This is a genomic window from Gehongia tenuis (assembly GCF_014384795.1).
Taxonomy (GTDB): Bacteria; Bacillota; Clostridia; order Christensenellales; family NSJ-53; genus Gehongia; species Gehongia tenuis.
In genome coordinates this window covers 913,983-1,027,051 of record NZ_JACRSR010000001.1, presented here as the reverse complement: position 1 = coordinate 1,027,051, position 113,069 = coordinate 913,983, and the positions used below count along the sequence as shown (strand labels likewise).

The 113,069-nt window shown below is 54.6% G+C and carries 120 protein-coding genes, 2 tRNA genes and 1 pseudogene (2 of these 123 cut by a window edge); 27 read left to right on the top strand and 96 right to left on the bottom strand.

What is annotated here, in order from left to right; genetic code table 11:
• The 3 genes in view from coaE to H8696_RS05145 are tightly spaced (at most 8 nt apart) and all read left to right on the top strand, a layout consistent with a single transcriptional unit that may run on beyond the window.
• A protein-coding gene (coaE, locus tag H8696_RS05155; RefSeq protein WP_249315462.1) for a dephospho-CoA kinase crosses the window boundary here: on the top strand, nucleotides 1-466 show its 3' portion. It extends 140 nt beyond the left edge of the window; 466 of the gene's 606 nt are visible here — the last part of the coding sequence; the start codon falls outside the window, past its left edge; its stop codon occupies nucleotides 464-466.
• Between the two features lie 8 nt (nucleotides 467-474).
• Nucleotides 475-1,050, top strand: coding sequence for a lytic transglycosylase domain-containing protein (locus H8696_RS05150; protein ID WP_249315459.1), 576 nt, complete (start codon nucleotides 475-477; stop codon nucleotides 1,048-1,050).
• A complete protein-coding gene (locus H8696_RS05145) occupies nucleotides 1,037-2,614 on the top strand; it encodes an ABC transporter substrate-binding protein (protein ID WP_249315456.1) in 1,578 nt (525 codons plus the stop codon). Before H8696_RS05150 ends, H8696_RS05145 begins: the two co-directional genes overlap by 14 nt.
• Nucleotides 2,615-2,644: 30 nt before the next feature.
• Here H8696_RS05145 and H8696_RS05140 read toward each other — a convergent pair whose 3' ends face one another.
• From H8696_RS05140 to H8696_RS05130, 3 genes are all read right to left on the bottom strand, one after another.
• Complete coding sequence (locus tag H8696_RS05140; RefSeq protein ID WP_249315454.1) at nucleotides 2,645-4,018, bottom strand: citrate/2-methylcitrate synthase; 1,374 nt, start codon at nucleotides 4,016-4,018, stop codon at nucleotides 2,645-2,647.
• A gap of 175 nt (nucleotides 4,019-4,193) precedes the next feature.
• Nucleotides 4,194-5,528, bottom strand: a complete 1,335-nt coding sequence (gene gdhA / locus H8696_RS05135; protein WP_249315452.1) for an NADP-specific glutamate dehydrogenase — start codon at nucleotides 5,526-5,528, stop codon at nucleotides 4,194-4,196.
• Nucleotides 5,529-5,720: 192 nt separating this feature from the next.
• A complete protein-coding gene (locus H8696_RS05130; RefSeq protein ID WP_249315450.1) occupies nucleotides 5,721-6,158 on the bottom strand; it encodes a VOC family protein in 438 nt (145 codons plus the stop codon).
• A 185-nt stretch (nucleotides 6,159-6,343) separates the two neighbouring features.
• Here H8696_RS05130 and H8696_RS05125 point away from each other — a divergent pair, with 185 nt between their 5' ends.
• The 20 genes from H8696_RS05125 (at nucleotide 6,344) to H8696_RS05030 (ending at nucleotide 30,968) form a co-directional block, all read left to right on the top strand.
• On the top strand, nucleotides 6,344-7,714 hold the full coding sequence (locus H8696_RS05125; protein WP_249315448.1) for an MATE family efflux transporter: 1,371 nt from the start codon (nucleotides 6,344-6,346) through the stop codon (nucleotides 7,712-7,714).
• An 87-nt stretch (nucleotides 7,715-7,801) separates the two neighbouring features.
• Nucleotides 7,802-7,886 (top strand) — tRNA-Leu (locus H8696_RS05120).
• A gap of 429 nt (nucleotides 7,887-8,315) precedes the next feature.
• A complete protein-coding gene (locus tag H8696_RS05115) occupies nucleotides 8,316-10,442 on the top strand; it encodes a bifunctional diguanylate cyclase/phosphodiesterase (RefSeq protein ID WP_249315445.1) in 2,127 nt (708 codons plus the stop codon).
• A gap of 244 nt (nucleotides 10,443-10,686) precedes the next feature.
• Entirely contained in the window at nucleotides 10,687-11,370 is a 684-nt protein-coding gene (locus H8696_RS05110; RefSeq protein ID WP_249315444.1) for a cell wall hydrolase, read from the top strand.
• A 95-nt stretch (nucleotides 11,371-11,465) separates the two neighbouring features.
• A complete protein-coding gene (gene galU, locus H8696_RS05105) occupies nucleotides 11,466-12,350 on the top strand; it encodes a UTP--glucose-1-phosphate uridylyltransferase GalU (RefSeq protein ID WP_249315442.1) in 885 nt (294 codons plus the stop codon).
• Nucleotides 12,347-13,588, top strand: coding sequence for an adenosylhomocysteinase (locus H8696_RS05100; protein ID WP_249315440.1), 1,242 nt, complete (start codon nucleotides 12,347-12,349; stop codon nucleotides 13,586-13,588). The genes galU and H8696_RS05100 overlap by 4 nt, the downstream gene beginning before the upstream one ends.
• Nucleotide 13,589: 1 nt before the next feature.
• Nucleotides 13,590-14,873, top strand: a complete 1,284-nt coding sequence (locus tag H8696_RS05095; protein ID WP_249315439.1) for an amidohydrolase — start codon at nucleotides 13,590-13,592, stop codon at nucleotides 14,871-14,873.
• A 34-nt stretch (nucleotides 14,874-14,907) separates the two neighbouring features.
• Nucleotides 14,908-16,824, top strand: coding sequence for a hypothetical protein (locus tag H8696_RS05090; RefSeq protein ID WP_249315437.1), 1,917 nt, complete (start codon nucleotides 14,908-14,910; stop codon nucleotides 16,822-16,824).
• A 142-nt stretch (nucleotides 16,825-16,966) separates the two neighbouring features.
• Nucleotides 16,967-17,425, top strand: coding sequence for a CtsR family transcriptional regulator (locus tag H8696_RS05085; RefSeq protein WP_249315436.1), 459 nt, complete (start codon nucleotides 16,967-16,969; stop codon nucleotides 17,423-17,425).
• A 14-nt stretch (nucleotides 17,426-17,439) separates the two neighbouring features.
• The gene (locus H8696_RS05080; RefSeq protein ID WP_249315434.1) at nucleotides 17,440-17,955 is read left to right on the top strand and encodes a UvrB/UvrC motif-containing protein; all 516 of its coding nucleotides are present in this window, start codon (nucleotides 17,440-17,442) and stop codon (nucleotides 17,953-17,955) included.
• A gap of 2 nt (nucleotides 17,956-17,957) precedes the next feature.
• A complete protein-coding gene (locus H8696_RS05075; RefSeq protein WP_249315433.1) occupies nucleotides 17,958-18,965 on the top strand; it encodes a protein arginine kinase in 1,008 nt (335 codons plus the stop codon).
• A complete protein-coding gene (locus H8696_RS05070; protein ID WP_249315431.1) occupies nucleotides 18,965-21,412 on the top strand; it encodes an ATP-dependent Clp protease ATP-binding subunit in 2,448 nt (815 codons plus the stop codon). The genes H8696_RS05075 and H8696_RS05070 overlap by 1 nt, the downstream gene beginning before the upstream one ends.
• 89 nt (nucleotides 21,413-21,501) lie before the next feature.
• Nucleotides 21,502-22,920 carry a tRNA (N6-isopentenyl adenosine(37)-C2)-methylthiotransferase MiaB gene (gene miaB / locus H8696_RS05065; protein WP_407926353.1) on the top strand — a complete coding sequence of 473 codons (1,419 nt, stop codon included), beginning with the start codon at nucleotides 21,502-21,504 and terminating at the stop codon, nucleotides 22,918-22,920.
• Nucleotides 22,917-23,306, top strand: coding sequence for a YlbF family regulator (locus tag H8696_RS05060; RefSeq protein ID WP_249315429.1), 390 nt, complete (start codon nucleotides 22,917-22,919; stop codon nucleotides 23,304-23,306). The genes miaB and H8696_RS05060 overlap by 4 nt, the downstream gene beginning before the upstream one ends.
• 64 nt (nucleotides 23,307-23,370) lie before the next feature.
• Nucleotides 23,371-25,995, top strand: a complete 2,625-nt coding sequence (gene mutS / locus H8696_RS05055) for a DNA mismatch repair protein MutS (protein WP_249315427.1) — start codon at nucleotides 23,371-23,373, stop codon at nucleotides 25,993-25,995.
• Nucleotides 25,996-26,005: 10 nt separating this feature from the next.
• The gene (mutL, locus tag H8696_RS05050) at nucleotides 26,006-27,937 is read left to right on the top strand and encodes a DNA mismatch repair endonuclease MutL (protein WP_249315425.1); all 1,932 of its coding nucleotides are present in this window, start codon (nucleotides 26,006-26,008) and stop codon (nucleotides 27,935-27,937) included.
• The gene (gene miaA / locus H8696_RS05045; protein ID WP_249315423.1) at nucleotides 27,937-28,854 is read left to right on the top strand and encodes a tRNA (adenosine(37)-N6)-dimethylallyltransferase MiaA; all 918 of its coding nucleotides are present in this window, start codon (nucleotides 27,937-27,939) and stop codon (nucleotides 28,852-28,854) included. Before mutL ends, miaA begins: the two co-directional genes overlap by 1 nt.
• Nucleotides 28,855-28,922: 68 nt before the next feature.
• Nucleotides 28,923-29,189: an RNA chaperone Hfq gene (gene hfq, locus H8696_RS05040; protein ID WP_249315421.1), complete on the top strand. Its 267-nt coding sequence runs from the start codon at nucleotides 28,923-28,925 to the stop codon at nucleotides 29,187-29,189.
• A 60-nt stretch (nucleotides 29,190-29,249) separates the two neighbouring features.
• Entirely contained in the window at nucleotides 29,250-30,509 is a 1,260-nt protein-coding gene (locus H8696_RS05035; protein ID WP_330605342.1) for a methionine gamma-lyase family protein, read from the top strand.
• A 45-nt stretch (nucleotides 30,510-30,554) separates the two neighbouring features.
• A complete protein-coding gene (locus H8696_RS05030) occupies nucleotides 30,555-30,968 on the top strand; it encodes an EamA family transporter (protein ID WP_249315417.1) in 414 nt (137 codons plus the stop codon).
• A gap of 61 nt (nucleotides 30,969-31,029) precedes the next feature.
• Here the strand turns inward: H8696_RS05030 and lexA are convergent, their stop codons facing one another.
• A complete protein-coding gene (lexA, locus tag H8696_RS05025) occupies nucleotides 31,030-31,635 on the bottom strand; it encodes a transcriptional repressor LexA (RefSeq protein WP_249315414.1) in 606 nt (201 codons plus the stop codon).
• Between the two features lie 95 nt (nucleotides 31,636-31,730).
• The gene (locus tag H8696_RS05020; RefSeq protein ID WP_249315408.1) at nucleotides 31,731-32,780 is read right to left on the bottom strand and encodes a tyrosine-type recombinase/integrase; all 1,050 of its coding nucleotides are present in this window, start codon (nucleotides 32,778-32,780) and stop codon (nucleotides 31,731-31,733) included.
• Between the two features lie 137 nt (nucleotides 32,781-32,917).
• Here H8696_RS05020 and H8696_RS05015 point away from each other — a divergent pair, with 137 nt between their 5' ends.
• The gene (locus H8696_RS05015; protein WP_249315406.1) at nucleotides 32,918-33,937 is read left to right on the top strand and encodes an LCP family protein; all 1,020 of its coding nucleotides are present in this window, start codon (nucleotides 32,918-32,920) and stop codon (nucleotides 33,935-33,937) included.
• Nucleotides 33,938-34,079: 142 nt separating this feature from the next.
• Here H8696_RS05015 and rnhA read toward each other — a convergent pair whose 3' ends face one another.
• From rnhA to H8696_RS04705, 62 genes are all read right to left on the bottom strand, one after another.
• Entirely contained in the window at nucleotides 34,080-34,526 is a 447-nt protein-coding gene (gene rnhA, locus H8696_RS05010; RefSeq protein WP_249315404.1) for a ribonuclease HI, read from the bottom strand.
• A gap of 24 nt (nucleotides 34,527-34,550) precedes the next feature.
• On the bottom strand, nucleotides 34,551-35,345 hold the full coding sequence (gene proC / locus H8696_RS05005) for a pyrroline-5-carboxylate reductase (protein ID WP_249315400.1): 795 nt from the start codon (nucleotides 35,343-35,345) through the stop codon (nucleotides 34,551-34,553).
• Nucleotides 35,346-35,348: 3 nt separating this feature from the next.
• A complete protein-coding gene (locus H8696_RS05000) occupies nucleotides 35,349-35,822 on the bottom strand; it encodes a DNA-deoxyinosine glycosylase (RefSeq protein WP_249315399.1) in 474 nt (157 codons plus the stop codon).
• A 203-nt stretch (nucleotides 35,823-36,025) separates the two neighbouring features.
• Nucleotides 36,026-38,188, bottom strand: a complete 2,163-nt coding sequence (locus tag H8696_RS04995; RefSeq protein ID WP_249315398.1) for a bifunctional 4-hydroxy-3-methylbut-2-enyl diphosphate reductase/30S ribosomal protein S1 — start codon at nucleotides 38,186-38,188, stop codon at nucleotides 36,026-36,028.
• 83 nt (nucleotides 38,189-38,271) lie between these two features.
• The gene (locus H8696_RS04990; RefSeq protein WP_249315396.1) at nucleotides 38,272-38,847 is read right to left on the bottom strand and encodes a lysophospholipid acyltransferase family protein; all 576 of its coding nucleotides are present in this window, start codon (nucleotides 38,845-38,847) and stop codon (nucleotides 38,272-38,274) included.
• A gap of 16 nt (nucleotides 38,848-38,863) precedes the next feature.
• Entirely contained in the window at nucleotides 38,864-39,532 is a 669-nt protein-coding gene (gene cmk / locus H8696_RS04985) for a (d)CMP kinase (protein WP_330605338.1), read from the bottom strand.
• Nucleotides 39,529-39,888, bottom strand: coding sequence for a chorismate mutase (locus H8696_RS04980; protein ID WP_249315394.1), 360 nt, complete (start codon nucleotides 39,886-39,888; stop codon nucleotides 39,529-39,531). Before H8696_RS04980 ends, cmk begins: the two co-directional genes overlap by 4 nt.
• Nucleotides 39,885-41,126: a BaiN/RdsA family NAD(P)/FAD-dependent oxidoreductase gene (locus tag H8696_RS04975; RefSeq protein ID WP_249315392.1), complete on the bottom strand. Its 1,242-nt coding sequence runs from the start codon at nucleotides 41,124-41,126 to the stop codon at nucleotides 39,885-39,887. Before H8696_RS04975 ends, H8696_RS04980 begins: the two co-directional genes overlap by 4 nt.
• A complete protein-coding gene (locus tag H8696_RS04970; RefSeq protein WP_249315390.1) occupies nucleotides 41,119-41,988 on the bottom strand; it encodes a MurR/RpiR family transcriptional regulator in 870 nt (289 codons plus the stop codon). Before H8696_RS04970 ends, H8696_RS04975 begins: the two co-directional genes overlap by 8 nt.
• A 10-nt stretch (nucleotides 41,989-41,998) precedes the next feature.
• Nucleotides 41,999-42,781 carry a 5'/3'-nucleotidase SurE gene (gene surE, locus H8696_RS04965; protein WP_249315388.1) on the bottom strand — a complete coding sequence of 261 codons (783 nt, stop codon included), beginning with the start codon at nucleotides 42,779-42,781 and terminating at the stop codon, nucleotides 41,999-42,001.
• Nucleotides 42,782-42,844: 63 nt separating this feature from the next.
• Entirely contained in the window at nucleotides 42,845-44,200 is a 1,356-nt protein-coding gene (locus tag H8696_RS04960; RefSeq protein ID WP_249315369.1) for an oxaloacetate decarboxylase subunit alpha, read from the bottom strand.
• A 27-nt stretch (nucleotides 44,201-44,227) separates the two neighbouring features.
• Nucleotides 44,228-45,313 carry a sodium ion-translocating decarboxylase subunit beta gene (locus H8696_RS04955; protein WP_249315982.1) on the bottom strand — a complete coding sequence of 362 codons (1,086 nt, stop codon included), beginning with the start codon at nucleotides 45,311-45,313 and terminating at the stop codon, nucleotides 44,228-44,230.
• Between the two features lie 103 nt (nucleotides 45,314-45,416).
• A complete protein-coding gene (locus H8696_RS04950) occupies nucleotides 45,417-45,806 on the bottom strand; it encodes a biotin/lipoyl-containing protein (RefSeq protein WP_249315367.1) in 390 nt (129 codons plus the stop codon).
• A 53-nt stretch (nucleotides 45,807-45,859) separates the two neighbouring features.
• Complete coding sequence (locus tag H8696_RS04945; protein ID WP_249315365.1) at nucleotides 45,860-46,306, bottom strand: OadG family transporter subunit; 447 nt, start codon at nucleotides 46,304-46,306, stop codon at nucleotides 45,860-45,862.
• A 157-nt stretch (nucleotides 46,307-46,463) separates the two neighbouring features.
• Nucleotides 46,464-47,207 carry a pseudouridine synthase gene (locus tag H8696_RS04940; RefSeq protein WP_249315363.1) on the bottom strand — a complete coding sequence of 248 codons (744 nt, stop codon included), beginning with the start codon at nucleotides 47,205-47,207 and terminating at the stop codon, nucleotides 46,464-46,466.
• Nucleotides 47,180-48,304 (bottom strand): D-alanyl-D-alanine carboxypeptidase family protein, encoded by a 1,125-nt coding sequence (locus H8696_RS04935; protein ID WP_249315361.1) that lies wholly within the window; start codon nucleotides 48,302-48,304, stop codon nucleotides 47,180-47,182. The genes H8696_RS04940 and H8696_RS04935 overlap by 28 nt, the downstream gene beginning before the upstream one ends.
• Before the next feature lie 101 nt (nucleotides 48,305-48,405).
• Nucleotides 48,406-48,855: a GerW family sporulation protein gene (ytfJ, locus tag H8696_RS04930; RefSeq protein ID WP_249315358.1), complete on the bottom strand. Its 450-nt coding sequence runs from the start codon at nucleotides 48,853-48,855 to the stop codon at nucleotides 48,406-48,408.
• The gene (locus H8696_RS04925) at nucleotides 48,848-49,465 is read right to left on the bottom strand and encodes a DUF2953 domain-containing protein (RefSeq protein WP_249315352.1); all 618 of its coding nucleotides are present in this window, start codon (nucleotides 49,463-49,465) and stop codon (nucleotides 48,848-48,850) included. Before H8696_RS04925 ends, ytfJ begins: the two co-directional genes overlap by 8 nt.
• Nucleotides 49,466-49,516: 51 nt before the next feature.
• Nucleotides 49,517-50,083 carry an SMC-Scp complex subunit ScpB gene (scpB, locus tag H8696_RS04920; protein ID WP_249315350.1) on the bottom strand — a complete coding sequence of 189 codons (567 nt, stop codon included), beginning with the start codon at nucleotides 50,081-50,083 and terminating at the stop codon, nucleotides 49,517-49,519.
• Nucleotides 50,080-50,814 carry a segregation and condensation protein A gene (locus H8696_RS04915; protein WP_249315340.1) on the bottom strand — a complete coding sequence of 245 codons (735 nt, stop codon included), beginning with the start codon at nucleotides 50,812-50,814 and terminating at the stop codon, nucleotides 50,080-50,082. The genes scpB and H8696_RS04915 overlap by 4 nt, the downstream gene beginning before the upstream one ends.
• Nucleotides 50,815-50,818: 4 nt before the next feature.
• Complete coding sequence (locus H8696_RS04910) at nucleotides 50,819-51,469, bottom strand: site-2 protease family protein (RefSeq protein WP_249315326.1); 651 nt, start codon at nucleotides 51,467-51,469, stop codon at nucleotides 50,819-50,821.
• 3 nt (nucleotides 51,470-51,472) lie between these two features.
• On the bottom strand, nucleotides 51,473-52,780 hold the full coding sequence (lysA, locus tag H8696_RS04905) for a diaminopimelate decarboxylase (RefSeq protein ID WP_283244857.1): 1,308 nt from the start codon (nucleotides 52,778-52,780) through the stop codon (nucleotides 51,473-51,475).
• A gap of 81 nt (nucleotides 52,781-52,861) precedes the next feature.
• Nucleotides 52,862-54,028: a D-alanyl-D-alanine carboxypeptidase family protein gene (locus H8696_RS04900; RefSeq protein WP_249315322.1), complete on the bottom strand. Its 1,167-nt coding sequence runs from the start codon at nucleotides 54,026-54,028 to the stop codon at nucleotides 52,862-52,864.
• A gap of 75 nt (nucleotides 54,029-54,103) precedes the next feature.
• Nucleotides 54,104-54,916 carry a purine-nucleoside phosphorylase gene (locus H8696_RS04895; RefSeq protein WP_249315320.1) on the bottom strand — a complete coding sequence of 271 codons (813 nt, stop codon included), beginning with the start codon at nucleotides 54,914-54,916 and terminating at the stop codon, nucleotides 54,104-54,106.
• A 13-nt stretch (nucleotides 54,917-54,929) separates the two neighbouring features.
• Entirely contained in the window at nucleotides 54,930-56,084 is a 1,155-nt protein-coding gene (locus H8696_RS04890) for a phosphopentomutase (protein ID WP_249315317.1), read from the bottom strand.
• A 21-nt stretch (nucleotides 56,085-56,105) separates the two neighbouring features.
• A complete protein-coding gene (gene xerD / locus H8696_RS04885) occupies nucleotides 56,106-56,987 on the bottom strand; it encodes a site-specific tyrosine recombinase XerD (RefSeq protein ID WP_249315315.1) in 882 nt (293 codons plus the stop codon).
• 126 nt (nucleotides 56,988-57,113) lie between these two features.
• Nucleotides 57,114-57,692, bottom strand: a complete 579-nt coding sequence (locus H8696_RS04880; RefSeq protein ID WP_249315981.1) for a stage II sporulation protein M — start codon at nucleotides 57,690-57,692, stop codon at nucleotides 57,114-57,116.
• Between the two features lie 71 nt (nucleotides 57,693-57,763).
• Nucleotides 57,764-58,540 carry a sporulation transcription factor Spo0A gene (gene spo0A, locus H8696_RS04875; protein WP_249315313.1) on the bottom strand — a complete coding sequence of 259 codons (777 nt, stop codon included), beginning with the start codon at nucleotides 58,538-58,540 and terminating at the stop codon, nucleotides 57,764-57,766.
• 111 nt (nucleotides 58,541-58,651) lie between these two features.
• A complete protein-coding gene (gene spoIVB / locus H8696_RS04870) occupies nucleotides 58,652-59,935 on the bottom strand; it encodes a SpoIVB peptidase (protein WP_249315304.1) in 1,284 nt (427 codons plus the stop codon).
• A gap of 112 nt (nucleotides 59,936-60,047) precedes the next feature.
• Nucleotides 60,048-61,757, bottom strand: coding sequence for a DNA repair protein RecN (recN, locus tag H8696_RS04865; RefSeq protein WP_249315303.1), 1,710 nt, complete (start codon nucleotides 61,755-61,757; stop codon nucleotides 60,048-60,050).
• Nucleotides 61,758-61,768: 11 nt separating this feature from the next.
• Nucleotides 61,769-62,218 (bottom strand): arginine repressor, encoded by a 450-nt coding sequence (locus H8696_RS04860; protein WP_249315301.1) that lies wholly within the window; start codon nucleotides 62,216-62,218, stop codon nucleotides 61,769-61,771.
• A gap of 10 nt (nucleotides 62,219-62,228) precedes the next feature.
• A complete protein-coding gene (locus tag H8696_RS04855; RefSeq protein WP_249315299.1) occupies nucleotides 62,229-63,092 on the bottom strand; it encodes an NAD(+)/NADH kinase in 864 nt (287 codons plus the stop codon).
• Nucleotides 63,093-63,138: 46 nt separating this feature from the next.
• Nucleotides 63,139-63,939 (bottom strand): TlyA family RNA methyltransferase, encoded by an 801-nt coding sequence (locus H8696_RS04850; protein ID WP_249315297.1) that lies wholly within the window; start codon nucleotides 63,937-63,939, stop codon nucleotides 63,139-63,141.
• Nucleotides 63,926-65,815 (bottom strand): 1-deoxy-D-xylulose-5-phosphate synthase, encoded by a 1,890-nt coding sequence (gene dxs, locus H8696_RS04845; protein ID WP_249315294.1) that lies wholly within the window; start codon nucleotides 65,813-65,815, stop codon nucleotides 63,926-63,928. The genes H8696_RS04850 and dxs overlap by 14 nt, the downstream gene beginning before the upstream one ends.
• On the bottom strand, nucleotides 65,812-66,366 hold the full coding sequence (locus tag H8696_RS04840) for a hypothetical protein (protein ID WP_249315292.1): 555 nt from the start codon (nucleotides 66,364-66,366) through the stop codon (nucleotides 65,812-65,814). The genes dxs and H8696_RS04840 overlap by 4 nt, the downstream gene beginning before the upstream one ends.
• Before the next feature lie 627 nt (nucleotides 66,367-66,993).
• A complete protein-coding gene (locus H8696_RS04835) occupies nucleotides 66,994-67,434 on the bottom strand; it encodes a divergent PAP2 family protein (protein ID WP_249315286.1) in 441 nt (146 codons plus the stop codon).
• A gap of 16 nt (nucleotides 67,435-67,450) precedes the next feature.
• Nucleotides 67,451-68,341 carry a polyprenyl synthetase family protein gene (locus H8696_RS04830; RefSeq protein WP_249315284.1) on the bottom strand — a complete coding sequence of 297 codons (891 nt, stop codon included), beginning with the start codon at nucleotides 68,339-68,341 and terminating at the stop codon, nucleotides 67,451-67,453.
• Nucleotides 68,331-68,561 (bottom strand): exodeoxyribonuclease VII small subunit, encoded by a 231-nt coding sequence (locus tag H8696_RS04825; RefSeq protein ID WP_249315282.1) that lies wholly within the window; start codon nucleotides 68,559-68,561, stop codon nucleotides 68,331-68,333. The genes H8696_RS04830 and H8696_RS04825 overlap by 11 nt, the downstream gene beginning before the upstream one ends.
• Complete coding sequence (xseA, locus tag H8696_RS04820) at nucleotides 68,562-69,767, bottom strand: exodeoxyribonuclease VII large subunit (RefSeq protein WP_249315280.1); 1,206 nt, start codon at nucleotides 69,765-69,767, stop codon at nucleotides 68,562-68,564. It lies immediately after the preceding gene.
• Nucleotides 69,764-70,612, bottom strand: a complete 849-nt coding sequence (gene folD / locus H8696_RS04815) for a bifunctional methylenetetrahydrofolate dehydrogenase/methenyltetrahydrofolate cyclohydrolase FolD (protein ID WP_249315278.1) — start codon at nucleotides 70,610-70,612, stop codon at nucleotides 69,764-69,766. The genes xseA and folD overlap by 4 nt, the downstream gene beginning before the upstream one ends.
• The gene (locus tag H8696_RS04810; protein WP_249315276.1) at nucleotides 70,593-71,555 is read right to left on the bottom strand and encodes a Kae1-like domain-containing protein; all 963 of its coding nucleotides are present in this window, start codon (nucleotides 71,553-71,555) and stop codon (nucleotides 70,593-70,595) included. The genes folD and H8696_RS04810 overlap by 20 nt, the downstream gene beginning before the upstream one ends.
• Nucleotides 71,548-72,027, bottom strand: coding sequence for a transcription antitermination factor NusB (gene nusB, locus H8696_RS04805; protein WP_249315274.1), 480 nt, complete (start codon nucleotides 72,025-72,027; stop codon nucleotides 71,548-71,550). The genes H8696_RS04810 and nusB overlap by 8 nt, the downstream gene beginning before the upstream one ends.
• A gap of 17 nt (nucleotides 72,028-72,044) precedes the next feature.
• Nucleotides 72,045-72,266: a DUF2273 domain-containing protein gene (locus H8696_RS04800; RefSeq protein WP_249315273.1), complete on the bottom strand. Its 222-nt coding sequence runs from the start codon at nucleotides 72,264-72,266 to the stop codon at nucleotides 72,045-72,047.
• A gap of 15 nt (nucleotides 72,267-72,281) precedes the next feature.
• Nucleotides 72,282-72,857 (bottom strand): alkaline shock response membrane anchor protein AmaP, encoded by a 576-nt coding sequence (gene amaP, locus H8696_RS04795; protein WP_249315271.1) that lies wholly within the window; start codon nucleotides 72,855-72,857, stop codon nucleotides 72,282-72,284.
• A gap of 79 nt (nucleotides 72,858-72,936) precedes the next feature.
• A complete protein-coding gene (locus H8696_RS04790; RefSeq protein WP_249315268.1) occupies nucleotides 72,937-73,353 on the bottom strand; it encodes an Asp23/Gls24 family envelope stress response protein in 417 nt (138 codons plus the stop codon).
• Between the two features lie 88 nt (nucleotides 73,354-73,441).
• Nucleotides 73,442-74,020: a SpoIIIAH-like family protein gene (locus H8696_RS04785; RefSeq protein ID WP_249315266.1), complete on the bottom strand. Its 579-nt coding sequence runs from the start codon at nucleotides 74,018-74,020 to the stop codon at nucleotides 73,442-73,444.
• A gap of 3 nt (nucleotides 74,021-74,023) precedes the next feature.
• Nucleotides 74,024-74,614 carry a hypothetical protein gene (locus H8696_RS04780; protein ID WP_249315264.1) on the bottom strand — a complete coding sequence of 197 codons (591 nt, stop codon included), beginning with the start codon at nucleotides 74,612-74,614 and terminating at the stop codon, nucleotides 74,024-74,026.
• A 14-nt stretch (nucleotides 74,615-74,628) separates the two neighbouring features.
• On the bottom strand, nucleotides 74,629-75,063 hold the full coding sequence (locus tag H8696_RS04775; protein WP_249315262.1) for a stage III sporulation protein AF: 435 nt from the start codon (nucleotides 75,061-75,063) through the stop codon (nucleotides 74,629-74,631).
• A 3-nt stretch (nucleotides 75,064-75,066) separates the two neighbouring features.
• Nucleotides 75,067-76,257, bottom strand: coding sequence for a stage III sporulation protein AE (gene spoIIIAE, locus H8696_RS04770; RefSeq protein ID WP_249315260.1), 1,191 nt, complete (start codon nucleotides 76,255-76,257; stop codon nucleotides 75,067-75,069).
• The gene (gene spoIIIAD / locus H8696_RS04765) at nucleotides 76,254-76,640 is read right to left on the bottom strand and encodes a stage III sporulation protein AD (protein WP_249315254.1); all 387 of its coding nucleotides are present in this window, start codon (nucleotides 76,638-76,640) and stop codon (nucleotides 76,254-76,256) included. The genes spoIIIAE and spoIIIAD overlap by 4 nt, the downstream gene beginning before the upstream one ends.
• 11 nt (nucleotides 76,641-76,651) lie before the next feature.
• Nucleotides 76,652-76,849, bottom strand: a complete 198-nt coding sequence (spoIIIAC, locus tag H8696_RS04760) for a stage III sporulation protein AC (protein WP_249315252.1) — start codon at nucleotides 76,847-76,849, stop codon at nucleotides 76,652-76,654.
• A gap of 19 nt (nucleotides 76,850-76,868) precedes the next feature.
• Nucleotides 76,869-77,384 carry a stage III sporulation protein AB gene (locus H8696_RS04755; protein ID WP_249315250.1) on the bottom strand — a complete coding sequence of 172 codons (516 nt, stop codon included), beginning with the start codon at nucleotides 77,382-77,384 and terminating at the stop codon, nucleotides 76,869-76,871.
• Complete coding sequence (gene spoIIIAA / locus H8696_RS04750; RefSeq protein ID WP_249315248.1) at nucleotides 77,381-78,367, bottom strand: stage III sporulation protein AA; 987 nt, start codon at nucleotides 78,365-78,367, stop codon at nucleotides 77,381-77,383. Before spoIIIAA ends, H8696_RS04755 begins: the two co-directional genes overlap by 4 nt.
• A 109-nt stretch (nucleotides 78,368-78,476) precedes the next feature.
• A complete protein-coding gene (locus tag H8696_RS04745; RefSeq protein WP_249315246.1) occupies nucleotides 78,477-78,854 on the bottom strand; it encodes a CD1247 N-terminal domain-containing protein in 378 nt (125 codons plus the stop codon).
• A gap of 5 nt (nucleotides 78,855-78,859) precedes the next feature.
• On the bottom strand, nucleotides 78,860-79,417 hold the full coding sequence (gene efp / locus H8696_RS04740; protein ID WP_249315980.1) for an elongation factor P: 558 nt from the start codon (nucleotides 79,415-79,417) through the stop codon (nucleotides 78,860-78,862).
• A 24-nt stretch (nucleotides 79,418-79,441) separates the two neighbouring features.
• A complete protein-coding gene (locus H8696_RS04735; protein ID WP_249315244.1) occupies nucleotides 79,442-80,500 on the bottom strand; it encodes an aminopeptidase P family protein in 1,059 nt (352 codons plus the stop codon).
• A gap of 60 nt (nucleotides 80,501-80,560) precedes the next feature.
• Nucleotides 80,561-81,406: a TIM barrel protein gene (locus tag H8696_RS04730; protein ID WP_249315238.1), complete on the bottom strand. Its 846-nt coding sequence runs from the start codon at nucleotides 81,404-81,406 to the stop codon at nucleotides 80,561-80,563.
• Nucleotides 81,407-81,506: 100 nt separating this feature from the next.
• Nucleotides 81,507-81,866 (bottom strand): sigma-70 family RNA polymerase sigma factor, encoded by a 360-nt coding sequence (locus H8696_RS04725; RefSeq protein WP_249315236.1) that lies wholly within the window; start codon nucleotides 81,864-81,866, stop codon nucleotides 81,507-81,509.
• A gap of 7 nt (nucleotides 81,867-81,873) precedes the next feature.
• Nucleotides 81,874-83,436: a recombinase family protein gene (locus H8696_RS04720; protein ID WP_249315233.1), complete on the bottom strand. Its 1,563-nt coding sequence runs from the start codon at nucleotides 83,434-83,436 to the stop codon at nucleotides 81,874-81,876.
• Between the two features lie 49 nt (nucleotides 83,437-83,485).
• On the bottom strand, nucleotides 83,486-84,238 hold the full coding sequence (locus H8696_RS04715) for an SDR family NAD(P)-dependent oxidoreductase (protein WP_249315231.1): 753 nt from the start codon (nucleotides 84,236-84,238) through the stop codon (nucleotides 83,486-83,488).
• Between the two features lie 38 nt (nucleotides 84,239-84,276).
• A complete protein-coding gene (locus H8696_RS04710; RefSeq protein WP_249315230.1) occupies nucleotides 84,277-84,831 on the bottom strand; it encodes a TetR/AcrR family transcriptional regulator in 555 nt (184 codons plus the stop codon).
• Nucleotides 84,832-84,859: 28 nt separating this feature from the next.
• A complete protein-coding gene (locus tag H8696_RS04705) occupies nucleotides 84,860-85,591 on the bottom strand; it encodes a patatin-like phospholipase family protein (RefSeq protein WP_249315228.1) in 732 nt (243 codons plus the stop codon).
• Nucleotides 85,592-85,725: 134 nt separating this feature from the next.
• Here H8696_RS04705 and H8696_RS04700 point away from each other — a divergent pair, with 134 nt between their 5' ends.
• Complete coding sequence (locus H8696_RS04700) at nucleotides 85,726-85,893, top strand: hypothetical protein (protein ID WP_249315226.1); 168 nt, start codon at nucleotides 85,726-85,728, stop codon at nucleotides 85,891-85,893.
• Between the two features lie 9 nt (nucleotides 85,894-85,902).
• Here H8696_RS04700 and H8696_RS04695 read toward each other — a convergent pair.
• The 10 genes and pseudogenes from H8696_RS04695 to H8696_RS04650 all read right to left on the bottom strand — a co-directional run.
• Nucleotides 85,903-86,232, bottom strand: a pseudogene (locus H8696_RS04695) (sigma factor); the annotation flags it as partial.
• A gap of 89 nt (nucleotides 86,233-86,321) precedes the next feature.
• Entirely contained in the window at nucleotides 86,322-86,738 is a 417-nt protein-coding gene (locus tag H8696_RS04690; protein WP_249315222.1) for a Fur family transcriptional regulator, read from the bottom strand.
• A gap of 5 nt (nucleotides 86,739-86,743) precedes the next feature.
• Nucleotides 86,744-87,547 (bottom strand): metal ABC transporter permease, encoded by an 804-nt coding sequence (locus H8696_RS04685; RefSeq protein WP_249315220.1) that lies wholly within the window; start codon nucleotides 87,545-87,547, stop codon nucleotides 86,744-86,746.
• Entirely contained in the window at nucleotides 87,534-88,238 is a 705-nt protein-coding gene (locus H8696_RS04680) for a metal ABC transporter ATP-binding protein (RefSeq protein ID WP_249315218.1), read from the bottom strand. Before H8696_RS04680 ends, H8696_RS04685 begins: the two co-directional genes overlap by 14 nt.
• 5 nt (nucleotides 88,239-88,243) lie before the next feature.
• Nucleotides 88,244-89,140 (bottom strand): metal ABC transporter substrate-binding protein, encoded by an 897-nt coding sequence (locus H8696_RS04675; protein ID WP_249315217.1) that lies wholly within the window; start codon nucleotides 89,138-89,140, stop codon nucleotides 88,244-88,246.
• A 128-nt stretch (nucleotides 89,141-89,268) separates the two neighbouring features.
• The gene (locus H8696_RS04670; protein WP_249315215.1) at nucleotides 89,269-90,501 is read right to left on the bottom strand and encodes a peptidase U32 family protein; all 1,233 of its coding nucleotides are present in this window, start codon (nucleotides 90,499-90,501) and stop codon (nucleotides 89,269-89,271) included.
• 64 nt (nucleotides 90,502-90,565) lie between these two features.
• A complete protein-coding gene (gene mltG / locus H8696_RS04665) occupies nucleotides 90,566-91,768 on the bottom strand; it encodes an endolytic transglycosylase MltG (protein ID WP_249315213.1) in 1,203 nt (400 codons plus the stop codon).
• A 114-nt stretch (nucleotides 91,769-91,882) separates the two neighbouring features.
• A complete protein-coding gene (locus H8696_RS04660) occupies nucleotides 91,883-92,485 on the bottom strand; it encodes a lysine exporter LysO family protein (protein ID WP_249315211.1) in 603 nt (200 codons plus the stop codon).
• Nucleotides 92,469-92,777, bottom strand: coding sequence for a LysO family transporter (locus tag H8696_RS04655; RefSeq protein ID WP_249315209.1), 309 nt, complete (start codon nucleotides 92,775-92,777; stop codon nucleotides 92,469-92,471). Before H8696_RS04655 ends, H8696_RS04660 begins: the two co-directional genes overlap by 17 nt.
• Nucleotides 92,778-92,808: 31 nt before the next feature.
• Nucleotides 92,809-94,476 (bottom strand): ribonuclease J, encoded by a 1,668-nt coding sequence (locus H8696_RS04650; RefSeq protein WP_249315206.1) that lies wholly within the window; start codon nucleotides 94,474-94,476, stop codon nucleotides 92,809-92,811.
• A gap of 187 nt (nucleotides 94,477-94,663) precedes the next feature.
• Between H8696_RS04650 and H8696_RS04645 the strand changes: the two genes are divergently transcribed.
• Complete coding sequence (locus H8696_RS04645) at nucleotides 94,664-95,356, top strand: hypothetical protein (protein ID WP_249315204.1); 693 nt, start codon at nucleotides 94,664-94,666, stop codon at nucleotides 95,354-95,356.
• Between the two features lie 37 nt (nucleotides 95,357-95,393).
• Nucleotides 95,394-95,482 (top strand) — tRNA-Leu (locus tag H8696_RS04640).
• Nucleotides 95,483-95,527: 45 nt separating this feature from the next.
• Here H8696_RS04640 and vanT read toward each other — a convergent pair.
• From vanT to infB, 19 genes are all read right to left on the bottom strand, one after another.
• Nucleotides 95,528-97,621 (bottom strand): serine racemase VanT catalytic subunit, encoded by a 2,094-nt coding sequence (gene vanT / locus H8696_RS04635; protein ID WP_249315202.1) that lies wholly within the window; start codon nucleotides 97,619-97,621, stop codon nucleotides 95,528-95,530.
• On the bottom strand, nucleotides 97,611-98,654 hold the full coding sequence (gene vanG / locus H8696_RS04630; RefSeq protein WP_330605334.1) for a D-alanine--D-serine ligase VanG: 1,044 nt from the start codon (nucleotides 98,652-98,654) through the stop codon (nucleotides 97,611-97,613). Before vanG ends, vanT begins: the two co-directional genes overlap by 11 nt.
• A gap of 148 nt (nucleotides 98,655-98,802) precedes the next feature.
• Nucleotides 98,803-99,630 (bottom strand): class B sortase, encoded by an 828-nt coding sequence (srtB, locus tag H8696_RS04625; protein ID WP_249315196.1) that lies wholly within the window; start codon nucleotides 99,628-99,630, stop codon nucleotides 98,803-98,805.
• Nucleotides 99,631-99,675: 45 nt separating this feature from the next.
• Nucleotides 99,676-99,828, bottom strand: a complete 153-nt coding sequence (locus H8696_RS04620) for a FeoB-associated Cys-rich membrane protein (RefSeq protein WP_249315194.1) — start codon at nucleotides 99,826-99,828, stop codon at nucleotides 99,676-99,678.
• Complete coding sequence (locus tag H8696_RS04615; protein ID WP_249315192.1) at nucleotides 99,825-100,268, bottom strand: Fur family transcriptional regulator; 444 nt, start codon at nucleotides 100,266-100,268, stop codon at nucleotides 99,825-99,827. The genes H8696_RS04620 and H8696_RS04615 overlap by 4 nt, the downstream gene beginning before the upstream one ends.
• Nucleotides 100,269-100,280: 12 nt before the next feature.
• Nucleotides 100,281-102,308, bottom strand: a complete 2,028-nt coding sequence (gene feoB, locus H8696_RS04610) for a ferrous iron transport protein B (RefSeq protein ID WP_249315191.1) — start codon at nucleotides 102,306-102,308, stop codon at nucleotides 100,281-100,283.
• An 80-nt stretch (nucleotides 102,309-102,388) separates the two neighbouring features.
• Nucleotides 102,389-102,613 carry a FeoA family protein gene (locus H8696_RS04605; protein WP_249315190.1) on the bottom strand — a complete coding sequence of 75 codons (225 nt, stop codon included), beginning with the start codon at nucleotides 102,611-102,613 and terminating at the stop codon, nucleotides 102,389-102,391.
• Between the two features lie 159 nt (nucleotides 102,614-102,772).
• Nucleotides 102,773-102,988: a YlzJ-like family protein gene (locus H8696_RS04600; RefSeq protein ID WP_249315189.1), complete on the bottom strand. Its 216-nt coding sequence runs from the start codon at nucleotides 102,986-102,988 to the stop codon at nucleotides 102,773-102,775.
• The gene (locus H8696_RS04595; protein ID WP_249315188.1) at nucleotides 102,985-103,683 is read right to left on the bottom strand and encodes a ClpP family protease; all 699 of its coding nucleotides are present in this window, start codon (nucleotides 103,681-103,683) and stop codon (nucleotides 102,985-102,987) included. The genes H8696_RS04600 and H8696_RS04595 overlap by 4 nt, the downstream gene beginning before the upstream one ends.
• Nucleotides 103,684-103,773: 90 nt before the next feature.
• On the bottom strand, nucleotides 103,774-104,130 hold the full coding sequence (locus tag H8696_RS04590; protein WP_249315186.1) for a dUTPase: 357 nt from the start codon (nucleotides 104,128-104,130) through the stop codon (nucleotides 103,774-103,776).
• A 20-nt stretch (nucleotides 104,131-104,150) separates the two neighbouring features.
• Nucleotides 104,151-105,413 (bottom strand): M16 family metallopeptidase, encoded by a 1,263-nt coding sequence (locus tag H8696_RS04585; protein WP_249315184.1) that lies wholly within the window; start codon nucleotides 105,411-105,413, stop codon nucleotides 104,151-104,153.
• Nucleotides 105,414-105,465: 52 nt separating this feature from the next.
• A complete protein-coding gene (locus H8696_RS04580) occupies nucleotides 105,466-106,185 on the bottom strand; it encodes a polysaccharide deacetylase family protein (RefSeq protein ID WP_249315181.1) in 720 nt (239 codons plus the stop codon).
• Between the two features lie 115 nt (nucleotides 106,186-106,300).
• Entirely contained in the window at nucleotides 106,301-108,418 is a 2,118-nt protein-coding gene (locus H8696_RS04575) for a polyribonucleotide nucleotidyltransferase (protein WP_249315179.1), read from the bottom strand.
• A 72-nt stretch (nucleotides 108,419-108,490) separates the two neighbouring features.
• Nucleotides 108,491-108,754, bottom strand: coding sequence for a 30S ribosomal protein S15 (gene rpsO / locus H8696_RS04570; protein WP_249315178.1), 264 nt, complete (start codon nucleotides 108,752-108,754; stop codon nucleotides 108,491-108,493).
• Between the two features lie 160 nt (nucleotides 108,755-108,914).
• Nucleotides 108,915-109,847 carry a bifunctional riboflavin kinase/FAD synthetase gene (locus H8696_RS04565; RefSeq protein ID WP_249315177.1) on the bottom strand — a complete coding sequence of 311 codons (933 nt, stop codon included), beginning with the start codon at nucleotides 109,845-109,847 and terminating at the stop codon, nucleotides 108,915-108,917.
• Nucleotides 109,848-109,860: 13 nt separating this feature from the next.
• Nucleotides 109,861-110,733 (bottom strand): tRNA pseudouridine(55) synthase TruB, encoded by an 873-nt coding sequence (truB, locus tag H8696_RS04560; protein WP_249315176.1) that lies wholly within the window; start codon nucleotides 110,731-110,733, stop codon nucleotides 109,861-109,863.
• Nucleotides 110,730-111,674, bottom strand: a complete 945-nt coding sequence (locus H8696_RS04555) for a DHH family phosphoesterase (RefSeq protein ID WP_249315175.1) — start codon at nucleotides 111,672-111,674, stop codon at nucleotides 110,730-110,732. Before H8696_RS04555 ends, truB begins: the two co-directional genes overlap by 4 nt.
• Nucleotides 111,667-112,020 (bottom strand): 30S ribosome-binding factor RbfA, encoded by a 354-nt coding sequence (gene rbfA / locus H8696_RS04550; protein WP_249315979.1) that lies wholly within the window; start codon nucleotides 112,018-112,020, stop codon nucleotides 111,667-111,669. The genes H8696_RS04555 and rbfA overlap by 8 nt, the downstream gene beginning before the upstream one ends.
• A gap of 29 nt (nucleotides 112,021-112,049) precedes the next feature.
• A protein-coding gene (gene infB, locus H8696_RS04545; protein WP_249315174.1) for a translation initiation factor IF-2 crosses the window boundary here: on the bottom strand, nucleotides 112,050-113,069 show its final stretch. It continues 1,533 nt past the right edge of the window; 1,020 of the gene's 2,553 nt are visible here — the last part of the coding sequence; the start codon falls outside the window, past its right edge; the stop codon is at nucleotides 112,050-112,052.

The following is a 113,069-nucleotide window of genomic DNA, read 5'->3' as shown; positions in this document are numbered from 1 at the left end:
GGCCATTCGTCAAACCTTTGGTCCGGACTATTTTCTTGAAAACGGGGAACTGGACCGCGGGAAGCTCGCTCAGCTGGTGTTTAGCGACTCCAAGGCTCTTAAAAAGCTCAACGCCGTCATGTTTCCGCTCATCACCGAATTTCTGGAGCGGGAGCTCACCGAGGTGATGGCCCGGGGCACCGAGATGGCGGTGGTGGAAGGGGCTGCCCTCTATGAGAGCGGCCTACTCGACATGATGGACGAGGTGTGGCTGGTACGGGCGGACCCCGAGGTGCGGCGAAAGCGCCTGATGGCAAGAAACGGCTATTCGGATGCTGAGGCCCGGATGCGAATGGACGCGCAGATATCCGAGGCCATCCTTGAAAGGATTGCAACGCGGATTATCGACAGCTCCGATGCGTCGGAGAATTCCACCTGGGAACAGGTACAAAAATGCTATCGCGACGCGGTAGCAAAGGGTAAATAGGAGATGGCATGAAGAAAACAATCAAGATTCTGCTCATTATTTTGATCGTTCTGGCTCTCATTGTGGGCGGGCTTATTCTGGTTCGGAACAAGTATCTGCCTCTAGAATATCAAAGTGAGATTGAGGTCTGCAGCAAGGAATTCAATCTGGATCCCTATTATGTGACAGCGGTGATCCGCACTGAAAGCCGATTTAGGCCTGCCGTCGTATCCAGTGCCGGAGCGGTGGGACTGATGCAGATACAGCCGGAAACGGGCGAGTGGATCGCGGGCAAGCTGGATATGGATTTTTCAGCGGATAAGCTCACCGATCCCGCTGTCAACATCCGGCTTGGCTGCTGGTATCTTCGTTTCCTTTTGGATCGGTTTGATGATCCCATCGCCGCTCTTGCGGCCTACAACAGCGGGCAGGGCCGGGTGGATGACTGGCTCGCCAGTGACGAACACAGCAAGGACGGCATAACATTGGATGAAATTCCTTTTGAAGAGACAAGAAACTATGTTAAAAAGGTGGAGAGATTTGAAAAGCTCTATAAATGGCTGTACCCGGGCCTCGAGAAGACTGACGGCATTGTGCTTAAGTAGCGTCCTGATCCTGGCCGGCTGCTCGGCAAAACCCGCGATCAGCACGGAAACGTCCAGTGTACCGGCTGCCGCTTCGGCAACGCCCGCACCCACGCCGGTGGCGGGCGGGGAGCTGAAGATCAACATGCCCAAGATCACCGCGGGGGATGGGGGAATGCATCCTCTGATCACGCCCTACAGGGATATGATCGACGTGCTGGGCCTGGTGTATGAAAGCCCCCTACGCTACGATGACAACCACAAGCTTTCCGCGAACCTGGTGGAAAGCTGGGAAGTGGATGAGGCAGGCACCACGTGGACTTTTAAGCTCAGGGATAATATTGAGTGGCAGAAGGGCTACGGCCAGCTGACCAGCGACGACGTTCTCTACAGCTTCGATGTGGTAAAAAATAATGAGGAATCCTTCTACAGCGCCGCTGTATCAAGGTTTGCCTCCTATGAGAAGGTGGATGAACTGACCTTCAAGGTGACCACCAGCACACCCTATTACGGCGTGCTTCACGCCATGACACTGCCCATTGTGTGCCGGGCCTATTTCACCACCCACTCCAGCGGTGTGGAAGCGCCGGGGACTGGTCCTTATGCGTTTGAAAGCATGGATGGGAACGGCGTCAGCTTCACGGTGAACGAGAACTGGTGGAAGCGCGAGCCCTATATACCAAAGATCCGTGCGGTGATGATGGAGGATGACGCGGCGGCTTTTGCAGCCTATGATGCGGGCGAATTGGATGTGGTTGCCTCCTCGTCCTATACCGCCAACAAGTATAAAACCCGGGCCGATCAGGTGGTGGACTACGGAACCCAACAGTACGATTTTATGGCCATGAGCCTGTACCGGGAGATCTTTCAGGATGTGCGGGTACGGCAGGCGGTATGCTACGCCGTGGACATCAAGGAGATCATCACGAAGGCTTACATGAGTCAGGTGATTCAGGCGGACATTCCCCTTAATCCCAGTTCTTTTTACTACGATCATACGCTGGACGGCTATGACCGGGATCTGCCCAGGGCCCGTCAGCTTTTGGCGGAAGCGGGTTACAGCGACGCCAATGGCGATGGTATCCTGGAAAAGGGCGGGTCCAATCTCAGTTTCACCATATTGACGGATCTCTCCAAGACGGATACGGTTCATGATGATGCAGCCTTTCTCCTGGCCAAGCAGCTGGAGGAGGCGGGTTTTGAAGTGAAGGTCCTCACTTTGGACTGGGAGGCCTTCAATGAGCGGGTGACCGCCCGGAACTTTGATGCGCTGCTCACCAGCTTCTATGTGGATGAATACCCAGATCTGACCTTCTGTTTCTTTTCCAGCGGGGTATCCAATTTAAATGCCTTCCGCGTATCGGAAGTGGATGAGGCGCTGAACGCCCAGCACAAGTATCTCACGCCTGAGGCCTACCGAACGGGGATGAGCACCCTTCATGCCATGCTGGTGCGTCAGGCGCCCTATGTGAGCATTGGCTTTCGGACGAATACGATCGTGGCTAAAACCACGGTGCGGGGCATCAAGACCGGTTCAGAAAACCATCTTTATCAAAACATCGATCAATGGTATATAGCAGAATAAGAAAAAAACCGCCATAAGGCGGTTTTTTTGTTATCGTTCGGCGAGAACGCTGTAGGCGCGACAGTCTGAAACACTCATATAGGCGGGGCGGATAATTTTGCCGCCGTTGACCAGCTCCTCGATGCGGTGGGCACTCCAGCCGACTATACGGGAGATGGCAAAGATGGGAGTGTACAGTTCAAGAGGCAAATTCAGCATGCTGTATACGAATCCGCTGTAAAAATCGATATTGGCGCTGACGCCTTTGTAGATGCGCCGCTCTTCAGCGATAATTTCGGGTGCCAGACGCTCCACCAGCGTGTAGAGCGCGTATTCCTCCCCAAGACCTTTCTCTTCGGAAAGGCTTTTGACAAAATTCCTGAAGATGGTGGCTCGGGGATCGGAGAGAGAATACACGGCGTGGCCCATCCCGTAGATGAGACCCGCTCGGTCGAAGGCTTCCTTATGCAAAAGCTTTCTCAGATAATCCCGCACCGCTTTTTCATCGGTCCAATCCTTTAAATTCTGTTTCATGTCCTCGAACATCTGCACCACCTTGATGTTGGCGCCGCCGTGCTTGGGTCCCTTGAGGGAGCCCAGGGACGCCGCGACGGTGGAATAGGTGTCCGTGCCGGATGAAGAAACCACATGCGTGGTAAAGGTGGAATTGTTGCCGCCGCCATGCTCCGCGTGAAGGACCAAAGCTAGATCGAGAATATGGGCTTCAAGCTCGGTGTACTGGCTGTCCGGACGGAGAATATACAGGATGTTCTGCGCAGCACTCAGATCCGGCTGGGGACTGTGGATATACAGACTGTTGCCGTCGTGGTAATGGCTGTAGGCCTGATAACCGTACACCGCCAGCAGGGGGAACAACGCGATCAGCTGCAGGCACTGGCGCAGCACATTGGGCACGCTCACATCGTCGGCCCGGTTGTCATAGGCATAGAGGGTGAGCACACTGCGGGCCAGAGTGTTCATCATATCCCGGCTGGGCGCCTTCATGATGATGTCCCGTACAAAGCTGGTGGGCAGTGTGCGATAGTTGGCCAGAAGTTCCGAAAACCCCTGGAGTTCGCCACTACTGGGCAGATCGCCAAAGAGTAAAAGATAGGCAACCTCCTCAAATCCAAAACGCTTCTCCTTCATGAAACCGCCCACGATATCATAGATGTTGAAGCCGCGGTAACGGAGCACTCCCTCGCAGGGAACGGATTTGCCATCCACAATTTTGCTGGATTGGATGTCGGAGATTTCGGTAAGGCCGGTCAGAACGCCCTTGCCGTTCAAATCGCGCAGGCCGCGGTTGACCTTGTGACGGGTGTAAAGTTCGGCATCGATGGTGCCGTTTTTCCTGCAGAGTTCAGCAAACTCCAGGATTTCAGGTGTGATTGCAGAATAATCACGATTGGGATCGCTAAGCATAGACATGCCTCCTCCGATATGAAATTTGAATACATGATGTGCACCTATAAGAAGATGAGACGATAATGTATGTAATTAAATCATAACACAAATTGCCTCATTTGGCGAATGACCCCACGGCAAAACGTAAAAAAGAAGGCCGAACCGGCCTTCTTTTTAAGCGTTTGAAACGGTGTTAGACGATTCCCTGAGCCAGCATGGCGTCGGCAACCTTCTTGAAACCGGCGATATTGGCGCCGGTCACAAAGTTGTCCTCGGCGTTGAACTCGGCAGCAGCGGAGGAGATGTTCTTGTAGATATTGATCATGATGTTTTTAAGCTGTGCGTCCACCTCTTCGAAGCTCCAGGACATGCGCATGCTGTTTTGGCTGGATTCAAGAGCGGACACGGCCACACCGCCGGCATTGGCGGCCTTGCCGGGAGCAAACAGGATCTTGTTCTCCAAGAAGAGCTTGGTGGCTTCGAGAGTGGTGGGCATGTTGGCGCCTTCACCCACAGCATAGCAGCCATTCTTAATCAGTTCCTTGGCGCCCATCTCGTCCAGTTCATTCTGAGTGGCGCAGGGCAGCGCGATGTCGCAGGGGATGGTCCAAATCTCTCTGCAGCCTTCGTGATAGGCGGCGGAAGGCACACGCTCGGCATATTCCTTGATGCGCTTGCGCTCCACTTCCTTGATCTGTTTGACCACGTCCAGCTTGATGCCTTCGGGATCATACACATAGCCGTTGGAATCGCTCATGGCCAGCACCTTGGCGCCGTATGCCATAGCTTTTTCGGCGGCGTAGGTTGCCACATTGCCGGAACCGGAGATGACGACCTTGGCGCCCTCAAAGGATTTGCCCTTGGCGGCGATCATTTCGTTGACGAGATAGATGAGACCATAACCGGTGGCCTCGGTGCGGCCAAGGCTTCCGCCGAAAGTGAGCCCTTTGCCGGTTAAAACACCCTCGTAGCGGCCGGTGATACGCTTGTATTGGCCATAGAGGTAGCCGATTTCCCGGCCGCCCACACCGATGTCGCCCGCGGGAATATCAACTTCGGGACCGATGTGGCGGTACAGCTCGGTCATAAAACTTTGGCAAAAACGCATGACCTCGCCGTCACTCTTTCCCTTGGGATCAAAATCGCAGCCACCCTTACCGCCGCCGATGGGGGTGCCGGTCAGGGAATTCTTAAAGATCTGCTCAAAGCCCAGGAACTTGATGATGCCAAGATAGACGGAAGGATGGAAGCGGAGGCCGCCCTTGTACACGCCGATGGCGCTGCTGAACTGAACGCGGAAGCCGCGGTTCACCTGTACCTTGCCGGCATCATCCACCCAGGGAACACGGAACATGATCGCCCGTTCGGGCTCCACCAGCCGCTCCAGGATACCATTTTTTTCGTAAGCGGGATTGCTGTTGATCAAAGGTTCCAGCGACTCAAGAACCTCGTGGGTTGCCTGCAGAAACTCAGGCTCATGAGCATTCTTCTTTTGAAGATTTTCCAAGATTTCCGATACATAAGACATTTGCATTTTCCCCCTTTGTATTTTGCAGGTTCCGAGAACCAAAGTTGCAAAATCGACTTTTTTATCATAGCATCTCGCCCAGGGCTTGACAAGAATTTATTGTGCTAAAGCCCTCTATTTCGTTGAAAACGCCGAAAAAAGACTGAATAATTGCACAAAAAAGCTCCGCTGAAAGCGGAGCTTGCATAGAAACTAGGGTAGATTTTTTTCTCTTGAATATTGCATGCTGTTGGGCATCATCTGCATGAGTTCGATGCGATTTCCATCGGGATCATGGATCCAGGCCTGATAGTTGCCATCGTCACCCAGGTTAGGCTCTTTATCCAGAACCACGCCTTTGCTCTTAAGGGTGGCACAGGTTTCCTCAATATCATCGACGCTGAGGCACAGATGGTTGTACCCCACGGTGGTCCAGGGGTTGAGATCCGAAGCGGGACGTTCCTGCTGTCCATAGAACAGTTCAAGATATTGAGGAATGGCCGAAGGGACCCGCAGATAGACGATCCAAGGGCTGCCGTCCTTGTGGTTGATATCCACATGGCGGGTAAATCCGAGCTTATCGCAATAAAAATTTACGGATGCCTCCATGTCCTTGGCATTGTATGCCACATGTATAATTCCGGTTACCATTCAAACACCTCCATTTAATCCTTACTCCCATTATACGGGAGGCGGAGGCGGGACACAAGGGGTTGGATAAACGTTTTTCTTAAATTTCTGAAAAGGATTGGACGGCGTATCTCCTTTATGTTATATTAACTCTACTACCCAAAAATCGGGCAAAACTCGGATATCTTGCGTAAAATGGAGTGAATATGCAACAGGATCATTTGCTGCAGGAAAAGATAAGTAAATTATTTGTTCGTTATGCGCTGCCCAGCATGCTCAGCATGTTTGGGATGTCTTTGTACGTCTTTGCGGATACCTATTTCATTGCAACGGGCGTGGGGGCCATCGGCCTTACGGCGCTCAATATTGTGCTGCCTTTCTACAGCCTCATCTTTGGCCTTGGGCATATGATCGGTATTGGCGGCGCTATCGTCTATACTTTGGACCGGGTCGCCGGCCGCAAGGAAGAGGCGGACGGTGTGTTCAGCCTGTCCTTGTGTCTTGCGGCCGTTCCCGCCATCCTGTTTATGATATTAGGCTGTTTTTTTGCCAACGAACTCTGTACGGCTCTCGGCGCTTCTCCAGACGCCCTGCCTTATTCGGTGACCTATGTCCAGGTGGTCGCCCTGTTTACGCCTATGTTCATGGCAAACAGCATCCTCAGCGCCTTCGTGCGCAACGATCACGCACCCAATCTGGCCATGGCAGGCATGATTGCGGGCGCGCTGTTCAATATCGTATTCGATTACATCTTTATTTTCCCCATGAAAATGGGGATGTTTGGTGCAGCTCTGGCCACAGCTATTTCGCCGGTAATCGGGATATTGGTGCAAATCTTTCATTTCTTCCGCAAGAAAAATGGGTTTGGATTTCATAAATTCACCTTCCGCTGGAGCACAGTGGGAAGGATTGCTCGGGGCGGCACCAACAGCCTTATCACGGAGCTTGCGGGCGGCATCGTAGTTTTTGCCTTCAATGCCGCTATTCTGACCCGCATGGGGGATGTGGGCGTTGCGGCCTATGGAATCATTGCCAACATTGCCATGGTGGCTGTATCCCTTTTCAATGGGATCAGTCAAGGCATTCAGCCCCTGATCAGCGCCAATGCCAGCGCCAACCAAGGGGATCGCTGCAGACAGGCGCTCAGAATCGCCAACGTTACGGCCTTCGGGGTGGGCCTTCTGCTTTGGCTGTGCAGCATTCTTTTCCCGGGCCCCATCATAGAGGCTTTCAACCGGGACGGTGTGGCGCTGCTGACCCAATACGCATCCGAGGGTATCGGTATCTATTTCAGCAGTTTCCTGCTGGCCGGCATCAACATCGTGGTGGCCTCCTATTTTCAGGCGAGGCTCATGTCCAAGCAGTCCATAGCCCTGGCTTTGTGCAGAGGATTCTTCGCTATTCTGGCGGGGCTTTGGACACTGCCGTTCATTTTTGGAAACACAGGCATCTGGCTTACGGTGCCCTTTGCGGAACTGGTTACCCTTATTGTTGCGCTCATCTTCTTAAAGCTGAACCACGCCCGCACCGATATTCTGCCTGAAGGGCCTTTGGTTCGGGAGGAGCAAGCACCGTAAAATTATTTTTTGCCGCTGGGATGGATTGACTTTGCAAAAACCCTGTGCTATAATCTTGCAGTAAGTTGGCGTAAAGCCAATCTCTATGCGAGTGTGCTGGAATCGGCAGACAGGCACGTTTGAGGGGCGTGTGTCATATGGCGTATGGGTTCAAGTCCCATCACTCGCACCAAAGCAATATATCGAACCCAATCTTCCTAATTGGAGATGGGTTCGGATTATTTTATTTGTCTTGAAGCAGGCTTGACAGAGGTTCTGATGTTTGAGAAGATATATAATAAGAAATAGAGTTGTGAAGAGTGGGGAATATAGGATCACGAACATTTTTAACATTCTATTTCAGCCGTTTTTTGCGCAGCAATACAATTCTTGGTTTTGGTGGTTTTTCGATTTCACTCAATACATAGGTCAGGCTACTTTTTTGGATTGCATCCGCAGTGGATATGATGGATTATTGAATTTTTATAGGCCAGATTAAATATAGCTGGAGCGGCTGAATATGGACAAAATAAGACATGCATACCCTTATCAAAAATCGTCACCTCGCATTAAAGGGTTTATAGCCTTTTTGGGAATAGCACTTCTATTGGTGACTGTATCTATGCTTCAAAACACAGCTTCTTTGCGGGATGCGTTGACCCATGTTACGGAGGAATATGTATCCGACGTCTCCTATCAGCTCACCAATGATATCTACAGCCGTATTGAGGCGAATAAGCGTGCGCTTTCCATGCTCGGCAGCGTTTTGTCAGAGTATTCGGGTGCGGATGCGGAGCAGATGCTGAAAAAAGAGGAGCAGGTTCTGGATTTTGATGCCCTGGTGGTTATCAATCAGGATGGAACGACAATTCCAGAGAAATTTGATATTCGCGATTTAGAGGATCCATCCGGTATACGGGCGTCCTTTCAAGGTGAATCATCGGTGATCTATGTGGAGGGGCAGAACCTCTTATTTTCCGTTCCCGTTGTGGAAAATGGGCGGATTGAACGCGTATTGGCGGGTGTTCGCCGCAAGGAAAACATGCAGGCGCTAATTCAGCCCAAAAGTTATGCGGGCAACGGCCTGACCTGTATCGTAGACAGCAATGGCAATGTGGTGATCTCACCCACGGATACGAAACCTTTTTTGCAGCTAGACAGCATCTTTTTGTCCGAAACAGATTCGAAGAGCAAGGAATCCGTTGTGGAGATGAAGACTGACCTGGAAAATGGAAGGCCCGGTGCGTTCAGATTTACATCGGTGGATGGAACGGAACTGGTCATGTCCTATCAGGTTCTGGGGGTGAATGACTGGTTTTTGTTGACGATGGTGCCGGCGGGGCTCATCTCGGAGGAGGCGGATACCTATCTTTTACGCTTTTTCTTGATTGTGGGCGGCATTATGTGTGTGTTTGCTCTGTTCCTTTTGGTAATGGTTCAATTCTACCGAGCCAACGGCAAGCATCTTGAAGAGATTGCGTTCACGGATCCATTGACCGGAGGTTTGAACGAGGCCGCGTTCCAGGTTGAATACAAAAAACTTGCTCAAAATATGCTTCCCGACACTTACACCGTTGTCTTTTTGAATGTCAAAGGTTTCAAGCTTATCAATGAAAACTACGGTATAAGAGCGGGCAATGAAACGCTGAAATATATCCATCAGGTGCTGAAAGAACATGTGGGTCCGGAGGAGCTGCTTGCCCGAACCAATGCCGATCATTTTTTCCTATGCTTAAAGGAAAGAGAGCCGGAACGTGTCCAGGCACGAATTGACGAGATGCTGCAGGCGGTCAATTCTTTTGCCAGATATGCCGATATCCATTATTATTTGACGCTCAACCAGGGCGCTTATTGCATCGATGATCCCGGCCTCAACATCACAATTATTCAGGACCGGGCAAGAGCGGCCTGTAAGCTCCAAAAACAAGCCACGGTCTGCTCCTTTTACAACGATGACATGATGCTCCGGATGAAAAAGGAACGGGAGCTTATCGGATTTTTCGAAGGCTCCATCCAAAATCATGATTTTGTGGTCTATTTACAGCCCAAGGTAAAGCTGGAGGATGGACGGCCCGGCGGAGCGGAGGCATTGGTGCGCTGGTTTCACCCCGAACGGGGCGTAATCTATCCTTCGGATTTCATTCAGCTTTTTGAAAAAACGGATCATATCTGTGAACTTGACCGATATGTATTTGAGGAAGTATGCAAGCTGATCCGCCGCTGGCGGGAAGAGGGCCGGGAGCTTCTTCCGATTTCAGTCAATCTGTCCCGAGTTCACTTCCGGAATCTCAACTTTTTACGGGACTTTTCTGCACTGAAGGAAAAATACGGAGTTCCAGATAATCTTATTGAGTTCGAATTGACGGAATCCATCTTCTTTGATGATCAGCAGCGGGAACTGGTGAAAAGTGCCGTACAGGAAATGCATAGACATGGTTTCTATTGCTCGCTGGATGATTTCGGGGTGGGTTATTCGGCTTTGGCTCTGCTCAAGGATGTTGATGTGGACACCATCAAACTGGACCGTCAGTTCTTTATGGATATGGACGGAATCAAGGCTAGAAGCGTCATCGAAGGCTTCCTGTCCCTGGCGCACAGGCTTGATATAAAAACTGTAGCGGAAGGAATTGAAACCAAGGAGCAGGTCGATTACCTGAGGGAAGCGGACTGTGACATGGTGCAGGGATATGTTTTTTCAAAGCCCCGTCCCATTTGTGAGTTTGAGGATTGGCTTGACCAGCAGAAGTAAGCATTTTTGAATGAAGCCCGAACCAATGGTTCGGGCTTTTTTTATGGCTGGTAACCTTAACATAATGTGGTATCGTGGCGAAAATTGCAGTCCCGGGAAGATCAAGGGATCATTCTAAGGAATAATTCTATGTCTTACGGATTACCGTCGTTATAAATATTTTGCAAAAGTGTTTCAAAATTATTATAATTGGCCCATAATTGTTTACAGAAGATCAATATTTCTTTGGACAATGGAGGTAACTATGAGAAATTGGAAACGAGTGACGAGCATTTTGATCCTGTGCGTGTGCATGATGGCCCTTTGGACCGCACCTGCATTCGCTGCCGAGCGTGTGCTGCAATACGGCAACCGCGGTGAGGATGTAAAGGCCCTTCAAACCGCTTTGATTGATCGCGGTTATCTCAACGCCAATGCGACGGGATACTTTGGGCATTTGACTTTGGCGGCGGTGAAAAACTATCAGCAAGATTCGGGCCTTGTTGTGGACGGCAAGGCGGGTCCCAAGACCATGGGAGCGCTGAACGAAAGCGATTCCGTGGCGGCCAGCGCCGGCATTTCAAATCAGGACCTATACTGGCTGGCCCGCATCATTGAGGCGGAGGCCAAGGGCGAACCCTATGAAGGCAAGGTTGCCGTGGGCAATGTGGTAATGAACCGCGTAAAATCCGGCATCTTCCCCAATACGGTCTACGGCGTTGTCTTTCAGTATACGGGCAGCGTGCCTCAGTTCTCGCCCGTGGCCAACGGCACCATCTACAACACGCCCCAGGCGGAGAGTGTCCGTGCCGCTGAAGCGGCTTACGGCGGCGTGTCGGTGGTGGGGGACTGCAAATATTTCTTCAACCCCAGCAAGGCCAAGGGTACCTGGATTGTGAATAACTGCAGCTTTTACAAAATGATTGCGAACCACGCATTCTACCGTTAATGCATTATTTACATTTTAATATAGGACTTTATGATGAACTTATAGTATAATCTCCTTTGATAATGGCTTTCCATATTCAAAGGAGGTTTTACTATATGAAGGTTCGCAAGGCGATCATTCCCGCCGCGGGACTGGGCACAAGGTTCCTGCCAGCGACCAAGGCGCAGCCCAAAGAAATGTTGCCCATTGTGGACAAGCCTACGATCCAATACATCGTGGAGGAAGCCGTGGCCTCCGGCATTGAGGATATTTTGATCATCACCGGCCGGAGCAAACGGGCTATAGAGGACCACTTTGATAAATCTGTGGAGCTGGAACTGGAGCTGAAAAGCAAAGGAAAAGAAGAGCTTTATGATATGGTGGAGAACATCACCAACCTATGCGATATCCACTATATCCGGCAAAAGGAGCCGAAGGGATTGGGACATGCCATCTACTGCGCCCATTCCTTCATCGGCAGCGAGCCTTTTGCGGTACTGCTTGGCGATGATGTGGTCTATGCTGAGCGGCCCTGTTTGAAGCAGCTCATGGATGAATACGATGAAAAGCAGGCCACCATCCTTGGAGTGCAGCAGGTTCCTGAGGAAAAGATCTGCCAGTATGGCATCGTGAAGGGCACTCAAGAGGAGGAGAACCTCTACCGAGTGGAGGATTTGGTGGAAAAACCCAAGAATCCCGCCGAAGCCCCCTCCAATATTGCAATTCTAGGGCGGTATATCATTACGCCTTCCATCTTTGAAATCTTGGAAAACACGCGGCCGGGCGCGGGCGGGGAGATTCAGATCACCGATGCCCTGAAGGCGCAGTTAAGCCTTGAGGAGATGTATGCCTACTGTTTTGAGGGGCGGCGCTACGATGTGGGCAGTAAGATCGGTTTTTTGGAAGCTACCGTGGAGTACGCTTTGCGGCGGGAGCATCTCGGTCCCAAGTTTAGAGCCTATATCAGGGAAATGTATGATAAAGGAGCATTCGATTCATGAGCATTGTCCGGGATATGGAACTGTGGCCGTCGGGTGAGCAGAAGATCGCCTGGGTGCGGCGCTACATGCCTTTGCTGAACCATCTCGAAGCCGAATTCGAGGCGGAAAAGCCATTTTTGGATAAGCGCATCGCCGTTTCCGTACATATGGAGGCTAAGACCGCCTATCTGTGTCAGGTGCTGGCCAAGGGAGGCGCCGAAGTCAGAGCGACGGGCTCCAATCCACTTTCCACCCAGGACGATGTGGCGGCGGCTCTGGCCCGCTCCGGCGTGGAGGTCTTTGCACTTCACGGCTGTACGGGCGGGGAATACGAGGAGCATTTGAGAAGAACGCTGGAGTTTGGTCCCCATGCCATCGTGGATGATGGAGGCGATCTGGTTCAGCTTCTGCATGGCAACAGCGCCCTGTCCCGCAACCTTTCCGGCGGGTGTGAGGAAACCACCACCGGCGTGCTGCGGCTCAAGGCCCGGGAGCGGGCCGGAGAGCTGTTTTTTCCCATGATTTCGGTGAATGATGCCAACTGCAAGCATCTTTTTGATAACCGCTACGGAACGGGCCAGTCGGTTTGGGATGGTATTATGCGTTCCACCAACCTCATCGTTGCGGGCAAAACCGTGGTTGTGGCCGGTTATGGCTGGTGCGGCAAGGGCGTCTCTCAGAAGGCCAAGGGGCTGGGTGCCCGCGTGATTGTCACCGAGGTGGACCCGGTCAAGGCCATTGAGGCGGTGATGGACGGTTTTACGGTCATGTCCATGGATGAGGCTGCGGCGCTGGGCGATGTGTTTGTAACGGTGACGGGCTGCAAGGATGTGATCGTGGGCCGGCATTTCGATATCATGAAGAACGGGGTGCTCCTCGCCAACGCCGGACATTTCGATGTGGAGATTGCAAAGCCTGATCTGCTGGCACGGGCCAAGGAAATTCTGCCCATGAGGCCCAATATTGAAGGCTACGTGATGGAGGACGGACGGGTGCTCAATCTCATGGCGGAGGGAAGGCTGGTCAATCTGGCTTCCGGAGACGGCCATCCCGCGGAGATCATGGACATGAGTTTTGCACTGCAGGCCCTTTCCGTGAAATACATTTTGGAGAACGCCGGCAATTTGGATAACCGCGTCTATCCCGTGCCGAAGGCCATTGATCAGTATGTGGCTTCAAAGAAGCTGGCGGCCATGGGCTTTTCCATCGACCGATGGAGCGATGAACAGCGTGAATATGTGAGCGGGTGGCAGGTATAACATGAGAATACTTTTTGAAAATGCAAGAATCCTGACGCTGGATGAGGCGGATCACGAGTACGTCAACGGGAGTTTGCTGGTGGAGAATGGCAGAATTGCCTATGTGGGTCCCGCCAAAGCCTTCGATGCCGTGGATCGGCGGGTGGATGCAGGGGGCGATGTGCTCATGCCTGGATTCGCCAATGCCCACACCCATGTGCCGATGACCCTTCTAAGGGGCGTGGGCAGCGATCTTCCGCTCCAATCCTGGCTGGAGGACGCGGTGTGGCCCCTGGAGGACAAGCTGACGGATGAAATGATTCATTGGGGAACGATGCTGGGGATCGCGGAAATGCTGCGTTTTGGTGTGACCAGCTTCTTGGATATGTATGCTTACGAGGATGTCATTGCAAAGGCTGTGTTGGACAGCGGCATCCGTGCGGCGCTTTCCCGGGGAATGATGGATGGCAACGGCAATGGCGAAAGCGGTATGGCGGAAGCCCGGGAACTCATTGAGAACTGGGAAGGGGAGGGGGACGGGCGTATCCGGACCATGGTGGCTCCCCACGCCATTTATACCTGCTCCGGCGCATACCTAAGAAGAGCCCGGGATCTGGCAGATCGATACAAAGTGCCCATCCATATCCACCTCAGCGAAACCTATAAGGAATGGGAGGACTGCAGGAAGGAGCACGGCACATCGCCTGTGCGCTATCTGCAGGATCTGGGTATGCTGGATGTTCCGGTAGTGGCCGCTCATGTGGTGGCGGTGGACGACCGGGACCTTGATATACTGGCTGAAAAAGGGGTGTGCGCCGTGCACAATCCCACCAGCAATTTGAAGCTGGCCAGCGGCTTTGCACCGGTGCCGGATATGCTGCAAAAGGGCATCCGGGTGGCGCTGGGAACCGATGGCGCCGCCAGCAACAACAACTTGAGTCTGTGGGAAGAAATGAATCTTGCTGCCTTGATCCATAAGGGAGAGAGTTTGGACCCCACCGTACTGCCGGTGAGGGAGGTGCTGCGCATGGCCACCGTGGAAGGCGCCGCCGCCATGGGTTATGATAAGGTGGGCGCGCTCAAGAAAGGCAATGATGCGGATATGATCCTGGTGGATATTTCCGGTCCACACTATCAGCCCATTCGCAACGTGATGAGCCATCTTGTTTATGCCGGTCAGGGCCTGGATGTTCGCATGACTATGGTCCAAGGCAGGATTTTGATGGAGAACGGCGAATATAAAACTATTGATTTTGACAAAGTCGTCCATGAATCGGCACGGGCTGCGGCTCAGCTGGATTCCTGAGGGACAAAAAAATAGACAGAGGAACAGGAGAAGTATGGGAAAGAAGAAGCTATTGTTTTTGATGTTGGCCGTTGTCCTGGCCCTATCCTTGGCGGCCTGCGGCGACGGTTCCGCGTCCACGTTCAACAGCGCGGGCACGACGGAAAACCTGGACTACACGTCCGATGACGTGACCGGCGGCAAGGCACTGGAGCAGATCAATCTTTTTGATCTGGCGCTCTCCCAGGAGGGAGGGGACGCGGTGATGAAGCTGACCTTCGTGCAGGGCTCGGAGGTGGGCGGCGTGACCCAGTCGGCGGTGGATGATGTTCCAGCCTACACGATCTCCCAGATGCCCGAGCCCAACCGGCTGCTTATCACCATGGAAGGCATCAGCTGGCAGGATTATCGGATTCCCCAGAATTTGCTGGATTATGCGCCCATTCTGGGCATGTTCCAGAGGGTGACCAATGTGGCTTCGGAGAAGACCACTTTGGAGCTTTATATCAACTTGGCCAATGCGGTGGAATATAACGTCAGCAGCGAGGCCAATGTGCTCACCATCCGTCTGCATGAGAAAGCGGATGCCGAGCCCTCCCAGGGCTATTACGTGACGCTCAACGCCTTCAACGAATATGCCGACGGCCGGCTTGGCGAAGACCTGGGCCTTACCCCGACGCTGTGTGCTGATCTCAATAATGTGACGCTTGTTTCACAAAAATTTGCGGATGAAGCGGCTGCCAATGAGTTTTTGGCTTCCCTGACGGAGAAACTGTCCAGCATTTTGCCGGAGCGTACGCCTCAGCTTATGGAGCTGGAGGCGGGCGTGCTGCCAACCTATCAGGATGACGTGGACGTGGGCGGTCTGGAGCAGCGGGTGGTGGCCGTCAAGGACGGCAAGGAGCTGAAGTTCCCCATTCTTGCTGTGGACGGCAAGGCTATCGCCAAGGTGCCCATGGAAAATGCTTATCTTGTGGCCAAGCCCGTGATCTCCGAGAACCAGACCGATGCCACGGAGGAGCTTTGGCTGTACTATGGCGATGGCAAATCGGAGAAATTTGTTGAGGACTATGAGTTTAACAAGGTGCTCGAGGCAAAATTCTCCGCGGACGGCAAAAAGCTGGCCATCGTGGAAATCGTGGACGCGATGAATATAACCTATATCTACGATAAGGATACGAAGGAATTGATCAACGTTTCCGAGGAGGGTTTTGGCACCAATACTTCGGGCATGGATTGGAGCGATGAAGGCTACACGCTCTACGCCATTACCGGTGATGAGGTGCAGCAGGTGATGAAATATTCCCTGGACGGTGAAACGAAGGAATTCAACGCCGTTGAGGAACAAAGTGCGGAGATGGGCGCACTGGAATGTGTGCGGGGCACCCTGTACTTCAGCGATATGATGATGGAGAAGATCTACAGCATGGATCCGGCCACGGGCGAGCGCAAGGATTACACCACGGGCCTCGAGTTTTCCGTTTCTCCCACAAATGATTACATGTCGATCCTGCGCAATGTGGACAGCGACGATGGTAAAAATCTGGTCAATGAATTGGTGATCCGGCCCGTGGATTCTACGTCCAAGGTTCCGGAGACCGGGGATCACGGACCGGCCGATACGGCGGCTCCGGGTGATGATCTGCCCACGGATTCGGCGCCTCCCGTGGTTTCCAGTGGAGATGAGCTTGTCATCAGCCATGGTGACCTTATCATGTCCTATGTGTGGTCCGAAGATGGCACCAAGCTCTATTATACCGTGGACAAGGGTTCCGAAGAAGGAACGGGCCAGTATTACTACTCCCTGTACTGCTACACGGTGGGTGAGGAAGCCCCGGAACTGGTGATGGAGGTATCGAGCTTTGAAATCCTGTCGGCGGTGGAAGAGAACAAGCTGCTCATGGTAAGCATGTACAACCGCGGCGGCATCTATGTTCCAGTTACCTATATCCTGGACCTCGCCGCTGAATAAAAATTGATTTTGGAAAGGGCCTTTGCAAAAGGGCCCTTTTTCATTTTCTGGAAAACAGTTTTTTGGGCAAGATAGTTGCGTAAAAGGGTGACCTCCTTTATAATAAGGTTAAAGAAAGTCAAATACAAAAGGAGATTATCGTATGTCTGCTTTGAGCGATACCATTGAAGAATTCATCAAGTCCTTGATGACCGAGGAGGATGGCCGGGTGGAGCTTCAAAGAAATGAGCTTGCCCAGCATTTCAGCTGTGCACCCTCCCAGATCAACTATGTGCTGGCCACGCGTTTCACGGTGGACCGGGGCTATAAGATCGAAAGCCGAAGAGGCGGGGGCGGTTATATACGCATCATCCGGCTCAATATGGATGGGGATGAGTACATGTTCCATCTTCTGTCCGAACGGATTGGAAACAGCATATCTCAGCGGAACGCTCAATATATCGTGGAATACCTCAGGGACCAGAAGTTTTTGACGGACAGGGAAGCGCATATCATGATAGAGGCGATGGATGGCCGGGCCATAGGCCTGCCGGCTCCGCTCAGTGACCAAACGCGGGCCGGAATCCTCCGGGCAATGATCTTGGCCGCTCTGTCCGCCTAAAAGGAGGCAAACCAATGCTATGTGATGATTGCGGCAAGAATGTCGCGAAGATAAAATGGACGATCTACGTAAACGGCAAGCAAAACGACGTTTATCTTTGTGAGGACTGTGCCAAGAAGCGGGGCAATGCCGCCTCCTTTAACGCCGTTCAGCTGGGCAGTCTGCTCGCGGAAATTTTGAATCATAAAAAGCAGCAGAGTGTTGAAGACGACGAGGCGGAACTGCAAAAAACCTGTCCCGCCTGCGGCATCACCTTGGAAAGGGTGAAAAAGCAGGGCCGGTTTGGATGCGCCGAATGCTATAATACTTTCCGGGAATTTGCAGGCGGATTTATCCAGCAGGTGCAGTCCGGGTCCACCCATCACACGGGTAAGGCGCTGGGCAGCTTGACGGAGGATGATCAGCGCCAGCGCAGGATCGACCAGCTCAAGGCCGAGTTGAGTCAGGCGGTGGAGATAGAGGCCTTTGAACATGCGGCGCAGCTGCGGGATGAGATTCGCGCCCTGGAAGCTCAGAAGGAGGGGGTGTGAGTATGGAGGAATGGATGGAACAAAAAAAGTCCGTGATCCTCAGCAGCCGCGTCCGCCTGGCCCGCAATTACAAGGATTACCCCTTTCCGGATCGGCTGAATGAAAAGGGCTGTGAGGAGATCGTGGAGCAGGTGGGCCGGGCATTGGACGGTTTCCGGAAGATCGTGGTGGGAGAGGTGGACGACACCACCAAGTATCTTTTGGTGGAGCGCCATTTGGCCAGCCGGGAGCTCATGGATAATCCCTGCGGGGCGCTGTTTTTCAATGAGGAAGAGACCCTCGCCGTGATGGTGGGCGAAGAGGACCACCTGCGGCTGCAGTCATTGGAGCCGGGTCTGGGGCTGAGAACAGCCTATGAAAGAATCGATGAACTGGATAGAAAGCTGGAAAAAGTATTACCCTATGCGTATGATCCCCAGTGGGGTTACCTGTCCTCCTGTCCCACCAATGTGGGAACGGGGATGCGGGCCTCGGCGCTGGTGCATCTGCCCGCCCTGTCCATGACGGGCCAGATGGATAACATGGCCCGGGCGGTGAGCAAACTGGGCATCACCGTGCGCGGCATGTACGGCGAGGGATCTGAACCTATGGGCGATCTGTTTCAGATCTCCAATCAGCTGACCCTGGGCCGGACGGAGGAGGAGCTCATCAGTCGGGTGCAGACCACTGTGGAGAGCCTGGCGGAGCTGGAGCTGGAAGGACGGCGCACCCTGCTGGAGTATGGACACCTGGATTTGGAGGATCGGCTGAACCGCGCCTACGGCCTCATGCTCTATGCCAAGAAGCTGGAGCTGCCTGAATTCATGCGGCTCATCTCCGATGTGCTGCTGGGCGCTGAAATGGAGCTTTTACCGGTGCGGGCGGTGGAACCGCTGCAGGACCTTCTGGTAACCATGCAGCCCGCCGGCCTTGCCAAGACGATGGGGGATGAGATGAGTCCCGCCAAGATCAATATTCTCCGCGCCAAGAAGGTGCAGGAGGTCTTACGAGATTTGAAGGAGGAAGATTGATGGCATACTACGGCCGTTTTACGGAACGGGCGCAGAAAGTGCTCGTTCACGCCCAGGAGGCCGCAAAGGGCCTGGGGCATAACTATGTGGGAACGGAACATCTGCTGCTCGGTCTGTTGCAGGACGATGGCGGCAGCGCCGTGAAGGTGCTGCGCTCCATGGGCGTGACCTATGAGGGTGTTGAGCGGATCGTGCTCACCCTCATCGGTAAGGGAGATTACAAATTTACGGAGAACTTCGGTTACACCCCCAGAACCAAAAAGGTGATGGAGCTGAGTGTCCGGGAGGCCCGGGACATGGGCCACAGCTACGTGGGTACTGAACACATCCTGATGGCTCTGGTTCGGGAGAAGGATGGCGTTGCCGCCCGCATCATCGCACAGCTGGGCGCTGATCTCGATCAGATTCAAAGACTCATCATGAAGAGCTTTCAGGAGGAGTCCACGGACGGCAGGCTGAAGACCACTCAGAAGAAGACGCCCGCTCTCGATCAGTTTGGCCGGGATCTGACTCAGGCTGCGAAGGATGGTGAGTTGGACCCGGTGATCGGAAGAACGAAGGAAATTGAGCGAATCATACAGATTCTAAGCCGCAGGACCAAGAACAATCCGGTGCTCATCGGTGAACCGGGCGTGGGTAAAACCGCAGTGGCGGAAGGCCTTGCCCAGCGCATCGTGGAAGGCAGTGTTACGGAGCTTTTACGCAACAAGCGGGTGGTAAGCCTGGATCTTTCCGGAATGCTGGCCGGCGCCAAATTCCGGGGCGATTTTGAGGAGCGAATGAAGAATGCGCTCAAGGATATCAAAAATGCCGGCAACATCATCCTCTTTATCGATGAGATTCATACGCTCATCGGCGCGGGAGCAGCGGAAGGCGCCATTGACGCCGCAAACATCTTGAAGCCGGCGCTGGCTAGAGGCGAATTGCAGGCGATTGGCGCCACCACCCTTGATGAATATCGAAAGCATATCGAAAAGGATGCGGCTTTGGAGCGCCGCTTTCAGCCGGTGATGGTGGGCGAGCCCACCCTGGAGGAATCGGTGGCCATCCTGGAGGGGCTTCGGGACCGCTATGAGGCACACCACAAGGTCACCATTACCGATGAGGCCATCCGTGCCGCGGTTCAGCTGTCCGATCGATATATCTCCGACCGGTTCCTGCCGGACAAAGCCATCGACCTCATCGACGAGGCGGCCTCCAAAGTGCGCATTCAAAGCCTCACCGCGCCGCCGGACATGAAGGAGATTGAGGGCCGTCTTGAGGCGGTGCGCAAGGAAAAAGTGGAAGCCGTCAACAATCAGGACTACGAGAAGGCCGCCAAGATGCGGGACGAGGAAGCTACCATCAAACTGGAGATGGATAAGCATATTGAGGCCTGGAAGGCGAGCCGGGATACCAAAAAGCTTACCGTGGGAGAGAAGGAGATCGCCGACGTGGTCTCCAGCTGGACGAACATTCCGGTGATGCAGCTCACCCAGGACGAGGCGGAACGGCTGCTTCATTTGGAAAAGACGCTTCACGCCAGGGTGATCGGCCAGGATGAGGCGGTGGCCGCGGTCGCCAAGGCCATCCGAAGGGCCAGAGCGGGCCTTAAGGATCCCAAGCGGCCCATCGGTTCCTTCATTTTCCTTGGTCCCACCGGCGTGGGCAAGACGGAGCTTTCCCGCGCTCTAGCGGAGGCTCTCTTCGGGGATGAGGACGCCATGATCCGCCTGGATATGTCCGAATATATGGAGCGCCACAGTGTCTCCCGGCTCATGGGTTCTCCGCCGGGGTATGTGGGCTATGAGGAGGGCGGCCAGCTGACCGAGCAGGTTCGCCGCAAACCCTATTCGGTGGTGCTGCTGGATGAGGTGGAAAAGGCCCATCCCGACGTGTTCAACACGCTCCTTCAGATCATGGAGGACGGCCGGCTCACCGACGGTCAGGGCAGAACGGTGGACTTTCGAAACACGGTGCTCATCATGACCAGCAATGTGGGCGCCCATTCCATGAAGCAAAGGGCTCTCGGGTTTGCGGCCTCGGAAAGCGATGTGCAGACCTATGAACGACTGAAGGAAAATGTGATGGAGGAGCTTCGGCGCACCTTCCGGCCGGAATTCTTGAACCGAGTGGATGAGACCATCGTGTTCCATCAGTTGAATGAGGCGGATACGCGAAAGATTGTCACCCTCATGATGGACAGCGTGGCTAAGCGTCTGGCAGAGCGGGAGATCTATCTTACCATGAGCGAACCGGCGCTGGATTATTTGGCCAAAGAGGGCTTTGATCCCGAGTATGGGGCCCGTCCTCTCCGCCGGGCTATTCAGCGGATGGTGGAAGACCGCCTGTCCGAGGAGATTCTGGACGGCAGTATTCACATCGGCGATCACGTAGTTGGTTCCATCCGCAAAGGCAAGCTGGTTTTTACCAAGCAGCATGACGAAGCGACTCAGCCCGCAGAATAAAAACTTTGACGGCCGCGAAAGCGGCCGTTTTTTGTTCCCTTTTGTTGCCGGTTTGTCCTAAAAAAGTTATAATGGATACAGTACGGAAAATGGGAGAAAAGTCTTTGAAGATGATCGATTTTGAATCCCTGGAAAAACAGAATGCAGCCCTTAAGGCGCTCCAAGGATGGGGCGCGGGGAAAAGCTATCACATCGTGACCTATGGCTGTCAGATGAACACCCACGATTCGGAGATTCTCGCGGGGCTCCTGGAGAAGGCTGGACTCATGGCCGAAGAGGATATAAAAAAAGCGGATCTTGTTCTTTTTAACACCTGCTGCGTTAGGGAAAACGCTGAACTCAAGGTTTTCGGCAACGTGGGCGCTTTAAAGCCGCTCAAGCGCAAACGCCCGGAACTCATTGTGGCTGTGTGCGGCTGCATGATGCAGCAAAAGGGCACGGCTGAGGAGCTCAAAAGAAAATTTCCCTTCGTGGATTTGATCTTTGGAACCCATAATGTTCATGAATTCCCGTCCATGTTGCTTGAATGTCTTTCGGAACAGCGGGGGATTCTTGAGGTTTGGGACAGCGATGGATGGGTGCTGGAAGGCATGCCCGCCCGGCGGGAGAACGGTGCCGCGGCCTGGGTGACGGTGATGTATGGCTGCAACAACTTTTGCTCCTATTGTATTGTGCCTTATGTGCGCGGCAGGGAGCGCAGCCGCACCATGGATGCGGTGCTGGCGGAAGCGGCGGAGCTGGCGGCCGGCGGCGTGAAGGAGATCACGCTTCTTGGACAAAATGTCAATTCCTACGGCAAGGATCTGCCGGATGGGCCATCCTTTGCCCGGCTTTTGCAGCGGGTGAGCGAAGTGCCAGGGATTGAAAGGGTTCGCTTTATGACCTCTCATCCCAAGGATTTGACGGAGGAACTGATGGACGCCATTGCGGGGGCGCCCCATATCGCCAATCAGCTTCATCTGCCGGTGCAGTCGGGGAGCAACGCCGTGCTTCGTGCGATGAACCGGGTGTACACTCGGGAAGCGTATTTGGAGCTCATTGACCGGATGCGGCAGAGGGTGCCGGATATTGATATTACGACGGATCTTATGGTGGGCTTTCCCGGTGAAACGGAAGCGGATTTTTGCGAGACCCTGGACCTGGCGGAAAGAGTGCGTTTCGCTTCGGCGTTCACATTTGTCTATTCCAAACGTCCGGGCACGAGGGCGGCTTCGGCAGAAAATCAGGTGCCGGAGGATGTAAAAAATGACCGGATCCGGCGCTTGGTGGACCTGCAAAACCGCATCACCTATGAGGAAAATCAGAAGCTTTTGGGTACTTCGCAAAAGGTTTTGGTGGAACGCGGGAGCAAGCGCGGCGAAAACTTTTATATGGGCCGCAGTGAAGGCGGCCGCACGGTAAATTTGCAAGGCACGCCCGATATACTGGGACGGATTGTCACGGTAAAGATCGTTCGGGCGGGAAAGAATAGTCTTACAGGAAAAATTGAAAAGGAGACGTGGACATGACCGTATTTGAAAGTGTAAAGAGTTTGGGAGAGGCCATCAAGGAAAGTCCTGAATTTGTGAGGGTGCAGGAAACGGAGGCCGCCGTGGCCGCCAACGCTGAAGCCGAGGGCCTTTTGGCCAAGTTTGATCAGCAGAAGGAAGAACTCCAGTCTTTGATGATGCAGCCCCTCGCAGATAAGGAGCTCATTCACAGCAAGACCAAGGAGTACCAGGACACCTACAAGACGCTGGGCGAGAATCCCCTCATCCATGAGATGATGGAGGCCCAGCAGGGTTATTCCGATCTTTTGAAGCAGGTAAATCAGCTGCTGAAGTTCTATGTTACCGGTGAGATGGATCAGGGCTGCTCGCCGGACGGCTGTGCATCCTGTGCTGGATGCCACTAAAACGGGCTGAAGGCGATCGTTTTAAAAAGGCTTTGTGAGGTTTTAGAGGGTAAAGGGGTGGAGTATGACAAACACGACGCCCATGATGCAGCAGTATTTTGAGATCAAGGAGCGGTATAAAGACTGCATCCTGATGTTCAGGCTGGGCGATTTCTATGAGATGTTCTTTGAGGACGCCGTTACAGCGTCCAGGGAGCTTGAAATCACGTTGACCGGCCGGGGTCCCAAAAACAAAAATCCCGAGGATAGGGCACCCATGTGCGGAGTGCCCTATCACAGCGTGGAAGGCTATATTCAAACGCTGATTGGGAAGGGCTACAAGGTTGCGATCTGTGAACAGCTCACCGATCCTGCCGAGAGCAAGGGCATGGTGGAGCGGGATGTGATCCGGGTGATCACGCCGGGCACGGTTATTGAAGGCACCATGCTGGACGAGAAGAAGAACAACTACCTCATTGCCCTGCATAAGGGTGAAATGGGGGTGGGAATGGCTTATGCCGATGTCTCGACCGGCGAATTTTACGCGGGTGAATTCACCGGGCCGCTCTATATGGAGACGGTGGTGAGCGAGCTCATCCGTCTGGAATCGCCGGAAATCATCGCCAGCGAGACCATGTTCCTGGCTTGGAACGATAGAATGCTGGATCAGAGTGAGCAGCGCTTTCCCATCTCCTGCTATGCCAGCCCCGACTTTGATTTCAGCCGGGCCAGGGAGCGCCTGGAGGAGCACTTCAAGGATAACTTTGACCCGATCTATTGGAACGCCATGCCGCTGGCTGTGGAAGCAGCCGGGGGTCTTTTGGCATACCTTGCGGAAACCCAGTTGAACGCTTTGCCTCATATTCGGGAGATTTGGGCGGTCAATACCCGAGCCTATATGCCTCTTGACGCCACCACCCTGCGCAATCTGGAATTGGTGGAGACCCTTCGAAGCGGCAAGAAGCGGGGGTCCCTGCTGTGGGTGCTGGACAAGACGGGAACCGCCATGGGCGGACGTCTCATTCGGCAGTGGGTCCAGCAGCCCCTTGCTGACCGGGCAAGCATCATACGCCGTCTGGACGGCGTGGAAGAGCTGGTGAAAAACTATATTTCCGCCGACGAGCTGAGGGAGTATCTGAAAAACGTCCACGATATCCAGCGTCTCATCAGCCGCATTTCCTACGGCTCCTTTAACGCCCGGGACTGCCTGTCGCTCACCCAGTCCATGGCTCAGGTGGCGCCCATCAAAAGCTGCATGTCGGGCTTCAAAAAGCCGGAGCTGAGAGATATCGCGAAAAATCTCAATCCTCTGAATTCCCTGGTGGCTCTGCTGAAAAGCGCCATTGCCGACGATCCGCCCTTTTCCATCCGGGAAGGGGGACTTATTCGGGACGGGTACGACAAGGTGCTGGATGGCTATCGCAGCGCCGCCACCGATGGCCGGACCTGGATCACCGCTCTTGAGGAACAGGAGCGGGAGGCCACCGGCATCAAGAACCTGAAGGTGGGCTATAACAAGGTTTTTGGTTACTATATTGAGGTCACCAAATCCTACTACGATCAGGTGCCCTATCGTTACGTGAGGAAGCAGACGCTGGCGAACGCGGAACGTTACATCACCGAGGAACTGAAAAACCTGGAGGAGACCATCCTGGGGGCCGAGGAGAAATCGGTTAAGCTGGAATATCAGCTTTTCTGTGAGCTTCGGGAAAAGCTTACGGAGAAACTGGGGGCTCTGCAGCAGACCGCACAGGCTTTGGCGAAGCTGGATTGTCTGCTGTCCCTGGCAAGGGTTGCCCAGGACTATGATTACGTCAAACCGGAGCTCAATCAAAAGGGCGTCATCGAGATCAAGGCGGGGCGCCATCCCGTGGTGGAGCGTTCCCTCCGGGAACCCTTTGTGCCCAATGACGCCTATATGGATGGCCAGAATCATCGCCTGATGATTATTACCGGCCCCAATATGGCTGGCAAGAGCACCTATATGCGCCAGGTTGCCCTCATCGTGCTCATGGCCCATATGGGCTCCTTTGTGCCGGCGAGAAGCGCCAACATTGCTATCACCGACCGAATCTTTACCCGGGTGGGCGCGTCCGATGACCTCGCCTCCGGACAAAGTACGTTCATGGTGGAAATGAGTGAAATGGCCCATATTCTTCGGAACGCCACCGCCAACAGCCTCTTGATTTTGGATGAAATTGGAAGAGGCACCAGCACTTTCGACGGGCTCAGTATCGCCTGGTCGGTGGTGGAATACATCTGTAATCCCAGCATTCTGGGGGCAAAGACGCTCTTTGCCACCCATTATCATGAGCTCAGTGAATTGGAGGGCAGGCTTCCTGGCGTGCAGAACTATCGGATCTGTGTGCAGGAGGTGGGAGAGGATATCGTCTTTCTGAGAAAGATCGCCAAGGGCGGCGCAGATCGAAGCTTTGGTATTGAAGTGGCCAAGCTGGCGGGATTGCCCGAGGGCGTGCTGACCCGGGCCAGAGAGATTCTGGGCAGCCTGGAGACGGCGGATATCAACCAAACGTCCATCGGCCATCAGATTTTGGAGACCAAGGAACAGCCCGAACAGACCTCGCTCATTGAGGATCTGGTTTCGAGGCGCATCCTGGACCGTCTGCGGGTGCTGGATATCAGCCAGCTCACGCCCATGGATGCCATCAATCAGCTCAACTATTTTGTTGAGGAAGCCAAAAAGGTGTAAGGAGGCAACATTGCAGCAGATCATCCATATCCTATCCACACAAACTGCCAATCAGATCGCCGCGGGCGAGGTGGTGGAACGTCCCGCCTCGGTGGCCAAAGAGCTGATGGAGAACGCTCTGGACGCTGGAGCGACGGCCATTACCTTGGAGATTCGCGAGGGCGGCATTGAATACCTTCGGGTGACCGATAACGGCTGGGGGATTCCCCAGGGCGAGGTGCCCAAGGCGTTTTTGCGCCATGCCACCAGCAAGATTGAAAGCGAAAACGACCTCATGTCCATTGCGACCCTTGGATTTCGCGGCGAGGCTTTGGCCAGTATCGCCTCCGTTTCCCGGCTCACCCTGCTCACCCGGACGAAGGATGGAGAAACGGGGTTTCGCTACGCCTTGGAGGGCGGTGAAATAAAGGATGAAGGGCCTGTTGGATGCCCGGTGGGAACCGCCATCACGGTGGAAGATCTGTTCTTTAATACGCCTGCTCGGCGGAAGTTCTTAAAGAAGCCTTCCGCCGAGGCCACTGCCGTTTGCGACCTGGCCCAGCGGCTTATTCTGTCCCACCCGGAGGTGGCCTTCAGAGTGGTCACGGGGGGCAAGACGCTCTATCAAAGCTATGGGGACGGCGATCTTAAAAACGCCATCTATGTGGTCTATGGCAAGAATGTTTTTGCATCCCTGATGAAGGTGGATGAGACGCAGAGCGGCGTACGGGTGGAAGGTTATGTGGGGGGATCGGATATTGCCCGGGGCAACCGAACCCATCAAACCTTCTTCATCAATGGGAGATATGTGCGAAGCGCGCTGCTCTCCCAGGCTCTGGAGGCCGCCTATCAGACCCATCTGACCATCAACCGCTACCCTTTTTGCGTGCTCAATATCCGTCTGCCGCTGGACCAGGTGGATGTGAACGTTCATCCGGGCAAGCTGGAGGTGCGTTTCAAGGACGAACGATTCATCCGCGAAATGGTCATGCAGGCGGTGCGGAAAGCGATTCAGAGCCAGGAACCGTTGGCGGCCGCCATGGACCGCCCGGCTTTTGGAAGCCAGCGTTATGATCGGGAACAGCCAAAGTTTAGGGTGGCACCGCCAACGGCGGCTGCAGGTAATCCAAAGAATGAGGCAATGCTGACGAGGCCCAAGGATAATCATCGCTCAACCCGGACTGAATTCAAAACGTATAATATTCAAACTGATACACGGGACGCAAACACAATTGAGGATGTCCGCAGCGAGATTCCAATCAGGATTTTGGATACGCTCATGCAGCCCTTGAAGAGTGAAATGGGAGAGGCAGCTGCCGTGACGGTCAGAGAAGCGGCAGAACCTTTGCTGGCTCCGCTCACGGCCAAGGAAAATCTCTTTTCGGATGCGCCTCATCGGCTTATTGGTCAGGCCTTTTTGACTTATCTTATTGTGGAGAAGGGAGATTATCTCTACATTATTGATCAGCATGCCGCACATGAGCGTATTCTCTATGAAAAGTTCACAGCCGAGATGGCCAAGGGTTCGGTGGATGCCCAGCCGCTGCTGGTGCCCTATATCCTGGAGCTCAGTGCACCTGAGAAGTCCGCACTGGAGGAAAACCTGGAGGATCTCCGGGGCATCGGTTATGATCTTGAGGAATTTGGGCCATTCTCCTATCGGGTTACCGCTATTCCCGCTCTCCTGGGAGAACCGCCCCTGCGTGAACTCTTCTATGACGTTTTGGCTGAGCTTATGGACAGCCGCAGGCCAACGGCCCTTGAAATCAAGCGCAGCCGGCTTATCACCCTGTCCTGTAAAAAGGCAATCAAAGGCGGCGATTCCCTCAGCAGGGATGAGGTGAATTATTTGATGGACCTGGTGCTCAGCGAGAAGGTGCCATTGACCTGCCCCCACGGCCGTCCCATCCTTACCGTGATGACGCGGACCGATATTGAAAAAAAGTTTAAGAGGATTCAGTGATGTCTAAAACACCCCTTGTCGCCATTGTTGGGCCCACGGCCAGCGGCAAGACAGCCGTTGCTGTGGCGCTAGCTCATCTTTGCGAAGGAGAGATTGTCTCAGCCGACTCCATGCAGGTCTATCGGGGGATGGAGATTGGCACTGCTCAGCCTGCCATGGCGGAACGGGAAGGCATTCCCCATCATCTTATGGGTGTCCTCGATCCGAAGGAAAGCTTCAGCGCAGCGCAGTTTGCCGCTCTCGCCCAACAGACCATTGCGGATATCCAAAGCCGGAACAAAATGCCCATTCTGGTGGGAGGCTCCGGATTATACGTCAATGCGATCATCTACGATATGGGATTTGACGCGGTTCAGAGTGACCCCGCAATTCGCGACCGGCTCAGTCAAGAATGGGAAGAGGATTCCCGGAGCCTGCGCAAAAAACTGATGGATGTGGACCACGCATACGCCGTTAAAATTCACGAAAACGATGCAAGACGCACCATACGGGCCCTGGAGGTCTATGCGCTGACGGGGAGCCCCTTTTCCAGCTTCACAAAGGATTTCCGCACCTTGGAATCTCCCTATGATCTCTCCCTTTTCGGTTTGACGATGGAGCGCGAAATTCTGTATGATCGAATCAATCGGCGTGTGGATCAAATGATGGACCTAGGCCTACTGAATGAAGTTCAAAACTTGTTCAATCAAGGTATTTCCCGGGAAAGTACCGCAATGCAGGGGTTGGGCTACAAGGAATTGGTCGATTATCTGGAAGGAAAATGTACGCTGGAAGAAGCGCTGGAGACGGTCAAGCGGGAAAGCAGAAGATTTGCTAAACGACAGCTTACCTGGTTTCGGCGGGACGATCGGATTTGTTGGCTGGACGGGACAAAAAATGTTCATGAAAATGCCACATGGATGTACGAAAACCTGTAAATTTGGCCTTTACCATGAATCTGTTTTAATGCTATAATAAGGCATATAGAAAAAGGAGGTAACCTCTTATGGGTGGTAACCGTTCAGTTTCCTTACAAGATGTGTTTCTCAATCAGGTTCGTAAAGATCGAATTGCCGTGACCATTCATTTGGTCAATGGATATCAATTCCGCGGATTTATTAAAGCATTTGACAACTTTGTTGTGATTGTGGATATTGAGGGTAAGCAACAGATGATTTATAAACATGCACTGTCCACGATCACGCCTGCAAGACCTGTTTCGTTCATGCCGCCCGCCAGTGCGGAAAGTGGAGCCGGTGCCAGCGAAGAATAAGTGTCAACCTCAAAGCCCCTATGGTGAATAGGGGCTTTTTTGTGCGGAAAGGAGAAAGCCATGTTTAATTTTTCTAATTCGATACAAACTGTGATGGAGCGGGCAATGGAGTCCTGTAGGACGGAGATGGCCCGAATCGGTGGACTGGCCCTCTACAATGAGAGCAAGGTGCTGTCAGCTTTCCAGAAGCTCCGAGTAGGCAATCATCACTTCATGCCCACAAGCGGCTACGGTTACGATGATCCGGGCAGGGAGACGCTGGAACGGTTGTTCTGCGAAATTTTTGGCGGTGAGGCAGCGCTGGTCCGACCTCAGTTTATGTCCGGAACCCATGCCATTGCAGCAGCCCTTTTCGGTGTGCTTCGGCCGGGCGATCTTCTTTTAAGTGCCACGGGACGGCCCTACGATACGCTGGAAGAAGTGATTGGCATATCCGGAGGAGAAGGGAACGGCTCCCTGAAGGATTACGGTATCGACTACGATCAGGTGGATATGACCGGAGAGGGGCAAGTTGACCTGGTCGCGTTGAGAAGCAAATTGCAGACCGAAATGCCTGCGGCAGTATTTATCCAGCGCTCCCGTGGCTACGCTTGGCGGCCCGCCCTGGGCATGGATGAGCTGAAGAAGGTGGTGGAGCTGATCCGCTCCGTGCTGCCGGACACTGTCATCATCGTGGACAACTGCTACGGTGAATTTACGCAGCGAGTTGAGCCTTTGGAAGTGGGCTGTGACCTCATGGCCGGTTCTCTCATCAAGAATCCGGGCGGCGGCCTTGCGCCCACCGGCGGCTATGTGGTGGGCCGGCAGGATTTGGTGGAGAAGGTCTCCTATCGCCTCACGGCTCCGGGAATCGGCGCGGAGGTGGGCTCCTATGCCGCAGGCTACACCCCTTTTTATCAGGGGCTTTTCCTGGCGCCCCATGTGGTCGGGGAAAGCCTCAAAGGAATGGCCTTAGCGGCTAGCCTCTTCCGGCAACTGGGCATGGAGGTTTATACCGATGCGGAGCCTTCCGACATTATTCTGCCTATCCGCTTTGGTGAGCGGAACAAGCTTATCGCCTTCTGCCAGGCCATCCAAAGCGCATCACCCATTGACAGCCATGTGGTGCCCGAGCCCTGGGACATGCCTGGCTACGGTGATCCTGTGATCATGGCGGCGGGAACCTTTGTGCAGGGTGCTTCGCTGGAGCTCAGTGCGGATGCGCCCATCAAGGAACCCTATATCGGTTACCTCCAGGGGGGGCTTACGCTGGAGCACATTCAGCTGGCTCTCATGCTGGTGCTCGAGCGGATGGCCCGTGAGGGACTCATCGAAATTTAAAAGGGGATGGAAGGCTTGGTCAAGACGACAGGAAGGAAGATTGAAATGTGGGTGATCTATGCGCTCTTGTCCGCCTTTTTTGCGGCAGCGACCTCCATCTTGGCCAAGATGGGCATCGAGGGCGTCAATTCCAATCTGGCTACAGCCATTCGTACGGTGGTGGTGCTGGTTATGGCCTGGGGTTTGGTGTTCATCACAGGCACTCAGGCGGGCATCACGGAAATCACGGGAAAGAGCTGGATGTTCCTCATTCTGTCCGGTCTAGCAACGGGCCTGTCCTGGCTGTTCTACTACAAGGCGCTGCAGATGGGGGAAGCCTCCAAGGTTGTACCCATTGACAAATTCAGTGTGGTGATCAGTATGGTGCTGGCTTTTGTGGTGCTCCATGAGGCCGTCACGATAAAGACCGTTATCGGCGGCATTTTGATCACGATTGGAACGTTTGTCCTTATTTTATAGCCGAGTCGATGACAAACGCTTAAACAAAAAAAGACGGCAGGGATGCCGTCTTTAAATTTATTTACAGGATACTGCGGAATAGACCGATAACCTTACCCAAAATTTCCACCTCTTTGACCAGAAGGGGTTCCATAGCGCTGTTCTCGGGCTGCAGACGGATATGATCCTTTTCCCGATAGAAGCGCTTGACGGTAGCTTCCTGATCGATCAGTGCGGCCACGATATCACCATTTTCAGCCGTGGGCTGGGGACGAACCACCACATAATCGCCCGGCAGGATACCCGCTTCAATCATGCTTTCGCCCATAACGCTCAGCACAAAGGATTCTTCCGGAACCATCGATTTGGGAAAGGGCATGTATTCTTCGATGTTTTCCAGAGCGAGAATGGGCGTACCGGCCGCAATCTTGCCCACCACGGGGACATAGACAGGAACGGCTGGCACTTGATTATCCAATAATTCGATGGCCCGGGGTTTGGAGGGATCCCTGCGGATATAGCCCTTCTTTTCCAGACGATCCAGGTGTCCATGGACCGTGGATGTGGATTTAAGACCCACTGCGGAACAGATCTCACGAACGGTGGGGGGATAGCCCCGATTTTCCACCGTGCTGTGGATGTAGTCCAGGATCTTTTTCTGTTGGCCTTTCAAGTTCGAGCTATCCATGGGCGACCTCCTTGCCATCTTTACATCAATATTTTAACATGAACGGATAAGGCAAACAACAGTTTGATATGGATTTTATATACCAATTTTTTCTGTTATTCGCCATCATCCCGCAATTTGATCACTTGTGCCGCCCGGCGAAGGGATTCATCATCGGTGGCGGCATAGTGTTTTTTTGTGGTATTGACATCCTTGTGACCCAAAACCTGGGCAACCAAATAGATATCGTTCGTCTCTTGATACAGCGCGGTGCCAAAGGTGCTGCGAAGTTTGTGGGGCGTGATCTTTTTTAAAGGCGCCGCAACGCTTGCATACTTTTTAACCAGATTTTCCACGGACCGGACATTGATGCGTTTTTTCTGTGAGGATAGGAACAGCGCGTTTTCGTGGCCGGGCAGCGGAGTGATGGCATTGCGTTCCACAAGATAATCCTTTAAAGCCTGTTCCACCTCATGACCGAAATAGACGATCTGCTGATCGCCGCCCTTACGGGTGATGCGCAGCCCATTCACATTGAAATCCACATCCCCGAGGTCCAGTCCGATGCATTCACTCACCCGCATACCCGTTCCCAGCAGCGTGGTTAAAAGAGCCAGATCCCGGGTCCGAGTCTTCCGATGATATCGTCTCTGTGTTTCTGTCATGGATTCCCCGGATTCCACAAGATCGAGCAATTTGGCCACTTCATCGGGCTCCAGATAGAGAATGGGCTTTTGACGGATCTTGGGGAAATTGGCCAGCGACGCCACATCCCGCTCAATCCATTCCAACTGATACAGATATTTAAAATAGGAACGGAGGGAGGCGAGCTTCCTGCTTTTTCCCGAAGCATCGTTCTCCAAATCCCGGTCATTTCGGGAATATAGGGTTAAATATTCCAAATAGAGCTCCATATGATTGATATCCAGCTTGTCAAGATCCGAAGTTTGTATCGAATCCATGGATTTTTGGCGAAATTCCGGTATTTTTTCCGTTAAGAAAGTGAAAAAAATTCGTAAATCATAGCAATAATTGAGCCGGGTAAGTATGGACGTCCGCGGCTCAATACTGCGTATGAAATCCTGGCAGGAAGGCGGCAATTCCTCCAAGAGTTCCCGCAGTTTCCGCGTTTTCTCGCGGTTCACATCCTTTGCATAAGTAGACATAATGCACCTCAATATTTATTATAATCCATCCTATGGGGAACGTCAATTCTGAGTTCAATCGAGGATTCCGCGAATTTGCCACCGCCTGATTCTTATGTTATGATATAAAGAATCTTGGAGAAAGGGGACAAAATAACATGCGGCGACATACGTTGATGCGCGTTCTGGGCGGGATACTTGCGGTGCTTGTCCTGGCGTGTGCGGGTTTGTTCTATTATGTATATAAGATTGTAGGCGACCGTCATGTGGAATATTCCAGTGAAGAGAATCAGGCTATTGTATCATCCATCAGTGAGGAGGCCAAAGCAAAAACCGGCGGGGTGAAGAATTTTGCCGTTTTTGGGGTGGATACCCGCGGCACCACATACGAGAACACGCGTTCCGATGTGGTAATGATCGTATCGGTGGACGAGGCCAACGGAAAGATGACACTCACTTCGGTCCCTCGGGACTGCTATGTGGAAATTCCTGGGCACGGTCTTGATAAGATGACCCATGCCTATGCCTATGGCGGGGCTGCGCTAGCCATTCAGACCCTTAATCGAAATTTTGACTTAAACATTACTGAATATGTAACTATGAATTTTTGGGCTGTGGAATCGATTATCGACAGCATTGGCGGCGTGGAAGTCAATGTGAAGGATTATGAGGTTAAAGAATTAAATGTTACTATAAGCGAATTGAATTCAAAGGCGCCCAGTACAAGTGTCCAATCTGTTGCAGGGATCAGCGGAGCGGGCCAGCAGACGCTGAACGGACGGCAGGCCGTAGCCTACATGCGGATTCGTATGGTGGGTAATGGTGATTATGAACGCATGGAGCGGCAACGGACGGTCATGATCCAAGCATTTAATGAAGTTAAAAATTTGGGCGTGACCAAACTGGCCAGCGTGGCAGAAAAATGCTTACCCAATGTACAGACCAGTTTGTCCTTTACGGAAATCTTAAGCATGGGTAAATCGGCATTGGCGGGCATGAAGAATATCGAGCAAAGTCAGCTGCCGCTTACAGACGATGGCAGTGGCAAGATGATCAATAAGGTTTGGTACTTTGTTCCGAAAGACTTGACGGGCAGTGTGGAGAAATGGCACAGCGAGATCTACGGAACACCTTACACAGCATCCAAGACGGTGAAGAATATTGCCAGTCAGTATTGATTCCTGAACAAAAAAGGACTGCATCGAAGCATTGCGCTTCATATGCGGTCCTTTTTAGGCTCAAAATACCCCTTACTATTCGTAAAACTTTTCTTTTACGAATAGTACTATATATCCCCAAAAGACCGGAACCATCCCCCGTTTATTCGACAGCCCGGTGATCCTTAATATTTTGGACAGCCACCTGGTCACAGCGATTGTTGTATGCGTTGTCAGCATGGCCCTTGACCTTGATCCATTCGATATTGTGCACAGCCGCATAATGAATGAGCAGCCGCCAAAGATCCTGATTCTCCACGGGCTTCTTCTGCGAGGTTTTCCAGCCGTTCCGCTGCCAGGCCACAATCCATCGTTTTTCAAAGGCATTGATCAGGTAGGCACTATCGCTGTATAGCTTCACTCTGCACGGTTCTTTTAGAGCTTCGAGACCCTGAATCGCCGCAAACAGTTCCATTCGGTTGTTGGTGGTTTCCTTCACATATCCATCCAACTGCTTTTCATGACTTCCATATAAAAGGATGGCGCACCAGCCCCCCGGTCCCGGATTTCCGGAACATGCACCGTCGGTATACAGTACAACTTCTTTCATAGTTCCCCTATCTGGTAAATATTTCTATAATTCCTTGGTGCGAAGCACGGCACCATGCACGGCGTCGATCACCGCGGCGCGCATACGGCCTCTTTCCAGTTCATAGACACCCACAATGCTGGTACCGCCAGGCGAACAGACCATATCCTTGATTTCCGCCGGCAGTTTGCCCGTTTCCAGCTGTACGGCGGCAGTGCCTTTCAGAGTCTGAGCGGCCAGGCGATAGGCCGTAGCCCGAGGCAATCCCTCCCGCACACCAGCATCAGCTAAAGCCTCCATAAAGCAGGCCACGTAGGCGGGCCCGCTTCCGCTGAGGGCGCCAGCGGCATCCAGCTGATGCTCAGGGAGCACTTCCACCTCACCGGTTGCAGCAAAGATATCCAGTACTGTCTTCTTTAACGCTTCGCTTGCGGAGGGTTCAAAACTGATGGCACTCATCCCCTGCCCCACCAGGGCTGGCATGTTGGGCATGACGCGGACCAAAGAGCCTTTGCGGAAATACCCCCTCAGCGTCTCAAGGCTCCAGCCGGCGAGGATGGATACAATGCTTTGGTCCCCATCGATATGGGGCGCTACCGAGGGCAAAACTGAAGGCGCTACCTGGGGTTTGACAGCGAGGACGAGAAGAGCGGCGCGTTCCGCCATTTCCTCATTGCTTGCAGCGGGGACCACTTTGTAGGTCTCCACCATGTAATCCATTCGTTGGGGATTGGCATCATAGACGAGAATCTCATGACCAGCATAAAGCCTGTTTCCTAAGATACCACGAATGATAGCTTCCGCCATATTTCCTGCACCGATAAATCCAATTCGGGCCATGCTTTACATCTCCTTTTCCAATTCAATTTTGACCTGTACCCAGGCCTGCAGCTTTTGTTCAAAGGGCAAAGTATAGGCTGGACTGGTGGACGGAAGAAGCGTGAAGGGCAGATCCTTCAAAACTGCGAGCCCTACATGGCGCTTAAAAAGCTGTAAAGCCGATGCACCATTGAAAAATACTCTCCTTAGGCCGGGCCAGCTCTCAAAAAAGCCATCAAAATTATTGGGAATAACATCCCGAATATGACTGTCCAAGCTTCCGGGCCGGACACAGCTAGCCACCACATCCCAAATGGCAATGCCTTGCTGCAGAGCAAAGGCAATTCTCCGGTCATACGCCTCCTCCGGAGGTTTGTCCATCAACGTAAAGATCATGGGCCAGAACTGATTTCGCTTGTGCCCATAGTATTGTTTACGCTCCAAGGAAGCCACGGAGGGCATGGTGCCCAGAATGAGCACCCGGCTTCTTGCATCCACCACCGGCCCCAAGGGGTGGGTAATTCGTTCATCACACATATTCCCATTATATCTTTTGCGCCGCTCAGATTCAACTATAAAAAGAAAGAGGGCTGCACTTTTGGTGCAGCCCAACGGTAAGGGGGTTTCAATGTGTTTGTGAGGTCAATTTCATTATGTCCCCTACACCGCATTTTATACATTCGAATCAAAAACTTTTAAAATTAGTTTTCGTTCTCGTCCGCGGCAGCTTCCTGCATCTTCTGCTGGATCATGTCACCGATGGTTACGGTGTGCACTTCATCTTGATGATAGTACTCCTGATGAGACTCCTCTTCAGGGGCCGCTTCCGCTTCAGACACAGGGGCTTCAGGCAGGGTCTCCTTGATGCTGAGGCTGATGCGCTTGTTCTGAGCATCCACATCCAGAATCTTGACGGAAACCATCTGACCCACCTGCAGCACATCTTCCACCTTGTTGATCCGTTCACGGGCAATCTGGGAGATGTGTACAAGGCCGTCCAGGCCGGGCTCCAGCTCCACAAAGGCACCGAAGGTTACAATACGGACAACTTTACCTTCTACCACGGAACCGACGATGTACTTGGATTCCGCGGTCTCCCAGGGCTTGGGAAGGGTCTGCTTGTAGCCCAGGGAAATGCGCTCGCGCTCGGTATCCAGAGCCAGGATAAGCACTTCCACCTCGTCTCCGATATGAATCACATCGGAGGGATGGCGGACACGGCCCCAGGACAGATCTCCGATATGAATAAGACCATCCAGGCCTCCGATATCCACGAATGCACCGAAGTCGGTCAAGCGGCGGACAATACCCTTGACCTTCTCGCCCACCACCAGCTTGTCCCAAAGCTCCTTCTTTTTCTTTTCAGCTTCGGCCAGCAGCACCAGCTTCTGGGAAGCCACCACGCGGCGCTTGTTGCGGTCCAGCTCGATGATACGAAGGCGGAGGGGCTGACCCACATAGCTTTCGATCTTCTCCACATAACGAGTATTGAGGTGGGAGGCGGGAATGAAAGCGCGGATGCCCATAACATTGGCAATAAGACCGCCCTTGACCACCTCTTTGCCGATGCCCTCGACCTCGGTTTCGCTCTCAAAGAGCGTTACAAGCTCGTTCCAGTTTTTACGCTGGTCCACGTTTTTCTTGGAAAGAAGGACGTTGCCCTCGCCGTCGTTCACCTTGAGAATTTCCACTTCAATCTCGTCGCCCACCTTCACCATCTCGGAAGGCACCACGTCGTTATCCACGCTCAGTTCGTTTCTCGGGATGAAACCGTCGGACTTGTAGCCAATATTCACACAGACCTCATCATCGGTCACCTGCACAACCACGCCCTTGATCAGCTGGCCGTTTTTGATGGTCACCATGGTCTTTTCTACATCTTCCATGAAGCTGGCATCGGCGTCCTGCTTGGCTTTTTCAGCCGCCTCTTCAGTCTCGGGTGCAGCTTCGGGAGCCGCCGCGGCTTCACTGACCGTTTCCGGCTCAGCGTTTTGAACTTTGACCTCCTCCTCGTTCAGTTGGCCCATTTTTTCCTGCTCACTCATCTTTGAATAAACCTCCTTAATTATCCAATCAGGTGTCGAAGCGCCCGCTACGATACCGATCTTCTGCAAATTTTTGAGTGCCGTCCAGGGAATGTCCGAAACACCTTCGATGAGATAAACCTGCGAACAGTGTTTTTGGCAAACCTGAAACAAGCTGGCGGTATTGGCGCTGTTTTTGCCGCCGATCACCAGCATAGCATCCATATTTTCCGCAAGCGCCTGCGCTTCACACTGGCGCTGCGTCGTGGTGGGACAGATGGTGTCCACAATATATAAATTCGAAATACGCTCTTTGAGGGGTTCGATGATCGCATCCCATTTTTGCCGCATTAAGGTGGTCTGTGCAACCACACAGGCTTTATCCGGCAACGCTAAACCATCCAGTTGGGACGCGTCAGAGATAATGACAGCGGTGTTGCCGCACCATCCATTGGTGCCGATGACCTCTGGATGATCGGGTTTACCGAGAATGATGATGGGATACCCTTCGGCATACTTTTCAGCCACCGTCCGGTGAATGCGTTTCACATCCGGACACGTGGCATCGATAAGCGGAATGCCCATGGCTTCCGCCTTCTGATAAACTTCCGGTCCCACGCCATGGGAACGGATGACGACGCGGCCTTCCGTCCACTCGTCCAACGACTGAAGAACCCCTACACCCTTTTCCTCCAGCGTCTTGACGGCACTGGCGTTATGGATGAGCGGCCCCAAAGTAAATACTTTTTCTTCGCCCGAGGCGAGAAGGTCAAAGACCGTCTGGGTTGCACGTTTGACTCCAAAACAGAAGCCGGCGTGCTGTGCTACACGAATGTCCAAATGTACTCTAGTCTCCTACAACACAACAAACTACTTTTCTATTTTTCGCTATCCAGGGATTAAATCCTTCTTTTTTCAAAAAATCATAGGATTTTACCGGAGTTTTTTTCTAACTTTTCCACTGCATGGGCAATGACCGGCGCAAAAGCGTCCACCTGCTCCTTTAAACGGCCCTCAAGAGGCGGCGGCTGTATGGCCTCCCCCACCCATACCTTCATGGGCCGGAAGAGCTTGTAGCGGCCCTCAATGTAGACGGGCACCACCGGAGCTTCGCTCTTTAAAGCGATCATGGCCGCGCCCTCCTTCATGGCGCCGGCGCCTCGGGTACCTTCGGGAAAGATACCAAAGACCTTCTCCTCGGACAAAATGGAGATCGCCTTCTTGATGGAAGCCACATCGCCCCGGGAACGGTCTACAGGAAAAGCGTTGAGCGATCTCAGCAGCTTTGCGATCAAGGGATTCTTAAACAGCTCGATCTTGGCCATGAAGTGGATGGGCCGGGGCAGTGTGACGCCCAGCGTGATGGGATCAAGCACGCTGATATGGTTGCAGATCACAATGACTTTGCCTTTTTTGGGCAGATGCTCTTTGCCCGTCTGCCTGAGCAGAAAGAACAAATGGAAAAAGGGCCATAGCAGGATCTGCGCTAATTTATACATGATGCATGGCCTCCCTTCAGCGGTTCATGTGGCGAAGAATGGTTTCCATCACTTCGCCGGGCGTAAGCATGCCGGTATCAATCAAGATGGCATCCTCGGCCTGCCTGAGGGGCGCAAAATCCCGGCCGCTGTCCTGCGCGTCCCGGGCTGCCAGCGCTTCATAGATCTCGCTGTAACTTACCGTCATCCCCTTGGCCAGAGATTCGTCATACCGCCGCTTTGCCCGCACCTCCGGGGAGGCGGTCAAAAAGAATTTGTACTGCGCGTGGGGCAGCACATAGGTACCGATATCCCGGCCGTCCATGACGATGCTGACCCGCTTGGACACCTCGCGCTGGAGCTCCACCAGCTTCAAGCGGACTTCGGGAATGGAAGCCACGAAGGACGCCCATTCCGTTACGTCCGGTTCCCGGATGAGCCCGGTGACATCCTCTCCGTCAAGCAGCATCCGCTGCTCCCCGTTTTCAAAGGCCACATCGACCTTTGTTTCATCAAGTATCTTCAAAATACCCGAGCGGTCCGACTTGTTCAGGCCGGAGCGGAGCACTTTGAGCGCAAAGGTGCGGTACATCGCCCCCGTATCCAGATAGATGCTGCCAAGGCGCTTAGCCAGCATCTTCGCGATGGTGGATTTCCCTGATCCTCCTGGACCGTCCAGCGCGACTGCAATATTTTCAGCCATCATTCCCATCCCTCCAAAGTTTGATTGGGTGCCGAGACCCTGGGCAGCCGAAGAAAGGGAGCGCGGGCTTCGCCGCAAACATGGATGAGCACCCGCAGCATCTGCTTTTCTCCGCCGGGGATTTCCATTTGCTGGGCCGACAGCACGGGAATTTTGGTGAGTCCCAGCTCCCGCAAAGCCTCGCCTGGATAAGCAGCATCGAGGTCCATGGTAGCAGTAAACTGCACGCTCACCACATCCGTCCCCGTCAAAGCATTTTTTTCCAAAAGCTCGCTGACCAACAGGCCAGCGGCATACCAGATATCCTCCGGGATGTTTCTTTCCACGCCCACCGATCCCCAAAGGGCGGATACGTTCATTTCTCCTCCCCCTTTGCCGCATGAGTTCCGGCCGCATAGCCTGTTGTGAAGGCGATCTGGAGATTGAAGCCGCCGGTGTAGCCGTCGACATCCAGTAGTTCGCCGCACACATAAAGCCCGGGTATGGTTTTGGATTCCATGGTGGCCGGCCGGATCTCACGGACATCCACGCCTCCCCGAGTAATGATCGCTTCCGTAAAGGGGCGAAAGGCCTTCGGCGTGAGCCGCAGTCCCTTCAGCAGGGCGACCAGGGATTCCCGCTCCCCTTTCGAGATTTGATGGACCGGCTTGCTTCCGGAGATGCCGGAAAGCTCCACCAGCACCGGTACCATGCTCTTTGGCATGAGACCGTCCAGTGCATTTTGAAACTGGCGCCGGGCCTGGGACTCAAAATCCCGGACCAGACGGCGGTCCAACTGCTCCGCCGAAAGGGCCGGCTTCATATCGATCTCCATTTGAATTCCCCCAAGCGCCCGGCCCGCCGTATGGGAGGACGCGGTGAGGACCAGCGGCCCGGAGATGCCAAAATGGGTGAACAACAGCTCTCCAAGCTCGTTGTAAAGGTTTTTCTTCCCCTCTCGAACATGGAGCCTAACATTCTTCAAAGCGAGACCCTGGAGCCTTCTAGGCCAGCTCTCCGCCGTTTCTATGGGCACGAGGCTGGGATAGAGCTCGGTGATTTTTTGGCCGCAGCGGGCCAGCATCCGATGCCCCTCGCCGGTGGAACCGGTGGCGGGATAGGACACGCCGCCCGTGGCCACGATCACCCGGTCAAAGGCGAGGCGCTTTCCGGCAAGCTCAATGCCGCGAAGGCCGCCCTCCTCCATCCATATGGCTTTTACAGGGGTGCGGAGCCGAACCTTTACACCGCTTTTCCCCAAAAGCCGCTCGAGAGCGCGAATGATATCGCTGGACTTATCCGACTGGGGAAAGACCCGCATCCCACGCTCCACCTTGAGAGGGACGCCGGTCTTTTCCAAAAGAGTCATCAAATCCTCATTATTGAAAGCGGCAAAGGCGCTGTAGAGAAATTTCCCATGATGGGGAATCTCCTTTAAAAAGTCCTCCGGAGGAACGGCACTGGTCACATTGCAGCGCCCTTTGCCGGTGATATAAAGTTTCTTGCCCAGCTTTTCGTTGGCCTCAAACAAGGTCACCTCAGCGCCGGACTGGGCGGCGGCATAGGCGGCAAGCATTCCCGCCGCTCCCCCGCCGATGACGGCAATGCTTCTATTCATCCAGGGTGTAATCCTTCCCCATATATACGCCATACTGATTCCAAATCGCCTCCAAGTTGGAGAAATGGGAAGTGAGATCGCCCTTCTTTCGATTGGCCACCGCGACCACCAGAGCGTTCAGCAGGCTGAGAGGCGCGACCAGCGAATCCACGTAGGAGGCCATATCGCTGTGGGCGGTAAGACAGATATCGGCGTGCTCCTTTAAAGGCGAGAGCTGGCTGTCCGTGATGGCCACGGTTTGCGCTTCATTTTGCTTGGCAAATTTGAGCCCCTCCAAAGCGCGGGTTGCATACCGGGGGAAACTGATACAGATGAGCAGATCCTTGGGCCCGATACGGGCCATCTGGTCGAAGATGTCGCTGACCCCGGAAGTTACGACCTTGATATTGTCCAGCGCATAGTTGAGATAATATCCCAAAAACTGTGCCAGCACCGAAGAGCTGCGAAGGCCCAGGATATAGACGTTCTTTGCTTCGAAGATGCTTTCCACCACGTCTTGAAAAGCTTTTTTATCCAGTTCTTCAATGGACATACGGATGTTGTTCATATCTTTTTTCAGCACAGACTCCAGAATGTTGGAGGATTCCATGCCTTCGGAAAGTTCCATGCGCTGGACCGTGGTCAGTTTGTTGCGAATGAGCTCCTGCAAGGCACGCTGAAGCTTGGGATAGCCCTCGTAGCCCAAAATCAGGGCGAAGCGCACCACCGTGGATTCGCTCACACCCACCGTGTGACCCAGTTTGGAAGCGGTCATGAAAGCGGCCTTATCGTAATGGGTCAGGATGTATTCCGCAATGATCTTTTGACCCTTGCTCATGCTTTTGTAATAGTGCTGAATCCGCTGTGTCAGATCCATATTCATGACCTCACCTCTATGCTTCATTCTCCCGGGCCTCAACCCAGGCCTCCAATGCAGGAAGATCGCGATGCTGCGTCAGATCAAAATGCAGAGGCGTCAGGGTGCTGTACCCATCCTGGCACAGGTATAGATCCCCCTGCTGAAAGCTGTCCGGGCCATTGGGACGGGCCTGGAATGTCATCCAATAGTAAGCCTCGCCCGCAGGGCTGATCCGTTTTTCATAGTTTTCCCGGGTCGCCGGGTCCAGGTCCAGCGGAGCCACTTTGACGCCTTTATATGCATCATCTTGCACTGATGGCACATTTAGATTCAACACGATGGACGCATCCACCTTCTTTTCCTCGATCAATTTGACCAAAATTTCCGATTCTTTTGCAGCGCGTTCAAAATCAAAGGCGCCCCAATCCTTGGTAAAGGAGGAAACCGCCGCGGAAGGGTACCCCAAAAGGGCGCCTTCAAGGGCAGCGGATACCGTTCCGGAGTAGAGCACATCCAGGCCGATATTGGAGCCGGCGTTGATACCGGAAAGCACCATGTCCGGTTTTTCCATAAGCTGAAGCACACCGAGGCGCACACAATCCGAGGGCGTACCCGTCACCGCGTAGCCCGTTACGCCGGACATGAATACCTGCTTTCTGACCATCAGAGGGGTGTGAATGGTGATGGAATGGGATTTCGCGCTTTGCTCCTCCGCGGGAGCCACCACCGTGATATCATGTTTGGGCGCAAGCTGTTCCACCAAAGCACGTATGCCCGGTGCTCGAATGCCGTCATCGTTTGTTACCAAAATACGCATAAGTCATCCCCCTCTAAATAGGACAAAAAGCCCCTCGTTTGACGGAGGGGCTCATTTGGCCGATTATTCACCGAAGTTGTTTTCCTGACGATACTGGAAGAATTTGGGCGCCACCTGCGGGAACAAAGCCCAGGTGAGGACATCCTCCTCCTGCGCCATGACGTCCTTGATTTCCTTGCGGTATTTCTCCATCTCGGGCGCGATATCATCCGCCGGGCGATGGGTGATAACTTCCGCGTCGCCAATGACCTTTTTGCGCACGTCGGGGTTGACCTCGCCAGGAAGACGGCCGTATTCGCCCCGGAGCATGGCCTTGAATTCCTTCGTAGCCATCTTGTAGCGCTCGCCGGTCACCACGTTCAGCACAGCCTGGGTGCCCACGATCTGACTGGTGGGCGTCACCAGCGGCGGATAGCCGGAATCCTCGCGGACCCGCGGCACTTCGGCCAGCACATCGTAGAGCTTGTCGCTGGCGCCCTGCTGCTTGAGCTGGCTGATCAAGTTGGACAGCATTCCGCCGGGCACCTGATAGAGCAGCGTGTTGACGTCCACACCCAAAACCTTGGAATCGAGGAAGCCATCGGTCTTCAGGCGGTCGGCCACGCCGCGGAAATAAGCGGCGATCTCGCTGAGCAGCTGCAGATCCAGGCCAGTATCATATTCGGTGCCCTGAAGCGTTGCCACGAGAGCCTCGGTGCAGGGCTGGGAGGTACCATTGGCCATGGTGGAAATCGCGGTATCCACGATATCCACACCCGCTTCGGCGGCTTTCAGATAGACCATGTCGCCGGTGCCGGTGGTGTTATGGGTATGCAGGTGAATGGGAACATTCACCTTTTCCTTCATCATCTTGACCAGCTTATAGGCATCGTAGGGCAAAAGCAGGTTGGCCATGTCCTTGATGCAGATGGTGTCCGCACCCATCTTTTCGATATCCACAGCCAGATTCACGAAATACTCCAGCGTGTGGACAGGGCTGACCGTATAGCTGATGGCCACTTCCGCCACACCGCCGTACTTCTTGGTGGCCTTGACCGCCTGCTCCATGTTCCGAAGGTCATTCAGAGCATCGAAGGTACGGATGATGTCGATACCGTTTTTAATGGCGTACTTGACGAAAGCATCCACCACATCATCGGCATAATGTTTGTATCCAAGCAGGTTCTGACCGCGCAGCAGCATCTGCAGCTTGGTGTTGGGCAGAGCCTCGCGAAGCAGCCGCAGCCGCTCCCAGGGATCCTCGTTCAAAAAGCGCAGGCAGGAGTCAAAGGTGGCACCTCCCCAGCATTCCAAGGAATAGTATCCCACCTGGTCCAACTGGGGGCAGATGGGCAGCATCTCTTCCGTGCGCATCCGGGTGGCCGCCTGCGATTGGTGGGCATCCCGAAGAATGGTATCCGTGATCATTAGTTTTCCCATAATCTATTTCCTCCTCTCATTCGATGATTAACCGCCAAACATGGAAATAAACACACCAGCCGCGATGGCGGAACCGATAACGCCCGCAACGTTCGGGCCCATGGCGTGCATGAGCAGGAAGTTTTTGGGGTTTTCCTTCTGTCCCACAACCTGGGAAACGCGGGCCGCCATGGGAACGGCGGAAACACCGGCGGATCCGATCAAAGGATTGACCTTGCCGTGGGTGAGCTTGCACATAAGCTTTCCGAACAGCACGCCGCCAGCCGTACCAAAAGCGAAGGCGATAAGGCCCAGCACAATGATCAGGATGGTCTGCAACTGCAGGAAGGTGGTGCCGTTGGCGGTGGCGCCGACCGTCACGCCCAGGAAGATGGTAACGATATTGATGAGTTCGTTTTTCGCCGTCTTTTCAAGGCGTTCCGTCACACCGGACTCCTTGAGCAGGTTACCCAGCATGAGCATACCAATCAGCGGAGCAGCGGAGGGCAGCAGCAGGGACACAACGATGGTCACCATGATGGGGAAAATGATCTTCTCCCGCTTGCTGACCGGCCTGAGCTGCTCCATGACGATCATGCGCTCCTTCTTGGTGGTCAACGCCTTCATGATGGGCGGCTGAATGATGGGCACCAGAGCCATGTAGGAATAGGCCGCGACCGCGATGGGCCCAAGCAGATGGGGCGCCAGTTTGCTGGTCACATAGATGGCCGTGGGACCGTCCGCACCGCCGATGATGCCGATGGAGGCCGCTTCAGGAATCTCAAACTGCAGCAGCAGGGCGCCCAGGAAGGTGATAAAAATACCCAGCTGAGCCGCCGCGCCCAAAAGCAGACTCTTGGGATTGGCGATGAGCGGCGCAAAGTCCGTCATAGCACCGATGCCCAGGAAGATGAGCGGCGGGTAGATGCCCAGTTTTACGCCCTGGTAGAGGAAATAGAGGAGTCCCCCCTCCTCCATCAGATTTGCGCCGGGCAGGTTAGCTAAAATCATACCGAAAGCGATGGGCAGCAGCAAAAGCGGCTCATACTTCTTGACGACGGCCAGATAGATCAAAATGCAGCCGATCAAGAGCATGACCAGGCACTGCCAATTGGTGCCCTGAAAGAAGCCCATGAAACCGGTATCGGCCCAAAGGTCACTTAAAGTACCGAAAAAATCAATGCTCTCCAAATCCGTTCAACCCCTTTCATGTCGTATTTTTGATCCGGCGATATTCTTATTCGATCACCACGAGCAGATCGCCGGGGTTGACGGAAGCGTTTTGCTGAACGCCGACACTGACAACCTTGCCATCCCGGGGAGCCATGATCTCATTCTCCATCTTCATGGCCTCGAGAATGAACATCACGTCGCCCTTTTTCACAGCAGCGCCGGGCTGTACGTTCACGGCCAGGATGGTACCGGGCATGGGGCAGGTCACGTTCTCGGCGCCAGCGGGCGCGGGCGCAGCAGGAGCAGCAGCGGCGGGTGCCGGTGCAGGCTGGGGAGCGGGAGCGGCGGCTGGAACAACCGCGGGAGCCGCAGGCGCCTTTGCACCTTCAGCCATCTCATCCACTTCAACTTCGTATGGGGTACCATTCACATGAATCAAGTATTTTTTGCTCATTTGCCTTTTCCTCCTCAAAATTACTCTTCAGTTGCCGGTAATCTATGGAAAAATTATTTTTCCTCTCGGGTCCAGTCCGGTGCGAAAGCATCGTTTCGGGCGAAGGGGCGAACCTTCAGCATGTTGGGCTTGCCGCGATGAATGACGCTGCCCACTTCCTTTTGCGTCCACTCCGGTGCGAATGCGTCATCCCGCCGGAAGGCTCTTACCCGCAGCATATTGGGACCGCTGCGCTTGATCTTTTTAATTACCACCGGCGCGCCGTTCGTGTAAGCGGCAATGGCCGCGGAGATCGCCGCAACCACAGCGCCATTGTCCTCAGCAGGAGCCTGAACGGGCATAGGAGCCGGAGCTGCTGTAGCCGCGGCCGCCTCCTGTTTCTTCTCCTTGCCCTTCAAAAATCCGAGGCATTTGATAAGGCCGATGAGAATGATGAGTCCTAGAAAAACAACAACGAGGCCTATCGCCATTACGCCTAGGCCGTATAAGAGTTTATCCATGCAGCCACCACACCTTTCCATTTACAATTATTAAATCTAGTGATTTAAAAAATTTCAAAATCTGCACCAAATTCATAATTCTACGCGGAAGTTCTTTTTCCTTTTATACAATTTTAAGGTGGAACCATTTTTTTGTCAAATATTTAGCAAACTTTTGCTAATGCTTGTCCACCATTTTTTTGAGCTGGGCCACTTCGGCCTGTGTGAGATGGCGCCAGGCACCCACATGCAGATGGCCCACATGGATGCCGCCCACCCGAAGCCGCCGCAAAAAGAGCACCCGATGGCCCACGGCGTCCATCATGCGCCGGATCTGCCGGTTCCGCCCCTCATGGATCACAAGGCGCACGTGGGTCTTTTCTTCGCGAATCTCGATGATTTCCACTTTGGCCGGGGCGGTCTTGCTGCCGTCCAGCATGATCCCCCGTTCCAGGGCGCCGGCCTGAGCCCGGGTTAAGATGCCTCCCACCAGGGCCTCATACTCCTTCTCGATCCCCACGGAGGGGTGCGTAAGATCGTGAGCCAGCTCCCCGTCGTTGGTAAGCAGAATGAGCCCCTCCGTATCCAGATCGAGGCGTCCCACAGGGTAAATGCGTTCAGGAACATCCACATAGTCCAGCACTGTGGGCCTGCCCCGCTCATCCGATGCGGTGCTGAGAACGCCCTGAGGCTTGTTGAAGGCAATGTACACCTTTTTACCGCCGGGCCGCTTCAGGGCAACCCCGTCCACCATCACCTGATCCCTATCGGGATCGATCTGGCGGCCCATTTCGGTGATCTTTTGACCGTTGACCAGCACGCGTCCCGCCTTGATGATCTCTTCAGCCTTTCTTCGGGAAGCAACCCCGCAATCCGCCATGAATTTTTGCAGTCTCACGGACTGCTTTGGAACATTTTCCATCCTCCCATTACCTTTCTGACATAATCGCCAAATTGTTCTTTTTCCACATCCGCCGCCGATGCCATGGGCACGGTTGCGGAAAGATCTTCATCCAACGTGAGGGTGATGGTGCCTAAGCTGTCCCCTGTCTTTACAGGTGCCCTGGCCTCAGCCACATCATAGTTCAGCCGCAGCCTTGCCTTTTCTCCATCCAGCAAAGGAAACCATACCTCACCCTGCGTCACCGCGGGCACGCTGCTCTCCCCCCGGCCATTTTCCACGGGAGCTATGGCCATGGTCTCGCCGCTTGCAAGCACCTTTGTCCAGTGGTAGTTGGCAAACGCCTCATCCAAAAGAGCCTTGGAATCTTCAAACATGGGGCTGCAATTGAGCACCACGCAAACCAGCTGCATGCCGTCCCGTTCGGCAGTGGATACAAGGCACCGGCCTGCGGCGGATGTATAACCCGTCTTGCCGCCGTTCGCGCCCTCGTATTCCCAGAGCATTTTGTTCTTGTTGTTGATCACCCTGGGATTGGTGCCGGTGGTCATCTTCCAACTTTTTGCCCCGGTGATCTCCCGAAAGGTTTCGTTTTGCATGGCGGCGGAAGTGATCTTGGCGAGATCACGAGCGGTGGTGTAATGCCCCTCAGCCGTCAGCCCATGGGGATTGACGAAATGGGTGCCGGTGCAGCCAAGTTCTGCGGCCTTCTGGTTCATCAGTTCCACAAAGCCGTCCACCGATCCCGTCAGCCCCACGGCAATGGTCTCCGCGGCATCATTGCCCGAGCGCAGCATAAGCCCATACAGCAGATCGCGGAGGGAATACTCCTCTCCCTCCTTCACGTACAGAGACGAACCCTCCACCCCCACACAGTTTTTGGGTACGGTGATCATCTGATCAAGGTCGCCGTTCTCCAGAGCTACCAGTGTGGTCATGATCTTCGTGGTACTGGCCATGGGCAGTTCGGCGTCGGCGTTGCCCGCATACAAAAGCCGCCCCGTGGAGGCCTCCATCACGGCGAAAGCCTGGGCCGATGAGGAGGGAGCGGCGCAAGCAATTTCAGTATAAAGGAAAAACGTAAAAAGCGCCACCAAAATGGCAAGTGTTTTCTTCATGACTTCCTTCACCTTTCCAAATATATTTTTAAAAACAAAGAAGCGGCTCACCGGTTTCATAGTAGTCTATGAAACATGGGTGGCCGCTTACTTCGTTTTCTTTAGAAATTTTCGTCCTGGGGAACACCATATTGAACATTTGCCTGGTTCTGAGCGGTGCCTGCGGAGGTCTGAGCCGCCTGTGCGCCCTGGTTCTGGGGGTTTTGGGGCTGCTCCTTGTCCTTCTTGATGAAACATTTGATCTCATCGATTACCTGGGGCACCATCTCGATGATACGGTCGTAGGGTGTATCCAGGGTCATGGACAATACCTTGACCTGCCCGTTGCTCACAACCAGAAAACCCATGGGGCTGACGGAAACGCCCGCACCGGTACCGCCGGCAAAGGGCCATTCCATCCCCGCGGGGAGCTCGGATTTGGCGGGCTTGAGCTCATAGTTGTACTCGCCGCCTCCAGCCACAAAGCCGAATCCCACTTTCGAAACCGGGATTACCATCGTACCGTCACCGGTGTGCACCGCCGTTCCAATGATGGTGTTGACGTCAATCATTTCCCGGATTTTCTCCAGGGTCGTCCTCATGATGTTTTCGATAGGATGAGGGTTCATTGTTTAATCGCCTGCCTTTCCAAATCTCGCGCAGCAACCGAATACCTGCAATCATAATATGGCCGATGGAAAGGCCGATTATGCAATGGAATCGGCCGTAGAGACAAACCTGGTTGAAATTGGGCCGTATGAAAATTTTGGGCCGGTGCACCATAACCCGGGAAAAGGGCGCAAAAAAGGAATAAAGCGCGCTGGAAATGCCGGATACCAGCAGTGCAGTTTTAGCCGCATCGGCGATACCCAGCTCGGCCTTGAGCTCGACAAGACCGATGCGGAGTTTGGGATGCTTGCCCAGCGCCGCTTCCTTCAAAAGCATTACAAGTTCGCGCTTCCATGCTTTTTTCAGCCGTTCTCCCATGGGCGATGGCTTTTTGGGCTTTTTGCGTTTCCGGGACAGACCGATAGGCACGCGTATGCACTCCCACAGCACCAGGTGGAAGCTGCCGCCGATACCCCGTTCATCTCGTTTCAGAAAAATCTCGATGGCAATGGTGGAGGTCCAAAGGCAAACCCCCAGATATAAAATGAACAAAACAAAAAGGACCACTCCCATGCCGCACCTCCAATTGGGAATCGTCCTTATTCTTCCAAGAAAAGATGAAATTTATGCCAGCTCCGGTTCTTCTTCCGGCGGTTCCTCCAGGATCGGAGTTTCACCGGGAGCCTTGATGAGTTCCTCCCTGCCGGGCAGGTCCTCCAAAGTGCGCAGATTGAAATACCGCAAAAAATCGTCGGTGGTTCCGTAGAGCACCGGCCGGCCCAGGGTATCCTTTCGGCCCACAGCCATCACCAGGTTATGCCGCTGCAGCACGGACAGTGCATATTCACACTTCACGCCCCGAATGGCCTCCACGTCCGCCCGGGTGATGGGCTGACGGTAAGCGATGATGGACAAAGTCTCCATGGCGGACTGGGACAGTGCCTGGCGCTTTTGAGGGGTAAGCCAGCGCTCAATGACCTCGCCGTATTCCGGGCGGGTGGCCAGCTGCACCTTGTCCTCGAAGATCAGCACCCGAAGGCCGCTTTGCCGCGTCTCATAGTTTTGCTGCAGATGCTGAGCGGCAGCCGTGATCTCCAGCATGGATACGTCCAGCGCCTGGGCCAGATCCTCCAAAGTGAGGGGATTGCCCGACACGAACAAGAGCGCTTCCATTGCGCTGTCAAGATTCATGATGCGTTCCTCCTTGCGGTTTGGCCAAGCAGAATATCACCGAAGGGCTCCTTTTGCCGGACCCATACCTCGCTTTTTTGAATGAGTTCCAAAAGGGCCATGAAGGTCACCACCACCTCCATGCGGTTTCGATCCTTTTCAAAAAGCTCGCTGAAGCGGATTTCCCGGGCGCGGCCCAGCATGGTCCGAATGTGGCGCATCCGGCCGGAGATGGTATAGGTGTCCTTGGGAATCTCCCGGGGCTTATCGGGCTCTTCCGGCGCAGCCTTTTTGTCCAGAATGGCCTTGAAGGCCGCATAAAGGTCCTCCATGGTCACGCCGGTGAAATCCAGCTGGGCCTTGGGCTCGGGAAACTCCTCGGGGAGCTTGAAGTAGGTGCCTAAGAATTCCTGCTCATAGGGACGAAGCTGCTCCCCCGCCTCCTTGAACTTTTTGTACTCTTCCAAACGGCGGATAAGGGCGATTTCCGGATCCTCTTCCTCCTCCTCCGTGATTTGCGGAGGTCTGGGGAGGAGGGAGCGGGATTTGATGAGCAGAAGCGTTGCCGCAATGGACACAAACTCACTGGCCGTATCCATATCGAGCTCCTCAACGCCTTTCATGGACGCCAGATATTGGTCGGTGATTTCCGAGACAAAGATATCATGAATATCCAGCTTGGCCCGGCCGATCAGATGCAAAAGAAGGTCCAGCGGACCTTCGAAATCCTGAAGTTTTACCACATAATCCATAGCATCACCCAAATAAAGAGAAGATGAAGGTGTAAAAGTTGCCGAACACCGTGCCCTCGATAAAGCCCATCACGTAACCAAGAAGGGTTCCAAAGATGCCGGTAAAGGAGAGCACGATGAGAACGACCCATCCATAGCGCTCCAGCGTCCACAGAAACTTCATGTTCTTTGGAGGCAGCAGTGCGGTGAGCACATGATAGCCGTCCAGCGGCGGGATGGGAATCAGATTGAAAATAGCGAGGATAAGATTTACCGAATACATGGGCCCCAGAATGCGCATGCCAATGGATGAAGGCGCCACCCCCGCCACCAGCACCAAAAACGCATAAATTCCATAAAAGATGAACGCCCATACGAAGTTGGCCAGCGGTCCGGCCACCGATACCAGAATGCTGCCCGTCCGGGGATTCTTATAGTTGCTGGGACGGGTCGTGACCGGCTTGGCCCAGCCAAAACCCATGATGACGAACATGATAAGTCCCACCCAATCCACATGGGCAAAGGGATCCAGCGTAATGCGCCCCATATTCCTGGGCGTGGGATCGCCCAGTCTGTCCGCGGTCAGGGCATGAGCCAGCTCATGCAGCATCATGGCCAGCAGAATGGCTGGAATGGTGTATAAAATTCCCAGGGGATCGGAAAGTCTGCTGAACATGGCTTACGCTTTCGAGAGCCAGGAAGGCATCTCATCATAGTGAAGCAGATCATCATAGGTCTGACGGCGCACCATAAGCTCCGCCCTGCCATCCTTAGCCAGCACCACGGCGGGAACCGGCAGTCGGTTATAGTTCGAGGCCATGGAGTAATTGTAGGCGCCGGTGGAGAAAACGGCGAGAATATCCCCCACTTCGATTTCGGGCAGTGCAATGTCATGAATGAGCATATCGCCCGATTCACAGCAGCGGCCTGCCACCGTTACCTTGCGTACAGCCTCCGCCTTCGCCTTATTGGCCACGACCGCCTCATATTCCGCCTGATAGAGCGCGGGGCGGGGATTATCGCCCATGCCGCCGTCCACACTCACATAGGTGCGGATTCCGGGGATGTTCTTGATGGAACCAAGGGTGTACAGCGTAATGCCAGCCTCACCCACGATGGAACGGCCTGGTTCCACAATGAACCGGGGCAGCGCAAGTCCGTGCTCGGCGCAGCGGGCTTTAAGGGCGTCCGCAATTTCCTTGATATATTCCAACGGATCGAGGGGATGATCGGCGTCGGTGTAATGGATGCCGTAGCCGCCGCCAAAATTGATTTCCTCCATCAGCTCCCCAGTTTCCTTCATAAGGGCCAGCCGAAAATCCTCCATAATTTCAGCCGTGAGGCCGAAGGGCTTGAGCTCAAAGATCTGAGAGCCGATGTGGCAGTGCAGTCCCGCAAGATGGATATGCTCCGAAGCGATGATTCTCTTTGCTGCCTCCATGGCCTGGCCGTCGGAGATACCAAAGCCAAACTTTGAGTCCTGCTTGCCCGTTTGAATGTAATGGTGGGTGTGGGCGTCCACACCGGGCTTCACCCGGATGAGGACGTTCACGTTCTTGCCGCGCTTCCTCGCAATATCCGCAACCATATCGATTTCTGCAAAGTGATCGATCACAATGCGGCCCACGCCGTGTTCCACAGCGAAGGCGATCTCTTCGGGAGTTTTGTTGTTGCCATGGAAGAAAACCTTGGCAAGATCAAATCCTGCCTTGTAGGCGGTATAGAGCTCTCCGCCGGACACCACGTCCAGCCCCATGCCCTCCTCGGCTACGATTTTTACCATCGCCATGTTGAGAAAAGCCTTGGACGCATAGGCCACCATACCCTCAAGGCCGTTTTCCTTTAGAGCCCGCACATAGCCTCGGCAGCGATCCCGGATATAATCTTCATCCATCACATAAAGCGGCGTTCCAAAGGTGTTTGCCAGCTTCACCGTGTCGCAGCCGCCGAATACCAAATGTCCTTTTTCATTCACTTCTCCGCGCAATAAAAACACCCCTCCCGTATACCGCTTTATGTTACCACAGGCGGCGGAGGGGTGTCAATTTCGCGATGGTTTTCTCAGGTTCTACCAGCGGCTTAAAATCTTCTTCAAGATGTCGCCATAGCCCGCTTTGGGCACATCGGCGGCGGCGACGATGGGAAGATTTGCCAAAGTCTCGCCGTCATGGGTGATGATCATCTCGCCCAGTTTTGCACCCTTCACAACGGGAGCTTCCACCACTTCGGGCAGATTGACGGATTTTTCGACCTGATCGGCGGTGCCTTTACGAAGAAGAGCCGTCTCGCCGCCTTCAAGGGCCACGGGAACCTGTGCGTCCCTGCCGCCTTTGACGGCAACGCTTTGATTCTTGATCTCGCCGCTTTGACCGAGGCTTACCGTTTCATAGTTTGCGAAGCCATAGTCCAGCATCTTGGTGGCCTCATCAAAGCGCTTGGCGGAGCTCTCCGAGCCCAGCAGCACGCCGATGAGCCGGAATTCACCTCGTTTGGCCGATACGCTGAGACAGTACTTGGCTTCATCGGTGGAACCGGTCTTAATGCCGTCGGCGCCGTCGTAAAAGCGCACCATGCGGTTGGTGTTGGTCAGCTCCGTCACCCGTCCATCCTTGGCATGACTCAGTTCATCCATCCAAATGGTACTCCACTTGAAATAATCCGGATGCTGGATGAGTTCCTGACTCATGGCAGCCACATCCCTGGCTGTGGAATAGTGGTCCTCCTGAGGAAGCCCGGTGCAGTTGGCAAAATGAGTGCCCGTCATGCCAAGCTCCGCGGCTTTGGTGTTCATGCGCTCCACAAACACCTCCTCCGAGCCGGCGATGGTCTCCGCCATGGCTACGCTGGCGTCGTTGGCCGAGGCAACGATGATGGACTCCAAAAGATTCTCCACCTTGTAAGGCTGACCGGCGTCCAAAAAGACCTGGGAGCCGCCCATGGAGGCCGCGTTTTGGGACACGTTGACCTCCTGATCCAGGGTTACGGCGCCCGATTCCAGCGCTTCAAAACACAGAGTGAGCGTCATGATCTTGGTGACGCTGGCGATGGGCAGCTTTTCGTCCGCCGCTTTTTCAAAGATGATGGTCCCGCTGTCCGCGTCCATCAAAAGTGCGCTTTTGGCACTCACGTCAAAGGGCATCTCCTCCAAGGCTTCTGCCTGGACGGCGGAGAGCGGATACATCAGGATGCACAGCATCAACAAAAATAAAAGACAGTGTTTGCCCATTCTTTTCATGGGAGAGCCCCCTTCTTTTAAACAATTCCCTAAAAGAATGGCTATGCAAACACTGCCTTTTCCATGACAACCCTGTTAAAAAGTGAGCCTTTTGGTGATGCCGTTGAGAAGCTTCCGGAAGGATGCGGCCACTCTCCGGCCCGCTTCCAGCACCTCCTCATGATTGAGGGGTTCGCCCTTGCCGTCCGCGGCCTTGTTGGTCACGCAGGAGATACCAAGCACCTGAATACCGCAGTGATTCGCCGCGATCACCTCGGGCACGGTGGACATCCCCACCGCATCGGCGCCTAAAGCACGCAGCATACGGATCTCTGCCGGCGTTTCGAAGGAAGGCCCGCTCATCATGGCATAAACGCCCTTTTGAAGGGGAATCCCCAAATCAGCCGCTACCTCCTGGGCGAGCTTAAGCAAAAATGGATCGTAGGCCCGGCTCATATCGGGAAACCGGGGCCCCCACCTTTCGTCATTGGGTCCAATCAAAGGATTGTAGCCGGCAAAATTGATCTGGTCCTCGATCAGCATCAGATCCCCTGCCGCAAAGTCTTCCCGAATGCCGCCGCAGGCATTGGTGACAATGAGTTTTTCCACGCCCATGGCCCGCATCACCCGGATGGGCAGCGCCACGATCTGCGCTGGATGCCCTTCGTAGATGTGGAAGCGCCCCCGCATCATTACCGTGGGTATGCCAAAAAGTCTGCCCATGATCCACTCCCCGGCGTGTCCGGGCACGGTGGATTCGGGGAAGCCTTCGATCTCCCCATAAGGTATGACGATGGTATCCGTCATGGACTCGTAGTAGTCTCCCAGACCGGATCCCAAAATAATGCCCAGCTTGGCCCTTTGACCCAAACGCTCCGTGAGCCTGTCCGCTGTTTGTTGTAAATCCATGACAATGCCCCCTTTACTTTTGATAGAAGGACGTACCCATAGTGGTGACGGGTACGGCGAAATAGTCCAAAATGGTTGCGGCGATGTCCGAAAAGGAGGAACGGACGCCAAGATTGCTCGGCATAAGTCCCCCTCCCTGGGCGAGGATGGGCGTATATTCCCGGGTGTGGTCCGTGCCGCGGAAGGTGGGATCGCAGCCGTGATCGGCCGTCACGATAAAAAGTCCGCCGCCCAGCAGATTTTCCAGGCCGGGCAGCCAGGCGTCGAAGGCCTCAAGGGCCCTGCCATAGCCCATGGGATCACGCCTGTGGCCGTAGAGCATGTCATAATCGACGAGATTGACAAAGATGAACCCTTCCTCCAGCGTCTCCAGCCTCGCAAGACAGGCGGCCATACAGGCCGGATTCCCCTTGGCGTGCAGATCCTCATCGAGCCCCCTGCGGTTGAAAATATCGCCGATCTTCCCAACACCCACGGTGGTGTATCCCGCTCTATGCAGTTCATCCAGCACGGTGGGCCCTGGAGGATTGAGGGAAAAGTCCCTTCGATTGGCGGTGCGGGTGTAATGACCGGAAGTACCGGTGAAGGGCCGGGCGATCACTCTGCCCACGGCATGATCCCCCACCATCATGTTCCGGGCAGTCTGGCATATTTTATAAAGCCGTTCCAGGGGAATGATCTCCTCGTGAGCCGCCACTTGAAAGACGCTGTCCGCCGAAGTATAGACGATGGGATAGCCGGTTTTTACATGTTCATCGCCCAGTTCCTCAATGATTTGGGTACCGGAAGCCACCGTATTTCCCAGGGTTTTCGTGCCGATGGCCGCCTCAAAGGCCTCCATGACATCCGCCGGGAACCCATCCGGATAGGTGGGAAAAGGACGGTCCAGCGGCACGCCCGCCATCTCCCAGTGGCCGGTGGTCGTGTCCTTGCCCCGGGAGAGTTCACGGCCCTTCCCATAGGCGGCTGCGGGTGACGGAACCGGGTCATAAAACGACGTTCCCTGGATATTAAAAAGCCCCATCCTTCTCAGATTGGGCAAAGAAAAATCATGAAATTGCAGAACATGGCCCAGCGTATCCGAACCCTCATCTCCAAAGGCGGCCGCATCGGGAGCGGCGCCAATGCCCACGCTGTCCAAAACGATTAAAACGGCTTTTTTTGCCATAGCTATCCCCTCCTAATGACATCATGCCCGAGGGTGGGCCTTTTTATAAACCTCACTCAAGTGTCCGCCCAGCATCTTGATGTAGACCTGGGTGGTGGAAATATCGGCGTGTCCCAGCATCTCCTGCACGGCATGAATATCCGCGCCGTTGTCCAAAAGATGGACGGCAAAGGAATGCCGCAGGGTATGGGGCGTGATATCCCCTTCGATATGGGCCTTCTGGGCATAATATTTGATGATCTTCCAGAATCCCTGACGGGTGAGGCGCGAACCCTGCAGATTGATGAACAGCGCCCTTTCCTCGGGATCCTTCACAAGCTTGGTCCTTGATTTTTGCAGATATTGGGTCAAATACTTGATAGCCACCGAACCAATGGGTATGGTGCGCCGCTTGTCCCCCGTATTGCAGCGGATCATATGCAGTGGAAGCAGAATATCCTCCACGTTGAGCTCGATAAGTTCGGTTACCCGGATGCCAGTGGCGTAGAGCAGCTCCAGCATGCACTTATCCCGAAGCCCCTTCACCTCGTCGGGGTTGGGCTGATTTAAAAGGTTGTTGACATCCTGGGTGCTCATGGCCTTAGGCAGCTTCTTTTCGCTGCGCGGCAGCTTGATCTGCGCCGTGGGATCGCTGGCAATAAGGCCGCTGCCCGTCAGAAACTGAAAAAAACCGCGAAGTGATGAAAATTTACGCAATAATGTGGCATTGGACACGCCCTGAGCACGCAACGAGTCCACATAATTCATAACATCATCCTGGTTTACATCCACATAGGACATTTTCTCAGCAGTCAAATAATCTAAATATTGACGCACGTCACGTCCATAACACTCCAGCGTGTTGGTGGATACTTGCTTTTCCTTGGCAAGGTAGGTACAGAACTTTTCCAGGATGCGGTCCATTTCCCCATGCTCCCTCTATTACGTGTTTCTTTTTTTCTTAACATAAATAGTTTACAGAACTTTAATATTCAACGGTGTTTTCAAAATTCCTTTTTTTTGACCCAATTTGCAGACAGATTGTAAAAATTATACCAAAAGCTGCATCAGCGGCGGCACCAAATAGACTTCAATGACCGACACCACCAGGGTAGAAAGGAAAAACAGCCCGCAGATGAGAAGATGATGCTCCAAGGACGGTTTGGTCTTGGCCCGCCCCTTTTTGCGGCCCAGTGCCGTGGACAGAGCGTATACGGCAAAGGTGGCCAAAATGGGAACCAATAGAACATTGGGAAGCCAAACCGCAATGAGGGATAATCCCAGGCCCTGGGCGCCCAGCGTTCCCAGCACAGCCACCGTAAAGCCCAGCACAAAGCCCCGAACGAGCACGCTGATGACCACCAGCGCCGAGCCCAGCCAAAATAGAGAACCGAGGGTGATCAGCCCAAAAGTTTTGAGATTATTGGACAGGGAAGTCCAAAAAGCCTCGCCCCTATGGGTTTCCAAAGCGCCAGCGTTCACTACGTATCCCGTCAGATCCGCCTTTTCAGCGGAAGGCAGGGCTTTCGCGGTGTAAGCTCCACTCGCCAAACCAATGAAGAAAAAAAAGAGCACCGCGATGTAGGCGGCTAAATTGCTCTTGATCCAACGGAATCCTTTGTCCCCCACTCGATCCAAGATAAAAGCCCTCCTTTGTGCATCTATAGAAGATTATGCACGGGACGGGCCGATTATGTCGCCTACATATGGTGCTGCATACGAATCTTGTCCACAAGCATTGCGATAAATTCAGAATTGGTGGGCTTGCCCTTCTCCTCCTGCACGGTATAGCCAAACATGTCGTTAATGATTTCCATCTGGCCCCGGTTCCAGGCAACCTCAATGGCGTGACGGATAGCCCGCTCCACACGGCTGGTGGTGGAATCATATTTCTCAGCCACTTTTGGATAGAGTTCCTTGGTGATGCCGCTCAGAAAACGGGTATCGCGTACGGTCAGCATGAGGGCATCCCTGAGATACTGATAACCCTTGATATGGGCCGGAATGCCAATCTCCTGAAGCATGTGGGTGATCTCAGCCTCCAGCGGTGCGTTGAGCGGCAGCGCGTTGCGGCCAAAAACTGCGCCGGGCTCGGCATCGGGGCCCAGACAAACCTCCCGTACCCGGGTCAGGAAGGTGTGGAGATCAAAAGGCTTGATCATAAAATAATCGGCGCCGAGGGCAATGGCCCGCTGGGTGATGTTGTCGTTGCCCATAGCGGACAGGACGATGATCTTGAAATCCTTGCGGTAGGGAAGCTTCAGCGTATATTCCAGCACCCCCATGCCGTCAAGAACCGGCATGACCAGATCCACGATGAGAACATCCGGATGACGCTGTTCCACAAGCTCCACCGCTTCCAAACCGTTGGCCGCGAGCCCCACAATTTCAAAGCCCTCCTGCTGATCAACGGCCTGCTCCAATACCTGGACAAACTCAGGATTATCATCAGCGATGACCATTCGGATTGCATCCATCTACATCATTCCCCTATCCTCATTAATCTGGAATATATCATATACTGTTGAGCATATCTATTCGATTAAACCGGCAATATTTCCTTTTAAATTCAGCAAATCTTGCCGTATCTATTCGCTGTTGGCTTCGCTCAGCATCCATTCGATGAAGATGCCATAGCCTCGGGTGGGATCGTTGATAAACACATGGGTTATGGCGCCCACAATCCGCCCGTTCTGGATGATGGGACTGCCGCTCATCCCCTGCACGATGCCGCCGGTGCGCTCCAGAAGATCCTTGTCGGTGATCTTGACCACCATGCCCTTGGCGGTGGGTTTGCTCTGACGGTTCACCTCCACGATTTCGCAGTCATACTCCTTGATGCCTTCATCGTCCAGAGTGGTCAAAATGGTGGCAGGTCCGGCGGTCACCATGCTCTGTACGCCGATGGGCAGGGGGTCCGGATAGATGGGGTTTTCCGGAAGATCATAGCAGGTGCCGTATAGGCCAAACTGGGTGTTTTTGGAGATGGAGCCCATCACCTCTTGGTTATCCAAAAAGGTCCCTTTGAGTTCGCCGGGCTGCCCGCGTTCGCCTTTGGTCACATCCAAGATCCGGGAATGCATGATCTCTCCATCCTTTACCGTGAGGGTGGTTCCCGTGTCAAGATCGGTGATGGCATGGCCCAGTGCGCCAAATTTCATGGTGGTGGGATCACAGAAGGACAGCGTACCCACACCTGCCGTGCTGTCCCGCACCCAGATGCCAAGACGCATGGTGTCGTCCAGCATGTCCTTGACCGGCGTAATGGAGATCTCCAGCGTTTCACCGTTTCGTTCAACCGTCAGCGGTATGCTTTCACTTTTGGAATTGGATATGATTTGAGACAGGTGCTCGGAATCCTCAATGGTCATCCCCTCCGCGGAGATAATCACGTCACCCGGCAAAAGTCCGGCCTCCTGGGCGGGATTATGCAGATCGCCATTCTCATCGGTGATCTCCGCGGTTCCCACCACCAAAGCGCCCCTTGTATACAGCGTGACGCCAATGGACTGGCCGCCCACCAAAAGGGACTGGGATTCGATGACCTTCACATCGATGGTCTTGAGAGGCAGTATGCCGAATAAGGACAGCTCCAGCTGTCCCGAACTGCCGCTTGATTTGAGCTCCAGCGGCGTATGACCGTCGTTCACTTCGGCCAGGGTTTGTCCGGCAGTGGAGCCCACCACCTCGACGTTTTCACCCTTGACTTCGATCCCGCCGGGCAGATTAAAATTGATGGCATAGGATTGACCGTCCAGCACGCGCAGCTCGTCCGGAATGTTCTTGATGAGCTGCACCGGGGCGGAAAAATTAAGCAGCGTTACCAGCGCTGCCAGCGTTATGCCTAAACGTTTCTTCCAAGTCTCCCGCATTCCCACACTTCCTTTGTTTTTCTATTTCTATAGTGTGCCGGAAGTAGGACAAATTATTCCGTTTGCGGGGATGTCATGTACGGTTAAAATTGCATAATCATAGCAAACATGGTTAGGTTTTCTGGGCTTTGAGCGCCTTTGCATTTAAAATAAGCTCCCGTCCGTGCCGGAGCCCGGCCTCATTCAAAAGACCGCCGGCCAGCCTAGCCACTTCCCGTATTTTACCATCCTCGTCCAGCGACGCCACACATACACTGGATTTAACATCGTCACTCGTTTTTTGCACCGAAAGATGCTCATCGGCCATGGCCGCGATCTGAGGCAGATGCGTTACCGAGATCACCTGGCGGTAGGCGGCAATTTCGGACATCTTGAGGGCAACCTTCTGTCCCGTGGTGCCGCTGATGCCCGTGTCCACCTCGTCAAAGATAAGCGTTTCCACCTCGTCCACCTCGGCGGCAACCGTCTTGATGGCCAGCATAAGCCGAGAGAGTTCACCGCCGGAAGCCACCTTGGCTATGGGTTTCAGCGGTTCGCCGGGGTTGGTGGAAATATAAAACTCAATTTCATCAAAGCCGGAAGCGGTGTAAGCGTTGGAAGCTTCCTCAGGCCCGCCGGGCCGTCTGTCCCTCACCTCAAAACGGCTCTTTCCCATATCCAGTTCCTGAAGCTGCTTTAAAACAGCTTTTTCCAGACGGCGCGCCAATTTTTCCCGGGCCTTGGAGAGCGCGAGGGAAGCGGCATAGAGCTCCTTTTCCCTCCGGTCACATTCCGCGCCCAGCGTTTCCAAATCCTCATCCAGATGGATGAGACCCTCATACTGTTCCCGTGCATCGGCTAAGAAGGCGAGCACCTCGTCAATATTCCTGCCGTATTTTCGTTCCAGCTTGCGAATGAGCTCCAATCGCTCCTCCACACCGTCCAGCTCCTGGGGGTCGAGCTCCATGCTCTCCCGCATGGGGCGAAGCTCAAGGGAGATATCCTCCAGCTGGTAGTAGACCTCGCTGATCCGGGTTTTCATGGCTTCAAAGGCGTCGTCCATGGCGGCAATGGTATCAAAAGCGTCCATGGCCTCCTGCACCGCCGTGAGGGCGGGCATATCACTGGAGGCATAGATGAAATGATAGGCCTCGTTAAGCGCGGAGGAAATCCGCTCACTGTTTTGCAGCAGAAGCCGCTGGCGGGACAGTTCCTCCTCCTCCCCGGAGGAGAGAGCCGCCTCTTCGATTTCGCTGATCTGAAAGGAAAGGATATCCAGACGCCGAGCGCGCTCAGCCTGATTCTCCCGCAGTTTTTTCAGCTTTTGCACTGCGGCCCGCCAGGACGCGTAAAGCTCCGCCACCTTGGCCAGCTGCGCCCGGAAAGCGTCATCGCCCTGGGCATCCAAAAATCCGATATGCCTTCCGGCATCCATCAGGTACTGATGTTCATGCTGGCCGTGAATGTCGAGCAGCCGCTCGCCCACCGCCCTAAGCAGGGACAGCGGGACCATCTGACCGTTGATACGGCAAAGATTCCGGCCATTCATGGCGATTTGCCGGGAGAGAATGACCGTGCTGTCCTCCAGTTCAATCCCCGACGCCTTCATCAAGTCGGCAATATGCCGTTCATCCACTTCAAAAGCGGCGTCCACACTGGCCTTGGTTTGGCCGTTACGAATGAGCTCACGCTCCGCCCGCCCGCCAATGGCCAAGTTTACAGCATCGATAATGATGGATTTGCCTGCGCCGGTTTCCCCGGTGAGAACGTTGAGACCGGGCGCAAAGTCGATCTCCAAATGCTCGATTAGGGCAATATCCCTGATGGCCAGATGAAAAAGCATGAAATCCCCTTCTATTTCATCATCTCTTTGAATTGCTGCAGGGCGGATTCCACCTGGCTCACCTCTTTTAGAATGACCAGAATGGTATCGTCGCCGGCGATGCAGCCGATGATCCCCGTAATATGCATGGCATCCACCACAGAGGCCGCGGCATTGGCGCTTCCCGACAGGGTCTTGATGACGATGAGATTGCTTGCGGCATCCACGCTCACGGTGGATTCCTTGAAAAGCCTCACCAAGCGTTCCATCTGCACCGCATTCGCCCGAGTGTTGGCGGCATATTTATAGCGTTTGTTCGCCCCCATCACCTTGATAAGGCGAAGCTCCTTGATATCCCGGGATACGGTGGCCTGCGTCACTGCAATATTGTGATTTCGCAGTTCTTCCGCCAAATCCTCCTGGGTTTCAATATCTTTTGATTGAATGATGTCCAAAATAGCAGCATGACGTTCTGTTTTCATTGACGACCTCCTATTGGCTCCACTCCCACAACTTGTTGCGGACCAGGGAATAGAAATCCCGTGCCTGCAGTCTAAGGAACAAAGCTTCGTATGGGGATCGGGCAACGGCAATTTCGTCGCCCGGGAAGATCGCGTAGCTTTCCTGCCCGTCCACCATGAGCAGCATGGCCTCCTCCGGCCTCGCCGCCCGGATTCGGATCTCCTCGTCGCGGGAGAGCACCATGCTTCTTGAATGCAGGGTATGGGCGCAGATGGGCGTGACCACCATGCAGGGCAAAAGCGGGTCCACGATAGGTCCGCCGGCGGACAGGGAATACCCCGTCGAGCCGGTGGGCGATGCGATCACCACACCATCCCCGGAAAAACGGTCCAACAGTCCGTTGTTGGCTTCAAGGACCACCCTCAGCATGCGGTTGACCGAATGACGGGTCACCATCAGGTCGTTCATGGCGCATTGGATCTCCAGGGGTTCGGGGCGGTTTGGCCCTGTGACCTTGGCCGCCAGCATCATACGGTGTTCCACCTCGTAGCGGCCCGCCAGAATCTGCCGGACCACCTTTTTGAGGTCACCAATCTCGATCTCCGTCAGAAAACCCATTCGGCCAAGATTGATCCCGGCGATGGGAATGCCGATGGGCGCGGCTCTTCGGGCTACGCCAAGAATCGTGCCGTCTCCGCCAAGGGCCATGAGCACCTGGCAGTTTCGGTACAGCTCCTCCTCTTCCATTCCAAACTCGGGTATCTGAAGGGCGGCCGCGATGGAAGTTTCCAGATAAAAGTCCGCCTGCTGATGGGTGAGCTCATCCACGAGCTGACGGGTCACATCCAAATAGCGGTCCTTCTGCAAATTGACAAAAATTCCGATTGTGGGCATGAAAGCGCTCCTTCCTCCATCATCATACCGCATAATTATACATTTATCAAGCCAAACTATGCGCTTCCCTTAAAATTGTTTCCACGTCAAATTCCATTGATTTTTCGGGATTTATCGCCAAATAAACCAGGAATTCGATGTTGCCTTTGGGGCCCTTAATCGGTGAATATGTCAAACCCAGTGGATAAAATCCCAAATCCTGGGCGGCGTCCAAAGTTCCAGAGATCACTTCCCGGTGAACGGCAGCATCCCGAACCACACCGTTCTTGCCCACCTTCTCCCGTCCCGCTTCAAATTGCGGCTTAATGAGCGCCACACAGTGCCCATCCGGAGCCATGAGGCCGTGCAGCGCGGGAAAGATGAGCTTCAGGGAGATGAAGGATACATCGATGCTGGCAAACTCAATGGGATCGGGCACGGTATCCTGGCTTAAAAAGCGGGCGTTGGTCCGCTCCATCACCACCACCCGGGGATCGGTGCGCAGTTTATAGTCCAGCTGACCATAGCCCACATCCACCGAATAGACTTTGCGGGCTCCTTTTTGCAGCATGCAGTCGGTGAAACCGCCGGTGGAAGCGCCGATATCGATACAGATTTTGTCCTGCAAATCGATGGGAAAAGCAACCATGGCTTTCTCCAGCTTCAATCCTCCGCGGCTGACATAGGGAAGCTGGGCCTTGATGCGGACCTCATCCTTTTCCGTGATCAGGAGGGACGGCTTGGCGGCGGGTTCATTATTGACATAGACCTCACCCGCCATGATGAGCGCCCGAGCCTTTTCGCGGCTGGCAGCAAGCCCCGTTTCCGCCAGGTATACATCCAGTCTTTCGCCTTTAGCCTGCGTCATTGCAAATCCCTTTCCCCTCCAGTTCCAGATAGTATTCCATGGTATTTTTCAGCTTTTCCGGAGTCAGTCCATATTGATCAAACAGGCTGTCAATCGTCATCTGGGGCAGGAAGGTGTCGGGAAAGCCAAAGCACTGAATGTGGAGTTTGGCATCCCGCTGTTCGAGATATTCCAAAACGGCTGAACCAAAACCGCCGGCCAGCACATTATCCTCCAGCGTAAAGATCCAGCCGGAACGGTTGATGAGCCGGCTCAGCATGGCCTCATCCAAGGGCTTGATAAACCGGGCGTGGCATACCCCCACGGCGTAGCCGTCATCCGCCAGCAGCCGGGCCGCCTCAAGGGCGATGGGCACCATTTGGCCCACAGCCAAAATCATCCCGTCGGCACCTTCCCTCAGCACATCCCACCGGCCCGGCACAATCTTGGGCGCCGGCGCTTTGGCCGGGCCGTAGCCTTTGGGGTAGCGAATGGCAAGCGGGCCCTGAATTCGATCGTAAAGCTTCAAAACTTCCATCAATTCAGCGGGGCTTTGCGGGGATACAATGGTCAGGTTGGGCATGGACCTAAGATACGAGATATCAAAAATGCCATGGTGCGTCTCCCCGTCCTCGCCCACCGGGCCGCATCGATCGATCCCAAAGGTAACGGGCAGCTTTTGCAGGCATACGTCGTGAATGATCTGATCATAGGCCCGCTGCATGAAGGTGGAATAGACCGCCACAAAGGGCCGAAGGCCCTGGGAAGCCATGCCTGCCGCCATGGTGACGGCATGCTCTTCGGCAATGCCCACGTCAAAGAAGCGCTCAGGAAAGGTCTGCTGGAAGGGGCGAAGGCCCGTTCCATCGGTCATGGCCGCGGTCACGGCCACGATGCGCTCATCCATCTGAGCAAGGCGGGTTACGCCAAGCCCGAAAGCGGTGGAAAAGCTGAGTGCGTGTTCCTCGTCCACGGTCTTTTTCTCCAGGAAGAAGGGCGCCACTCCATGGTATCTTTGGGGGTCCAGCTCCGCATTCTCATAGCCCCGGCCCTTCTGCGTAATGACATGGATGAGAACCGGATCCTCCATGGTCTTGGCCCGTTTAAAGATCTTGCACAGCTCTTTGATGTTGTGACCGTCCACCGGTCCAAGATACTGAAAGCCGTATTCTTCAAAGAGTGCTCCCGGGAGCACGGAGTATTTGATGCTGTTTTTCAGCGTCTCGAGGCCTTTAGCCAAGGGCTTTCCCACCAGCGGCACATGCTTCAGGAAACCGCTCAAACCATCTTTGAAGCGGTGATAGGAGGAATCCGCACGCAGCCGCGTCAGATAGGTGGACAGCGCACCCACATTGGGCGCAATGGACATCTTGTTGTCATTGAGGATGATGATGATTCGATTTTTGGAATGACCCGCATCGTTCATGCCTTCAAAACACATGCCGCCGGTGAGCGCCCCGTCGCCCACCACCGCCACCACCTGGTAATCCTCATGTCTGAGATCCCGGGCTCTTGCGACCCCCAAAGCCGCCGAGATAGCGGTGCTGGCGTGGCCTGTTCCAAAGGTATCATAGACTGACTCAGAGGGCTTGGGGAAACCGCTCAGGCCATCATTCTGCCGCAGCTGCCGGAATTCGCTTTTGCGGCCGGTGATGATCTTATGGGTGTAGGTCTGATGCCCCACATCCCATAAAATTTTGTCCTTGGGCGTATTGAAGGCCAAATGGAGCGCCAATGTAAGTTCCACCGTGCCCAGATTGGAGGCGAGGTGGCCGCCGTTTTGCAAAACGGTATTGATAATCAGCTCACGAATCTCTTTGCACAGCTGGGTAAGCTGGGCCTGGTTCAACCCCCGGATATCCTCCGGAAAGTTCACATTCTCCAAAATTGTACTCATTTTTTCACCCGTCTTTGATAGCCCAACGTGTATAGGACCTTGCCCACGAAGAGCACAATCGTTGATGATTTTTTCATGGCAAAACCCTTGCCGAGCGCTTTGCCGCCCACCGTGAGCGCCGCAATGGAGGCGCTGACCAAAACGCCTGCCAGGACCTCCTTTGTGGAACCGGCCATCATCAAAATACGTGCCGCGATGGCCGCGCCGGCGGAACCGCTGATGATGCCGCAGATATCCCCCACCACGTCATTACAGAAGTTGGACACGCTGGGCGCATTTTGCAAAAGCTTCACCGCCTGCTTTGCACCTTTCATCTTCTTGGCTGCCATGGAGGCCAGCGGCGGCAAGGAAGCGCTGGCAACGGCGATGCCGATGATATCAAAGACAATGCCCAGAAGAATGATGAAAAGCAGGATGCAAAGCGCAATAATAAAACCAACGCCACGCATGACCGATTCGGATAGCAAATTGATCATCGTAGCGATTGCAAAGGTAACGAGAGCTATTTTCACAGCCCAGGACAGGCTGCTCTTTTTCTTAGGTTTAGCCAAACCGAAACCTCAATAATTCATAAATTGGTGGTGATGCGCTGAGTAAACCTTGCGGCATAGGTCCAGTAGGATTTCCCCACAGGCCACCTCTCGTCGCCGAAAAGGCGGTTTCCCTTTGAGACCTGTTTTGCCCTGTTGCCAGGTGCATGACTGGATTACCACTGAGTCCACACTTCAATCCCCAACGCATGCGTCAGCCTAGGAGCTTTCCTCAACGACGCGGCCCATTCCTAGCCTCTTTTGCAGATGGGGTTTCATCCGGCGATCGCAAGCGCGCTCTGGCCTAGAGCGGCGCCCGCGTAGTTCCAAAATCCACCCGATCCACGCAAGGCAGGCTACGCTGCACACAGCTTTCGCCGCATTGCAGGTTCTATCCCACGGAGTCCATCCAAAAAAACGACCAACCCCAATGGGTCTCCACGGAAGCTGGGTCAACGCCTGCATGCCATTGCAGATCGCCCTTCTTCCTTAACTCCCAGCACCAACCCTCGACTGGGCGTCGAAAGCCAGCACCAGAAACTTCATCGATGTGCCCTTTGACGGATTTTTAGGCCCGCCTTCAAAATGGGCTTTGCCGACTAGGATACTGTACCACCAGGCTTATTGTACCACGGCGGCCCCGAAAAATCAAATAAGCTGCTGGTAAATAATAGAAACTGCTACGCCAAGAACAGCACCGGCAATCACCTGAAAGGGCGTGTGTCCAATAAGCTCCCGAAGCTTTTGGTCCTTCCAGCCCAAATGTTCCTCAAAATAGTCCATTATTTCGTTAAGAACGGCAGCCTGCTTTCCCGCATCCTGACGGACGCCCTGAGCATCGTGCATGACGATGAGAGCGAAGGCGGTGGATATGGCAAAGGCCGCGGATGCGAAGCCGCAGTTGAGCCCGGCTGAGGTGGCCAGAGCGCACACAAAGGAGGAATGGGAGCTGGGCATCCCGCCCGCACCCATGATTCTGGTCCAATCAATCCGCCTTTCCTGAAACCAGGTCAGAAAAAACTTGATGGATTGAGCAAAAAACCATCCCAGAACGGCTGCAATCAGCAAGTGATTTTGAAAAATACTCATGGGTCACCCTATCCCCTTACTTGGTCCGCGCTGCCAGCGTTAAAATCATATCCCGCAAAAACCAGCCCCTGTCGCCAAAGCCCTGCAAGGCTTCAACGCCCCAATTCGTCCACTGCTCCACCCGTTTCCGGGTCTCATCCAGCCCAATAAATGCGGGGTAGGTGAGCTTATCCTTTTTCGCATCGGAGGCGGGATTCTTGCCCATCTCCTCGGCGCTGCCCACCACGTCCAGGATGTCGTCCACCATCTGGAAACATACGCCGAGGCATTGGCCGTACTCCCGAAGAGAAACCAAGCTTCCCAAAGGCGCGCCGGCAAGGATGCCGCCGGAAACCAGTGGCGCTGTCAAAAGGCAGGCCGTCTTGAGGCTCTGAATCCGTTCCAGCAGTTTCTCGTTACCGGCCTTTTCCGAAGCCATTAGATCCTCCATCTGGCCCGCAATCATGCCTCTGGCTCCGGCACCCTCCATGATCTCCTCCATAGCCTGGATGGCGGCCATCTTGTTTTCGCTCTTGCGGCAGGCCCGCAGCATGATCGCCGCGGCTTCACTCAGCAGAGCATCCCCCGCCAGAATGGCGGTGGCCTCGTCGAACTGCTTGTGGTTGGTGGGCCGGCCCCGGCGAAGATCATCGTCGTCCATGGCGGGCAGATCGTCATGGATCAGCGAATAGGTGTGAATCATCTCAAGGGCCATGGCAAACTCCATAGCCTCGTCAAGATCGCCTTCCAGCATGTCCACCGTGGCTAAAAGCAGTACCGGCCGGACACGCTTGCCTCCAGCAAAAAGACTGTAACACATCGCCGAAAGCAACCGCTCCGGGATGTCCCCAATCTGGTGTTCCCGCCACTCGGCGAGGCTTTGATCAAAGGCCTCAATATACTGGGTCTGCCGCTCTTTAAAGGTCATCGTCCGTCTCCTCAAACAAGGTTTCCTGGCGGCCGATCAGCTTGGCCACCTTGGATTCGCTTTCATCGAGTTTTTGCTGGCAGATCTTGGACAGCTTCATACCCTTCTCATAGCAGGCAATGGATTCATCCAGGCTCAGCTGGCCGCCCTCAAGTTCAAGAACCACCTTTTCAAGCTCCGTCAAAGCTTGCTCAAAGCTCATTTCCATTTTGTCTTGCATCTATTCTTCCCCCATCGGTTCAATCCGGGCTTTTCGTGCGCCGTCCTGCCAGCGCACCTCAACCGTGTTACCTGCCGCCGCATCCGCTGCGCGCATGACCGGCCTGCCCTCCAGATCAAGCACCATGGCATAGCCCCGCTTGAGTACGGACTCGGGCCCCAGCGCCAACAGCCGTCCATGGAGCTTTTCCCAATCGTTCTTCGCCTTGAAAGATCGGGCGCTCTGATGGGCCTGCAGCATGCGCACGAGCCCATCCACCTGCTGGCGGTGCATCCACACCTTATCCAGAGGCCGGGTAAGCCCGGTGGACTGTTTCAGCCGTTCCAGCCTTTCCCGCATGAGATCCAGCCTGCGTCCCATGGCGGAGCGCAGGCGCTGTCTGCTCTCCATTAGGCCCGCCATCAGCTCATCCTTGACCGGCGCCGCGAGCTCCGCCGCCATGGAAGGCGTTGCGGCCCGGACATCGGCCACAAAATCCGCGATGGTGTAGTCGGTCTCATGGCCCACCGCGGAGATGACGGGCACCTGCGAGGCATAGATGCTTCGGGCCACAACCTCCTCGTTAAAAGCCCAAAGGTCCTCAATGGACCCGCCGCCTCTGCCTACAATGATCACATCCACGCCGGGGCAGCCGTTCAGCTCCTCAATGGCTCTTGCAATCTCCTCCGCTGCGCCGCTGCCCTGCACTTTCACCGGCTTCAGCACGATATCCATGTTGTCAAATCTACGGTGCAGCACTCGAATGATATCCCTGACCGCCGCCCCGGTAGGGCTTGTGACCACTCCCACCTTCCGGGGCAGATAGGGCAAAGGCTTTTTATGGTCCGCATCAAACAGACCCTCCTTATCCAGTTTGCCCTTCAAACGCTCAAACGCCTCATAAAGATTGCCCACGCCCGCTGGCTGCATGGCTTCCACATAGAGCTGAAACTGACCGTCCCGGGGATAGAGTCCCACCGATCCAAAGGCGCGGACAGCCATGCCGTCCCTCGGCTTAAAGTCCAGAGTCCAGGCGTTTTGTTTAAACATGGCGCACTTCACCTGCGCTGCGCTGTCCTTCAAAGAAAAATACAGGTGGCCGGAGGAATGGCGCTTGAAATTGGAGATCTCCCCCTCCACCCACATATGGCTCAGGTTGGGGTCCTGTCCCAGCAGGATACGCACGTATTCATTCAGTTCGGATACCTGAAAGACGTAACCCTTCATCCTTGGGCTTCCGCCGCCTGCAGGGTATTGGAAAGGAGCATGGTGATGGTGGTGGGCCCAACACCGCCGGGCACGGGCGTAACGTAACCGGCAACCTCCTTGGCCTCGTCAAACTTGACGTCGCCCTTCAGTTTGCCATCCACCCGGTTCATGCCCACATCGATGACCACGGCGCCGGATTTAATCATATCCCCCGTCACAAATTCGGGTCTGCCGATGGCAACCACCAGAATATCGGCGCCCTTTGCGATCTCTTTCAAATTCTTCGTGCGGGAATGGCACACAGTCACCGTGGCATTGGCGTTCAAAAGCAGCATGGCCATGGGCTTGCCCACAATGTTGCTGCGGCCAATGACCACGGCATTTTTCCCTTCAATGGAAACGCCGGTGGACGCAATCAGCCGCATGATGCCCTGGGGCGTGCAGGATACAAAGCCGCCGCCTTCCCCGGTGAAAAGGGACCCCGCATTCACCACATGGAAGCCGTCCACGTCCTTTTTGGGATCGATGAGCCGGAGCACTTCCTTTTCGTCCAGATGCTTCGGCAGGGGAAGCTGCACCAAAATGCCATGAACGGCGGGATCGCGATTGAGCTTGTCCACCAGTTCAAGCAGCGTCTGCTGGGTGATGCCGGCGTCCAGACGATAGGCGATGGATTTGATGCCCACCTCAGCGCAGCCCCGTTCCTTGTTGCGAACATACACCTGTGAGCCGGGATCATCGCCCACCAGCACCACGGCAAGACAGGGTTCGACTCCCTTTGCCTTAAGATCTTCGCATTTTGCCTTCAGTTCCTCGCGGACGTCCTTGGAAACCTTTTTACCATCAATGATTTGTGCACTCATGTGATTCCTCCTTCTGTAAAGCCGCAAGCCCAATAAGGGCAACCCCCACGGCGTTGTCACCGGATAAAGATTTATCGGCAAAGCGGAGCTTTACCGGAATTCTCATTTTCGCCAGCCGAGCGGTAAGTTCATGCTGGATCAAAAGATTTTGGGCCACGCCGCCCACCAGCAGCACATCGCTTATGCCCGTCTCCTTCACCGCATGAGCCAAAAGCTTGGTAAGACTGCGGGCAATGCACATGAGAACGCCCTTCGCTACCCGCTCCGGGCTCTCTCCCGCTTCCAAAAAACGCTGGGCCTGGGATTCAGCCCCGGAAAAGCTCACAGAAAATCCCCGAACCGAAGAAGGCAGCACCACACCCTCGCCGGCGCATTCCCTTGCCAGAGCTTCCATGGCCGGCCCTGCCGGGAATTCGCAGCCAACTGCGACACCCACTCGGTCCACCATCTGCCCCGCATGGAGATCGGCATCGCCGCCCAGGAGAGTGATTTGCAGCTCATCCCCTTCCACCAAAAGCACCTCGGTGGTGCCGCCGGAGAGGTGAACGGCCAGAAAACGCTCAGGCATGGGATTGTTTGCCATGCCCGCCCGAATATGGCCCTGCTGATGGCTGGTGGCATAGAAAGGCACCCTCAAGGCGGCAGCGAGGCTTCTTCCCACGCTCTCGCTCGCCGTAAAAACCGGCATATACGAGCCTTCCACGGGCCTGGGACGGGTGCTGGCCGCAACGGCAGCGATCTCTTCCTGTCCTTTCAGCAGCGCCTCCATCAGTTCGGGGAGCCGCTGTATATGCTGAAAGACGCCTTTGCTTTGCATGAGCCCCCGTTCGCCCTGGGGTACGCTCAAAAGGCGTCTTTTCTGTTCCATCCGGCCATGTTCATCCACAAGAGCCACCGATGTGGTGTAACAGCTGGTGTCCAGTCCCAAAACGGTCCTACTCATGGACATCATCCGCTGCCATGATTTCCTCGGGCCTGGGCAGGTCGGTCACCACCGGTTCAACCCGTCTCAGGGCCTCGCCTTCCCTGCGCACCACGTTGCCCAAAATGCCGTTTACAAAGGCATAGGAATTGCCGTCCCCGTAGACCTTCGCCAGTTCCACCGCCTCATTGATGGATACGCCTTCGGGAATATCCTCCCGGTACAGAATTTCTAACAGTGCCACCCGCAGAATGGCCACATCCACTTTGGCCAGCCGATCAAACTTCCAGCCCACGCAGTTTTCTTCGATCAGCTTGTCCAGCTCTGGCAGATGATTGACCACTCCGATCACGGTTTCCTCAAAAAAGAGATAGTCCTTTTCGGACAACTTCAGATCCAGCGACGACAAAAAGGCTTCAGGATCCGCGTTCCCCCCCAAAGCCCATTGATAGACATACCGCATCGCCGCATCCCGTGCAGCCTTCCTCGCCATTTACGTTCTATTCTCCTTTATAAGCCCTTGGGCAGAATACGGTCCAGAAACTTGAGCATCCGCTCCCCTTTGTCGTCCCCAAGGGAACCCAAATATACGCCCACACCCACGCAAAGGGCGATAAAAAGCGATTTCCAGAATCCAAGAAGCAACACCAATACGGCAAAAATAAGACCTGCGGCGCCGCCGATCAGCTTGCCGCGATGTTCCTTCAGGATCTTCAAAAGTGTATCTTTCATCAAAAAGCCCCTTTCCTATTGAACCCGGGGCTGATTATTGCCGGTGCGCGGCGGATTGACCGATGCCGTTTCCACAACGATCTGAACATCGGACACGAGGATACCCGCGTGCTGCTCCACATGGGCCTTGACGCCCTGCTGAAGATTTTGGGTAACCTCCGGCACGATGGCGTCCGGCATCACCGAAACCCGAAGCAGGATGGAGGCGCTGTCCTCCCGGCTGATAATGGTGGATTTGACGTTACGCACGGTGGGCATACTCTTGGCAAAGTTCTGCACCATCTGATCGAGCGCCACCAGCGTGATGCGGATGGTGCCAATCTCGGTGGCCTTGATAAGGACCGTAGGCGCATAGGCGCTCTGCCGTGCACGCACAAAAAGCACCTTGACCGCAAAGGCCAAGAGCAGCACGCCCACGATGCAGCCGATCACACTGCCCACCCAGTTGCTGTTAAACATGGCGGCCAGGGTGCTGCCCACGCCGTCCACAGTAATTGCGCCGACGGAAAGCAGAATCAGGCCGACGGAGAGCGCCAGGACGACCAGCATGAGCAGCGTAAGCAAAATGCGGTCCACAATACGCATTTTCATTAGGACATTCCTCCTTCGTGTCAAGTGACAAAGGCAGGCACATCAACCGCGCCTGCCTCTTTCATGCTTAGCTATGGAATTATTTGACCCGAGGCGGCTCAGGCTCCTTCACTTCCTTCTCGAAGTAAATGCCCTGGACGAAAACATTGACTTCCACCACGCGCAGTCCCGTCATGTTTTCGATGGTCCGCTTCACGTTCTCCTGAACGTTTTTGGCAACCGTGTGAATCTCATAACCATATTCAAAGATCATGTTCAAATCCACGGCAGTTTCCTCGTTGCCAACTTCCACCTTAACGCCCTTGGTCAAATTCTTGCGGCCCAGCAATTCAGCCATGCCGCTGACCAATCCGCCGCTCATACCGGCAACGCCCTCCACCTCTGTGGCGGCAAGGCCGGCAATGATCGCTATCACGTCACTGGCAAAGATAATTTTGCCATTCTTATTTTCCACATCTGCAATCTGGATATCCGTTTGCGGTTTTTGATCCGTCATGATCAGCACCTCCTTTGATACTAATGGTATTATACCAAAAGATACCCACGATTACAACAAGACATAACCGCTTAAACTCGAAATTTGTTTATGTTTTGGGAATAATCTTTACATTTTCCGGAGCTTCCTTGGTTTCGCGGCATACGATATCCAAAATCTGGGCGACTTTAGCATCGGTTAGATCCCCATCCTTGACCACCACGTTGATGGATCCCTCGTGGATGGTTACCACCACGTCCTCAAAACCTTTGGCTTTCAGCAGCCCCTCCACGGTCACTTCCTTCTCCATGGACTGGGTCAGCGTAAGCTTTTGGTTCTGTGCCTGCTTCAAGGTTTCAGCATCGGTATTCGAATCCGCAATGATGCCGTCCAAGTATTCAATCTGCTGGTTGCGGCTGGTCTCGCGCTCCGTTTTAAAGTTTGCGTAGTAATTGGCGGAAACGGAAGCGGCATCCCCGCCGCTTTCACCGGCGTTTGCATTCACACTGGCGCTGCCGTCCCCGTCCTTGGTCTGGCTCAGCACAATTCCGCCGTTGCCCGTACCCGTATTCGATGCTTGGGTGCCGTCCCCGGTTTTGTCACTGAAGCGTACGTTCAAATAGCCCGCCACAACCAGTAATACGACCAGGGACGCCATGATGATGGTCTTTCGCTTGATGCTAAACATGCTTTATTCCTCCTTGTTTTTCATTGAAAACACTTCCACTTTGTCCGCCGGTACGTTCAGCACCGTTTGAACCGCACGCTGCAGGTTGAGCTGAACCTGAATATCGCTTGCGCCCTCCGCCACGACAATGACGCCTCGAACCTCCGGCTCCACCTCTTTGAGCACCAATAGGTCATCCTCCTGGCCGCTGGCTACCACCGGGTTCTGGGATTCATCGGTGGTTCTGCTTTGCCGGACCGTATCGGTGCCGGTGAATTCTTCGCTTTCCTGCGTCGTGGTGCTTTGATTCATGGCGGGTACCATTTCAGGACCCGATTCATAGGTTATCATCACCTCCACCCTGCCCGCGCCGTCAATGGCTTCAAGAACCTTTTTGAGCCGGGCTTCATTGTCCGCTTTGGTGGAAGCATCCACCGGTTCGGCGCTTTCCGCCGCGCTCTCCTCCTTCGGCGCCGGATCCTTGTCGCCGCCGATCAAGGTGGAACCGTAGATGGCCAAAATGACGGCCACCACAATCACAGCGATGATGATTTCAAAGTTTTTGACTTTTTTAATGGCCTGCCAGATATCCTTAACCTTCAGCCCTTTACCCATATGTGTCCTCCTCTCTATCGTATGACAACCTCATCCCATCCAATGCCTAATTGAAGTGCAATGTTTTGTCGAACTTTTTCCGCATCAGCTTCCGAGGCTGCGGCACCGGTGACGACCACGCTTCTGGGCCGCCCGCTGGTTTCATCCATCTCCACCCGCACTCCCGCCGCCTCAAAGCCGGGCACGCTTGCCACCAGCCCCAAAACCAGCTTTTCGGCACTTTGGGCAGCGTCCATCCGGACCGCACTGGATTTGGGCACCACCTCGGTGCCCCGGATGTCCACCCGGGAGAGCTGGGCTAAAGGGGAAAAAATCGCCAGCATCATCACAAGGCCGGTGGCCAGGGATGCGTATTTCTTGATGCTCCCCTCCGGCAGCAGGACGTGTACCAGCGTAAGCACAAAGACCGACGCAACCAGGGTCAAAATCCATTGTCTTAAAAATTCCATGGCTCACCTCATCATCACAGCGGTATTGCCGGCGTTGATAAGAAGGCACATGGCCAAAAAGAACATCAGCGACACCACCAAGACCGCAATCACCAAAAGCACCAAAACGCTGGAGAATTCGTGCAGGCACCGCACCGTCCTGTCATCCGCAATGGGTTGAGCCAAAGCGGAGCAGATCTTGAGCATGAAGATGACGGCCACAATCTTTACCACCGGCGCCAAAGCGAAGAGCCCAAGAAGAATGAGCCCCACAAGACCGATGGCATTTTTGACCAGGAGCGAACAGCCAAGAACCGTTTCCAGCGTATCGGAAAACATTCCGCCCACCATGGGAATCATGGTATTCACCGTATATTTGGCCGTTCGAAAGGAGATCCCATCGAAGGTGGACGCCCCCATGCCCTGCAGCGCCAAAATACCCAGGAACACGGTCAGAATGATGCCGATACTCCATTGGGACACGTTTTTTACAAGGCCTGAGAGCTTATCAAGGCGGATTTTGTCGGTGAAGTTTCCAATCACCGACAGCACCGCCGCCAGGAACACCAGCGGCAGAATAAAATTTTCCACCAGGGATCCGATCCCGCTGGTCAAAAAAGCGGTGGCCGGCTGGAATACCCCCGCCGTGGAGAAGCTGCCCATAGCCGAGAGCATAGCCAGCATGACGGGAAACATGGCCTGCATAAGCGAGGTCATCTGATGGACCGCATCCCGGGTCTCACCCATGAGGCTCGCAAGACAGGACATCATGAGAATGACGGTCACGCCATAGCAGGCGAACTGGGCGATCTGGCCCACTGATTTGGAGAGATTCCCCTCCAGCTGCTGCAATATGGCGGAGATGAACACCACCGCCAGAATCTGTACCATGATGCCCATACTGCCCGTAAGCTGGCCAAGAAAGAATTGGAGCAGCATGTTAAGCCAGTCCTCAATATTAAAGGCATATCCTCCAGCGGCGAACTGGGCGATCCATTCACCAATGCTTTTGCCTTCCAAAAAAGCCCTGCCTTCTTCGGATAGACCGCTGGTAAAACCATCCCATTGGTTTGTGTCCCATTCGTTCAGCTGATCCTCTATCCCTTCGGCAAGACCCGGCGCGGGGCTGTCAGCGGGTTCGGCTGATGCCGGCGCCGCACCCAGGACCACCAGTACTGCCAAGAATATGAACCCGGCCATACACCAGCGCTTCATGGCAGCATCCCCACGATCAATTCGAACAGGGAACCCATAATGGGCAGGCAGAGCACCAGAATAACCAGTTTGCCGCCCATCTCAATCTTGCTGGCAATGGCGCCCTCCCCCGCGTCCTTGCATACCTGGGAGGCAAATTCTGCAATATAAGCCACGCCCACCACCTTGAAGAGCAGAGCGAGGTGTTCACTTTGCAGGTTTGCCCGGGCCGCTAAATCCTTCAAAAAGTCCATGACCGGGGAGACCATGGATAAAAAGGCAATGAGCAGAATAGCCCCCGCACCCACGCCGAGGAGCATGGCCATCTCCGGCTTATCCTTGCGCAGGGTGATGGACAGGATGGCCGCCACCACGCCCAGCCCTGCGATCGATACGATCTGCATGGCGTCCCCCTTCAATAGAGCTGAAAGATGGATTTGACGGTGGTAAAGAGCTGGCTTATAAGGTCAATGACCATGAGCAGCACGATCACAAGGCCCGCCAGGGATGTCATCATGGCCATTTCCTCCCGGCCCGCCCGCGTCAACACCTGGTTCAGCACCGAGATCAAAATACCAATAGCGGCGATCTTAAAGACCAAATCGATACTCATCCTTTGTTCTCCTTTCGTCCTAGAGGATCATGAGGGCCACGAACATGCCGCCCAGCACCCCCAGGCTTTTGGCCATCCGTTGATTTTTCTCCCGGCGGCATCGGGCTTCCTCGATCCGCTGGCCAAGCTGCTTTTGAATGAATTCAAAATTTTTTTGCTGTCCGGACAGCCCGGAGGAGCCCAGATGCTCGGTGAACTGTGCAATCACGGCCATATCCTCACCGTCCAGGTATCCCTTCCCCGGCAGGAATTCGAACGCCGCCATGAAGGCATTCTGCACGGCCATGGACCGATTCTCCCGAAGGTTTCCCGCGGCCTCTCTGAAGATTGGCCCGGCATATTCACCGCATTTCACGGCTTCAAAGGCGTCTAACAGCGGCAGATTGCCATAAACCACCGAGTTTTCCAGCTGGGCGAAGCCGTTTCTGAGTTCCATCAAAAGCTTCAGGCGGCAGCTGTAGGTTTTGGCGGCCCGGATTCCAATCAGCGTCCCCGTTCCAACGGCGGCAAGGCACAAAATAAGCTTCAGCATCATGCGGCACCCCGCCCGCGGAAAGGACGGGTCAGCAGACGGCCGCCCTCTCGATCCAAAATTTCTTCCACCGTGCCCGGCCCAAGGCTTTTGGAAAGCACCACGTACCGGTCAAACCCCTTTTCCCCGATGAGCCTGCCCAGAGAAGGACGTATTTTTACGGTTTCAAGACCATCGCCATGGACCGTCACCACCACCGCCACACCGGCATAAAGGGCTTCTCGAACTGCATCACAGTCGGCGCTGGAGCCGATTTCATCGCACACAAGGACCCGCGGCGATAGGGAACGCAGAGCCATCATCATCCCTTCCGATTTGGGGCAGGCGTCCAGTACGTCGCTGCGAAGCCCCACTTTGTTTTGGGGCATGCCCATAGCGCAGGATGCGATCTCCGAGCGTTCGTCCACGATGGATACCTTGACGCCCGGAAAGGCGCCGAACCCGTCGCTGAACTGCCGGGCCACATCCCGGATGAGGGTGGTTTTGCCCGCCTGGGGCGGTGCAATGACCAGCGTACTGAGCGGCCGGCTGCCAAGAGCAAGATAGGCCATCAGTCCATCGGCGCAGCCCTCAAGCGCCCTTGGAATGCGGATGTTGAATCCGGAAATCTGGGTCAGGTTACGCACCCTGCCTCCCTCGGACACCGCCTTTCCCGCCAGCCCCACCCGGTACCCGCCGGGCAGCGTGAAAAACCCCTGCTTCATTTCATCCTCCACCGCATAGAGGGAGTGGCCGCACAGGGCGTCCATCAGCCGCGCCCCTTCCTCCCGGCTCACCACATGGGCCCCGGCGGCAAGAAAACTCACATCTCCGCCGTCCGATATAAAGTAGTCCCGGCCGCCGCCATAGACCATGAGAGGCCGTCCCATCCGAACCCGGATTTCTTCAAGGCTCTCCGCCACTTTGCCGGTAAGAGCGCCAAGCGCGCTTCTCAGGCCGTCGGGCCAGTAAATCTCCAAGTCCTTTTGCCATCCGTATTTTTTCATAACCTGTCCTCCATTTGCTCTATCTATATGAGAAGGTCGTCCAAAATATGAGAGTGGAAATGGGCATAAAAAAAGAACCCGGATTCCTCCGGGTCCCTTGGATTCAAACTCAATCTTCGTCGGTATAGATCACATGATGGCAGTTTGGGCATTCCACCTGATCCGCTTCCAGAAAAGCATTCTCTTCGAAGCGGATATGCTCCTTGCAGTGGGGACACTCAATTTCGATGGTCTCGTCCGGCTCCCTTTCGGTCTCGCCATCCGACGCCTCACCGCTCATTTCTTCCTCCAAAGCCACGAGATCATCATCCAAATCCTGGACGTATTCCTCAAGCTCGGATTGTACGGTCTCCACTTCGGCAAGGGACAGCGCCATCTCATCCAGAATATCCACGATGGCCCGCATGACCATATCCTGGCGATGATCCAGTTCCACCGCGTCCAACATGCCCTTGAGGCGTGCCACGCGCTGCTGCAATCTATCCATGAGCGTTATACACGCTCCATGTATTCGCCGGTACGGGTGTCCACGCGGATCATATCGCCCTGATTGACGAAAAGGGGCACGTTGATCTTAGCGCCGGTTTCCAGCGTAGCGGGCTTGATGGCGCCGGTAGCGGTATCGCCCTTGAAGCCGGGCTCCGTCTCCACGATCTGAAGCTCCACAAAATTCGGGGGCTCCACTGAAAAAGCGTTACCCTTGAAAAAGCGGATCTTGACGTTCATATTTTCCTTCACGTAGGGCAAAGCGTCCTCCACCTGTTCATGGTTGAGGGGGAGCTGCTCATAGGTATCCACATCCATGAAGTAGTAGAGATTGCCATCGTTATAGAGATACTGCATCTCTTTGGTCTCAATGTGGGCGTTCTCCACTTTTTCGGTGGGGTTAAAGGTGCGCTCCAGCACACCGCCGGTGATGATGTTCTTGATCTTGGTACGCACAAAAGCCGCACCTTTGCCGGGCTTCACATGCTGGAAATCCACGATCTGAAAAACCTGACCGTCCAGCTCAATGGTGATACCCTTTCTGAAATCGCCTGCAGAAATCATATTCGTCATCCCTCCATGGTTTTCTTAAAGACTGATCCAACCTTTGGGCGCGCTCACCAAATCAAGACAGCCGCCATTTTTGACGATGCAGTCGTCCTCAATCCGTACGCCGCCCAAACCCGGAATATAAATACCCGGTTCCACCGTGACCGCCATTCCATCCTTTAGAATGGTTTCGTCCCTCGGCGAAAGCCGTGGATCCTCATGAATTTCAAGACCCAAACTATGCCCAAGACCATGTCCGAAGTATTTGCCGTAGCCCTTTTGTTCAATATAGCGTCTTGCAACACCGTCCACGTCACAGCCGCGTTTGCCCGCCGCAAGTGCGTCAATCGCTTTAAGCTGGGCATCCAGCACGATCTGGTAAATCTCCCTCAGTTTCGGGTCGGGTTCGCCGATGGCCACGGTGCGCGTTAAATCGGAGCAGTAACCGCCCAGCCGGCAACCAAAATCCATGGTTACAAGATCGCCGCGCTGCAATACGCGATCCGTAGGCTGATTGTGCGGTATGGCGCCATTGATGGGGCCGCTGGCTACGATAGGATCAAAGGATACGCCCTGACCGCCCAGCCGCCGCATGGCGTATTCGAGCTCAGCGCCCACCCGGCGTTCGGTGATGCCCGGCCGAATGATGCCCAAAACCTGCATGAAGGCCTTCTCCGCAATGCGGACAGCCCGCTGCATGTTATCGATCTCCTCTTCATCTTTGGCGTAACGCAGTGCGTCTACCGCCTGTCCCACGGGAACACATTCGAAGCCGCCGCCCGCGGTGAGAGCCTGATAAGTTCCATAGTCGAGCACGTGCTCCTCGATGCCCAGCTTCTTGATGCCCAGTTCCCGGACCTTGGCCGAGACCGCATCCATCTTCGCGGTCAGTTCCCATAGAACCACTGGAATATCCGGAATCTCCTGCACGGCCTGCTCGTCGAAACGGGAATCGGTGAACATCACCAGGTCCCTGCCCCGCACCAACAGCATGCCTTCGCCGCCGAATCCAGTCAAATAAAGCACGCTGGCCGGCTTAGATACGAGCACAGCGTCCCAGCCGTTGCCATTCAGGCATTCAATCTTTTCACGCCGCAAGGGTGCCACCTCCAGTCTACAGCGATTTATTTTAACATAAATTAGCCGCCTTGGATAGTCTTAACGGAAGGATTCGTACATTTCTTTCATAGCCAGCGCGTCCTCGGCCTGCGTCCCCGCCGACTCGCAGATGATCACCGGCGTTAAATCCCGCTCGGCCACAAGTTCGGCAAGGGGCAGAAAATCCGGTGTAAATCCTTCATCAGCGAAGGTCACATGACGTTTTTCCCCGGCTTTGGTGTGCTCAATTTTAGAGAAATGCACATGCATCATCCGCAGCCGGTCACGGCCAAGCTTGTTTTCAATGGCGTCCAAAATCGCCTCGTATTCGGCTCGTCCCTTGATCGCGCCGATGCCGCGGGCATCCAGGTGTCCAAAATCGATGGTGGGCACCAGATCCTCCCGCAGCGTGCACAGCTCCAATACCTCATCCAGCGTGCCAAACTGATTGATTTTACCCATGGTCTCCGGACAGGGCAGCCCCATGAGCCCCTCAGCTTTGATGCGCTCCAGCGCCTCCTTGAAGGCTTCCATGGCATAACCCTTTGCGGTCTCTCGATCCATTTTGGAGCAGGACCCCGGATGGAATACGGTCCGCTTGGCATTCAAATAGGTGCCCGCCCGCATAGCCTGAAGCAAAAAGTTGATGGAAGCTTCGCGCTTCTCAGGGTCATCGGTACAAAAATTGATGTAATAAGGCGCATGAACGCTCATGGCAATACCGCTGGCGTCAAATTCGGCCGCGATATCCCGCCCCGTTTCCTCCTTCAGCCGGACTCCCCGGCCAAAACTGTACTCAAAGGCATTGAGTCCCCGTTCCTTCAGCCAGGCCGCCGCCTGTTTGGTGTGCTTGAATCCCTCATTGTAAAAGGACTGGCTGTTGCCAGCCGGACCAAATCGGATCATGAATCCACCCCTTTTCTTTGGTATATCTCTAAAATGTGCAGCCATCGGCCGCTTTAGCCAAATCTTCTTTCTCCCATCATAAAAAAGATTTGAGGGGTTGTCAATGGACCAGCGTCTCGGTGAAAGCATCGGCCAGCTTTAGAACCGCCTTCTTTTCAATGCGGCTGACATAGGACCGGGAGATGCCAAGAAGAGCTGCGATCTCCCGCTGGGTTTTGGCTTCGCCCTGAAGAAGGCCGTAGCGCAGCTCAATGACCAGCCTTTCCCTTTTGCTGAGCACCTTCTGCACCAGCTTTTGCAGCCGTTCTCCCTCCACATTGAGTTCCACTTCATCGGCAATGGCTTCCGGATCGGAACCCAGGATTTCAAGGAGGGATATTTCATTGCCCTCCTTGTCGGTGCCGATGGGATCATTGATGGAAACCTCGTTCTTGTGCTTCTTGGCCGAACGGATGCTCATGCGCAGTTCATTGGCTATGCTCCCTTGCCGGCTTCAAAAAAAGATGTCCGTCCTGTCCGTCCCATACGATTCGGAGCACGAAGCGGCGCAGCAGCTCCCGCTTTTCCATGAGCCCCAGTTCCTCAAATAAGGCCCGCCAGGAGGTCAGTTTTTTATAGGTTTCCTCAATCGGAGGCGCCGTCCACCGTGCCAGCCGTTCCTCCGCCGCCAGCCTTTCCCGCTCCAATCGCTCTATCTCTTCCAGCACCCGCCGGGCGGCCGGTTCCTCCAACCTTCCCAGGGAGCCCACTAGTCCTTCCAGTCGTCTTTCCACATCCCTCAACCGTTTTTCAAGCAGGGATCTTTCACTGTCGCCGCTCAGTTGAGCCTTTCCTTCCAAAAGCCTGGCAAAAAGATGGGCCCGATCCTCCAAAATCCCATCGAGGAGCGCCGCCACCTTTTCGTCCAGCTCCCCGCCCCTGGGACTGGGAAGAGCGCAGCTTTTGCATTTTTCTTTGCCTTGGCATAGATAGATAAAGGCACGGTTCTCCTTCATCCGGCCCGTCAGCTTGGCCCGCATGGGCTGGCCGCAGGTACAGAAAAGAAGCCCGGGCAGCAGAGCACGGCCGCTTCGGGTGCTGGGATAGCCGTGAGCTTTGTTGCGTTCCAGAAGGTCTTGGATCCTGGCAAAATCCTTGCCGGAAACCACTCCTTCATGGCTGCCCGGAGCCACGATCCAGTCCCTCCGCTCCCGCATGGCTACGGAACGGTTGGATCTTTGCCGGGTCTTGTTATAGGCCATCAACCCATGACCGCCGTCAAAATCTCCATAGATCTTTGCGCCCACCCTGTTAAAATAGCGCCGTGCCTCGTCATCACAGCAGCAGTAGACAGGATTTTGCAGGATGCGCTTGATGGCATACCGGCTGAAGGGCACTCCCTCCCGCGTACTTGCGCCGTTTTGCAGCAGATAGGTTTCCACCTGGGTTAGGGAATGAAGCTGCAGAAACTTTCGATGGATGAGGCGGACCAGCTCCAGTTCCTCCGCAACCGGCGCCAATCGGTAAGCACGGCGAACCCTGCCATCATCCAGCCGGTCTATGGCTTCCGAGCGGTAGCCCAAAGGCGTCTTCCCGCCCAGCCACCGTCCCGTTTTGGCCAGCTCCATCATGTTGTCCCGAATGCGTTCGGCAATGGTTTCACGCTCCAGCTGTGAAAAGACCGATGCGATGTACATCATGGCGCGGCCAAGCGGGGACGCCGTATCAAATTGCTCCTTGATAGACACAAAATCCGTATTCAGGCCGCTCAATTCCTCGATAAGCTTGGCAAAATCCCCGATATTGCGGCTGATCCGATCCAGCCGGTAGCAGACAATGGCGGATAATTCACCGCGGCGCGCCGCGGCCATCATGGCCAGAAACTCGGGTCTATCGGTATTTTTACCGGAAAAGCCTTCGTCCTCATAGACGGAAACCGACGCCCCGGAATAATGGGCGTCGATATAGCGCCGGCAAAGGGAAATCTGGTTTTCAATACTCTCCCCTTTGCCAGTAAACTTTGATTTTCTGGAATAGATAGCGATTTGCATACCCCGTCACCCCCCTTCCAATATAGGCAGGAGCGGCGAGAAAATATGTTCAGCCGTTCTTTCGGTTTTGCATGTGATAGGAAAGGCGGAGCATGAGCTGTTCCGGAGCGAAGCGTCCGCCAAAACGGGCAAGCTTCATCAGGCTGCCCGGCATAATCAACATTTTGCCCTTTTCCATACCTTCGATGGCCAGACGGGCGGCCCGTTCGCTGGTCAGCCCTTTGACACTGAACCGCACATTGGCCACGTCATCGAATTCCGTCCGCACGGGGCCCGGACAAAAGGCGCCGATATAAACAGCGCTGCCGTCCCGGCGCAGTTCTTCGTGAATGGCCTCCGTTAAACGCAGCACGTAGGACTTGGTTGCATAGTAGGTAGAAAGCAGGGGCCCGGCAAAAAAGCCTGCCGAAGAGGATACGTTTAAAATGGCGCCTTGGTTTCGCGCCTTGAAATCCCGGAGAAAAAGCTTGGTTAAAATGTGCACGGCCCGGATATTGGTATCGATCATGGCCAGCTCCCGCTCCAGATCGGCTTCGGCAAAGGCTCCAAATAGACCAAATCCTGCATTGTTAATGACAAGATCCAGCCGCACCTCCTTCAAACGGCTGTGAAGCTCCTGGCAGGCCTCCGCCCGGGAGAGGTCCACTCCCAGCACGTGAGCCGGATGGGGCAGCGTCTCTCTCAGTTCCTCCAGGCGATCCGTCCGCCGCGCCGCCAGCCAAAGCTCATAACCCTTTGCGCTCAAAATTCGCGCCATATCCCGGCCTATGCCGGAGCTGGCCCCCGTAATCAATGCCTTCACTGTCAAATTCCTTTCACTGAATAAATTAGGGTATCTGCTCAGTCACGCAGGGAACCGCAGGCCAGATTGAGGCCCTGCTCCACCAAGGTCAGTAGTTCTTCCCGCTCCAGCGGCTTTTCCCGGGAAAACTCTTTGATCCCATAAAACAGAACCATCGCCATCTCCTCGGAATACGCGATGCGTACAATTTTTTGCTCAACGCCCTGTTTCATAACATCAAGGCAGTAACGCAGCAAATGATCCTCCGCCTTTTGGTAAAACTGTCTTTGTTCGCCGTCCTCCAGAGCTTGAAGCTGCCAGGCATTATCCATATAGAGATCCATCATGCACACAATCTTCCGATAGAAATCGAGGTCCTCGTCCCCCGCAACGGCGTCAGCAACGGCATCGAGATGCTCCAAAAGTTCCTCGAAAACCGTCTGAACGATGTCCTCCTTGGATTTGAAGTAATAGTAGAAAAGTCCCAGGGCCACACCAACCTTTTCCGTGATGTCGTTGATCCGTGTGCCCGCAATGCCCTTTTGCTGAAATAATTCCCGAGCCGCCTCGACGATTTCAGCCCGCCGTTCCTCGGGATCCTTCACCGTGCGCATGACCGTCACCTCCTTGACTGAGCCTTGTTTAGTTTTTGTTCAAACAACCCCAATCATACAGTTCCTGCCGAAAAGTATCCAGCATGTTGAGGCAGTCGCTTCTTCCAATCTCGTAGAGTTCGCGAAGCTTTTTAGTTCGTTCCAGCCGGCCAATACCGATGGGGCCGCTGGGCACGATCAAAAGCGCCTTGCCCTCATCCTCCAAACGGGTCAGCAGCTGACGGCTTCGATTATAGAGCTCATGCCGCCGCTCCACCGCAGCGGACAAAGCAGGATATTTTTTGTATTTCAAAGGCGCCCGTTCCGGTTCCATGGCGTAGCTGCATTCCTCACTTACAATCACAATGACCCGATCACAGCCATCCTCCAAAGCTCTTTGCACCGGTATGGGATCGGTGATCGCACCATCTTCACAGCGCTCCGCGTCCTCCAGCGCCATCTCCAGGTGTTCCTTATCAACATAAAGGGCTTGTCCACTGTCAATATCCGTTAAAACGGCCAAGAATCGCGTCTTATTTTTCCAAAAGGCGGAATCGTTCAGTGTTTCACGGTCCTCCTGTTTGGGATGAACAATTCGGGAAAGCTCATACTCCCACATGCGCCCCTCCTTATGAGCCAGAAAAGCCGCTCCGTGCCAGATACCCTCTCCCGATGCAACGCAGTAATCCACATGAATGCCGCTTGCAATCAAAGCATCCACCGCGCCCGCCCGGTATAGCCCATGGAGCGCGCCCCCTTCAATCACCAATCCTGTTTTCACCTGTATGTCTCCAATCCATGGATTTTTAATTACTATACCACATCGGCCGTGGTTTGAATATATTTTTGCTGAAATTCAGTAACATGGAACGCACCTTTTGCCTCATAGATATGATAGAGAAAGAGGTGTAAAACGTGGAATTAAAAGTCAATGGCATGGAGGAGTCCCAGGAGGAGCTGGCACGTCTTAAGGCGGAGCTCCACGGTGAGATGATTCTAAACTATCTTGAAAATTCCGACCTTCCGTTGGAGAGCAAGCGGGAGCTTCTGCAGCGGCTGATTCATCATTTTAGGCCTTCATGAGCACATAGCATTTTCTATGCAACGGGCAGCATAGGTAGCAAGCTGGGTTCCTTTGCTGCCGTCATAGGTGTTGACCGCCTTGATGAGCCCGATGGTGCCGATGGAAATCATGTCCTCCGTGGAGCGGTTGCCGCCCTCATATTTCTTCGCAATGTGGGCAACCAGCCGAAGATTTCTTTCGATAAGTTTATTTTTAGCCTGCTGATCGCCGGCATGGTAGGCTTGCAGCGCTTCCTGTTCCTCCTCCGGCTTCATGGGTTTTGGAAAGGAGCTTCCGCTTCCCACATAGGAAACAAAAAGCATCATCTCATGCAGCAAAAGTGCCAGTCCACTCAACATTTTTAACCCCTCCTCTATTCACCCTTCAGTCTATGCGCTGGGAATGTTGTCCGGTGCCTGGCCCTATAAAAAACAGGCCCTGCGGCCTGTCAATGATGATCCCTTTGACATTTTTCACAATAACCATAAAGCTCCAGGCGATGACCGGTGATTTGAAAACGATCGTTGCCCGCTGGAAGCTTCATACCATGAAGCGGACAGGAGTCCAATGCGATCATGCGGTTGCAGCCAAGGCAGATCAAATAGTGCCGATGCCCTTCGCGGACAAGCTCATAGCAGTTCTTTTCCTCCCGAAGCATGGTCTTGCGCACCACATTTTTGGCGCTGAGCTGTTCCAATGTGCGATAGATGGTGGACAGCCATAGACTGACCTCCTTCTGGGACAGTGCTCTATAGATTTCCTCTGCGGTCACCGGCATGGCCGCATCCATCAGATACTCCACAATGGCCTGCCGCTGCCGGGTGACTTTGAGGCCGCAGCTCATCAGAATTTCATGTGCATCCATGCTCTTCACGCCTTTCGAAACAGGTTTTTAAAGGCCACCATGGAAATGAGCACCGCTACGCCCGTCAGTACGATGGTACCTCCCGGCTTGAGGTCGGCGTAATAAGCGATGAACAGCCCCACAATGGTGAAGCCAAGGGCAAAGCCGATGGAGGCCAGCAGCGTCTTTTTATAGCTCTTGCCCAGCATCATGGCGGAGGCCACGGGAACCACCGTCAGCGAGGAAATGATGAGCGCGCCCACCGTGCGGGATGCGACGGCAATGGTCACCGCCGTCATCAGCATGAAAATAAAGTTCACCGTTTTTACCGGCACACCGGCCAGTTTGGCCGCTTCCTCATCAAAGGTCACATAGAACAGCTCCTTGTAGAACAAAAAGGAAATGAGCAAAACGACGATTCCCAGCCCCAAAGTCAAAAACAGTTCAAAATCGCTGATGGCCACAATGCTGCCAAACAGGAAACTGTTGAGAGAGGCGCCGTTTTTAATGAATCCGGAAAAGATGGCGGCAAGGCCGATCCCTGCGGAAAGCACAATGGTCGTAGCCAGGTCCGAATAGCGCGGCATAGCCTTGCGCACGAATTCGATGCTGAATACGGCCAGCAGTGCAAACACCACCGCGCCCAGCACGGGATTGATGCCCATAACAAGCCCCAGAGCGATGCCAGCAAGGGCGTTGTGGGATAGGGTCTCGCCCAGCACGGACATCCTTTTCAACACGATCACCATACCGATGCAGGGTGCGATCAGCGAGATCATGATGGCAACCAGAAAAGCTTTAATCATGAAATCATAACTAAATATGTCCATGATGATCCGCTCCTTCCGCAAAATAGCCCTTGGCATCCTGCATGAACGCCGTTCCGTCATCCTCCAGGGTCAGAATCTTGTTGGCTCCCCGCAGGGAATGGAGGTCATGGCTGGTCATCAAAATGGTCATGCCCTCCTTATTGAGCCGCTCAATGAGTTCCACCAGCTCCGCCAGGGATTTGGGATCAATGCCCACCGTGGGTTCATCCATCAGCAGAATCTCCGGTTCCGCCACCAGCATTCGAGCGATGAACACCCGCTGCTGCTGTCCGCCGGACAGTTCACCGATGAGATGATGCTTGTAGCCCGTCATTCCCACCATTGCCAGGGCCCGGTCCACCTCCGCCCCAAACTTTCTGCCGCTGTACCGGCGCAGGAAGCCGATTTTGGGATAGAGATTGGCCCGAACCACTTCGTCCACCGTGGCTGGAAAATCGCTGTTGAAGGTGGTAACCTTCTGGGAAAGGTAGCCGACCTTGCTGTAGTCCTTGAAATGCTCATCGCCCATCACCCGAATGGTGCCGCTGCCATGGAGCAGCCGCAAAATGAGTTTAAGCAAGGTGCTCTTGCCGGTGCCGTTGGCGCCGGTGATGCCCACAAAATCTCCCTTTTCCACCTTAAAGGACACATCCTTCAGCACGTGGACAGGACCGTAGGCGTAGGATAGGTGTTCGACTTCCAATACAGTCATGCTCATTACTCCAATGCAAGTTTCAAGGTTTCAAGGTTGGATTCCATGACGGAGATGTAATCCTCGCCCGCCTGGATGGCCTCCTCGCTCAGCCCTTCCAGCGGATTGATCATGGCCGTCTTTACCCCCGCCTCCTGGGCCACTGTCTCCGCCACTTTGGGGCTGATCAGCTCCTCATAGAGAATATAACGCACCTTGTTTTCCCGAACGAAATCCACAATCTCAGCCATCCTGGACACGGAAGGCTCGCTGTCCGCCTGCAGCCCTTCGATGGCCACCTGATTGAGGCCGTAGGTCTCGCAGAGATATCCAAAGGCCTCATGGGCCACCACCATGTCCTTCAGTGAGCAGGCCTCCAGCGTGGTGCGGTAGCGTTCGTCAAGCTCGTCCAGCCGGGCGGCATAGGTTTCGTAGTTGGCCTCATAGTAATCCTTGTTATCGGGATCCCTCTGTGCCAGAGCGTTTTTAATGTTTTCCATCTCCAGCTTGGCATTTTGGGGATTGAGCCACACGTGGGGATCGGTGTCGTGCTCCCCACTGCCCTCTGAAATGAGCTTGACCCCGGCGCTGGCTTCCACCACGGTCAGTTCCTCGTTGCTGAGGGAACCGATCACCTTCTCCGCCCAGGTTTCCATACCGGCGCCGTTGTAGATAAACATATCGGCGTTCTCCAGATTGCGGATATCGGACGTGGACGGCTCCCAATCGTGTGGCTCCACACCGGTGGGTACCAAATTTACGCAGGCGATCCTGTCCCCGCCAATCTTCTTTGTGAAATCGTACATGGTATAAAAACTGGTGTACACCTGCAGTTTGCCATCATCGCCCGCCTGCTGGCCGGCGCAGCCGCCGAGCAAAAAAAATAGACACGCAGTCAGTATCAATGCCGTAACTTTTTTCATGCTTGCCCCCTGAAATCGTGTTATTGCAAATCATTTGCATTTGCATTCATTATCTCCCTTTTAGGTCAGGCTGTCAACTTTATCGTGAGTAAAAAAACCGCAAAGCATACGGCCTTGCGGTTTCGGATTTAAGCTTTTTTGCATTTTCGCAGCATATCCCCCGGCATGAGAGGCAGATTACAGTCCACCCATACTTTCTGCATCGGATGGGGCGCCACTTTGATCTCATTTCCTTCCTCATCCATCATGCGCTCCACCACGAAATCCTCCCTTGGAAGTTCGTGATAGGCCAGTGCCTCCAGCCGGTCCCCCACCCTGAAATTGTTTCTCTGCTGGAGGAACACCCTTCCGCCACTTTCATCGTAGTCCAGCACCATGGCGGAGAATTCATAACTGGCCGTATTTCGGGATCGGTCGTAAAGCTGGCTGTTCTTTTCCAGCGGGCCCTCATAAAAGGCGTCGGTAAATTCCCGTTGTCCGGCCTTCATCACCTCCGCCTGATCCTCCTCGGTCATCCTGAAGTGTTCAGGATCCGCGCTGTAGCGGTCCAAGGCCCTTCGATAGGCCCGGGTGACGGTGGCGGTATAGTAGGCCGTCTTCATCCGTCCCTCGATCTTGAAGCAATGTATTCCGATCTCGGCCAGCTCCTTGATGTGGGGCATCCAGAACAGGTCCTTGGAATTGAAGATGTAGGTGCCGTAGGCGTCCTCCGCCACCGGGAAGTATTCGCCGGGACGCTTCTCCTCCATCACCGCGTATTTCCAACGGCAGGGCTGGGCACAAGCGCCGGAGTTTCCGTCCCGGCTGGAAAAATAGTTGCTCATCAGGCACCGTCCCGAATAGGAGATACACATGGAGCCATGAATAAAGCATTCAAATTCCAAATCCTTCGGTGAGGCTGCGATGATCTCCCCCATCTCTTTTAGGGAGAGTTCCCGGGCAAAAACAATGCGCTGCACGCCCTGATCATACCAGAATTTACAGCTGGGCGCATTGGTGGCGTTGGCCTGCGTACTCAGATGAATGGGAAGTCCCGGCGCAATGCGCTGCACCTCGCGCATGATTCCGGGGTCGGATACGATCACCGCGTCCGCTTTTGTGTCCCGCGCTTCCTCAATAGCGGCCTCAAGATCGCTAAGATCCCGCTGCCGGGGAATCTTGTTCAATGTCACGTAACAGCGCCTGCCCCGTTCATGGGCGTAGGCAATACCCTTCGCCAGCTCCTCGGTCGTAAAATTTTCCGCCTGGGCCCGAAGGCCGAAATGCTTGCCCGAAAGATACACCGCATCAGCGCCAAAAAGGATGGCACTTTTCAGCCGTTCCGGGCTGCCCGCCGGCGCCAGAAGCTCGGGTACGTTCATCTTCATCCCTCCGTCAAAAAGGACCGTTCCGGCCAAAATCCGAAGCGGTCCTTTGTGATTTTCATCAGTTGCCCTGAGATTGGTCGTACTGTTCCCAAAGAGGCCTGAATTCTTCGGTGGCCCGCTGATGCTCGGCCGCCGTCTTGGAGAAATACAGCTCTCCGGAGGTGGGCTCCTTCACGCAGAAGAACAGGTAACCCTCGGACCTGAAATCCTCATCGGGGTAGAGCGCCGCTTCAATGGCAGCCTGGCCTGGATTGGCGATGGGCCCTTCGGGAAGTCCCTTGTTCTTATAGGTGTTGTAGGGCGAATCCACCGAGATGTCTTCGTTTGTGAGATTGAGCCGGTGGGTGTTCAGGATATACTGAACCGTCACGCAGGATTCAAGATTCATATCCCGCTTCAAACGGTTGTGGAAGACCGCGGAAACCTTCTTGAAATCGGCGGTCTTGGATTCCTTCTCGATGAGGGAAGCCAGCGTGAGCACCTCGTCCACGCTCATATCCAGCTCTTCCGCACGGCTGCGGTAAATATCGGTGAGGACGCTGTCCGTCTTATCCAGCATGCGGCGAATGATATCCTCCGCCGTGGAGTCCAGATAGATCTCGTACTTGGCCGGGAATAGATAGCCCTCCAGAATATACTTGCGCTGGCTGGTATCCTCGTTCATCAGCGTATCAATGAAATCGTAGTCCTCCCGGAAGATTTCCGGATTTTTGCATAGGGCCAGAAACTCATCGGTGTTCTTGAGCACGCCCTGGCGCACCAGCGATTGGGCCATGATTTCCACGTTTTGGCCCTCGGTCACCAGGAAGGTGGTCACGTTGCTGGAAGCCTCGCCGCTGGTGAGCTCGCTGATGATCTCATCCATGGTCATGCCACGGCTCAGCTGATAGTTGCCCGCTTTCAGATCCGCTCCCCGATCGGTGAGCTCCACATAGTACTTGAAAATACCCTTGTTTCGCACCACGCCCGCCTCGTACAGGGCGCTGGCCACCGTGTTGATGGAAGATCCCCGGGAGATGCTGACCATCACCGGCGTGTTGTCGCTGGCGTCACTGGGCGCGAAATAACGATTGTAGACGAACTGCCAGCCCTGGTAAACCACGCCCACCACCAGCACCAGGCTGGTGATAAACACCAAAATGGCGCGAACAACCTTCCACACTGAACGAACCGCGGTCTCACCGTGGCTCGGCTTCGTTTGGGAAGGTTTAGATTTTGAGGTTTGGTTGGACTTGCCAGGTGCAATTTTGACTTCAGGCATCCAATCCCTCCATATCACCAAATGATTTGAGACCATTATATCTTTTTATGGACAAACAAGCAAGGAATCGCCGGCCCTGCCCGTTACGAATCCTTTAAAAAAGGATTAAAACTGTCAAGTCATGCCATAAATGAGCGGTACCAATAGCGGCACCACCATGGACAGCAGGATCCCGCTGACCACCGCCGTCAAAGTGGCCTTGACGCCGCAAGCCTTGACGATAACGGGCAGAGTGGTATCCATAGCCGTGGCCCCGGCGGTGGAAACGGCCACTTCCTTTGGAAGCCTCGTTCCCAAAACGGGGATGAGCACAAAAGCCATAATTTCACGGAAAACATTGGCTAAAAGCGCCACGCTGCCAAGGACCGGATCGCTTTGTCCAATGAGTACCCCGGAAAGGGTGTACCAGCCAAAGCCCGCCCCCACCGCCATGGATTCATGGGGCGCCATGGCAAAGAGAAAACCCATGATTAAGGAGCCCAGAAGGCTGCCAAAGATCACGGAGAGAGGGGTAACCAGCAATCTAAAATTGAGCTTGCGGAAGGCGAGAAGGGTGCCCTCGCTTTGGGCAATGGAGCATCCCACCAAAAAGACCAGGATTGAGATGCCAAAGGATACCAGGTCATCCACGAGCCCCGCGTATTGCTCAAGGGGGAGAAGCCGGCCGGCAGCCACGCCAAGGCCTATGCTGAGCACGATCTTAAGCGTCATCTTCATGGGCGGCCCTCCCCTTTTTCCGATCCAAAAGCCTGATGACGAAAAAGGTAACGCCCGCGCTGCCCAGAAGCGAAGCGGCGGCAAGAGCCAGCGCCTCAAGCGCCAGCTCCCCCACTGAATCAATGGCTTCCAGCTTGGTTCCAAGGGAAATGCCCAATAAGAAGAGCAATCCATAAAGCAGCGGTCCGATCCAGCGGTCGGCACTGAATTTCTTCACCCTGCGGCGCATCAAGACAATGCCCACGCCGATACCCGCAGCCATACACACGATCAGCGTCGCCATCCACTGCATGGCGGCTACCCCCTTAGCCTCTTTCTATCTTCTAGATCTCAATGATGATCGGCAGAATCATGGGACTGCGCTTGGTTTGATCAAAGAAATAGTTGCGCAGTTTGGTGCGGATGGACATTTTGATCGCAGACCAATCGGTCATCTTCTGTCCGCTGGTCTCCGCCAAGACATCCCTCACCACATCCTTGGCATTTTCGATGAGCTCCTCCGATTCTTTGACAAATACAAAGCCTCTCGAGATGATATCGGGGCCGGAAATGAGCTGCCGGTTCTCCTTGGACAAGGTCATCACCACCGCCACCAGGCCGTCCTGGGAAAGATGCTGGCGATCGCGGAGCACCACGTTGCCTACATCGCCCACACCCAGGCCGTCGATCAGGACCGCGCCGGTGGGAATGGGATTGCCCAACCGGGCAAAATTCCGATTCATCTCAATACAGGCGCCGTTCTCCGCAACAAAGATATTTTCCTTGGGCATGCCCAGCGACTCAGCCAGCTGTGCATGACGCATCAAATGGCGGTGCTCCCCATGAATGGGGATAAAATATTTGGGCTGCACCAGCGTATGAATCAGTTTAAGCTCTTCACGGCAGGCGTGTCCGGACGCATGCACTTCGTTCAGCGATTCATAGATCACATTGGCGCCTTTGCGGAAGAGCTGGTCAATCACACGGCTGACGCCTTTCTCGTTGCCGGGAATGGGCGAAGCGGAAAGGACCACCAGATCCCCCTGCTTGATGCCCACCTTTTGGTGTTCATCATTGGCCATGCGCACAAGGCCGCTCATGGGTTCGCCCTGGCTGCCCGTGGTAACCAGCACTATCTTATCATCCTTGTGGTTGTTGATCTGATCAATATTGCCGGCGTATCCCTTGGGAATTTTAAGCACGCCGAGTTCCGTGGCGATGCGGTAGATGGTCTCCACGCTCCGCCCCGCAAAGAATACCTTGCGGTCCAGCATCACCGCCGCGTCCACGATCTGCTGAATCCGGTCCACGTTGGAAGAGAAGGTTGCCACGATGATCCTTCCCTTGGCATCCTTAAACAGGTTGCGGAAGGACTCACCCACCTTCTGCTCGGACAGCGAGTACCCCGGCCGCTCCACATTGGTGCTCTCCATCAGCAGGGCTAGCACGCCCTTCTCGCCCAATTCGCCAAACTTGCGGAGATTGATGGGCTCGGTGCCATGCACCGGTGTAAAATCCACCTTGAAATCGCCGCTGTGGATGATCGTGCCCACACGGGTGTGGATCGCCAGCGCAAACGCATCGTTGATGCTGTGGTTTACGTGAATAAACTCGATGTTAAACGAACCCAGCTGCAGCTTGTCCCCCGCCTTCACACGATTCAGTTTGGCGTTTGTGATGCGGTGTTCCTTGAGCTTGTTTTCAATGAGCGCAAGGGCCAGATTGGAACCATAGATGGGGGCATTCACCTGACGAATCACATAGGGAACGGCCCCGATATGGTCCTCGTGGCCGTGGGTGATTACGAATCCCCGCACCTTATGCTGGTTTTTCACCAGATAGCTGATATCCGGGATCACAAGGTCGATTCCCAGCATTTCCTCTTCCGGAAAGCGAACCCCGCTATCAATCACGATGATATCATCGCCATATTCCATTGCGGTCATATTCTTTCCGATCTCATCCAAACCGCCCAGGAACATGATCTTCAGTTTTTTTCCTTTTGAAGCCAAAAGCTTCCCTCCTTTTTGATTATGTTAATTTCCGGACACATATAACTTTACTATTATACCCCGTCAATCCAATTGGCGCAACCAAGGCATATCCGGGGATCAACACCTCAATAGAACCATTGCCTATTTCGCCACATATAATACCATAAGTACCCGATCCATTACGAACTGAGAAGGAGGACCCATCATGTTCTTCTATGATTGTCAAGATCCTTGCCGCCGCGATCCGTGCATCTCGAGCGCCAAGTCCAATTGCTGTCCCGAACCCTCCCCCTGGCGCCCCACGCCCTGGCCCTGCTGTCCGGAACCGAATTGGCCCTGTCAGGTGCTGGACGCGGTGTTCTTTGAGGAACGCTATTGCCAAGTGCCCATGCGGCTTCAAGCCATGCCTAACGCCTGCTGCGAGATAGAAATCATCAAGGGTACGGGCTGCGTGGAGGAAGCACCCATACATGGACTCAATATCTGCAGCATCGGATGCGGAAAATTCTGCGTCAAGGGCAGAGTCTGTGTACCGGTGGAAGTGGCTTACTGCCCGCCGGGCAGCTGCCGGCCCTGCTGCATCAAAGGTGAGATTGAACTGCCCATTGACGCTGTGGTATGCGTACCACGCTGCCGGGATTTCAACGTGCGCGCCAGTGTCAAGCTGATGATTCCACGGGGTTGTTATCCCGTTCGGAATTGCTGTGTTTCGGTGGACCTTGCCGCCAAAGTGGTGGTGGAAGCTTATGCTCGGATGAACTCAAGCTGCGGCTTTGAGCGGCCCTGCCCTCGGCCCGGCTCCCACTGCAATGCGGGCTGCTGCAGCGAATTCTTCCGCCGGCCCCTGTTTCCACAGGGTGGACGGACCGACTGGAACAGTCAGTGCCGACGCTGTTGACAAGACCCTTCCGGCCGAAGTAAAATAAATACGTTCGGCCGGAGTGGCGAAATTGGCAGACGCACAGGACTTAAAATCCTGCGGGACTAACCTCCCGTACCGGTTCGATCCCGGTCTTCGGCACCAACGGTGAAGCGCACCTCACTAAAATGTGGGGTGCGCTTTTTACCATCAGGATAGGACCACCCTGCCGAGACGCGGTCCAAGCCTGCTCAATAGTTCGTTGGTAATGGTTCCGGCTCCCGCCGCCGCCTCTTCCGCCGAAATAAAGGCTTCGCCGTCCCGGCCAATCAGCGTTACCACATCTCCAGCCTTCACGTCCTCAATCCCCGACACATCCAAAGTGAGCTGATCCATACAGATGCGTCCCACGATGGGCACCCGCCGGCCATGGACCAGGGCTTCGCCGGTCAGCCCCCGGGGAATTCCATCCGCATAGCCCAGCGTCACCACCGCCGCTGTCATTTTTTCTTTGGCCCGATAGGCTCTGCCATAACCCAGGGTCTCCCCTTCCTCAATCTCGCGGATGGCCCCTATTTTGCCTTTTAAGCTAAGGACAGGCCGAAGGTCCAGCTCGGACCTTACCAGACCATTCGGCGAGCTTAAAACGCCGTACAGAGCGATTCCAACCCGGGCATAGGCGCATCCGGTGCCATCGTAGTTGAGAAGACCGTAGGTGCTCTGAAAATGGAGCTTTCCGGGCTCCACGCCTCGCGCCTTCAGCGCCTTTACCACCTGCCAGAAACGTTCGATCTGGCGGTAGGTAAAAAGGATATCTTCCTCCTTGGTACTGTCCGCCGCACATAGATGGGTGCTGAGCCCTTCCACCTTGAGTCCGGCTTCAAGGTAAATCGTGCAAAGTTCGTCAATCCTGGCATAATCCTCTCCCAGCCGGTGCATGCCCGTATCCACAGCCACATGCGCCCGAATCGGCTTCTTTCCGGAGAGGGCTCTTGCGTGGTCGCTGTCGGCTACGGTCTGTATGAGCCGGTATTTTCTCAGCTTTTTCCGCTCGCTGGCCGGCGTATAGCCTAAAACCAGGATATCTCCGCGGATGCCCCTTTTCCGCAGCTGTACCCCTTCCTCCGCCGTAGCTGTAGCGTATGCCGTTATGCCCGCTTTATGCAGCGCCCGGGCGATTTCCACCGCGCCATGGCCGTAGGCGTTCGCCTTCACCACCGCCATAAGGGCGCATCCTTCCGGCAGAAGCTTTTTCAGTTCCTCCACATTGTGGTATAAATTTCTTAGATTGATCTCCACCCAGGCACGCTCCCGAGCGTCGTTCCCCTTTTCGGCGATCTTCGCATAAAGTCCCGCTGCCAGAACGGACAGCCCCGCAACAGCAAGGTAGTAGAGCGGGCTGATATCCATAAGCCCTTTGAGATGCAGCGCCTTACCTGCACCCCGCACCAGCACGATAGCCATGGGGTGCAGAATGTACACCGCCATGGAAAATCGTCTCAGGAACGGTTTTGCAGGACTTCGCACTTTGAGAAGGCAGGCGAACAGATACACCATCACCAGGGGAAGCCATAAATACATGCTGTCATGGCGCTGCCATGCAAAATGGTGCAGCATGAGCCCTTCCATGATCATCAGGGCCAAGCCTGCTCCCAGTCCAAGGCCGGATCTGGGAATCCTCATGTCCCTGGCCATCAATCCCAGACACAGGAAAATAGGCGCATAAAACAGGCCGTTTCTTGTGTAATCAATTATGGAAAAAAGGGCTCCATAGAAATCCGAGAGCAGCGGGATCTGCTGGGTCAAACCATAGTAGCTGTCCCCCAAAAGACCCACCCCATAGAGAACCGCCGCAACAAAAAGCACCGTTCGATCCTGGAACCACTTCATGAGCCCCACAACGATCAACATGCCCAGCATGCTGGCGGGCAGGTACCAAAGATGATAGAAGGTGCCCTCCAGCAGCAGATCCCTCAAAAACAGCCAGGGTTGTCCCTCGTTTACAAAATAACCATTATAAATAAGCACCGGCAGGTAGATCAGGATTGCGGCCCCATAGAGCATAGCCGTCTTGACAAGGAAATGGCGCAGCACACCCTTTTTCCCACGCCGGATTGCCGGCAACAGAAAAAAGCCCGTAACCATCAAGAAGAAGGGCACGGCCACCCGGGCCAGGATCCGGGTCAGCACAAAATCCGCGGTTCCGTTCACCGATTCAAGAGGCGAGGTATGAATGGCTACAACGAGGAGCGCGGCCGCCACTCGAAAGGCATCCAAACCGCCGCTGCCCTCCCTAGCCCGCATGGCTCTCCTCCAGGGAGACAGCGATCAGCTTTTCAATCATGGCGGGAAAGTCGAGGCCCACCGCTTTCATCATGGCCGGATACCGGCTGTGTTCCGTGCAGCCCGGAATGGTGTTCACCTCATTAAAAACAGCTTCCTTGCCGGTCCAAAACAGATCCACTCGGGCAAATCCGGAGCATCCAAGAATCCGATAGATTCTTTCCGCCATTCGCTGAATATGCTGCCGGACCGATTTCTCCAGCCGGGCTGGGGTGTGGATTCTGGAGGTTGCCAGGGTGTATTTTTCGCCATAGTTGAAAAAACCATGGGTAAGCTCGATCTCATCCACCTCGCCCACAACGAGTTCCCGGCCGCCCAAAATGGCGCAACCCACCTCAAACCCCTTCACCGCAGCCTCCACCAGCACCTTGTTGTCGTGGATAAAGGCTTCCTGGATGGCGGGAACAAGTCCGTTCTCCTCCTCCACCCGGGTAATCCCAATGGAGGAACCGGAACGGGACGGCTTGATAAACAAGGGATAAGCCATCCCCTCGATTTCAGGCAGCCGTTCCCGCCAATCGTCCTCATGCAGCACCACCGATGCCGGAACTGGAATGCCCGCCCTTTCCACCACTTCATGGGCGAATGCTTTATCCATACAAAGAGCGGAGCTCAAAAGGTCGCAGCCGATAACGGGGATACCCGCAAGTTCCGCCAGACCCTGCACCGTGCCGTCCTCGCCGTTTTTGCCGTGAAGAACGGGAAAAACGCCGTCCAGCCGAATCTCCCGCCCCGCGGCCGTAAGTCCGTGAGTGTGTCTGTCGGGAGACAGAACGGCCCGCTCCAGATGTTTTTCATCCCTCCACCAACGGTTCTCCCGGATGCCTGCCAAGGGTCCGCTGTAGAGAAACCATTCGCCTTCTCGGGTGATACCCAGGGGAAACACTTGGTACTTATCGGGGTTGATGGCCTTCAGCACTGCGCTGGCCGACTGAAGGGACACCTCATATTCCGTGGAGCAGCCGCCAAACAGGACGGCAATGTTTTTCAACATGACTGCATTCTTCCTTTCAAGCTTTCTGATACCATTGAACCACAGCATGGGATTTCATTTTGAAAGGACGAATTAGGAATTTCTTAAGATTAACTTACGGTCCAATAAAAAAACGCTCAGCCGAAGCTGAGCGCATTTGACGGTCTTATTACAGGGTTCCCCCGGTAAGCACCGCCATCACCACATAACGGCCGTTGGCGCCGTTGTAGCTGCGGTCGCAGGTGCTGAGGGTCAAAATCCGATCCCCATATTGGACCTTAACGCCGGTATCGTAGGGCGTGCGGCTTTTCGCCTCCGAAACAAAGCTGTCAAAGGCCGCCTCATCCGCAAACTGAGTTTGGATATAGCTGAAATCATCCTTTACCGAAACATCATAGTTGAATGCGGCAAAGATGGTCCAAGTCCCCGTACCTGCCGTCGTATCAAATTGCAACAGGGAATGGGCATCGTAATAGCTCTTTTCCTTGTACTCAAGGAGGCTGGAGAACATGCTCGTACGGTTGCCGCCCATGTTATGTCCGTACAGCACCGTGTTGCTGTCCGCGAGACGGGGCAACAAGGCGTTTCGATAATCGGCAAAGATGCTGCCGCACACGGAATAGTTTCCATAGATGCTTTTGTAGAGATACTCGTCGTTGTCCCTGCCCTGAACCACAGGATAGCTGACCGGCGTTTCCGGAATGTAAATCCAGCCGCAGGCATCGGAGTTCTCCGAAAGCAGGGTATCAAAGTCGATGGCAATCCGCCAGGGTTCCGGAACAATTTCCACGTCGTTCTCTGCAGCGGGCGGCGTTGTCTCCACCACATACTGATCCACTTTCTCATACTCCGCTTCGCCCTCTTTGACCTCATTCAGATCCTTAAAATAGAGGTAGCCGCAGATCAACGCGCCCAGCAGACATAGAATCACCAAAAGATTCAGCAGCCAGGTGATGCCCTTTTTATGGGTCTGTTTCTTTGGTTCCGTATCCCTCACCCTTTTTTCTTGATTTCGTCCGATTATAACACAAAAATAGTGCTTTTACAATTTGTCGCTCTTATCGCATTGCCTGCGCATTGCACAACCGCCGCAGCCGCAGGCGCAGCCCTTGCCCCGCTTCAGTTTCTTGATTTGCTTGTAGGCGACAAAGGCGGCGCCGCCGAAAATGAGCGCGCCCAAAATATAATTGATCATAGTTCCTGCTCCTTTGCACAGTCCCGGCAGTACCCATAGAATTTGAGCTGATGGTTCACCACATGAAATCCATAGTCCCTGAGAAGAATCTGCTCCTGGGTCTCCAAAAAGTCTCCCCGCATTTCTGCAATCTTGCCGCAGGCCAAACAGATCATATGATGATGCTCATGGGCCTGCGCGGGATCGGCAAGCTCATAGCGCACCCGCTCGTCCAAATTGTTGCGGGATACGATGCCCAGCTTCTCAAAAACCGTGATGGTGCGATACACCGTGGCCTTGCCCACGGAGGGATATTCCTGCTGAACCAGATTGGATATCCCCTCCCTGGTGAGATGCTCCCCCTGGTGTTCACACATGACGGCGAGGATCTGTTCCCTTTGCCGGGTCAGGCGCAGACCCCCCTCCTGCAATTTCTGACGGCAGATTTCCAGTACATTCATCAAGATCACCTCTTATGCAAAACCGAGCAGGCGTCCGCCCTGGAAGATGATGAGGGCCACCAGATAGGCCGTCACCAGTCCATAGCCTACGGCAAACAGCGTCCATTTGGTGCTGCGCATCTCCTTGGCCAGTGTGACCATGGATGCGGCACAGGGAATATAAAGCAGTACAAAAGCCATGAAGGAGAACGCCGACAGCGGCGTAAACAGGCCGCCAAGCGCCGCCCCAAGCTGAGCGTCGCCCGCCGCTCCGGTAAGAATGCCGGTGGTCACCACCACCGCCTCCTTGGCAAAAAAGCCGGTGACCAATGCCACGGAGGGAATGGGCTCCCCAAAGCCAAGAGGCGTGAATATGGGCGCAATGAAATTGCCCATTTTGGCCAGAATGCTGGTGGAGATATCATCGGTCATGGCAAGATGGGTGTCAAAGCTTTGCGCAAACCAGAGGAAAACCGCCACCAAAAACACCACGGTGCCCGCCTTGACCAAGAAACCCTTGACCTTATCCCATACATGAAGCACCAGATTGCGCAGCGTGGGCAGGCGGTAGGGCGGCAGCTCCATCACGAAGGGCGATGACTCCCCCTTCAGCACCGTCTTGTTCAAAAGCACGCCGGACAGTCCCGCAATGACCACGCCCAGCAGATAGATGGCAAAAATCACAAGCCCCTGATTCTTGGCAAAGAAAGCTCCCGCCATCATGGCATAAACGGGCAGCCGGGCTCCGCAGGACATGAAGGGCGTAATCACCATGGTGAGTCTCCGCTCCTTCTCGCTTTCCAGCGTCCGGCACGCCATGAGCGCCGGCACCGTACAGCCAAAGCCCATCAACATGGGAATGAAGGACTTGCCGCCAAGACCAAATTTCCGCATGATCCTGTCGGTGATGAAGGCCGCCCGCGCCATATAGCCGCTGTCCTCCATGATGGAAAGACACAAAAAGAGCAGAGTAATCTGGGGCAAAAACACAAGGACGCTGGACAGGCCGCTCAAGATACCGCCCACGATCAGCGACTGAAGCCACGGCGCAGCGCCGGCATCCACGAGCAGCCCATCCACAAAGGGCGTGATGACATCACCAAAAAGGTACTCCACGCCGCCGCTCAAAAAGTTGCCGATGGGACCGAAGGTGATGAGGAAGATCGCCATCATGATGAGAAGAAAGATGGGCAGCGCAAAAATCTTGTGCGTGAGCACTTTGTCGATGGCTTCGGTGCGGGCGTTGACGTTCCGCCCGCCGGCTCGCAGCACCTGTTTCACAAGGACGGAGATGTTCTTGTAGCGAAGGTCGGGCACCGCCACCTCCGCATCCTCACCAAACTGACGCCGGACACGCCCGGCCAGAGCGTCCAGTTTTTCCCGCTCCTCCGTGGACAATTCAGCAAGCTCATTGTTTTGGGTCTCCACGAACTGTCCGACCTCTTCGGCCTCCGTTTCCCCTTCCAGCAGGGAGAGCACCTTCCAGTAAGGCAGATCGAGGCCGCTTTGGCCCAGCAGCGCCATCAAGTTGCGATCGTAGGCGGGAAAGAAAGGCTTAACCGCCCGCTCAGGATGGTGCACAACGGCGTGGAGCCGTTTTAGAAATTCTTTTACGCCTTTGCGCTTGGAAGCACACATGGGAACCACCATGGCCCCAAGGCGTTTTTCCATCAGCGCCACATCCACGGTACTGCCCGAAGCCTCCAGTTCATCGAACATATTGAGCACGATGATAGTGGGGATGCCCAGCTCCAGTACCTGGTAGGTCAAGTACAGATTGCGTTCAAGATTACCCGCATCCACGATGTTGACGATGAGATCGAGCTTTTCCTCAATCAGGAAATCCCGGGCAAGCTTTTGTTCCACCGTATGGGGAGACAGGGAATAGATGCCGGGAAGGTCCACCACCCGAATTTCCTCCCCATCCAGCTGGAAAGTGCCCTCCTTCTTATCCACCGTCACACCGGGCCAGTTCCCCACGTACTGGTTGCTGCCGGTCAGCACATTGAAAAGTGTCGTTTTCCCACAGTTTGGATTGCCAGCAAGGGCCAACGATATCATTCGTCCATCCTCCCCTTATTGAGAATATTTCTCAATATATCTTCGAAAAAATAAGTTGCCCAAGGCAACTCATTTGTAAATCATCCCACCAATTGTATCTTTTCCGCTTCATTGAGGCGGAAAGCCAGCTCACATCCCCGGACTGAAACCTCGATTGGGTCCCCAAGCGGCGCATATTTCCGAACGGTCAGTTCGCTGCCCTGGGTGATCCCCATCTCAATGAGGCGTCTGCGAAGTGCCGGATCGGCGGCGATCCTGCGGACAGTCCCCTTTTCACCGGGTTTCAGATCCTTCAAAGTGCGCATCTTCATCGCTCCTTATTGATAACAGATATCATTTACCCTGGTTCTATGTTAGCATATGCTAACAAAATGCGCAAGTGATTTTCGCTTTATGGGACAACTTATGAAAAAGGACCGGGGCTTAGAACAAGCCCCGGTCCTTACGACAAAAGATGTCATTATTCACTCGTAGCGGATAATGCTGCCTGGTGAAAGCTCAGCATCAAGATAACGAGCGGGATCGGCTGAAAGGAGGCGGACGATTCGGCCCCGGCCCCGTCCCACGGGCTCCACCACCATGGAGACGCCGTGATAGCACACTTCCTCGAGATTCTCTGCTGAAAGCTTATCCATGCCCTTCAGCACCTCCTCCATGGGAACGATGGTATGCAAGATCATGCGGGATCACCGCCGATGATCTCCTCAAGTTTAGCCATGGCGTCGGAAAGGCCGCCCACCGCATCGATGATGCCCGCGTTCACCGCTTCCTCTCCCACCAGCACCGTGCCCACATCGTTTGCCATATCTCCGGTGCTCATCATAAGCTCCATGAATTTCTCCCGCGTGGTGTGGGAATGCTCCACCACAAAGCTTACCACCCGCTCCTGCATCTTGTTGAAGTAGTCGTAGGTCTGAGGCACGCTGATAATCATGCCCGTCATGCGGATGGGATGGACGGTCATGGTGGCGGTGGGCGTGATGAAGGAATAGTTGGTGCTCACAGCCATGGGAACGCCAATGGAGTGTCCGCCCCCAAGCACCAAAGAAACGGAGGGTTTGGTCATGCTGGTCACCATCTCGGCGATGGCAAGTCCCGCCTCCACGTCCCCGCCCACGGTATTCATCATCAGCACAAATCCTTGAATATCGGGATTCTGTTCGATGGCCAAAAGCTGTGGAATCACGTGTTCATACTTCGTGGTCTTATTTTGGGGCGGCAGGATCATGTGGCCCTCGATCTGGCCCACAATAGCCACACAGTAGATGGGCGAATTGGGCGCCATGGGAATTTGCGGCACACCCAGTCCGGAAATGCTGTTTTCTATGGTCGGCTTCGGATTTTCAGGAGGATTGTTTTCTTGATTTTGGCACATAAAAAAACCACCTTCACGTTTTTTTTAGTTTGCCGTGAGCGGTGATTTTTTATTCCCCTTGAAACGGGCCTTCTGGAAAATCAATCCCCCTTAGAGCTCGTAGCCCTTCTTGGCCGACAGGCCCATTTGCCGATCAAAGTTTTCCTTGTTCTTGTCCAGATAGACCCTGTATAGATCCTCGGCAGTCATGCCCGCTTCCAGACACATGCTGAGGAAGAAATGGAACACATCCACCAGTTCCTCCTTAAGCGCCGCATGATTCAGTTCCTTGGGCTTCTTCCACCATTTGTAGTTGACCTCGTCCAGCACCTCGGAAAGCTCCGCCACCATGGCCATGGCATGCTTTTGCACCCATTCCTCCGGAGAATACTGGGGCAGATTGCGCCGCACCCGAATATCCTCGTTCAGTTTTTGCTGCATCATAAAGATGGTATCCAGCTTGTCCATTACACGACCCCCTGTCCGCTTTATAGTTTTATATCATAGAGATAGGGCAGCTGCCCCTCCCCTTTCTGCGTGATGCAGGCCACCGATATCGGCCCGCCCAGGAGGCGGTCCATCACGCGCCGCAAATCCTTTGCCGTGATGGCATCGATTCGTTCCAGAACTTCCTCCTCGGGGATGATCCTACCTTGAAGCAATAGATTCTTGCCCAGCGCCGACATGCGTGCCGAGACGCTTTCCTGGCTCAGGATAAAGCTGCCCTTCAACTGATCCTTGCTCATGGCCACGGCCTCCTCATCGACGCCGCCTTCCCTCAGCTTGACAATCTCCTTCACTGTCAGTTCCGTAACCTCCTCCAGATTCTTGGGGCTGGTCCCGGCATAGATGCTGAAAAGCCCAGCGTTTCGATAGCTGGAAGGGTAGGAATAGACGGTATAAGCCAGGCCCTTTTCCTCCCGAATGGTCTGAAACAGCCGGGAACTCATGCCGCCGCCCAGGATGTTGCTGAGGGCCAGCGTCACATAGAAGTCCTCATCCACATTGGATACACCGGGCAGTCCAAAGCACAAATGGGCCTGTTCGATACTCTTTTCCTTCACCCGGGTTTGGCACTCAAAATGATCGAAAACCGGCAGCGTCCGCGGCTCCAGATCCTTGCACCGCCAATCACCGAGATATTTCTCCGCCAGGTCGCACACCGCAGCCATGGACACGTTTCCCGCCACCGCAAGCACCAGATTGTTGGCGCAGTAGTGCCTGTTCATGTAGCCAAGAATATCCTCCCGCGTGAGCGCCGAAACGCTGTCCACCGTGCCCAAGATAGGCTTTGCCAGAGGATTGTCCCTAAAGAAGGCCTCCGAGAGCATCTCATTGACGAGATCCTCCGGCGTATCCTCCACCATGGAAATCTCCTCCAGCACCACCCCTTTTTCTCGTGCAATATCCTCCGGATCCATTTTGGGACAGCGCACCATATCGGAGAGCACATCCACCGCCAGATCCGCATGCTCATCCATCACACGGGTATAGAAGCAGGTGCATTCCTTGGCCGTGAAGGCGTTGAGCTGCCCGCCCACCCGATCCATGTCCACACTGATCTGCTGGGCCGTGCGGTGCTCCGTTCCTTTGAAAACCATGTGTTCAATGAAATGGGAAATGCCGCCCACGTTGCCCGGCTCATCCACCGGACCCGCGGGCACCCAGATGCCCACGGACACAGAGCGGCAATGTTCGATGGGTTCGCACACAATGCTGAGCCCATTGCTTAACTTCGTCAATTCAGCCATGCTTTTCTCCTTTGTAAAACCATATTACCACAGCTCCTTCATTTGCGCTACGTCAAGACGATGGCAGCAGATCGGATACGCACTTGATCTCAAACCCCTTTTGCTGGAGCCCGTCAATAATCTGAGGAAGCGCCTTGACGGTCTGCTCCGTGGGATGCATCAGGATGAAATCCCCATCGCTTGGATTCTTCAGGATGCGCTGTACCAGAACGCTGGCATCCTTATCCCGCCAATCGATGGTATCAAGACTCCACAAAATTGTCTCGTAACCCAGCGCAGAGGCCGCTTCCAGTGTCTGCTGACCGTGATCCCCGGAGGGCGGTGCAAAGAGCTTGGAAGGCGACGCACCCGCTGCCACGATGGCGTCCTCCGCCTTTTGAATCTGCTCCCGGTTGGCATCCCGGCTCAAAGTGCTGTAATTCTTGTGCTGATAGCCATGGTTGCCGATCTCAAAATTTGACGCTTCCAAGGTCTTTACCATATCGGGATTTTTTTCCGCCCAGCGGCCCGTCAAAAAGAAGGTGGCACTGCAGCCCTTTGATTCTAAAATCTCCATCATCTGGGGTAGATATTCCTCGCCCCAATCCACATTGCACAAAAAAGCCACCTGACCCTCGGCATTTTCAGCTTTTCGGATGGGATCGCCGCTCATGCGGCTCAGCGTGTAGCGCACCGAACCGTTCATGAGGACCAGATAAATGATCACGATGAGAGCCAAAATGAGCAGATTGCTGGCCGCACGGCCCTTGTAGCGCAAATAGAATGAACGCATGGAGATCCCCTTTCGTATAGGTTTTTAGATAATCTATACCTATTCGTGAGGCGAATCATCTATGCAACAGAAAAAAACGGCCTTGCGGCCGTTTTAGCTTTCTGTATGGTTAGGACTAGGACAAAACGCTGTTGCGCTCCTCCTCGGTAATACCGCGGCAGGTCAGGTTCACACGGCCCTGGCGGTCGATCTCGTTGACCTTGACCACCAGCTCGTCGCCGATCTTGACCGCATCCTCAATCTTCTCCACCCGCTTGCCGGTGGGAGAGATCTTGGAGATATGCACCATGCCATCCTTGCCGGGAACAAGCTCCACAAAAGCGCCGAAGGTCATCAGGCGGACCACCTTGCCCAGGTAAATCTCACCCACCTCGATGTCTTTTGCAATGGCCTCGATCATGCGGCGGGCTTTGGCTGCGGCCGCTTCATCGGGCGTGGAGATGAACACCCGTCCATCGTCCTCGATATCGATCTTGACGCCGGTCTCGGCAATAATCTTATTGATCATCTTGCCGCCAGGCCCAATGACCTCGCGGATCTTCTCGGGATTGATGGTGAAGCGGATGATCTTGGGCGCATAGGGAGAGAGATGATCCCGCGGTGCATCAATGGTCTTCAGCATTTCGCCCAGGATATGCATCCGGCCTTCCAGCGCCTGAGCCAAGGCCCGGCGAAGAATCTCCTCGTCAATGCCCTTGATCTTGATATCCATCTGAATAGCGGTGATGCCGTCCTTCGTGCCCGCAACCTTGAAGTCCATATCCCCAAGGAAATCCTCCAAGCCCTGGATGTCGGTCATCACGGCGATCTCGCCGGTTTCGGCATCCTTGATGAGGCCCATGGCCACACCGGCCACCGGCTTTTTAATGGGCACGCCGGCATCCATCAATGCCAGGGTGCTGCCGCACACGCTGGCCTGAGAGGTGGAACCATTGGAACTCACCACTTCGGACACGAGACGAATGGCATAAGGGAATTCCTCTTCCGAGGGAATCATGGGCAGAAGAGCCCGCTCCGCCAGAGCACCGTGGCCGATTTCGCGGCGGCCGGGACTTCTCATGGGCCGGGTCTCGCCCACACTGTAAGGCGGCATGTTGTAGTGGTGCATGTACCGCTTCATATCCTCGTCGGACAGACCGTCCAGCTTCTGTACCTCGCCCATGGCGCCCAGGGTGACCACCGTCATCACCTGAGTTTGTCCACGGGTAAAGATGCCTGAACCGTGGGGCCGGGGCAGGAAACCAACCTCGCACCAGATAGGCCGGACCTCTTTTAGTGTACGTCCATCAGGCCGGGTATTGTGATGAATGATCTTATCCCGGACGATCTCCTTGGTGACATCGTAGATCACCGCGTCGATCTCCTTCTCGCTCTCGGGGAAAGTTTCAGCGAAATGCTCGAAAACCTCCTCCTTGACCTGCTGCTGCCGGGCCTCGCGCTCGTAGCGCTCGGTGGTGTCCAGGCTCCAGCGGATCTTCTCCGCCGCATATTCCCGGACAGCCTGCTCCACCTCGGGACTGTATTTCTCTTCGGGCTCGGGCAGGACCTTTTCAATGCCCAGCTCCTTCAGCATATTCTCCTGGAAGGCCACGATCTCCTTGATCTTTTCGTGAGCGAACAGGATGCCCTTCAGCATCTCCTCCTCGCTGACTTCCTTCGCCTCCGCTTCCACCATCATCACTGCATCCTTGGTGCCGGAAACGGTGGTGTACATGCGGCTCATCTCACGCTGTTCGCTGGTGGGATTGATGATGTACTCCCCATCCACAAGGCCCACCACCACGCTGCCGGTTGGACCGGCAAAGGGCGCGTCGGACAGGCACAAAGCGGCGGAAGATCCGATCATGGCATAAACATCCGGCGGAATATCGGTATCCACCGACAGAACGGTGGCCACCACCTGCACGTCATTGCGGAAGGTTTTGGGGAACAGCGGACGGATGGGCCGATCGATGAGCCGGGAGGTCAAAATGGCCTTTTCCGTCGGACGGCCTTCACGCTTGATGAACCCGCCGGGAATCTTGCCCACGGAATAGAGTTTCTCTTCAAAATCAACGCTCAGCGGGAAGAAATCGATACCGTCCCGAGGCGTTTTGGACACGGTCGCACACACCAAAATCACGGTGTCGCCGCATCGTACAATAACGGAACCGCCGGCCTGTTCAGCAAGCTTACCCACTTCCAGGCTCAGCATTCTGCCCGCCAGCTCCATCTCAAAAACACGATGTTGCATGAAAAATAGTCCCTCCTTTTAGTTGATAGAAGAATAGAGCGGACATCCGCTCTATCCGTACGAATTACTATTTTACTTTCTGAGCTCCAAGCTGGCGATCAAAGCGCGGTAGCGCTCAATATCCTGATCCTTGAGGTAGTTCAGCAGTCCACGGCGCTGGCCGACCATCATCAAAAGTCCACGGCGGGAATGGTGGTCCTTCTTGTGGCTCTTCAGATGCTCGTTCAGATGATTGATCCGCTCAGTCAGAAGAGCAACCTGCACTTCCGGGGAGCCGGTGTCGCCTTCGTGGCGCTTATACTTTTCGATGATCTCCAGTTTCTTTTCCTTGGTCATTTCATGACACCTCCATTAAATTTTGAATCGCCATCAGCATCGTAAAACGGCGGAGGCCCGATAAACCATGCCAATGGTTCATTTCAACTCGTTCATTGTATCATATATCCCTGCAAAAGTACAACCATCCATTTGGTATTTTTCGCCTAAAAATGCTGTCTTATTCCTCGGCCATGGGTTTTAAAATCTCCTTGGCCGCTTCCACATCCATGGCAATCTGCTTCTTGAGCGTGTCAAGCCCGTCAAATTTGATCTCGCCCCGCAGTTTTTGCACGAACATGACCCGGAGAAACCGTCCATAGAGCACCTCTTTTTTGCCCATGATATGGGTCTCCACGGTGTCCACCGCTTTGTCGGTCACCGTGGGCTTGATGCCAACGTTGGTGACCGCCGCCCAATGGCGGCCGTCCAGATAAGCGATGGTGGCATAGACTCCCCTGGCCGGCAGCACCTTGTAGTCCGGCAGATACAGGTTGGCCGTGGGAAAACCCATGGTCTGTCCGATCTGATTACCCGGCTTTACCGAACCTTCCACCGAATAGGGCCTTCGAAGCAGCATGACCGCTTCACGCAGCTCTCCTTTTTCCACCAGCTTTCGAATCCGCGTGCTGGATACGCTCTCGCCGTTCACCGCCACCTCGGGCAGCACCACCACTGGCACGCCTCTTGCCTCTCCGAAGCTACGAAGATCTTCGGCCGTTCCTTCGCCGCCCCGGCCAAAGGAATAATTGTAGCCCACCACCAGGTATTTGAGCGCCGGTACGAAAAGCTGTTCCATGAAAGTCTGCTTGTCCTCAGCCGCGAATTCGGGCGTGAAGGAGCCCATATAGAGGGACTCAATCCCCTCCTCCTTCAGGAAATGGATGCGCTCCCGGGGCGTGGTTAAAAGCTTTCTTGGGATGAGACCGGGCACCACATGAGTGGGATGCTCCAAGAAGGTGTACACGGCAGGAATGAACTTCTGCTTTGCCGCTGCCAGCTTAAGGCAGGTGATAAGCCGGCGGTGCCCTTCGTGGACCCCGTCGAAGAACCCCAAAGCCAGTCCAAATCGCTGCTGCATGGATGGATCGGGATGTCCAAAGTAAACCTTCATCCAGTACCCCCCCTTAAATCAGCATGGTCTTGATGCGAAAATACGCCTCATCACGCTTTCCAATGCCCACAAGCCCCTCCGGTCCATAAACGAGAAAGGGCTCCTCGGGCACCGCCTCCAAGGCGGCCTCCGGCGGCAGCGTGTTGCCATTCACCAGTTTTTTATGATACTCCTCCCGCACATGAACCCGAGGCCAGTGCTCCAGCACCTTGTCCATGGGGATCAGCAAACTATCCGGATCTTCCGCGGCATTTTGGATCGTTTCCAAGCTGACGCTCTGCTCCAAGCAAAAGGGACCGCTCCGGAGGCGTTTCAATGCGGACATATGGGCGCCGCAGCCCAAAGCTTCCCCAATATCATGACAGAGGGTGCGGATATAGGTGCCCTTGGAGCAGCGCACCCATAGATCGAAGCGTCCCTCCCCCTTATCCGAGATCACCTGAAGGCCATAGATCTCCACATTCCGGGCCTTTCGCTCCACCGTTTGCCCGGAACGGGCTAATTCATAGAGCTTTTTTCCCTGCATCTTGATTGCAGAATACATGGGCGGTACCTGCTCGATGGGTCCATGAAAGGCCTCCAGCGCGGTTTCAAGCGCCTCCCTTTCCGCCCTGACCGGCCGGCGTTCCAGCACCTGCCCCGTGCTGTCCTGGGTATCGGTGACAACGCCCAGCGTAATCTCGCACAGGTACTCCTTATCCATATCCATCATCGCGTCAAAAAGCCGCGTGCCCCGCCCGACCAGGATGGGAAGCACACCTTCCGCTTCGGGGTCCAAAGTGCCGCCGTGCCCCACCTTTTTAAAGTGCCAGGCCCGCCGGACAAAGACGACCACATCGCTGGAGGTCATTCCAAGGGGCTTATGCACGTTTAAAACCCCGTTCATTGCGTCAACATCTCACAGGCTTTTTTGACCAGTACTGCCTCCGCTTCCGCCACACCAAGCTTTAAAAAGCAGCCCGATGCCTTGGCATGCCCGCCGCCGCCAAAATAGGAAGCCAGTTTGGACACATCCGCCTCGCCGCGGGAGCGAAGGCTGGCCTTGGTTCCGCCTTCCGCTTCCTTGACGAACACAGCGATCTCCACGCCCTCAAGGTCGGCGGCATAGTTCACCATGTCCTCCGTATCGCCGTCCCTGGCGCCCGCTTCCGTCAGCATGGCGCGGGTCACATGAAGGGACGCTACCTTGCCTCCCAGACTCATTTTAAGGGTTGAAAGCCCGAGCCCCAGCAGCCGCACAGCGGACAGCGGCCGGTTTCCATAGAGCTTATCGCAAAGCTCCGCCGGCCGCGCCCCCTTCTCCACCAGATAGGAGGCCGCGCAAAGCGCCTTCGCGTCACAGTTGCCAAAGGAAAAATTACCCGAATCCGTGCTGAGTCCCACATACAGGCAGCTCGCCATACGGGCATCCCAAGGAATTCCCAGCTCATCCACCGCGATAAGAATCAGCTGGGCCGTCGCTGCCATAGCCGGGTCGATGACGTTTTCATCGGCAAAGGCGGGGTTGGTACCATGATGGTCGATACAGAAGGTGGGAACTTTGCCCACCAGCGCACCGGCCTTTCCCGCTCTCCCGGCATCACTGCAATCCACATAGATGCAAAGATCCACCTTCATGGCCGCATCATAGGGCCGCGTCTGCACGTCTAAAAAGGCGTATCTTGGCGGGACTGGATCGTCGCACAGCAAGGTGACCTCCTTGCCCAGCTTGACGAGTCCGAGGCCCAATGCAGCACAGGAGCCCAATGCGTCCCCATCCGGGGACACATGGGCTGCCAAACAAATTCTCTGGGCGTTTTTCACCAGAACACTCAATTTTTCAAACATCTTTGTGATCGTTCTCCACCTTTTTCAGCACTTCGTTGATATGGATACTGTATTCAATGGAGGTATCCAACACGAACTGGATTTCAGGAACATACCGAAGGTCAATCCGGGCGCCAAGCTCCCGCCGCACAAAACCGGCAGCACTTTTGAGCGCCTTCATGGTCGCCTTTTTCTCCTCATCCCCGGCCATGATGCTCACATAGATTCTGGCATATCTCAGATCCCCGGTCACATCCGCCCGGATCACCGACACCATGCCGCCGATCCTTGGGTCCTTGAGATCGCTGTGGATGATATCGCTGACCTCCCGCTTGACTTCCTCGTTGATCCTATTGTTGCGGTCGATTTTCACAAAACCGTTCCTTTCCTAAGGCATCAGCGCTCCACTTCCTCCTGGGTGAAGGCCTCGAGCACATCGCCTTCCTTGATATCATTAAAGTTCTCAAGACCGATACCGCACTCATAGCCCTGCATGACTTCCTTAGCGTCATCCTTAAAGCGTTTGAGGGAGTCGATCTTGCCCTCATGAACCACCACATTGTCCCGCAGTACACGGACCTCGGCATTGCGGACGATCTTGCCGTCGGTAATATAGCTTCCGGCTACGGCACCGACGCCGCTGACCTTGAAGACCTCGCGAACCTGGGCGTGACCCAGCACCACTTCACGGTAGACCGGCTCCAGCATACCCTTCATGGCCTTCTCCACATCGTCGATGGCTTCATAGATGACCCGGTACAGGCGAAGGTCCACGTTCTCCTTTTCAGCCGCCTCCCGCGCTTTGGCATCGGGCCGCACATGGAAACCGATGATGATGGCATTTGAAACGGAGGCAAGCATAACGTCCGTCTCCGCGATGGCACCCACGCCGCCGTGAATGACCCGAACCCGAACCTCATCGTTGGAGAGCTTCTCCAGGGACTGGCGCATGGCTTCCACGCTGCCCTGCACATCGGCCTTGACCACGATGTTGAGGTCTTTGACCTGGCCTTGGGCAATCTGGCTGAACAGCTCATCCAAGGAAACCTTGGACATCACCTTCATCTGCTGAATCTTCTGCTTGTTGCGCCGCTCCTCGGCAACCTGGCGGGAAAGCTTGTCGTCTTCCACCGCATAGAGCACGTCGCCCGCTTCCGGAACCTCGGAGAAGCCAAGAACCTCAACGGGAACGGAGGGACCAGCTTCATCCACCCGGCGGCCCTTGTCGTTCAGCATGGCACGGACACGACCGTAAGCGGTGCCGGCCACGATGGTGTCGCCCACTTTCAGCGTTCCGTTTTGAACCAGCACGGTGGCCACAGGGCCACGGCCCTTGTCAAGCTTTGCTTCAATGATGGAGCCCTTGGCCATACGATTGGCATTGGCCCTCAGCTCCTGCATCTCCGCCACCAAAAG

Excerpts from the sequence above, each read along its gene's own strand:
- H8696_RS05150 (WP_249315459.1), top strand. The coding sequence starts at position 475 with ATGAAGAAAACAATCAAGATTCTGCTCATTATTTTGATCGTTCTGGCT.
- H8696_RS05140 (WP_249315454.1), bottom strand. The coding sequence starts at position 4,018 with ATGCTTAGCGATCCCAATCGTGATTATTCTGCAATCACACCTGAAATC.
- gdhA (WP_249315452.1), bottom strand. The coding sequence starts at position 5,528 with ATGTCTTATGTATCGGAAATCTTGGAAAATCTTCAAAAGAAGAATGCT.
- H8696_RS05130 (WP_249315450.1), bottom strand. The coding sequence starts at position 6,158 with ATGGTAACCGGAATTATACATGTGGCATACAATGCCAAGGACATGGAG.
- H8696_RS05125 (WP_249315448.1), top strand. The coding sequence starts at position 6,344 with ATGCAACAGGATCATTTGCTGCAGGAAAAGATAAGTAAATTATTTGTT.
- H8696_RS05115 (WP_249315445.1), top strand. The coding sequence starts at position 8,316 with ATGCTTCAAAACACAGCTTCTTTGCGGGATGCGTTGACCCATGTTACG.
- H8696_RS05110 (WP_249315444.1), top strand. The coding sequence starts at position 10,687 with ATGAGAAATTGGAAACGAGTGACGAGCATTTTGATCCTGTGCGTGTGC.
- galU (WP_249315442.1), top strand. The coding sequence starts at position 11,466 with ATGAAGGTTCGCAAGGCGATCATTCCCGCCGCGGGACTGGGCACAAGG.
- H8696_RS05100 (WP_249315440.1), top strand. The coding sequence starts at position 12,347 with ATGAGCATTGTCCGGGATATGGAACTGTGGCCGTCGGGTGAGCAGAAG.
- H8696_RS05095 (WP_249315439.1), top strand. The coding sequence starts at position 13,590 with ATGAGAATACTTTTTGAAAATGCAAGAATCCTGACGCTGGATGAGGCG.
- H8696_RS05090 (WP_249315437.1), top strand. The coding sequence starts at position 14,908 with ATGGGAAAGAAGAAGCTATTGTTTTTGATGTTGGCCGTTGTCCTGGCC.
- H8696_RS05085 (WP_249315436.1), top strand. The coding sequence starts at position 16,967 with ATGTCTGCTTTGAGCGATACCATTGAAGAATTCATCAAGTCCTTGATG.
- H8696_RS05080 (WP_249315434.1), top strand. The coding sequence starts at position 17,440 with ATGCTATGTGATGATTGCGGCAAGAATGTCGCGAAGATAAAATGGACG.
- H8696_RS05075 (WP_249315433.1), top strand. The coding sequence starts at position 17,958 with ATGGAGGAATGGATGGAACAAAAAAAGTCCGTGATCCTCAGCAGCCGC.
- H8696_RS05070 (WP_249315431.1), top strand. The coding sequence starts at position 18,965 with ATGGCATACTACGGCCGTTTTACGGAACGGGCGCAGAAAGTGCTCGTT.
- miaB (WP_407926353.1), top strand. The coding sequence starts at position 21,502 with ATGGGAGAAAAGTCTTTGAAGATGATCGATTTTGAATCCCTGGAAAAA.
- H8696_RS05060 (WP_249315429.1), top strand. The coding sequence starts at position 22,917 with ATGACCGTATTTGAAAGTGTAAAGAGTTTGGGAGAGGCCATCAAGGAA.
- mutS (WP_249315427.1), top strand. The coding sequence starts at position 23,371 with ATGACAAACACGACGCCCATGATGCAGCAGTATTTTGAGATCAAGGAG.
- miaA (WP_249315423.1), top strand. The coding sequence starts at position 27,937 with ATGTCTAAAACACCCCTTGTCGCCATTGTTGGGCCCACGGCCAGCGGC.
- hfq (WP_249315421.1), top strand. The coding sequence starts at position 28,923 with ATGGGTGGTAACCGTTCAGTTTCCTTACAAGATGTGTTTCTCAATCAG.
- H8696_RS05035 (WP_330605342.1), top strand. The coding sequence starts at position 29,250 with ATGTTTAATTTTTCTAATTCGATACAAACTGTGATGGAGCGGGCAATG.
- H8696_RS05030 (WP_249315417.1), top strand. The coding sequence starts at position 30,555 with ATGTGGGTGATCTATGCGCTCTTGTCCGCCTTTTTTGCGGCAGCGACC.
- lexA (WP_249315414.1), bottom strand. The coding sequence starts at position 31,635 with ATGGATAGCTCGAACTTGAAAGGCCAACAGAAAAAGATCCTGGACTAC.
- H8696_RS05020 (WP_249315408.1), bottom strand. The coding sequence starts at position 32,780 with ATGTCTACTTATGCAAAGGATGTGAACCGCGAGAAAACGCGGAAACTG.
- H8696_RS05015 (WP_249315406.1), top strand. The coding sequence starts at position 32,918 with ATGCGGCGACATACGTTGATGCGCGTTCTGGGCGGGATACTTGCGGTG.
- rnhA (WP_249315404.1), bottom strand. The coding sequence starts at position 34,526 with ATGAAAGAAGTTGTACTGTATACCGACGGTGCATGTTCCGGAAATCCG.
- proC (WP_249315400.1), bottom strand. The coding sequence starts at position 35,345 with ATGGCCCGAATTGGATTTATCGGTGCAGGAAATATGGCGGAAGCTATC.
- H8696_RS04990 (WP_249315396.1), bottom strand. The coding sequence starts at position 38,847 with ATGTATAAATTAGCGCAGATCCTGCTATGGCCCTTTTTCCATTTGTTC.
- cmk (WP_330605338.1), bottom strand. The coding sequence starts at position 39,532 with ATGATGGCTGAAAATATTGCAGTCGCGCTGGACGGTCCAGGAGGATCA.
- H8696_RS04980 (WP_249315394.1), bottom strand. The coding sequence starts at position 39,888 with ATGAACGTATCCGCCCTTTGGGGATCGGTGGGCGTGGAAAGAAACATC.
- H8696_RS04975 (WP_249315392.1), bottom strand. The coding sequence starts at position 41,126 with ATGAATAGAAGCATTGCCGTCATCGGCGGGGGAGCGGCGGGAATGCTT.
- H8696_RS04970 (WP_249315390.1), bottom strand. The coding sequence starts at position 41,988 with ATGAATATGGATCTGACACAGCGGATTCAGCACTATTACAAAAGCATG.
- surE (WP_249315388.1), bottom strand. The coding sequence starts at position 42,781 with ATGCGTATTTTGGTAACAAACGATGACGGCATTCGAGCACCGGGCATA.
- H8696_RS04960 (WP_249315369.1), bottom strand. The coding sequence starts at position 44,200 with ATGGGAAAACTAATGATCACGGATACCATTCTTCGGGATGCCCACCAA.
- H8696_RS04955 (WP_249315982.1), bottom strand. The coding sequence starts at position 45,313 with ATGGGCTTCTTTCAGGGCACCAATTGGCAGTGCCTGGTCATGCTCTTG.
- H8696_RS04950 (WP_249315367.1), bottom strand. The coding sequence starts at position 45,806 with ATGAGCAAAAAATACTTGATTCATGTGAATGGTACCCCATACGAAGTT.
- H8696_RS04945 (WP_249315365.1), bottom strand. The coding sequence starts at position 46,306 with ATGGATAAACTCTTATACGGCCTAGGCGTAATGGCGATAGGCCTCGTT.
- H8696_RS04940 (WP_249315363.1), bottom strand. The coding sequence starts at position 47,207 with ATGGAAAATGTTCCAAAGCAGTCCGTGAGACTGCAAAAATTCATGGCG.
- H8696_RS04935 (WP_249315361.1), bottom strand. The coding sequence starts at position 48,304 with ATGAAGAAAACACTTGCCATTTTGGTGGCGCTTTTTACGTTTTTCCTT.
- ytfJ (WP_249315358.1), bottom strand. The coding sequence starts at position 48,855 with ATGATTGACGTCAACACCATCATTGGAACGGCGGTGCACACCGGTGAC.
- H8696_RS04925 (WP_249315352.1), bottom strand. The coding sequence starts at position 49,465 with ATGGGAGTGGTCCTTTTTGTTTTGTTCATTTTATATCTGGGGGTTTGC.
- scpB (WP_249315350.1), bottom strand. The coding sequence starts at position 50,083 with ATGAATCTTGACAGCGCAATGGAAGCGCTCTTGTTCGTGTCGGGCAAT.
- H8696_RS04915 (WP_249315340.1), bottom strand. The coding sequence starts at position 50,814 with ATGGATTATGTGGTAAAACTTCAGGATTTCGAAGGTCCGCTGGACCTT.
- H8696_RS04910 (WP_249315326.1), bottom strand. The coding sequence starts at position 51,469 with ATGTTCAGCAGACTTTCCGATCCCCTGGGAATTTTATACACCATTCCA.
- H8696_RS04900 (WP_249315322.1), bottom strand. The coding sequence starts at position 54,028 with ATGAAAAGAATGGGCAAACACTGTCTTTTATTTTTGTTGATGCTGTGC.
- H8696_RS04895 (WP_249315320.1), bottom strand. The coding sequence starts at position 54,916 with ATGGATTTACAACAAACAGCGGACAGGCTCACGGAGCGTTTGGGTCAA.
- H8696_RS04890 (WP_249315317.1), bottom strand. The coding sequence starts at position 56,084 with ATGGCAAAAAAAGCCGTTTTAATCGTTTTGGACAGCGTGGGCATTGGC.
- xerD (WP_249315315.1), bottom strand. The coding sequence starts at position 56,987 with ATGGACCGCATCCTGGAAAAGTTCTGTACCTACCTTGCCAAGGAAAAG.
- spo0A (WP_249315313.1), bottom strand. The coding sequence starts at position 58,540 with ATGGATGCAATCCGAATGGTCATCGCTGATGATAATCCTGAGTTTGTC.
- spoIVB (WP_249315304.1), bottom strand. The coding sequence starts at position 59,935 with ATGCGGGAGACTTGGAAGAAACGTTTAGGCATAACGCTGGCAGCGCTG.
- recN (WP_249315303.1), bottom strand. The coding sequence starts at position 61,757 with ATGCTTTTTCATCTGGCCATCAGGGATATTGCCCTAATCGAGCATTTG.
- H8696_RS04860 (WP_249315301.1), bottom strand. The coding sequence starts at position 62,218 with ATGAAAACAGAACGTCATGCTGCTATTTTGGACATCATTCAATCAAAA.
- H8696_RS04855 (WP_249315299.1), bottom strand. The coding sequence starts at position 63,092 with ATGCCCACAATCGGAATTTTTGTCAATTTGCAGAAGGACCGCTATTTG.
- H8696_RS04850 (WP_249315297.1), bottom strand. The coding sequence starts at position 63,939 with ATGACGCAGGCTAAAGGCGAAAGACTGGATGTATACCTGGCGGAAACG.
- dxs (WP_249315294.1), bottom strand. The coding sequence starts at position 65,815 with ATGAGTACAATTTTGGAGAATGTGAACTTTCCGGAGGATATCCGGGGG.
- H8696_RS04835 (WP_249315286.1), bottom strand. The coding sequence starts at position 67,434 with ATGAGTATTTTTCAAAATCACTTGCTGATTGCAGCCGTTCTGGGATGG.
- H8696_RS04830 (WP_249315284.1), bottom strand. The coding sequence starts at position 68,341 with ATGACCTTTAAAGAGCGGCAGACCCAGTATATTGAGGCCTTTGATCAA.
- H8696_RS04825 (WP_249315282.1), bottom strand. The coding sequence starts at position 68,561 with ATGCAAGACAAAATGGAAATGAGCTTTGAGCAAGCTTTGACGGAGCTT.
- xseA (WP_249315280.1), bottom strand. The coding sequence starts at position 69,767 with ATGAAGGGTTACGTCTTTCAGGTATCCGAACTGAATGAATACGTGCGT.
- folD (WP_249315278.1), bottom strand. The coding sequence starts at position 70,612 with ATGAGTGCACAAATCATTGATGGTAAAAAGGTTTCCAAGGACGTCCGC.
- H8696_RS04810 (WP_249315276.1), bottom strand. The coding sequence starts at position 71,555 with ATGAGTAGGACCGTTTTGGGACTGGACACCAGCTGTTACACCACATCG.
- nusB (WP_249315274.1), bottom strand. The coding sequence starts at position 72,027 with ATGGCGAGGAAGGCTGCACGGGATGCGGCGATGCGGTATGTCTATCAA.
- H8696_RS04800 (WP_249315273.1), bottom strand. The coding sequence starts at position 72,266 with ATGAAAGATACACTTTTGAAGATCCTGAAGGAACATCGCGGCAAGCTG.
- amaP (WP_249315271.1), bottom strand. The coding sequence starts at position 72,857 with ATGAAAATGCGTATTGTGGACCGCATTTTGCTTACGCTGCTCATGCTG.
- H8696_RS04790 (WP_249315268.1), bottom strand. The coding sequence starts at position 73,353 with ATGACGGATCAAAAACCGCAAACGGATATCCAGATTGCAGATGTGGAA.
- H8696_RS04785 (WP_249315266.1), bottom strand. The coding sequence starts at position 74,020 with ATGTTTAGCATCAAGCGAAAGACCATCATCATGGCGTCCCTGGTCGTA.
- H8696_RS04780 (WP_249315264.1), bottom strand. The coding sequence starts at position 74,614 with ATGGGTAAAGGGCTGAAGGTTAAGGATATCTGGCAGGCCATTAAAAAA.
- H8696_RS04775 (WP_249315262.1), bottom strand. The coding sequence starts at position 75,063 with ATGGAATTTTTAAGACAATGGATTTTGACCCTGGTTGCGTCGGTCTTT.
- spoIIIAE (WP_249315260.1), bottom strand. The coding sequence starts at position 76,257 with ATGAAGCGCTGGTGTATGGCCGGGTTCATATTCTTGGCAGTACTGGTG.
- spoIIIAD (WP_249315254.1), bottom strand. The coding sequence starts at position 76,640 with ATGCAGATCGTATCGATCGCAGGGCTGGGCGTGGTGGCGGCCATCCTG.
- spoIIIAC (WP_249315252.1), bottom strand. The coding sequence starts at position 76,849 with ATGAGTATCGATTTGGTCTTTAAGATCGCCGCTATTGGTATTTTGATC.
- H8696_RS04755 (WP_249315250.1), bottom strand. The coding sequence starts at position 77,384 with ATGATGCTGAAGCTTATTTTGTGCCTTGCCGCCGTTGGAACGGGGACG.
- spoIIIAA (WP_249315248.1), bottom strand. The coding sequence starts at position 78,367 with ATGAAAAAATACGGATGGCAAAAGGACTTGGAGATTTACTGGCCCGAC.
- H8696_RS04745 (WP_249315246.1), bottom strand. The coding sequence starts at position 78,854 with ATGGATAGATTGCAGCAGCGCGTGGCACGCCTCAAGGGCATGTTGGAC.
- efp (WP_249315980.1), bottom strand. The coding sequence starts at position 79,417 with ATGATTTCTGCAGGCGATTTCAGAAAGGGTATCACCATTGAGCTGGAC.
- H8696_RS04730 (WP_249315238.1), bottom strand. The coding sequence starts at position 81,406 with ATGATCCGATTTGGTCCGGCTGGCAACAGCCAGTCCTTTTACAATGAG.
- H8696_RS04725 (WP_249315236.1), bottom strand. The coding sequence starts at position 81,866 with ATGAGCATCCGTTCGGCCAAGAAGCACAAGAACGAGGTTTCCATCAAT.
- H8696_RS04720 (WP_249315233.1), bottom strand. The coding sequence starts at position 83,436 with ATGCAAATCGCTATCTATTCCAGAAAATCAAAGTTTACTGGCAAAGGG.
- H8696_RS04710 (WP_249315230.1), bottom strand. The coding sequence starts at position 84,831 with ATGCGCACGGTGAAGGATCCCGAGGAACGGCGGGCTGAAATCGTCGAG.
- H8696_RS04690 (WP_249315222.1), bottom strand. The coding sequence starts at position 86,738 with ATGGATGCACATGAAATTCTGATGAGCTGCGGCCTCAAAGTCACCCGG.
- H8696_RS04685 (WP_249315220.1), bottom strand. The coding sequence starts at position 87,547 with ATGGACATATTTAGTTATGATTTCATGATTAAAGCTTTTCTGGTTGCC.
- H8696_RS04680 (WP_249315218.1), bottom strand. The coding sequence starts at position 88,238 with ATGACTGTATTGGAAGTCGAACACCTATCCTACGCCTACGGTCCTGTC.
- H8696_RS04675 (WP_249315217.1), bottom strand. The coding sequence starts at position 89,140 with ATGAAAAAAGTTACGGCATTGATACTGACTGCGTGTCTATTTTTTTTG.
- H8696_RS04670 (WP_249315215.1), bottom strand. The coding sequence starts at position 90,501 with ATGAACGTACCCGAGCTTCTGGCGCCGGCGGGCAGCCCGGAACGGCTG.
- mltG (WP_249315213.1), bottom strand. The coding sequence starts at position 91,768 with ATGCCTGAAGTCAAAATTGCACCTGGCAAGTCCAACCAAACCTCAAAA.
- H8696_RS04660 (WP_249315211.1), bottom strand. The coding sequence starts at position 92,485 with ATGAAGATGACGCTTAAGATCGTGCTCAGCATAGGCCTTGGCGTGGCT.
- H8696_RS04655 (WP_249315209.1), bottom strand. The coding sequence starts at position 92,777 with ATGCAGTGGATGGCGACGCTGATCGTGTGTATGGCTGCGGGTATCGGC.
- H8696_RS04645 (WP_249315204.1), top strand. The coding sequence starts at position 94,664 with ATGTTCTTCTATGATTGTCAAGATCCTTGCCGCCGCGATCCGTGCATC.
- vanT (WP_249315202.1), bottom strand. The coding sequence starts at position 97,621 with ATGCGGGCTAGGGAGGGCAGCGGCGGTTTGGATGCCTTTCGAGTGGCG.
- vanG (WP_330605334.1), bottom strand. The coding sequence starts at position 98,654 with ATGTTGAAAAACATTGCCGTCCTGTTTGGCGGCTGCTCCACGGAATAT.
- H8696_RS04620 (WP_249315194.1), bottom strand. The coding sequence starts at position 99,828 with ATGATCAATTATATTTTGGGCGCGCTCATTTTCGGCGGCGCCGCCTTT.
- H8696_RS04615 (WP_249315192.1), bottom strand. The coding sequence starts at position 100,268 with ATGAATGTACTGGAAATCTGCCGTCAGAAATTGCAGGAGGGGGGTCTG.
- feoB (WP_249315191.1), bottom strand. The coding sequence starts at position 102,308 with ATGATATCGTTGGCCCTTGCTGGCAATCCAAACTGTGGGAAAACGACA.
- H8696_RS04605 (WP_249315190.1), bottom strand. The coding sequence starts at position 102,613 with ATGCGCACTTTGAAGGATCTGAAACCCGGTGAAAAGGGGACTGTCCGC.
- H8696_RS04600 (WP_249315189.1), bottom strand. The coding sequence starts at position 102,988 with ATGATCTTGCATACCATCGTTCCCATGGAGGAGGTGCTGAAGGGCATG.
- H8696_RS04595 (WP_249315188.1), bottom strand. The coding sequence starts at position 103,683 with ATGTGCCAAAATCAAGAAAACAATCCTCCTGAAAATCCGAAGCCGACC.
- H8696_RS04590 (WP_249315186.1), bottom strand. The coding sequence starts at position 104,130 with ATGGACAAGCTGGATACCATCTTTATGATGCAGCAAAAACTGAACGAG.
- H8696_RS04585 (WP_249315184.1), bottom strand. The coding sequence starts at position 105,413 with ATGGCTGAATTGACGAAGTTAAGCAATGGGCTCAGCATTGTGTGCGAA.
- H8696_RS04580 (WP_249315181.1), bottom strand. The coding sequence starts at position 106,185 with ATGCGTTCATTCTATTTGCGCTACAAGGGCCGTGCGGCCAGCAATCTG.
- H8696_RS04575 (WP_249315179.1), bottom strand. The coding sequence starts at position 108,418 with ATGCAACATCGTGTTTTTGAGATGGAGCTGGCGGGCAGAATGCTGAGC.
- rpsO (WP_249315178.1), bottom strand. The coding sequence starts at position 108,754 with ATGACCAAGGAAAAGAAACTGGAGATCATCGAAAAGTATAAGCGCCAC.
- H8696_RS04565 (WP_249315177.1), bottom strand. The coding sequence starts at position 109,847 with ATGAAGGTTTACTTTGGACATCCCGATCCATCCATGCAGCAGCGATTT.
- truB (WP_249315176.1), bottom strand. The coding sequence starts at position 110,733 with ATGAACGGGGTTTTAAACGTGCATAAGCCCCTTGGAATGACCTCCAGC.
- H8696_RS04555 (WP_249315175.1), bottom strand. The coding sequence starts at position 111,674 with ATGTTTGAAAAATTGAGTGTTCTGGTGAAAAACGCCCAGAGAATTTGT.